General features: G+C 71.1%; 107 protein-coding genes and 2 riboswitches (1 of these 109 cut by a window edge). Of the genes, 51 read left to right on the forward strand and 56 right to left on the reverse strand.

Annotation, left to right across the window (positions count from 1 at the left end):
• On the reverse strand, positions 1-266 hold a 266-nt coding region (locus ABD286_RS11990; RefSeq protein WP_344193692.1), incomplete at its 3' end, for a hypothetical protein.
• A gap of 229 nt (positions 267-495) precedes the next feature.
• On the opposite strand from ABD286_RS11990, the gene ABD286_RS11995 reads away from it, so the two are divergent.
• Together ABD286_RS11995 and ABD286_RS12000 are read left to right on the forward strand one after the other, a co-directional pair.
• Entirely contained in the window at positions 496-933 is a 438-nt protein-coding gene (locus tag ABD286_RS11995) for a hypothetical protein (RefSeq protein WP_344193695.1), read from the forward strand.
• A gap of 55 nt (positions 934-988) precedes the next feature.
• Positions 989-1,049: riboswitch (guanidine-III (ykkC-III) riboswitch) on the forward strand.
• Between the two features lie 11 nt (positions 1,050-1,060).
• Positions 1,061-1,375, forward strand: coding sequence for a DMT family transporter (locus tag ABD286_RS12000; protein WP_344193697.1), 315 nt, complete (start codon positions 1,061-1,063; stop codon positions 1,373-1,375).
• 143 nt (positions 1,376-1,518) lie between these two features.
• On the opposite strand, the gene ABD286_RS12005 is transcribed toward ABD286_RS12000, so the two are convergent.
• The 6 genes from ABD286_RS12005 to ABD286_RS12030 all read right to left on the reverse strand — a co-directional run bounded on the left by ABD286_RS12005 (position 1,519) and on the right by ABD286_RS12030 (position 8,270).
• Positions 1,519-2,820 carry an AGE family epimerase/isomerase gene (locus ABD286_RS12005; protein WP_344193699.1) on the reverse strand — a complete coding sequence of 434 codons (1,302 nt, stop codon included), beginning with the start codon at positions 2,818-2,820 and terminating at the stop codon, positions 1,519-1,521.
• Positions 2,817-4,109, reverse strand: coding sequence for an ADP-dependent glucokinase/phosphofructokinase (locus tag ABD286_RS12010; protein ID WP_344193701.1), 1,293 nt, complete (start codon positions 4,107-4,109; stop codon positions 2,817-2,819). Before ABD286_RS12010 ends, ABD286_RS12005 begins: the two co-directional genes overlap by 4 nt.
• Positions 4,110-4,191: 82 nt before the next feature.
• Complete coding sequence (locus ABD286_RS12015) at positions 4,192-5,055, reverse strand: ketose-bisphosphate aldolase (protein ID WP_344193703.1); 864 nt, start codon at positions 5,053-5,055, stop codon at positions 4,192-4,194.
• Between the two features lie 51 nt (positions 5,056-5,106).
• The gene (locus ABD286_RS12020; protein WP_344193705.1) at positions 5,107-5,961 is read right to left on the reverse strand and encodes a carbohydrate ABC transporter permease; all 855 of its coding nucleotides are present in this window, start codon (positions 5,959-5,961) and stop codon (positions 5,107-5,109) included.
• Between the two features lie 2 nt (positions 5,962-5,963).
• A complete protein-coding gene (locus ABD286_RS12025; protein ID WP_344193707.1) occupies positions 5,964-6,923 on the reverse strand; it encodes a carbohydrate ABC transporter permease in 960 nt (319 codons plus the stop codon).
• Positions 6,924-6,992: 69 nt separating this feature from the next.
• Positions 6,993-8,270, reverse strand: coding sequence for an ABC transporter substrate-binding protein (locus ABD286_RS12030; RefSeq protein WP_344193709.1), 1,278 nt, complete (start codon positions 8,268-8,270; stop codon positions 6,993-6,995).
• Positions 8,271-8,612: 342 nt separating this feature from the next.
• Between ABD286_RS12030 and ABD286_RS12035 the strand changes: the two genes are divergently transcribed.
• The 4 genes from ABD286_RS12035 to ABD286_RS12050 all read left to right on the forward strand — a co-directional run bounded on the left by ABD286_RS12035 (position 8,613) and on the right by ABD286_RS12050 (position 10,433).
• Positions 8,613-9,431, forward strand: a complete 819-nt coding sequence (locus tag ABD286_RS12035) for a DeoR/GlpR family DNA-binding transcription regulator (RefSeq protein WP_344193711.1) — start codon at positions 8,613-8,615, stop codon at positions 9,429-9,431.
• A gap of 138 nt (positions 9,432-9,569) precedes the next feature.
• Complete coding sequence (locus ABD286_RS12040; RefSeq protein WP_344193713.1) at positions 9,570-9,980, forward strand: ankyrin repeat domain-containing protein; 411 nt, start codon at positions 9,570-9,572, stop codon at positions 9,978-9,980.
• Between the two features lie 82 nt (positions 9,981-10,062).
• Positions 10,063-10,314: a hypothetical protein gene (locus tag ABD286_RS12045; RefSeq protein ID WP_344193715.1), complete on the forward strand. Its 252-nt coding sequence runs from the start codon at positions 10,063-10,065 to the stop codon at positions 10,312-10,314.
• A complete protein-coding gene (locus ABD286_RS12050; RefSeq protein ID WP_344193717.1) occupies positions 10,311-10,433 on the forward strand; it encodes a hypothetical protein in 123 nt (40 codons plus the stop codon). The genes ABD286_RS12045 and ABD286_RS12050 overlap by 4 nt, the downstream gene beginning before the upstream one ends.
• Before the next feature lie 23 nt (positions 10,434-10,456).
• On the opposite strand, the gene ABD286_RS12055 is transcribed toward ABD286_RS12050, so the two are convergent.
• A complete protein-coding gene (locus ABD286_RS12055; protein ID WP_344193719.1) occupies positions 10,457-10,639 on the reverse strand; it encodes a hypothetical protein in 183 nt (60 codons plus the stop codon).
• Positions 10,640-10,713: 74 nt separating this feature from the next.
• Here ABD286_RS12055 and ABD286_RS12060 point away from each other — a divergent pair, with 74 nt between their 5' ends.
• Both ABD286_RS12060 and ABD286_RS12065 read left to right on the forward strand, forming a co-directional pair.
• The gene (locus tag ABD286_RS12060) at positions 10,714-11,199 is read left to right on the forward strand and encodes a MarR family winged helix-turn-helix transcriptional regulator (RefSeq protein WP_344193721.1); all 486 of its coding nucleotides are present in this window, start codon (positions 10,714-10,716) and stop codon (positions 11,197-11,199) included.
• 71 nt (positions 11,200-11,270) lie between these two features.
• Positions 11,271-12,137 carry an alpha/beta fold hydrolase gene (locus ABD286_RS12065; RefSeq protein WP_344193723.1) on the forward strand — a complete coding sequence of 289 codons (867 nt, stop codon included), beginning with the start codon at positions 11,271-11,273 and terminating at the stop codon, positions 12,135-12,137.
• 6 nt (positions 12,138-12,143) lie between these two features.
• On the opposite strand, the gene ABD286_RS12070 is transcribed toward ABD286_RS12065, so the two are convergent.
• Positions 12,144-12,365, reverse strand: a complete 222-nt coding sequence (locus ABD286_RS12070) for a hypothetical protein (RefSeq protein ID WP_344193725.1) — start codon at positions 12,363-12,365, stop codon at positions 12,144-12,146.
• A 168-nt stretch (positions 12,366-12,533) separates the two neighbouring features.
• On the opposite strand from ABD286_RS12070, the gene ABD286_RS12075 reads away from it, so the two are divergent.
• Positions 12,534-13,850 carry a D-alanyl-D-alanine carboxypeptidase/D-alanyl-D-alanine-endopeptidase gene (locus tag ABD286_RS12075; protein WP_344193727.1) on the forward strand — a complete coding sequence of 439 codons (1,317 nt, stop codon included), beginning with the start codon at positions 12,534-12,536 and terminating at the stop codon, positions 13,848-13,850.
• Positions 13,851-13,860: 10 nt separating this feature from the next.
• Here the strand turns inward: ABD286_RS12075 and ABD286_RS12080 are convergent, their stop codons facing one another.
• The gene (locus ABD286_RS12080) at positions 13,861-14,070 is read right to left on the reverse strand and encodes a hypothetical protein (RefSeq protein WP_344193729.1); all 210 of its coding nucleotides are present in this window, start codon (positions 14,068-14,070) and stop codon (positions 13,861-13,863) included.
• Between the two features lie 133 nt (positions 14,071-14,203).
• Here ABD286_RS12080 and ABD286_RS12085 point away from each other — a divergent pair, with 133 nt between their 5' ends.
• Together ABD286_RS12085 and ABD286_RS12090 are read left to right on the forward strand one after the other, a co-directional pair.
• Entirely contained in the window at positions 14,204-15,910 is a 1,707-nt protein-coding gene (locus ABD286_RS12085; RefSeq protein ID WP_344193731.1) for a glycoside hydrolase family 13 protein, read from the forward strand.
• Positions 15,911-15,996: 86 nt separating this feature from the next.
• Positions 15,997-16,503: a PLD nuclease N-terminal domain-containing protein gene (locus tag ABD286_RS12090; RefSeq protein WP_344193733.1), complete on the forward strand. Its 507-nt coding sequence runs from the start codon at positions 15,997-15,999 to the stop codon at positions 16,501-16,503.
• On the opposite strand, the gene ABD286_RS12095 is transcribed toward ABD286_RS12090, so the two are convergent.
• Positions 16,500-17,366: a DUF1028 domain-containing protein gene (locus ABD286_RS12095; RefSeq protein WP_344193734.1), complete on the reverse strand. Its 867-nt coding sequence runs from the start codon at positions 17,364-17,366 to the stop codon at positions 16,500-16,502. The genes ABD286_RS12090 and ABD286_RS12095 overlap by 4 nt on opposite strands.
• Positions 17,367-17,458: 92 nt before the next feature.
• Between ABD286_RS12095 and ABD286_RS12100 the strand changes: the two genes are divergently transcribed.
• Positions 17,459-18,556: a calcium:cation antiporter gene (locus ABD286_RS12100; RefSeq protein ID WP_344193735.1), complete on the forward strand. Its 1,098-nt coding sequence runs from the start codon at positions 17,459-17,461 to the stop codon at positions 18,554-18,556.
• 21 nt (positions 18,557-18,577) lie between these two features.
• Here the strand turns inward: ABD286_RS12100 and ABD286_RS12105 are convergent, their stop codons facing one another.
• The gene (locus ABD286_RS12105) at positions 18,578-19,132 is read right to left on the reverse strand and encodes a hypothetical protein (RefSeq protein ID WP_344193737.1); all 555 of its coding nucleotides are present in this window, start codon (positions 19,130-19,132) and stop codon (positions 18,578-18,580) included.
• A gap of 50 nt (positions 19,133-19,182) precedes the next feature.
• Here ABD286_RS12105 and ABD286_RS12110 point away from each other — a divergent pair, with 50 nt between their 5' ends.
• Entirely contained in the window at positions 19,183-19,713 is a 531-nt protein-coding gene (locus ABD286_RS12110; RefSeq protein WP_344193739.1) for an O-acetyl-ADP-ribose deacetylase, read from the forward strand.
• A 3-nt stretch (positions 19,714-19,716) separates the two neighbouring features.
• Here the strand turns inward: ABD286_RS12110 and ABD286_RS12115 are convergent, their stop codons facing one another.
• Positions 19,717-20,391 carry a DsbA family oxidoreductase gene (locus ABD286_RS12115; protein WP_344193741.1) on the reverse strand — a complete coding sequence of 225 codons (675 nt, stop codon included), beginning with the start codon at positions 20,389-20,391 and terminating at the stop codon, positions 19,717-19,719.
• Positions 20,392-20,479: 88 nt separating this feature from the next.
• Here ABD286_RS12115 and ABD286_RS12120 point away from each other — a divergent pair, with 88 nt between their 5' ends.
• Both ABD286_RS12120 and ABD286_RS12125 read left to right on the forward strand, forming a co-directional pair.
• Complete coding sequence (locus ABD286_RS12120; protein WP_344193743.1) at positions 20,480-20,959, forward strand: hypothetical protein; 480 nt, start codon at positions 20,480-20,482, stop codon at positions 20,957-20,959.
• Between the two features lie 64 nt (positions 20,960-21,023).
• Positions 21,024-21,668: a DUF305 domain-containing protein gene (locus ABD286_RS12125; protein ID WP_344193745.1), complete on the forward strand. Its 645-nt coding sequence runs from the start codon at positions 21,024-21,026 to the stop codon at positions 21,666-21,668.
• A 92-nt stretch (positions 21,669-21,760) separates the two neighbouring features.
• On the opposite strand, the gene ABD286_RS12130 is transcribed toward ABD286_RS12125, so the two are convergent.
• The 3 genes from ABD286_RS12130 to ABD286_RS12140 form a co-directional block, all read right to left on the reverse strand.
• Positions 21,761-22,543 (reverse strand): C40 family peptidase, encoded by a 783-nt coding sequence (locus ABD286_RS12130; RefSeq protein ID WP_344193747.1) that lies wholly within the window; start codon positions 22,541-22,543, stop codon positions 21,761-21,763.
• A 2-nt stretch (positions 22,544-22,545) separates the two neighbouring features.
• Positions 22,546-22,743: riboswitch (cyclic di-AMP (ydaO/yuaA leader) on the reverse strand.
• Between the two features lie 198 nt (positions 22,744-22,941).
• Positions 22,942-23,640, reverse strand: coding sequence for an iron-dependent transcriptional repressor DtxR (locus tag ABD286_RS12135; RefSeq protein WP_344193749.1), 699 nt, complete (start codon positions 23,638-23,640; stop codon positions 22,942-22,944).
• Positions 23,641-23,719: 79 nt separating this feature from the next.
• The gene (locus ABD286_RS12140; protein ID WP_344193751.1) at positions 23,720-24,961 is read right to left on the reverse strand and encodes an MFS transporter; all 1,242 of its coding nucleotides are present in this window, start codon (positions 24,959-24,961) and stop codon (positions 23,720-23,722) included.
• A 69-nt stretch (positions 24,962-25,030) separates the two neighbouring features.
• Here ABD286_RS12140 and ABD286_RS12145 point away from each other — a divergent pair, with 69 nt between their 5' ends.
• Positions 25,031-25,780 carry a hypothetical protein gene (locus ABD286_RS12145; RefSeq protein WP_344193753.1) on the forward strand — a complete coding sequence of 250 codons (750 nt, stop codon included), beginning with the start codon at positions 25,031-25,033 and terminating at the stop codon, positions 25,778-25,780.
• On the forward strand, positions 25,777-26,520 hold the full coding sequence (locus ABD286_RS12150; RefSeq protein ID WP_344193755.1) for an SDR family NAD(P)-dependent oxidoreductase: 744 nt from the start codon (positions 25,777-25,779) through the stop codon (positions 26,518-26,520). The genes ABD286_RS12145 and ABD286_RS12150 overlap by 4 nt, the downstream gene beginning before the upstream one ends.
• Positions 26,521-26,661: 141 nt before the next feature.
• Here ABD286_RS12150 and ABD286_RS12155 read toward each other — a convergent pair whose 3' ends face one another.
• The 3 genes from ABD286_RS12155 to ABD286_RS12165 all read right to left on the reverse strand — a co-directional run bounded on the left by ABD286_RS12155 (position 26,662) and on the right by ABD286_RS12165 (position 34,730).
• Positions 26,662-29,037, reverse strand: coding sequence for a beta-galactosidase (locus tag ABD286_RS12155; RefSeq protein WP_344193758.1), 2,376 nt, complete (start codon positions 29,035-29,037; stop codon positions 26,662-26,664).
• Positions 29,038-29,140: 103 nt separating this feature from the next.
• Positions 29,141-31,315: a glycoside hydrolase family 3 N-terminal domain-containing protein gene (locus ABD286_RS12160; protein ID WP_344193760.1), complete on the reverse strand. Its 2,175-nt coding sequence runs from the start codon at positions 31,313-31,315 to the stop codon at positions 29,141-29,143.
• Between the two features lies 1 nt (position 31,316).
• Entirely contained in the window at positions 31,317-34,730 is a 3,414-nt protein-coding gene (locus ABD286_RS12165) for a GH36-type glycosyl hydrolase domain-containing protein (RefSeq protein ID WP_344193762.1), read from the reverse strand.
• Positions 34,731-35,031: 301 nt separating this feature from the next.
• On the opposite strand from ABD286_RS12165, the gene ABD286_RS12170 reads away from it, so the two are divergent.
• From ABD286_RS12170 to ABD286_RS12200, 7 genes are all read left to right on the forward strand, one after another.
• Positions 35,032-36,603: an ABC transporter substrate-binding protein gene (locus ABD286_RS12170; protein WP_344193764.1), complete on the forward strand. Its 1,572-nt coding sequence runs from the start codon at positions 35,032-35,034 to the stop codon at positions 36,601-36,603.
• Positions 36,604-36,745: 142 nt separating this feature from the next.
• Positions 36,746-37,735, forward strand: a complete 990-nt coding sequence (locus ABD286_RS12175; protein ID WP_344193766.1) for an ABC transporter permease — start codon at positions 36,746-36,748, stop codon at positions 37,733-37,735.
• On the forward strand, positions 37,732-38,664 hold the full coding sequence (locus ABD286_RS12180; protein ID WP_344193768.1) for an ABC transporter permease: 933 nt from the start codon (positions 37,732-37,734) through the stop codon (positions 38,662-38,664). Before ABD286_RS12175 ends, ABD286_RS12180 begins: the two co-directional genes overlap by 4 nt.
• Positions 38,661-40,616, forward strand: a complete 1,956-nt coding sequence (locus ABD286_RS12185) for an ABC transporter ATP-binding protein (protein WP_344193770.1) — start codon at positions 38,661-38,663, stop codon at positions 40,614-40,616. The genes ABD286_RS12180 and ABD286_RS12185 overlap by 4 nt, the downstream gene beginning before the upstream one ends.
• A 76-nt stretch (positions 40,617-40,692) precedes the next feature.
• Entirely contained in the window at positions 40,693-41,769 is a 1,077-nt protein-coding gene (locus tag ABD286_RS12190; protein WP_344193772.1) for a LacI family DNA-binding transcriptional regulator, read from the forward strand.
• 104 nt (positions 41,770-41,873) lie between these two features.
• Positions 41,874-43,151, forward strand: coding sequence for a hypothetical protein (locus tag ABD286_RS12195; RefSeq protein ID WP_344193775.1), 1,278 nt, complete (start codon positions 41,874-41,876; stop codon positions 43,149-43,151).
• Between the two features lie 39 nt (positions 43,152-43,190).
• A complete protein-coding gene (locus tag ABD286_RS12200; protein ID WP_344193777.1) occupies positions 43,191-43,856 on the forward strand; it encodes a malonic semialdehyde reductase in 666 nt (221 codons plus the stop codon).
• A 428-nt stretch (positions 43,857-44,284) separates the two neighbouring features.
• On the opposite strand, the gene eda is transcribed toward ABD286_RS12200, so the two are convergent.
• Positions 44,285-44,965, reverse strand: coding sequence for a bifunctional 4-hydroxy-2-oxoglutarate aldolase/2-dehydro-3-deoxy-phosphogluconate aldolase (eda, locus tag ABD286_RS12205; protein WP_344193779.1), 681 nt, complete (start codon positions 44,963-44,965; stop codon positions 44,285-44,287).
• Positions 44,962-46,842, reverse strand: a complete 1,881-nt coding sequence (edd, locus tag ABD286_RS12210; protein WP_425565370.1) for a phosphogluconate dehydratase — start codon at positions 46,840-46,842, stop codon at positions 44,962-44,964. Before edd ends, eda begins: the two co-directional genes overlap by 4 nt.
• 219 nt (positions 46,843-47,061) lie before the next feature.
• Here edd and ABD286_RS12215 point away from each other — a divergent pair, with 219 nt between their 5' ends.
• Positions 47,062-47,598: a phosphate-starvation-inducible PsiE family protein gene (locus ABD286_RS12215; RefSeq protein ID WP_344193781.1), complete on the forward strand. Its 537-nt coding sequence runs from the start codon at positions 47,062-47,064 to the stop codon at positions 47,596-47,598.
• A 45-nt stretch (positions 47,599-47,643) separates the two neighbouring features.
• Here the strand turns inward: ABD286_RS12215 and pdxH are convergent, their stop codons facing one another.
• A complete protein-coding gene (pdxH, locus tag ABD286_RS12220; RefSeq protein ID WP_344193784.1) occupies positions 47,644-48,324 on the reverse strand; it encodes a pyridoxamine 5'-phosphate oxidase in 681 nt (226 codons plus the stop codon).
• A gap of 47 nt (positions 48,325-48,371) precedes the next feature.
• On the opposite strand from pdxH, the gene ABD286_RS12225 reads away from it, so the two are divergent.
• Both ABD286_RS12225 and ABD286_RS12230 read left to right on the forward strand, forming a co-directional pair.
• On the forward strand, positions 48,372-48,767 hold the full coding sequence (locus ABD286_RS12225) for a hypothetical protein (RefSeq protein WP_344193786.1): 396 nt from the start codon (positions 48,372-48,374) through the stop codon (positions 48,765-48,767).
• A 1-nt stretch (position 48,768) separates the two neighbouring features.
• Positions 48,769-49,695, forward strand: coding sequence for an oxygenase MpaB family protein (locus tag ABD286_RS12230; protein ID WP_344193788.1), 927 nt, complete (start codon positions 48,769-48,771; stop codon positions 49,693-49,695).
• A 223-nt stretch (positions 49,696-49,918) separates the two neighbouring features.
• On the opposite strand, the gene ABD286_RS12235 is transcribed toward ABD286_RS12230, so the two are convergent.
• Positions 49,919-51,196 carry an MFS transporter gene (locus ABD286_RS12235; RefSeq protein WP_344193791.1) on the reverse strand — a complete coding sequence of 426 codons (1,278 nt, stop codon included), beginning with the start codon at positions 51,194-51,196 and terminating at the stop codon, positions 49,919-49,921.
• A 63-nt stretch (positions 51,197-51,259) separates the two neighbouring features.
• Here ABD286_RS12235 and ABD286_RS12240 point away from each other — a divergent pair, with 63 nt between their 5' ends.
• On the forward strand, positions 51,260-52,159 hold the full coding sequence (locus ABD286_RS12240) for an NYN domain-containing protein (RefSeq protein ID WP_344193794.1): 900 nt from the start codon (positions 51,260-51,262) through the stop codon (positions 52,157-52,159).
• A gap of 46 nt (positions 52,160-52,205) precedes the next feature.
• Here the strand turns inward: ABD286_RS12240 and ABD286_RS12245 are convergent, their stop codons facing one another.
• The gene (locus ABD286_RS12245) at positions 52,206-52,787 is read right to left on the reverse strand and encodes a pentapeptide repeat-containing protein (RefSeq protein ID WP_344193796.1); all 582 of its coding nucleotides are present in this window, start codon (positions 52,785-52,787) and stop codon (positions 52,206-52,208) included.
• A 123-nt stretch (positions 52,788-52,910) separates the two neighbouring features.
• Between ABD286_RS12245 and ABD286_RS12250 the strand changes: the two genes are divergently transcribed.
• From ABD286_RS12250 to ABD286_RS12265, 4 genes are all read left to right on the forward strand, one after another.
• Entirely contained in the window at positions 52,911-54,032 is a 1,122-nt protein-coding gene (locus tag ABD286_RS12250; protein ID WP_425565371.1) for a citrate synthase 2, read from the forward strand.
• 227 nt (positions 54,033-54,259) lie between these two features.
• Entirely contained in the window at positions 54,260-55,252 is a 993-nt protein-coding gene (locus ABD286_RS12255) for a type IV toxin-antitoxin system AbiEi family antitoxin domain-containing protein (protein WP_344193798.1), read from the forward strand.
• Between the two features lie 178 nt (positions 55,253-55,430).
• Positions 55,431-56,552 (forward strand): phosphoserine transaminase, encoded by a 1,122-nt coding sequence (gene serC, locus ABD286_RS12260; protein WP_344193800.1) that lies wholly within the window; start codon positions 55,431-55,433, stop codon positions 56,550-56,552.
• 113 nt (positions 56,553-56,665) lie between these two features.
• On the forward strand, positions 56,666-58,003 hold the full coding sequence (locus tag ABD286_RS12265; RefSeq protein ID WP_344193802.1) for a lytic transglycosylase domain-containing protein: 1,338 nt from the start codon (positions 56,666-56,668) through the stop codon (positions 58,001-58,003).
• Between the two features lie 10 nt (positions 58,004-58,013).
• Here the strand turns inward: ABD286_RS12265 and ABD286_RS12270 are convergent, their stop codons facing one another.
• From ABD286_RS12270 to ABD286_RS12285, 4 genes are all read right to left on the reverse strand, one after another.
• Positions 58,014-58,262, reverse strand: a complete 249-nt coding sequence (locus ABD286_RS12270) for a hypothetical protein (RefSeq protein WP_344193804.1) — start codon at positions 58,260-58,262, stop codon at positions 58,014-58,016.
• A 217-nt stretch (positions 58,263-58,479) separates the two neighbouring features.
• Complete coding sequence (locus ABD286_RS12275) at positions 58,480-59,787, reverse strand: MFS transporter (RefSeq protein WP_344193806.1); 1,308 nt, start codon at positions 59,785-59,787, stop codon at positions 58,480-58,482.
• The gene (locus ABD286_RS12280) at positions 59,784-60,254 is read right to left on the reverse strand and encodes a MarR family winged helix-turn-helix transcriptional regulator (protein WP_344193809.1); all 471 of its coding nucleotides are present in this window, start codon (positions 60,252-60,254) and stop codon (positions 59,784-59,786) included. Before ABD286_RS12280 ends, ABD286_RS12275 begins: the two co-directional genes overlap by 4 nt.
• A gap of 177 nt (positions 60,255-60,431) precedes the next feature.
• Positions 60,432-61,943 carry an NCS2 family permease gene (locus ABD286_RS12285; protein ID WP_344193811.1) on the reverse strand — a complete coding sequence of 504 codons (1,512 nt, stop codon included), beginning with the start codon at positions 61,941-61,943 and terminating at the stop codon, positions 60,432-60,434.
• Between the two features lie 54 nt (positions 61,944-61,997).
• Between ABD286_RS12285 and ABD286_RS12290 the strand changes: the two genes are divergently transcribed.
• Positions 61,998-62,300, forward strand: coding sequence for a DUF2530 domain-containing protein (locus tag ABD286_RS12290; RefSeq protein WP_344193813.1), 303 nt, complete (start codon positions 61,998-62,000; stop codon positions 62,298-62,300).
• A gap of 160 nt (positions 62,301-62,460) precedes the next feature.
• On the opposite strand, the gene ABD286_RS12295 is transcribed toward ABD286_RS12290, so the two are convergent.
• From ABD286_RS12295 to ABD286_RS12305, 3 genes are all read right to left on the reverse strand, one after another.
• Complete coding sequence (locus tag ABD286_RS12295) at positions 62,461-63,381, reverse strand: hypothetical protein (protein WP_344193816.1); 921 nt, start codon at positions 63,379-63,381, stop codon at positions 62,461-62,463.
• Between the two features lie 263 nt (positions 63,382-63,644).
• Positions 63,645-64,382 carry a DUF3027 domain-containing protein gene (locus ABD286_RS12300; protein ID WP_344193818.1) on the reverse strand — a complete coding sequence of 246 codons (738 nt, stop codon included), beginning with the start codon at positions 64,380-64,382 and terminating at the stop codon, positions 63,645-63,647.
• Positions 64,383-64,384: 2 nt separating this feature from the next.
• Positions 64,385-64,780, reverse strand: a complete 396-nt coding sequence (locus ABD286_RS12305) for a cold-shock protein (RefSeq protein WP_344193820.1) — start codon at positions 64,778-64,780, stop codon at positions 64,385-64,387.
• Between the two features lie 147 nt (positions 64,781-64,927).
• Here ABD286_RS12305 and ABD286_RS12310 point away from each other — a divergent pair, with 147 nt between their 5' ends.
• Positions 64,928-66,355: an MFS transporter gene (locus tag ABD286_RS12310; RefSeq protein ID WP_344193822.1), complete on the forward strand. Its 1,428-nt coding sequence runs from the start codon at positions 64,928-64,930 to the stop codon at positions 66,353-66,355.
• Here the strand turns inward: ABD286_RS12310 and ABD286_RS12315 are convergent, their stop codons facing one another.
• Together ABD286_RS12315 and ABD286_RS12320 are read right to left on the reverse strand one after the other, a co-directional pair.
• A complete protein-coding gene (locus tag ABD286_RS12315; RefSeq protein ID WP_344193824.1) occupies positions 66,356-67,285 on the reverse strand; it encodes an aldose 1-epimerase family protein in 930 nt (309 codons plus the stop codon).
• 99 nt (positions 67,286-67,384) lie between these two features.
• Positions 67,385-68,131: a hypothetical protein gene (locus ABD286_RS12320; RefSeq protein ID WP_344193826.1), complete on the reverse strand. Its 747-nt coding sequence runs from the start codon at positions 68,129-68,131 to the stop codon at positions 67,385-67,387.
• Between the two features lie 134 nt (positions 68,132-68,265).
• Here ABD286_RS12320 and ABD286_RS12325 point away from each other — a divergent pair, with 134 nt between their 5' ends.
• The gene (locus tag ABD286_RS12325; protein ID WP_344193828.1) at positions 68,266-70,554 is read left to right on the forward strand and encodes a helicase-associated domain-containing protein; all 2,289 of its coding nucleotides are present in this window, start codon (positions 68,266-68,268) and stop codon (positions 70,552-70,554) included.
• A gap of 26 nt (positions 70,555-70,580) precedes the next feature.
• On the opposite strand, the gene ABD286_RS12330 is transcribed toward ABD286_RS12325, so the two are convergent.
• The gene (locus ABD286_RS12330) at positions 70,581-71,522 is read right to left on the reverse strand and encodes a hydroxymethylglutaryl-CoA lyase (protein ID WP_344193830.1); all 942 of its coding nucleotides are present in this window, start codon (positions 71,520-71,522) and stop codon (positions 70,581-70,583) included.
• A 101-nt stretch (positions 71,523-71,623) separates the two neighbouring features.
• Between ABD286_RS12330 and ABD286_RS12335 the strand changes: the two genes are divergently transcribed.
• From ABD286_RS12335 to ABD286_RS12345, 3 genes are all read left to right on the forward strand, one after another.
• Positions 71,624-72,292 (forward strand): hypothetical protein, encoded by a 669-nt coding sequence (locus ABD286_RS12335; RefSeq protein WP_344193832.1) that lies wholly within the window; start codon positions 71,624-71,626, stop codon positions 72,290-72,292.
• Positions 72,289-73,938 (forward strand): DNA repair helicase XPB, encoded by a 1,650-nt coding sequence (locus ABD286_RS12340; RefSeq protein WP_344193834.1) that lies wholly within the window; start codon positions 72,289-72,291, stop codon positions 73,936-73,938. The genes ABD286_RS12335 and ABD286_RS12340 overlap by 4 nt, the downstream gene beginning before the upstream one ends.
• A 215-nt stretch (positions 73,939-74,153) precedes the next feature.
• Positions 74,154-75,026, forward strand: a complete 873-nt coding sequence (locus ABD286_RS12345; protein WP_344193836.1) for a M23 family metallopeptidase — start codon at positions 74,154-74,156, stop codon at positions 75,024-75,026.
• A 103-nt stretch (positions 75,027-75,129) separates the two neighbouring features.
• Here ABD286_RS12345 and ABD286_RS12350 read toward each other — a convergent pair whose 3' ends face one another.
• The 3 genes from ABD286_RS12350 to ABD286_RS12360 form a co-directional block, all read right to left on the reverse strand.
• Entirely contained in the window at positions 75,130-76,068 is a 939-nt protein-coding gene (locus ABD286_RS12350; RefSeq protein ID WP_344193838.1) for an acetamidase/formamidase family protein, read from the reverse strand.
• The gene (locus ABD286_RS12355) at positions 76,065-77,465 is read right to left on the reverse strand and encodes an APC family permease (RefSeq protein WP_344193840.1); all 1,401 of its coding nucleotides are present in this window, start codon (positions 77,463-77,465) and stop codon (positions 76,065-76,067) included. The genes ABD286_RS12350 and ABD286_RS12355 overlap by 4 nt, the downstream gene beginning before the upstream one ends.
• Before the next feature lie 85 nt (positions 77,466-77,550).
• Complete coding sequence (locus tag ABD286_RS12360; RefSeq protein ID WP_344193842.1) at positions 77,551-78,486, reverse strand: proline iminopeptidase-family hydrolase; 936 nt, start codon at positions 78,484-78,486, stop codon at positions 77,551-77,553.
• A 99-nt stretch (positions 78,487-78,585) separates the two neighbouring features.
• Here ABD286_RS12360 and ABD286_RS12365 point away from each other — a divergent pair, with 99 nt between their 5' ends.
• The 6 genes from ABD286_RS12365 to ABD286_RS12390 all read left to right on the forward strand — a co-directional run bounded on the left by ABD286_RS12365 (position 78,586) and on the right by ABD286_RS12390 (position 86,136).
• Positions 78,586-79,344, forward strand: coding sequence for a FadR/GntR family transcriptional regulator (locus ABD286_RS12365; protein ID WP_344193844.1), 759 nt, complete (start codon positions 78,586-78,588; stop codon positions 79,342-79,344).
• Positions 79,345-79,426: 82 nt separating this feature from the next.
• Positions 79,427-80,131: a response regulator transcription factor gene (locus ABD286_RS12370; protein ID WP_344193846.1), complete on the forward strand. Its 705-nt coding sequence runs from the start codon at positions 79,427-79,429 to the stop codon at positions 80,129-80,131.
• Positions 80,132-81,619 (forward strand): sensor histidine kinase, encoded by a 1,488-nt coding sequence (locus ABD286_RS12375; RefSeq protein WP_344193848.1) that lies wholly within the window; start codon positions 80,132-80,134, stop codon positions 81,617-81,619.
• Between the two features lie 52 nt (positions 81,620-81,671).
• The gene (locus tag ABD286_RS12380; protein ID WP_344193850.1) at positions 81,672-83,270 is read left to right on the forward strand and encodes a S1C family serine protease; all 1,599 of its coding nucleotides are present in this window, start codon (positions 81,672-81,674) and stop codon (positions 83,268-83,270) included.
• 126 nt (positions 83,271-83,396) lie between these two features.
• Positions 83,397-85,406 carry a HelD family protein gene (locus ABD286_RS12385; RefSeq protein ID WP_344193852.1) on the forward strand — a complete coding sequence of 670 codons (2,010 nt, stop codon included), beginning with the start codon at positions 83,397-83,399 and terminating at the stop codon, positions 85,404-85,406.
• Between the two features lie 76 nt (positions 85,407-85,482).
• Entirely contained in the window at positions 85,483-86,136 is a 654-nt protein-coding gene (locus ABD286_RS12390) for an HD domain-containing protein (RefSeq protein WP_344193854.1), read from the forward strand.
• 7 nt (positions 86,137-86,143) lie between these two features.
• Here the strand turns inward: ABD286_RS12390 and ABD286_RS12395 are convergent, their stop codons facing one another.
• Both ABD286_RS12395 and ABD286_RS12400 read right to left on the reverse strand, forming a co-directional pair.
• Positions 86,144-86,653: an NUDIX hydrolase gene (locus tag ABD286_RS12395; RefSeq protein ID WP_344193856.1), complete on the reverse strand. Its 510-nt coding sequence runs from the start codon at positions 86,651-86,653 to the stop codon at positions 86,144-86,146.
• Complete coding sequence (locus tag ABD286_RS12400) at positions 86,650-87,390, reverse strand: DUF4031 domain-containing protein (RefSeq protein ID WP_344193858.1); 741 nt, start codon at positions 87,388-87,390, stop codon at positions 86,650-86,652. Before ABD286_RS12400 ends, ABD286_RS12395 begins: the two co-directional genes overlap by 4 nt.
• A 122-nt stretch (positions 87,391-87,512) precedes the next feature.
• Between ABD286_RS12400 and ABD286_RS12405 the strand changes: the two genes are divergently transcribed.
• On the forward strand, positions 87,513-87,803 hold the full coding sequence (locus ABD286_RS12405; protein WP_344193860.1) for a WXG100 family type VII secretion target: 291 nt from the start codon (positions 87,513-87,515) through the stop codon (positions 87,801-87,803).
• Positions 87,804-87,815: 12 nt separating this feature from the next.
• Here ABD286_RS12405 and ABD286_RS12410 read toward each other — a convergent pair whose 3' ends face one another.
• The 4 genes from ABD286_RS12410 to groL form a co-directional block, all read right to left on the reverse strand.
• Positions 87,816-90,356, reverse strand: coding sequence for an ABC transporter permease (locus ABD286_RS12410; protein WP_344193862.1), 2,541 nt, complete (start codon positions 90,354-90,356; stop codon positions 87,816-87,818).
• Positions 90,357-90,358: 2 nt separating this feature from the next.
• Positions 90,359-91,159: an ABC transporter ATP-binding protein gene (locus ABD286_RS12415; protein ID WP_425565395.1), complete on the reverse strand. Its 801-nt coding sequence runs from the start codon at positions 91,157-91,159 to the stop codon at positions 90,359-90,361.
• A 171-nt stretch (positions 91,160-91,330) separates the two neighbouring features.
• Entirely contained in the window at positions 91,331-93,031 is a 1,701-nt protein-coding gene (locus ABD286_RS12420; protein ID WP_344193866.1) for an alkaline phosphatase D family protein, read from the reverse strand.
• A 214-nt stretch (positions 93,032-93,245) separates the two neighbouring features.
• A complete protein-coding gene (gene groL / locus ABD286_RS12425; RefSeq protein WP_344193868.1) occupies positions 93,246-94,871 on the reverse strand; it encodes a chaperonin GroEL in 1,626 nt (541 codons plus the stop codon).
• A 366-nt stretch (positions 94,872-95,237) separates the two neighbouring features.
• On the opposite strand from groL, the gene ABD286_RS12430 reads away from it, so the two are divergent.
• Positions 95,238-95,894, forward strand: coding sequence for a DUF6226 family protein (locus ABD286_RS12430; RefSeq protein ID WP_344193870.1), 657 nt, complete (start codon positions 95,238-95,240; stop codon positions 95,892-95,894).
• Positions 95,895-95,986: 92 nt separating this feature from the next.
• The gene (locus ABD286_RS12435) at positions 95,987-96,424 is read left to right on the forward strand and encodes a phage tail protein (protein ID WP_344193872.1); all 438 of its coding nucleotides are present in this window, start codon (positions 95,987-95,989) and stop codon (positions 96,422-96,424) included.
• A 130-nt stretch (positions 96,425-96,554) separates the two neighbouring features.
• On the opposite strand, the gene ABD286_RS12440 is transcribed toward ABD286_RS12435, so the two are convergent.
• From ABD286_RS12440 to ABD286_RS12500, 13 genes are all read right to left on the reverse strand, one after another.
• Entirely contained in the window at positions 96,555-99,566 is a 3,012-nt protein-coding gene (locus ABD286_RS12440; protein ID WP_344193874.1) for an alpha-mannosidase, read from the reverse strand.
• A 97-nt stretch (positions 99,567-99,663) separates the two neighbouring features.
• On the reverse strand, positions 99,664-100,884 hold the full coding sequence (locus tag ABD286_RS12445) for a CehA/McbA family metallohydrolase (RefSeq protein WP_344193876.1): 1,221 nt from the start codon (positions 100,882-100,884) through the stop codon (positions 99,664-99,666).
• Positions 100,881-101,993, reverse strand: a complete 1,113-nt coding sequence (locus tag ABD286_RS12450) for an ABC transporter ATP-binding protein (RefSeq protein WP_344193878.1) — start codon at positions 101,991-101,993, stop codon at positions 100,881-100,883. The genes ABD286_RS12445 and ABD286_RS12450 overlap by 4 nt, the downstream gene beginning before the upstream one ends.
• Entirely contained in the window at positions 101,993-102,895 is a 903-nt protein-coding gene (locus ABD286_RS12455; RefSeq protein WP_344193880.1) for a carbohydrate ABC transporter permease, read from the reverse strand. Before ABD286_RS12455 ends, ABD286_RS12450 begins: the two co-directional genes overlap by 1 nt.
• A complete protein-coding gene (locus ABD286_RS12460; protein ID WP_344193882.1) occupies positions 102,892-103,803 on the reverse strand; it encodes a carbohydrate ABC transporter permease in 912 nt (303 codons plus the stop codon). Before ABD286_RS12460 ends, ABD286_RS12455 begins: the two co-directional genes overlap by 4 nt.
• Entirely contained in the window at positions 103,778-105,205 is a 1,428-nt protein-coding gene (locus ABD286_RS12465; RefSeq protein WP_344193884.1) for an extracellular solute-binding protein, read from the reverse strand. The genes ABD286_RS12460 and ABD286_RS12465 overlap by 26 nt, the downstream gene beginning before the upstream one ends.
• 208 nt (positions 105,206-105,413) lie before the next feature.
• A complete protein-coding gene (locus tag ABD286_RS12470) occupies positions 105,414-106,907 on the reverse strand; it encodes a P1 family peptidase (RefSeq protein ID WP_344193886.1) in 1,494 nt (497 codons plus the stop codon).
• Between the two features lie 3 nt (positions 106,908-106,910).
• Complete coding sequence (locus ABD286_RS12475) at positions 106,911-107,291, reverse strand: VOC family protein (RefSeq protein ID WP_344193888.1); 381 nt, start codon at positions 107,289-107,291, stop codon at positions 106,911-106,913.
• Positions 107,288-107,743: a GNAT family N-acetyltransferase gene (locus tag ABD286_RS12480; protein WP_344193890.1), complete on the reverse strand. Its 456-nt coding sequence runs from the start codon at positions 107,741-107,743 to the stop codon at positions 107,288-107,290. The genes ABD286_RS12475 and ABD286_RS12480 overlap by 4 nt, the downstream gene beginning before the upstream one ends.
• A gap of 130 nt (positions 107,744-107,873) precedes the next feature.
• Positions 107,874-108,164, reverse strand: a complete 291-nt coding sequence (napA, locus tag ABD286_RS12485) for a nucleoid-associated protein NapA (RefSeq protein ID WP_344193892.1) — start codon at positions 108,162-108,164, stop codon at positions 107,874-107,876.
• Between the two features lie 157 nt (positions 108,165-108,321).
• Positions 108,322-109,692, reverse strand: a complete 1,371-nt coding sequence (locus ABD286_RS12490) for a pyridoxal phosphate-dependent decarboxylase family protein (protein WP_344193894.1) — start codon at positions 109,690-109,692, stop codon at positions 108,322-108,324.
• Between the two features lie 9 nt (positions 109,693-109,701).
• Entirely contained in the window at positions 109,702-110,361 is a 660-nt protein-coding gene (locus ABD286_RS12495) for an HAD family hydrolase (RefSeq protein ID WP_344193896.1), read from the reverse strand.
• Between the two features lie 87 nt (positions 110,362-110,448).
• The gene (locus ABD286_RS12500; RefSeq protein WP_344193898.1) at positions 110,449-111,084 is read right to left on the reverse strand and encodes an HNH endonuclease family protein; all 636 of its coding nucleotides are present in this window, start codon (positions 111,082-111,084) and stop codon (positions 110,449-110,451) included.
• 132 nt (positions 111,085-111,216) lie between these two features.
• Here ABD286_RS12500 and ABD286_RS12505 point away from each other — a divergent pair, with 132 nt between their 5' ends.
• The 4 genes from ABD286_RS12505 to ABD286_RS12520 all read left to right on the forward strand — a co-directional run.
• Positions 111,217-111,894, forward strand: a complete 678-nt coding sequence (locus tag ABD286_RS12505; RefSeq protein ID WP_344193900.1) for a uracil-DNA glycosylase — start codon at positions 111,217-111,219, stop codon at positions 111,892-111,894.
• Positions 111,895-111,947: 53 nt separating this feature from the next.
• Positions 111,948-112,772, forward strand: coding sequence for an SGNH/GDSL hydrolase family protein (locus ABD286_RS12510; protein ID WP_344194728.1), 825 nt, complete (start codon positions 111,948-111,950; stop codon positions 112,770-112,772).
• A 68-nt stretch (positions 112,773-112,840) separates the two neighbouring features.
• Positions 112,841-114,010, forward strand: a complete 1,170-nt coding sequence (locus tag ABD286_RS12515) for an acyl-CoA dehydrogenase family protein (RefSeq protein WP_344193902.1) — start codon at positions 112,841-112,843, stop codon at positions 114,008-114,010.
• A 43-nt stretch (positions 114,011-114,053) separates the two neighbouring features.
• Positions 114,054-114,466, forward strand: the 5' portion of a protein-coding gene (locus ABD286_RS12520; protein ID WP_344193904.1) for an SDR family NAD(P)-dependent oxidoreductase. 352 nt of this gene lie beyond the right edge of the window; 413 of the gene's 765 nt are visible here — the first part of the coding sequence; it begins with the start codon at positions 114,054-114,056; its stop codon lies off the right edge, out of view.

Genomic DNA, 114,466 nt, shown 5'->3' on the forward strand with positions numbered 1-114,466 from the left:
CCGATGGTTGACGCGACGTTGAAGACCTCCACGGTGTACAACCCCGCCCGAGGCGCCTCGAACCGATACCAGTCGACATCACCAGCCGGGGTCAGAGCAGCATTGCGGTCGCCCTCGACTCCGACCGCCAGCACTGACGCAGTCTGCATCGTGTCGTTGTTCTCGACCTCCGCCGCTGCGGGTGCCGCGAAGATGACTGAGGCCGTGAGGACCGTCGCCAAGAGCGCGGGCAAGATCGGGACCCTGATGTGGATGAGTCGGCGCATGAGCTACCTCCGTTGCAGGCGTGTGGCGGAGGCACGGGTACCCACTGATCGGGCCCATCCTGACGCGACCACGCGCGACTGATTTGCGGGAATGTAGCAGGGCCATCAGAGCGCGAACAGTGTCGAATTACGCAGACGGTTCGAGAGGCGACACGCTCGATGTCGCGGCCGCCGAGACCCCGACCGTTGACCGCCTACGCGCGATGTTCGACCGCGCAAGACTGCCACCATGACCTTCTTCCTCGACGAGTCACCTGACGTCTCCCAGCGTCAGTGCTCCGACTGTGGCGCCGAGTACACGCTCGCGAAGAACTTCGTCCTCGACGAGTCGGGCCCGAAGGCGATCGTCTTCTCGGCGCTGCACCAGCACCACGGCGTCCTGGAGGCGTGGATCGACGCGATCCTCGGCACGTTCGACGGTGAAGCGACAGATCAGCGGACCACCTTCGGCGCGCGTGTCGGCCCGGTCGATGGCAGCCCCGAACCGGCCGCCACCGCCGTGCCGGCAGCCGCCCCCTACGAGGACAGCGACCTGTGGGGCCACAAGCTCACGCGGGAGGAGGCCCTGGCACACCCGCTCATCGACGACTTCTGGGCCGTCGTCGACTTCATCCTCGAGAACGACCCCCACGTCAACCACCACGTCTACGGCCACCTCGGCCACTGACCCGTACTGACAGGCCGCGGTCACCGCCCGCTCAACCGATTTTCGTAGACTCGGGACCAAGCCTCAGCAGGGCTCCGGACGAGCGCGCCGTACCCGGTCGGACAAGACGGTGCATCGGAGGTACGTCATGGCCTGGATCGCACTCGTCGTCTCAGGGTTGCTGGAGACCGTGTGGGCATCAGCCCTCGCCGAGTCCCGCACCCTCACCCGCCCCACGCCGACCGCGGTCTTCCTCGTCGCGATGATCGCGTCGATGGCCGGTCTCGGCTTCGCGTTGCGCACGCTTCCCGTCGGCACCGCGTATGCCGTGTGGGTGGGGATCGGCGCGGTCGGCACCGCGGTCTACGGCATCGTCGCGCTGGACGAGCCCGCGTCCGTGGTCCGCCTGCTGTGCCTCGGCCTCATCGTGGCCGGCGTGGTCGGCCTCAAGCTCGCCCACTGACGCCGGAGGCTGCACCGGGCGAACCGGCCAGGTTCACCAGGGCCTCGGGTTGCGCTTCGCTTCGGCCTCGCCCTCGCGCAGCGCGAGGCGGAAGGACGCCAGCCCCTCCGCGAGCGTGCGCCCGAGGCCCCACTCACCACCAGCTACGTGAGCTTGGCTGCCGCAACAGTCAGGAAGGGCCAGGCGGGCAGCAGCGGAGCCATGTAGGCGCCCGTCGCGTGGTAGACGTCGGGACGGCCCGGCCACACGACGAACCCCTCGTTCATGTCGGCGTCCAGCTCGTTGATCCACATGCCCGACGTGTCGACGAAGTGCGCTGCCGCGTGGTCCCAGAGCCGGCGGTACCACTGCTCCCACTCGGCCTCCCCGGTCAGTCCGCCGAGCAGCGCCGTCGCCTGGATGCCCTCGCAGATCGGCCAGTGCAGCCGAACGTCGGAGACGGGCTTGCTCTCCCAGTCGACCGTGTAGACCAGACCCTCACGACCGTCGACTCCCCACGCGGACAATGCCTTTCGCGCAAGAGCCTCCGCGGAGGACAGCACCCACTCGGGCGTCTCCACCCGCGGCGAGGCGTGCAGACCGCACAGCAGCCGAGCCCACTCGAGCAGGTGCCCGTACGTCGCGCCATACGGTCGGAACGGGTCGTTGGGGTTGTCGACGTTGTAGTCCGGCAGCTCCTGCCACTGGGCGTCGTAGTGCTCGGGCAGCAGCCAGTCGCGACCGCGGGCGTGCTTCTCGACGATGCGTTCGCAGATACGCAGGGCTCGCTGGTGCCAGACGTCGTCGTCGAGCGCGTCACCGATCGCGAGGAACGCCTCGACCGCGTGCATGTTGGCGTTGGCCCCGCGGTACTCCTCGGGGTCGTCCCACGTCGCCGACCACGACTCGCAGAGCGCCCCTTCGTCCTCGCGCCAGAACTTCTCCTCCACGATGCGGGTCGCCTCGCGCGCCAGCGCCTGCGGGTCGCCGACCGCGCGCGCCCCCTGGGCCTGCGCGGTGACGGCCGAGGCCGCGGCGAGGACCACGTGCACGTGCTCGTATGCCGTCTTGCGCCCCGCCCGCTCCAACGTCCCGAACCAGCCGCCCTCCGCCTCGTCACGGAAGGCGCCGTCCAGGGACGCCAGTCCGTGGGCCAGCAGTCGTTCGGAGCCGGGGATCCCGAGCACCGACGCCAGGCCGGCCACGTGGGTCATGCGGGCGGTGAGCAGCAGCGAGGGTTCGCGGCCGGGCATCGGCGAGCCGTCGCCACCGAGGTAGGCGAAGCCGCCGCCGGGCAGCACGCTCGGGCCGACGAACTCGATCATCCGGGCGAACCGCTCCTGCACCCACAGCCGGTGTGCAGGGCGCTCGGCCCAGCGAGTGGGGCCGGTGCCGCTTCCGACCTCAGCTTCGGAAGCGGCACCGGAGATGGTGGGGGTGGGTGCGGAGGAGGTGGTGTCGGTCATGACGCCTTTCCGGCAGTGGCGGGGTGGGACGGCTCGGTCCCCAGTCTGGCGCAGGCGGCGAGGAAGCCTCCGACGAAGGTGTCTCCGAGCCCGACGGTCGTCGGGTCCGGCACCTCGAGGGTGGGCACGGCCACGACCGCGACCTGCTCCCCCGCGATGTCGCCGATCCGCTCGGCGAAGGTCACCGCCTCCGGCTCCGGGGTCGCCCCTGCGACGCTGGTGATGTGGTCGTGGGTGACGAGCTCGCCGTGGGCGTAGCGCGCTGTGGCCAACGCGGTCCCGGTCGCGAGGGCCGCGCGGTAGCGGGCCGCCGACGCACCGAAGGCCAGCGCCCAGTGCCGGGAGTGGACGACGATCACCGGGACGCCGAGGCGCACCGCTAGCGTCGAGACCGCGGCCAGCACCGCATCGGCGTCGAGCAGGTCGAGCGCGCCTGATGCGGAGACCGCGTCGGCCAGCTCTTCGTCGCTCAGGCTGTAGACGTCGACGAGGGCGGCCATCCGGCTGCGGACGACCTCGGCGAACTCCGGCTGGTGGAACCCCGCGTCCTCGTACATGACGACGCCCGAGGTCCCCAGGGCGCGTCGGGCGAGGACGGCGGACTCGACGTCGTCCAGCCGCTCGCGCAGTCCGGCCAGGGTGCGCATCGCGTTGAACCCGGACACGAGGAAGACCGTCGCCCCGGCCACCGCAGACACCAGGTCGGCGCTCAGGACGAGCTCCTCGTTCGCGGGGTCGTTGACGTAGATCAGCCGGTTGGCCCGGGTCGCGACCAGGTCCAGCCGGTCGGTGACCACCCGCGCCCCAGCGGGGTACTGCACGACCAGGTGCGGGTAGGAGGGCAGGTCCACGTCAGGGACCAGCGCCTGCGTGCCCGGCGGGAGCAGGCTGCGCACCATCTCGCTCTCGAACGCCAGGTGGACCGTCGCCTGCTGGCCCAGGCGCAGCATCGCCGTGGCGGCCCGCACGCACGTCCCACCGATGGAGGCCACCCGGTCGAACCGCGCGCAGAACTCCTCGATGACCGCCGGTTCGTCGACCCGGCGCTCACCCCCCGCGCTCCGGGCGAAGTACCCCAGGATCGACACCACGAGATCGCGCTCCGAGCAGATCGGCCGCTGGCCGTCCAGCTCCTCGGGCACGACGCCATACGTCGATGCCAGTGAGCTGAGCACCGCTGCGTCCCAACGGATCTCGCAGTCCAGCGCGGCCCCGAACCCCAGCACGACACCGGCCGCCGGGATGAGCGGCTGGCTCGTGCTGGGGTCCACCGTGGTGGGGTGGGTCATCGTCGGGGTCCTCCGGGACGATTCGGTCGGGTGTCGGCCGGTCAGGGCCGGGTGCAGGTCGGTCTCCGCTCGGGTCGGCGACCTAGTAGAGCGAGGCTTTGCCGTCGGCGTTGAACAGCTCGATCTTGTGCGCTGCCGCAGCCTTCATGGCCTTGATGCAGTCGGGCTGGATGGAGTTCGGCTCACGCAGCTTCGGGTCGTTAGCCAGCATCTCGCGCATCTTCCCGTGGTAGGCCACCTTGATGTCGCTGGAGATGTTGATCTTGGCGATGCCGCGGGACACCGACTTGGCGATCTCCTCGTCGGGGTTGCCCGAACCGCCGTGCAGGACCAGCGGGATCGAGACCTTGGCCTCGATCTGCTCGAGCAGGTCGATCTTGATCTCCGGCTTCATCCAGTCGGGGTAGAGGCCGTGGCAGGTGCCGATGGCGACGGCGAGGCTGTCGACGCCGGTCTCCTGGACGAATCGCACCGCGTCCTCGGGGTCGGTGTAGACGATGAACTCGGTGCCGGCCTCGGCCTCGTCGTCGGCCTTGCCGATGGTGCCGAGCTCGGCCTCGACGCTGAGCCCCACCGCGTGGGCCGCCTCGACGACGCGCTTGGTGATGGCGACGTTCTCGTCGAAGGACACCAGGGACTTGTCGATCATCATCGAGGTGAAGCCGAGCTGGATCGCCTTGAGCGACTCCTCGTAGCTGGCGCCGTGGTCCCAGTGGATCGCGACCGGCACCGACGAGCGCAGCGCCAGGTCCGTCGCGGACCGGAGGAAGCTGTCACCGACGTGCTTCTGCTCGTCGGGGTGGATCGCGATGATGAGCGGGGAGTTGGTCTCCTCGCTGACCTCGAAGATCCCCTTCATCATCGCGTAGTCGCTGATGTTGAAGGCCGGCACGGCGAACTGGTTCTCGCGGGCGACCTGCAGGAGGTTGACTCCGTTGACGAGCATGGGTGTGTCTCTCTCTGTGTGGGGAGGGGTCTGGGCGTCGACGGTCGACGGTCAGCTCTTGACTGCACCGGCGGTCATGCCGCCGATGAAGAACTTCTGGAAGAACACGAACAGCACCAGCACCGGGATGCTCCCGAGCACACTCATGGCCATCATTTCGCTCCACTCGTAGGAGTGCTGGCCCATGAGGAGCTGGATGCCGATCGGCACCGTGCGCATGTTGTCGGTGCGGGTGAGGGTGAGCGCGAAGAGGTACTCGTTCCACGCGATCATGAACGTGTAGACGGCCACCGAGACGATGCCCGGCAACGAGATCGGGACGAGGATGCGCCACAGGGCACCGAACGACGTGGTGCCATCGACCCGCGCGGCCTCGTCCAGCTCACGGGGCAAGGTGTTGAAGTAGCCGGTCATCATGACGATGGCGTAGGGCAGCGTGAACACCATGTAGGTGAGCACCAGGCCCTGGTAGCTGTTGTAGAGACGCAGGGCCACGATCAGGCCGAAGTACGGGATGAGCAGCGTGATCGGCGGCACCGCCTGGATGCCGACGATGATCACGTTGACCAGTCCCTTGCCGCGGAACTGGTAGCGGCTGAAGGCGTAGGCGGCGAGGATCGCGCAGATCAGCGTCAGCACCGTCACCGCGATGGCGACGACGTAGCTGTTCACGAAGAACCGCACCTTGGTCGGGTCGGTGAGGACGGTCGTGTAGGCGTCGAAGGAGAAGTTGTCGGTGATCAGCCGCGGCGGGAACTCGAAGATCTCGGAGTTCGACTTGAACGAGCTCGAGAGCATCCACAGCACCGGGAGCCCGGCGAACAGGGCACCGAACACCAAGCCCGCCCACGTCCCGATCTTCAGGGCCGCCTTCTTGCGGGGGTTGGTCGTGGTCATCACGGTCATGGTCAGTCCCTCACTCGCTGGTGCCGCACGTAGAAGACGGCGAGGACCAGGGCGACGGCGAGCAGCATGACGGCGCTGGCCGAGGCCTGGGCGAACTGGTACTCGCTGAACGCGAGCTTGTACGTGTAGGTGCTGAGCATCTCCGTGCGGTCGAGCGGACCGCCGCCGGTCGTCATCCAGATGAGGGGGAACTGCTGCGACGTCCAGATCATGTCGAGCAGCGCCATGCTGAGGATGATCGGTCGCAGCGAGGGCAGCGTGACGTGGAAGAACCGACGCCACCACGAGGCCCCGTCCACCGCCGCCGCCTCGTAGAGGTCCGCGGAGATGCCCTGCAGACCGGCGAGCAGGCTCACCATGAAGAACGGGTAACCGGCCCAGATGTTGATGAAGGTGACGGCCGGCAGCGCGAGGTTCAGGTCGGCGAGCCAGGCGATCGGGGTGTCGATGACCCCGGCCTCGCCCAGGACGTAGTTGACGACGCCGTTGGGGTCGAGCAGCAGGCGCCACAGGATCGCGATGATCGCCACCGTGAGGAGCCACGGGAGGACGAAGATGGTCCGGAAGATCGTCTTGGTCCAACGACCGAGCAGCGGCGAGTTGAGCAGCATCGCGAAACCCAGTCCGAGGACCAGGTGGGCCAGGACGCTGCTGCCGGTGAAGACCGCGGTGTTCTTGATGGCCGTGTGGTAGACCGGGTCGCTGAGGATCGTCACATAGTTCTGGAGCCCGACGACGACCGAGGTCGGCGTCATGATCACGTTGTCCAGCAACGAGTACCGGATGACGACGGCGATGGGCAGGATCATCAGGACGAGCATCAGCACGATGACCGGGGACAGGTAGCCGTACGGCTCAAGCGTGCGGACCAGGCGCTGCCGGCGACGTGAGGACGTGCCGCCCTTGCGCTTCGCCGGCCCGGGGGCCTGCGGTGGTGCGGTGGAGATCGAGGTGTCGATCACGGGGTGCCTCCTGAGGGGCGGGTGGGCCGTCCTGCGACGGTGGCCGCTGGCCGGCCCACCCTCCTCACGTCAGAACTTCGCGGACCACGCCTTCTGGGCGTTGTTCAGGGTCGTGTCGACGGGCTGGTTCTCCGCCAGGGTCTTCTGGAGCTCCACGTCGAAGGACCGCATCAGGTCCTCCGCCGTCGGCAGGCCGGTGAACTCGTTCGCCGGCACTCCCTTGTTCCAGATGTCGAAGGCCGTCTTGAACATCTCGTCCGACTGGACGAAGTCCGGGACCGACTCCTTGTTACCGGGGAAGGCGTTGGCCACCGAGGACAGCTTGGAGTTGGTGTCCTTGCTCATCAGGAACTCGACGAGCTTGAGGGCTTCCTTCTTGTGCTTGCTGTTCTCCGAGACACCGATGCCCCAGGACGCGTACGGCATGCCGCGCTTGCCGGTGTAGCCGTCCTCGGCCGGGATCGCCGAGATGCTGAACTTGAGGTCCGGCGCGTTCTCCCGGATCAGGTTGATGTGGGCCAGGGAGTCGATCATCATGCCGACCCGGCCGTTGGTGAACTGCTCGACCTTGTCCTGCTCCTTCATCGTCAGCGCACCGGCAGCGATCGCCTTGGCGTCGTTCAGCTCCTTGATGAACTCGACGACGCTCTTGACCGACGAGTTGGTCAGGTCGGGCTGGCCGTCCTTGAGCATCGAGCCGCCGGAGGCCCAGACCCACGACATGACGTCGTTCTGGATGCCGTTCGGCGCGTCCTGCGCCAGCGGGAGGACCCAGCCGGAGTTGCCCTTGCCACTGGCCGTGACCTTCTTGGCCGCGTCCACGAACTCGGTGCGGGTCGACGGCGGGGCGTTGACGCCGGCCTTGGCCAGCAGGCTGTCGTTGGTGAACATCGGGTAGACGAAGTTCACGACGGGGATCATGTACGTGTTGCCGTCGACCTTGATCTGGCTGGCCAGCTCGCTGTCGTCGTAGCCGGACTCCTGCATCAGGGCGGTGAGGTTGGTGATCGCCTTCTGCTTGGAGAAGTCGTTGACCCAGGCGCCGTCGAGGCCGACGACGTCGGCGAGGGTCTTGGACGCCGCACCGGCGACCGTCTGCTGCTGGGTCGAGGCGTAGGGCGCGCTGATGAGCTTGACCTTGACGCCGGGGTTGGCCTTCTCGAACTCGTCCATCATCCCGCGCAGCGACCCCTTGGGGAGCTCGGGCTCCCACCACTGGGAGAACTCCAGGACGATCGAGCCGTCCGCTGCGGTGCTGTTGTCATCGGCGTTGGCGCCGATCGGCGCTCCCTCTCCACCCGCGCATGCTGCGAGGAGGCTGAGCGCCGAGACGACTCCGACCGCCATCACCACCCGTGAAGCACGACTCTGTGCTCGCATTGCTGCTCCGTTCCTTCGGCGCCATCGCCTGCGTGTAGTTGCTGTTTCCTGCCTGTTCCTGCGACATTAATCCGCAGGTTGCAGCATGGTCAAGAGGTTCGACGCATCAAGATCGGTCGGTGAGACACCCGGTCAAACCCACCGGACGACATCCGGAAAGCCTTGTGCACCAGTCCTCTGAGCACGAAAACCCCCACACGCGGCATACCGGTCGCGCGTGGACCCACCTCCCACGAACGGGGCACTTTGATGCGTCAAGCAGCACCAACACGTAGGACAAGGCGCACAAACGCCCGTATGCTCCCCGCCATGGAGGACGACTCGACCCACCTGCCGGCCAGCCGCAAGGCGGCGATCGTCGCGCTGGTCGCCGACGCGGGGCAGGTCACGGTGCAGGCGCTGGCCGAGCGGCTCCAGGTCTCTGCCGACACGATCCGGCGCGACCTGGACCACCTGGACGGTGAGGGTCTGGTCATGCGGACGCGCGGCGGTGCCGTCGACCCGACCCGGATGCCGCGGATGGACCCGGGGCTCAACACCCGCATCCAGGTCCACCCCGACGCCAAGGAGCAGATCGGGGCCACCGCGGCGAGCCTGGTCACCGACGGCGACGTCCTCATCATCAACGCCGGGACCACCGCCCTGGCGGTCGCCCGCCACCTGCGTGAGCACCGGGGCCTGACCATCGCCACGAACAACCTGCGGCTGGCGACCGAGATCTCCCCCAAGTGCTTCCGCGACCTCTACCTCTTCGGCGGGGACGTGCGGCACGCCGCCCAGGCGACCATCGGCCCCGTCGCCTTCCCGGTGTCGCTCGGCGGGCGCGACATGGACATCCGCTGCGACCTCGCGCTGGTCACCGTCGGCGGGGTCTCGACCGACGGCGGCTACTCGACGAGCAACCTCGCCGAGGCGGCGATGATGCGCGAGATGCTCGGTGTCGCAGGCAAGGTCGCGATCCTGGCCGACTCCTCGAAGCTCGGGCGACGGCTGTTCGCCCAGATCACCCCGCTCGACGCCGTGGACTACTTCATCACCGACAAGGAGCCTCCTGCCGACCTCGCGGCGGCCCTGCGCAAGGGGCACGTCGAGGTGCTCTGGGCGCCGGTCGCCTCCGCCGCCTCCTGACCCGCTCCCGGCCCGGCCGAGCACCCCCGGCCACTCGCCGTCGTTCACTTCGTCCGAGCGGTTCTGTTACCTCGTCCGACCGGGTGAGGACGTCGGGAACCCGCCACGCACCGCACGGAGACTCGGCACGATACGAGCATGGAACTGGACCGTGAGGGGCGCACCGACCTCCACTACGCAGCGGCCGACGGCGACCTCGCCGTGGTCCGTCGGCTCGTGGAGCTGGGGTTCGACGTGTCGCTCGCCGACCTCGAGGGCTACACGCCGCTGCACTTCGCGGCGCAGTACCAGCGAGCCGACCTGGTGTCGTTCCTCGTCACCGCCGGCGCCCCGCTCGAGGCGCGCGACCAGTGGGGCAACACCCCCCTCTGGCGGGCGATGTCCTCCTCCCGCGGACGCGGCGAGACGATCCTGGCCCTCCTCGCCGCCGGAGCCGACCCCGACGCGGAGAACAACCACGGCACCTCCCCGCGCACCGGCGCGCTGCGCATCTCCAAGTACGACGTGGCGCAGTTCTTCATCGACTTCAGCGCCAGCCGCGCCAGCTGACCCACGCGAAACCCGCCCGGCGCCGGCCCCACGGCGGTACCGTCACGGCACTCGACGAGTCGGCCCGGACGCAGGGGGTTCCATGAGCACCGACATCCAGCTGGCCCGACGGCCCTGCGCCGAGCTCATCGCCGGCGGCTTCATCGCCCTGCCGCTGGGGCTGGCCGTCTACCTCCTGACCCATGACGGCCCCACCCGGGCCTACCCGGTGATGGGAGTCCTCATCGCCGTCGTCGGGTGGGTGCTGCTCGGCACCGGCGTGACCCGTGCGGGCGCGAAGGTCGACGACCTCTACCGCACCCACGTCACGCGGTCGAGGGCGTCGAACCGGTGACGATCGACCGCTCTGGTCCGTGGTGGAAGGGCACCGAGGCCCCGGACCTGGACGCTTTCCTCGTCGACTTCACCGCCGACGGGTATGCAGCCGAGCGCGTCGTCCACGCGGCCCTCTGAGGCGCCGGCGTCAGGCGTCGGTGTCAGGCGCCGAGTCGCGCCGCCCGGGCCGCCTCGACCTTGGCGGCCCGCTGGCGCTTGAGACGCATGTGCGGGTCGTCGGCCTCGGTGAGTTGGGCGGGGCCGAACAGGTGCCACCCGACGTACTTCACGCCATACCCGATGCGGTAACCCACCGAGAGTCCCTCGTTCCTGCTCTTGCCCATGATGGCTCCCTAATAGTTAGTGCACGAATGATTTGATGCCTAACTGTAAGCCCGCACCTGCGTAGGATGAAATCGTGTCCCGCTCACCTCGCCCCGCTGCCGCCAGGACCACCCGCGAACCCGACCTGCTCGCCCTCGACCGACAGGTCTGCTTCGCCCTCGCCGTGGCCTCGCGCAACGTCATCGGTCTCTACAAGCCGTTGCTCGAGCCCTTGGGCCTGACCCACCCGCAGTACCTCGTGATGCTCGCCCTCTGGGAGGAGTCGCCGCTCAAGGTCTCCGAGCTGGCGGATCGGCTCAGCCTCGAGCCGGCGACGCTGTCGCCGCTGCTCAAGCGGCTCGAGGTCGCCGGCATGCTTACCCGCGGCCGTGACCCGCACGACGAGCGCGCGCTCGCCATCACCCTCACCACGAAGGGCCGCCGCGCCCGCCGACAGGCCGAACGCATCCCACCCGCGATCATGGCTCGCCTCGGCATGGGACTCCCCGAGCTCGAGGCGCTCCGCGACGGCCTCACCCGTCTCATCGACGCCGCCGCCAGCGAGGCCCCGCTGGGCTGACCGATGAGTTCTCGCACCCCGGGCGGTCTCCACTGCAGCACGTCCCGCACCCGCCGAACCAGGAGGCGACCATGGCCACCACGCACCACCTTGCGACCCCCGACGTCACCCTCGTCTACGACGTCCACGGCGCGCTTCCGACGGCCGACGGGCGGCCGCCCCTCTTCATGGTCGGCGCCCCCATGGGAGCAGAGGGATTCACCACCCTCGTCGGCCTCTTCGCCGACCGCACCGTGATCACCTACGACGTCCGGGGCATCGGCCGCAGCGAACGCTCGGACGGTTCGCTCGTGCAGACCCCCGAGCAGAACGCCGCCGACCACCACGCCGTCATCAGCGCCCTGGGTGCGGGGCCGGTGGAGATGTTCGCCAGCAGTGGCGGTGCGGTCAGCGCCCTCGCTCTCATCGCTGCGCACCCCGAGGACGTCACGACCGTGGTCGCCCACGAACCGCCCCTGCTCGCCGTCCTTCCCGACGCCGACGCCGCCTTCGCTGCCGAGCGCGCCGTGCACGCGGCCTACCAGGAGCGCGGCCAGGGGGCGGGGATGGCGGCCTTCATCGGCCTCACCTCGTGGTCGGGCGAGTTCACCCCGGAGTATGCGGCGCAACCGGCCCCGGACCCCGCCCAGTTCGGGATGTCGGCGGAGGACGACGGCTCCCGCGACGACCCGCTGCTCTCCGGGGTGTCCGACGCGATCACGGCCTACCGACCCGACCTCGACGCCCTGCGGTCGGCCACGACGCGGGTGGTGCTGGCCGCCGGCATCGAGTCGGCGGGGACGATCACGGACCGCTCGACCCAGGCTCTGGCCGAGCTCCTCGGCCAGGAGGTCGTGGTCTTCCCGAGCCACCACGGCGGGTTCATGGGAGGCGAGCACGGCTACGGCGGACAGCCGGAGGCCTTCGCCGCCAAGCTCCGTGAGGTCCTCGGCTCGTGACCGACCTCAGACGTTGAGGAAGAGCGTCGCGTTGAAGAGGCTGATGAGGAACCCCGCGACGAGGATGGCGTCCAGCACCCCGTAGGACATGAGATGGAAGTTGGCGAGCTTCCACCGGAGGGGCGCGTCGGCATACCCCCGCGGTTTCCAGCTCCGCATCCGTGAGGCGTACCAGCAGACGAGCACCACGCCGTAACAGATCGCACTGAACTGCCACGCACTCCTCATGGGGACAGTGTGCGTCGGCCGGGTCGATGCCGCGCACCGGGGTCGGCCGTCCGGTCAGACCTCCGCGGCATCGCCCCCTCCGTGCCCTGGGCGCCGCTACCGTCCTGCCACGTCACAGGCGCCCCTCTGCCCCCACGGAACCGCGCCGCGCCCTTCGAAGGACGTCCCATGAGCGCCACCTCGCCGACCCGCCCACGACACGCCCCCGCATCGGTGCGCAAGGCGCGTCGCTGGCTGGCTGTCGGCGCCGCGGCAGCAGTCGCCGTGACCGGCCTGGCGGCCTCGCCGGCGCAGGCCGTCCCCATCTCGCCCGACCCGTCCACGCCGACGGTCGTGTTCCGCCCGGCGGAGCACCGAATCCGGACCATGCTCGACGACCGGGTCACGACCGCGCGGTTCGGCACGTCGTTCACCGGGGCCGTGGTCGACGCCGCGACCGGGCGGGTGGTGTGGACCAGGAACGGGACGACGGGGCTCATGCCCGCCTCGACGACCAAGCTCGTCACCGCCACCGCCGCCCTGCGCGTGTTCGACGCCTCGCACCGGTTCGTCACCACCGTCAAGCGGGGTCCGTGGTCCGACCAGGTCATCCTCGTCGGATCGGGCGACCCCTCCTTCAGCTCGGCCCAGGTCGCGGCCCTCGCCGCGACCACCGCGTCAGCCATGAAGGCCTCCGGCCGGACCACGGTCCGGGTGTATGCCGACGACTACCTCTTCCCCGCACCCTCCCTCGCGACGGGGTGGAAGTCCTCGTACGTGCCTGCCGACACCACCTGGCTGCGGGCCCTGGTCGTCGACGGCCGGCAGAACGCCGACACGAGCATCGACGCGGCGAGGCTGTTCGCCGCCGAGCTCACCGCGAACGGGCTCACCGTCGCCAAGGTCGGACGCGGTCGTGCCGCGGTGGACGCCCCGGTCCTGGCGACCTCGGCCGGTGCCACCGTCGGCCAGATCGTCACCCCGATGCTGCTCGACTCCGACAACGAGCACGCCGAGGCACTGCACCGCCTCGTCTCCATCAGGACCGGTCACGGCAACACGTGGGAGCAGGCACAAGCCGCGCAGACCGCGGTCCTGACCACGGAGCGGCTGTCGGCGACGGCGCTCCACGACGGCTCAGGGCTGTCCCGGAGCGGGCGGCTCTCGGGCCTGCAGCTCGCCCGGATCATGGCCAACGCGTTCGAGCCCGGCAACACCACCCGGCTGTCGCTGCTGCGGTCCGAGAAGGGCCTGCCGGTCTCCGGCAGGACGGGAACGCTCAAGGCCTCGATCGGAAGGTTCACCACCACCGAGTCCACCTGCGCCGTCGGCCGGGTGCACGCCAAGACCGGGACGCTCTCCGACGCGGTCGCCCTCGCCGGCTGGACGGTCGGGGGCGACGGCCAGGTGAAGACCTTCGCCTTCGTCGTCAACGGCAAGGACGCCAGCCTGTCCCTGAAGCAGGGCCTGGACATGCTCGCCGCCACCGTGACGGGGTGCTACTGACCCGCGCAGGTCAGTTCCACATGCCACCGATCTCGTTGGCGCCGTAACCCGGGGTGAACTTCACCGTGCCGGGGAGCAGGTCGCCGTGCTCGTCGGCAGCGCGCTCCTCCTTGGTGCGGTGGTCCCTCGAACGGATCACGACGGCTGCGACGATGCCGGCGACGGCGGCCAGGGCGCCGATGGAGAAGACCCCGATGAGCACCACTGCGAAGAGGTTCACGACGACACCGTCCCGTTCCTTGGGCCATCTCCCCGCCATTGGGGAGCAGCTCTGCCGCTCGCGATGATCCGGCATCCGACACCATCACACAACCACTTTGCCGCATGACGCGGCGGGCAGCAGACTGCACCCCATGACCGAAGCCCAGTGGTTCCGTGAAGCCGTCGTCTACCAGATCTACCCGCGCAGCTTCCAGGACAGCAACGGTGACGGCATCGGCGACCTCCGCGGAATCATCGACCGGCTCGACTACCTCAAGACGCTCGGTGTCGACGTGCTCTGGTTGTCGCCGATCTACACCAGCCCCCAGGACGACAACGGCTACGACATCGCCGACTACCAGGACATCGACCCCACTTTCGGGACCCTCGCGGACGTCGACGAGCTGATCGCGCAGGCGCACGCCCGCGGCATACGCCTCGTCATGGACCTCGTCGTGAACCACACCTCCGACGAGCACCCGTGGTTCGTGGAGTCGCGCTCGAGCACCGACAACCCCAAGCGTGACTGGTACTGGTGGCGCGCGCCGCGCGAGACCGCCGACGGCGGCACGGGGGCGCCCACCAACTGGGAATCCTTCTTCAGCGGACCCGCCTGGGAGCTCGACGAGGCGACGGGCGAGTACTACCTGCACCTGTTCAGCCGCAAGCAGCCCGACCTCAACTGGGAGAACCCGGAGGTCCGCGAAGCCGTCTACGCGATGATGCGCTGGTGGCTCGACCGTGGTGTCGACGGGTTCCGGATGGACGTCATCAACATGATCTCCAAGGTCACGTCGCTGCCCGACGGCGAGCCGATCCCCGGCGACTCCGGCCTCGGCGACGGCACCCAACACTTCCTCAACGGGCCCCGGATCCACGAGTTCCTCCAGGAGATGCACGCGGCGGTGTTCGAGGGCCGCGCCGAGAAGCTGCTCACCGTCGGCGAGACGCCCGGGGTCACCGTCGACGACGCGGTCCTCTACACCGACCCGGCCCGGCGCGAGGTCGACATGGTGTTCCAGTTCGAGCACGTCGGGCTCGACCACGGCGACCACAAGTGGGACCCGCGCACCCTCGACCTGCGTGACCTCAAGAAGTCCCTCGGGCGGTGGCAGGACGGGCTCGCCGAGACCGGCTGGAACTCCCTGTACTGGAACAACCACGACCAGCCGCGCGCGGTGTCGCGCTTCGGCTCCGACGCCCCCGAGCACCGGATCGCGTCCGCGAAGCTGCTCGGCACGGTCCTGCACCTGCACCGAGGCACGCCGTACGTCTACCAGGGCGAGGAGCTCGGCATGACGAACGTGCCGTTCCCGACCGCCGACGACTTCCTCGACATCGAGTCGGTGAACTACTACCGGGCCGCCGTCGCGTCGGGCTCGGACGCCGCATCGGTGCTCGACGCCCTGCGCACCGGCAGCCGCGACAACGCCCGCTCCCCCATGCAGTGGGACAGCACCGAGCACAGCGGATTCACCTCTGGCACACCGTGGTTCGGCGTCAACCCCAACTACACCGAGATCAACGCCGAGGCCGAGCTGGCTGACGACGACTCGGTGTTCCACCACTACCGACGCGTCATCGAGCTGCGGCACACCGAGCCGGCCGTCGGCCACGGCGACTTCCGCATGCTTGCCGCCGACCACCCCGAGCTGTACGCCTTCACCCGCGCCCACGACGGCGTCGAGCTGCTCGTCGTCGCGAACTTCTCCGACTCCGAGCTGGCGCTGGACGGGCCCGACGCGCTCGACGACCTCGACGGGTGGGCCGATGCGACCCTGCTGCTCGGCAACGTCGGCGACCCCACCTCGGTCACCGGGCCCCTGCGCGCGTGGGAGGCCCGCGTCCTGCGCCGCTGACCCCTTGGCCCCGGTTGCGCGTTCACGCAACCGGGGCGTCCGGCATTTCGAGGACACGCAGGCGCCGCACCTGTCACCATCGCAGCGTGATTCGAGCAGAACTGGGGTTGGGGGTCCTCGGGACGGCCCTGTGGATCTACTGTCTGCTGGACGTGATCATGGCGGACGAGTCCCGCATCCGGAACCTGGGGAAGTCGACGTGGATCTGGGTCGTGCTGGTGACCTCGGTCGTCGGTGCGGTGGCCTGGCTGGTGGCAGGCAAACCCGAGTCGACGTCGCGCGGGCTGCCCTACAAGGGGAACACCGGCGCAGACCGACGCACCGGCTTCACGGAATACGAACGGCCCGGCCGGTTCGTGGCGACCGACCCCGACGCCGACGCGGCGTTCCTCAAGCAGGTGCGCGAGCGTGCCGAGGCACAGCGCCAGGAGGCGAAGCTCCAACGGCTGGCTCGCGAGCAGCGTGAGGAGCGCGAGCGCCAGGAGATCCGTGAGGCGCACGAACGTCGCCGGCTCGGGCCCAAGGAGGCGAACCCGTACACCCAACCGGGCGACGCGTCACAACCCTCGGCGCCGAACGACCCGACGGCCTAGCCCGTCTCGTCCCGCAGGGCCGCCAGCACCTTGGTGTCGATGCCGTCGGGGCTGAGCCGCATCTCGTAGTTGGCCTCCGACGCCCACGCCTCGAGAGCAGCGGCGACACCGCGACCGCCCGGGTCGCTGCCGCCCTCGCTGCCGTGGTCGCTGCCGGTGTCGTGGCCCAGCGAGGCCAACCGTCGACCGACCTCGTCGGCCAGCTCACCCGTGAGTGGCAGGACCTCCTCCGCCGTCCCGAACAACAGGTCGTTGATCGAGAGCAGCCGGGCCAGCTCCTGCGGCGCCTGCGGGTGGTCGTCGACGCGGACGTCGGCCAGGACCCCGCAGCCGTCGTACCCCGCCCCCGGCGACACGGCATACAGGGCTGCGCCCTGGCGACCCCGCGAGTCGCCGCCGGCCTCGTCCCCCGCGAGCAGGGCAGCGAGGAGCCGGTCGCTCAACGAACCCCCGGCCGACGCCAGCCACGCCCGCTCCATCGCCTCGACGACGTCGCGGCCGGTGAGGATGTTGCCCTGGATGGCGTACCCGCCCGTCGCCTCGCGGCCGCTGACCCCACCGGCCCAGTCCATGCACTCCGTGCCCGTCCAGGTCGCCTGCGAGTCGACCCCCACGACGCCGAGCTGGCGGTGCTCGCGTCCGTCGTCGGGACCGGTGCAGGCAGCGACGGCGGCGCCCGCGTCGCCGCCCCCGGCGAGCGCGTCCAGCGCCGTCGACCGGTAGGACACGCGGGCCATCGCCTGCGTGGCGACGGCACCCACCCCGAGACGGGCCTGCGGCACCACCGCCCCGACGAAGGGGAACTTGCTCGCGACGGCGACACCGAAGGCGTCACCGACCTGTCCGGCGATGGAGAACGTCATGGCGCCGACGCTAAACGCTCCGCCCCACGACGGCACGACGGGGAGCCCGTGGACGCTGCGGTGGGAGTTCGAAATGTCTGGGACAATGGAGCATGGCCGCGCGAACGACCAACCCCATGCTCACCTGGACCACCCTCTCTCCTGCCGTGGCGCTCGTCGCCCTCGTCCTCTCCTGGGGACGTGACCTCGGCACCCTGCCCGTCGTCGTCATCGCCGTGGCGCTCGCCGCCGCGGTGCTCGCCGCCGTGCACCACGCGGAGGTGGTGGCGCATCGCGTGGGTGAGCCCTTCGGCTCGCTGGTCCTCGCCGTCGCGGTCACCATCATCGAGGTGGCGCTCATCGTCACGCTGATGATCTCGGGTGGCCCGGAGACCTCGTCGCTGGCGCGTGACACCGTGTTCGCCGCCGTGATGATCACGTGCAACGGCATCGTCGGGTTGTCGCTGTTCATGGGTGCCCGCAAGTTCAAGCTCATCTCGTTCAACGCCGAGGGCACCGGCGCCGCGCTGGCCACCGTCACGACGCTCGCCGTCCTGACCATGGTGGTGCCGACGTTCACCACCGGTGAGCCGGGGCCGGAGTTCACCCCCGGCCAGCTGGCTTTCGCGGCCGTCATCTCGCTGGTCCTCTACGGCATGTTCGTGTCGACGCAGACCATTCGTCACCGCGACTTCTTCCTGCCCGTCGGCAAGGAGGGCCAGCCACTCAACGACGAGCACGCCGACCCGCCGAGCAACAAGGCGACCTACGCCTCCCTCGGCCTGCTCCTCGCCTCCCTCGTCGCCGTCGTCGGCCTGGCCAAGGTCGAGTCCCCGGCCATCGAGTCGGCCGTGGCCGCGGCCGGGTTCCCGCAGTCGTTCGTCGGTGTCGTCATCGCCCTGCTCGTGCTGCTGCCCGAGTCGATCGCAGCCGTGCGCGCCGCCCAGCGCAACCGCATCCAGATCAGCCTCAACCTCGCCCTCGGGTCCGCGATGGCCAGCATCGGCCTGACCATCCCTGCCATCGCGATCGCCTCGATCTGGCTCGACGGACCACTGCTCCTCGGCCTGGGTTCGACGCAGATGGTGCTGCTCGGTCTCACCGTCCTCGTCAGCGTCCTCACCGTGGTCCCGGGTCGCGCGACCCGACTCCAGGGCGGCGTGCATCTCGTCCTGCTCGCGGCGTTCGTCTTCCTCGCCGTCAACCCCTGACCGGTATGCCGCCGCCGCACCTCACCGGCGCCGGCGGCGGTCGGCAGCACGGTCCCGGCGCCGTCGGCTGAGCCGGGTCCAGACCCAGATCGGGCCGAGCAGGACCAGGCGCAGGGCGGTGTCCTTGAGCCACAGCAGCGCCAGGGCGAAGGCGGCGATGACGACCGCCCAGCCAGAGGCCCGAGCGACGTCCCACGGCCCGCTCGGGTCGAGGAGCACCTCGCCGGGGTCGTCCGCAAGGCGGCGGACGGTCACCGTCGACCCGACGGCATACCGGCCCTCACAGGTGGGTTCGGAGAAGGTGCCGGGCAGGCCGGAGCGTGGCTCCGCCACGGCGAACTCGGTGAGGATCGTCGACCGGCAGCCGTAGCGCGAACCCGTGGGCAGCGCGCCCAGCCGGTCGTCGAGTCCCACGACGACAGCCTGCTCGTCGGGCTGGGACCACCACCGGGCCTCGGACAGGACCCCGACCGCAGCCGTGCCGAGCGACACGACCGCCACCCCGGCCAGCGCCCGGCGGACCCACCGCGGCCACGGTCGCCGCACCCGGTGCTCGGGCCACTCCTGGATCGCCACGCCCGCGAAGCTACCGGGCGGTCGCCGGCTCGGCGTCCTAGCGTGGCTGCATGACCCGCATCGAGGCCGTGCGCGGCGACATCACCCGTGAGCACGTGGACGCGATCGTCAACGCGGCGAACTCGGCCCTGCTCGGTGGGGGCGGTGTCGACGGGGCCATCCATGCCGCAGCCGGACCGACCCTGCTCGCAGAGTGCCGACTGCTGCGCGCGACCACCCACCGCGACGGCCTCGAGGTCGGTGATGCCGTGGCGACCGGCGCCGGCGACCTGCCTGCCCGCTGGGTCATCCACACCGTCGGGCCGGACAGGCACCGGGGCCAGACCGACCCGGCCCAGCTCGCCTCGTGCTTCACCCGGAGCCTCGCCGTCGCGCGCGAGGTCGGCGCGCGCTCGGTGGCGTTCCCGGCCGTGAGTGCCGGCGTCTACGGTTGGGACGCCGACGAGGTCGCGCGGGTCGCCGTTGCGGCCGTGCGCCACGAGCGCGCCGCCCACCCGGACAACGAAGACGTGATCGACGTCGTCCGTTTCGTGCTGTTCAGCGATCGGCTGCTGGCGGCGTTCGAGGCGGTCCTGGCCTGAGGATCAGGTGTCGGCCGTCGCCGGCTCGTCGTCGGCGGCAGCCGCCTCGATGAGCTTGCCGATGATTTCCACGGTGTGCACGCCCGACAGCCCGACCTTCTGGTTGCCCATGTAGAACGGCACGCCGGTGATCCCGAGCTCGCGGGCGGCCTCCTCGTCCCCGCGGACCTCCTCGGTGTACTCGTCCCCGGCCAGCACGGCCGACACGCGGCGGCCGTCCAGCCCCGCCTCGGCACCGAGGCGCTGGAGGGTCTCGATGTCGTCGATGGCCTTGCCCTCGGTGAAGTGGGCGTTGAACATCCGCTCCAGCACGGCGCCCTGCAGTGCCGGCCCTCCCTGGGCCAGGCCGAGGGCGACGAGCCGGTGGGCGTCGAAGGAGTTGGACCGCAGCTGCGTGTCCACGTCGATCTCGATGCCGTCCGGTCGGCCCAGGGTCGCGGGGCGCTCCGCCATCTCCCGGGCCCCGGCGAGGTCGGTGCCGTACCGACCGGCTAGCCAGGCGAGCACGGTGTCCCCGGTGCCCTTCGGCGTGCTGGGGTCGAGCTCGAAGGCGTGGTAGGTCACCGTGACCTCTGCCGGGTGGGCGCTCTCGGCGATGGCCAGCTCGAGGCGCCTCTTGCCGAGGTAGCACCACGGGCAGACCACGTCGGCCCAGACGTCGATCTCCACTGCGTTCATCGGTCCATCCTCACACGGGTGCGGCGCAGGCGGCAGGGGCGGGACCTGTGGCCCGGTCTGCCCGGCGACGCCGACGTAGGCTGGTGCGGTGAGGAAAGCAACCGGACGGTATGCAGCGCGCGGGCTCGCGCGCTCCCTCACCGGTGCCCTCGTGCTGCTCGGGGTGATGGTCATGCACGGGTTCGGGATCGGCCACGGCGGGCTCCTGCCCGGACACCAGCCCGGCCACGGCCCTGCGCCCGTGCAGCACGCGCCGACTCAGGTCCAGGCCCCTCACGCCGACCAGTCAGGGCACCCCATGATGTCGATGGCCCCTCAGGTCGTCATCCTCGTCGCCACCGTCGCTGCGGTCACGCCGACGGACGACCTGACCGGGCACGGTGGAGAGATCTGCACCGCGGTGCTCCGCCTGCTGCTCGGCCTGCTGACGTTGCTGGCGGCCCTGGCCCTCCTGGGTCGCCCCGGCCACGCCGCTCCCGTGCAGACCGTGCGCAGGCGCCGCGTGCGCGGCAGCCCTCCGACGCGCCATACGACCTCGCTCCTGCTGCTCTGCGTCTCGCGGACGTAGGCGGGCTGCGCCCTGCCCGGGCGCGACCGCCACCCCACCCGCACCAGAACAGAGAAGGACCACCATGACCACGTTCCGCCGCGCCCTCGTGGGCGCCTCCACCACCCTCGTCCTCGGGCTGGCGCTCAGCGCCTGTGGCGACGACGACCACTCCATGATGTCGGGTTCCGGCAACGGCTCGATGATGGGCTCGAGCTCGTCGTCAGGCAGCCCCGGTGCCAAGGCCACCCCGGCCACCGGGGCGCACAACGATGCCGATGTCTCGTTCGCCTCCGAGATGGTGCCCCACCACCAGCAGGCCATCGTCATGGCCGACATGGCCCTGCGCATGGGCACCAGCGAGGACTTCGTGGCGTTGGCCAAGGCCATCAAGGCCGCGCAGGCACCCGAGATCGCCCAGATGCAGGGGTGGCTCACCGGCTGGGGCGAGGACCCCGCCGGGACCGACCACGGCGCCATGGGGCACGACATGGGCTCGATGGGCGGCATGATGAGCGACGACGACCTGACCGCGCTCGAGGGCACCCCGCGAGCGAAGTTCGAGGGGATGTGGCTGACGATGATGATCGAGCACCACGAGGGCGCGGTCGAGATGTCCCGCACCGAGCTCACGGAAGGCAGCAACGCCGAGGCGAAGAAGCTGGCCCGGTCGATCATCGACTCCCAGACCGCCGAGATCGCGACCATGGAGGCCATGCTCGCCGGCTGAGCAGGACGACCCCGGCACGCAGCGAAGGGCCCCCACCGCGTTGCGGTGGGGGCCCTTCGTGGAGCTGGAGGTCAGCCTCGGAGCGGATGCGCTCAGGGGCGACCGAAGGTGGCGCTGGAGGACCAGATGTCGCGCAGGGCGACGGCCTTGCCGGTGCGCGGGCTGTCCCACATCTTGCCGTTACCGGCGTAGATGCCGACGTGGTAGGCCGGGGAGCCCATGAACACGAGGTCACCGGGCTGCGGGTTCGACACCGGGGTGACGGCCTGACGCTGCTGCTCGGCCGTGCGCGGCAGGTTGATGCCGACCTGGCGGAACACGTAGGACGTGAAGCCAGAGCAGTCGAAGCCCGCGGGGGTGGTGCCCCCGTAGACGTACATGATGCCGGCGTACTGCGCCGCGATGCCGAGGACGCCACCGGCGGCCGGCTTCGAGGACGTCTTGGCTGCAGGCTCCGCTGCGGCCTTCGCGGGCGCCTGGCGCTGCGTCGAGCGGCTCGCGGTGCCGGGGGCCTCGCGGGTCTCGCGGGTCTCGGCGACCGGGACCACGACAGGGCGCGGCTTCGGCTTGGGCTTCGGCTTGGCGGTGGCAGTGAAGCCGATGACACCGAACGCGTCGGCGGCCTGCGGGGCAGCGGCCTTGGGCGCCTGGACGGCCACGGGGGCAGCGGCGGTGGCTGCACCCTTGGTGGACGGCTCGGCGGACGGGGCGGCAGAGGCGGGAAGAGCGAACGACGCCACGAGACCACCAGAGGCCGCGATCACGGCGGAGGTCTTGACGGCGGGCTGAGCGGCCTTGGCGGCGATGTCAGCGAGCTCGGAGACAGGGTTGAAACGACCCGGCGCGCGATGGCGACCAGTTGAGTGTGAAGCCACGATGGTTGAACCTCCAGCGCCTACGAGGTGAGCTGTCGGGTTCGGGTGGAGGTGTGTCACCCGGCCCTCGTGGTCTGCCGCCCGACCTTGCGGGCGCTCACACGAGGACTTAACCCCAAGGACTGTCCGGAGACGGCCCGAAATTGGGTCCCCCGCTCCTGCCAAGCGGTGTTGCTGGTGGACCCGGGCGTGGTGACAGGACTAGGCGTTTCCACAACGGGCCAGTCTCTTCGGGGGGCGAAGAGGCCTCGGACACCGTACCCAAAGGCCTCGGCAATGTCACATTCGTGTCACGGCGAGTCAAGAAAACGCCAACAAACGGCCCTCAACGTGCATCGAAGGCGGGCCTGGACCCCGGTGTTCGTGCTCAGCGACCCATAGGCGCTACCACGGACCGATCAGATGAGCGCGGCGAAGACGTGCTGGGCGACGTCGTCGGGCAGGGACACCGCGGTGGAGTCCGGAGCGTCCTCGCGGACGGCCACGACCCGGCCCTCGGCACGGTGCACACGGACCCGCTCGCCGGGCAGCAGCCGGGCCACGGTCAGCAGCGCGAGCGCCTCGTGGTCGACCTGGACCGGCTCACCGATCCGGCGCACGAGGACGGTCTCGGGCTGCTCGCCGGCGAGCTCGGTGAGGGTCTGCAGACCGGTGCGGAAGCCCTCCATCGGCTCCTCCTCACCCAGCTCGTCGAGCCCGGGGATGGGGTTGCCGTACGGCGAGTCGTGGTGGTCCTTGAGCAGGGCGAGGATCTTGCGCTCCACCCGCTCGGACATCACGTGCTCCCAGCGACAGGCCTCGTCGTGGACGTACTCCCACTCGAGCCCGATCACGTCGACGAGCAGCCGCTCGGCCAGGCGGTGCTTGCGCATGACCCGCGTCGCGAGCAGGCGGCCCTGGTCGGAGAGCTCGAGGTGGCGGTCGCCGCCGAGGCTGAGCAGACCGTCCCGCTCCATGCGGGCGACGGTCTGGGAGACCGTGGGGCCGGAGTGCCCGAGACGCTCGGCGATGCGGGCGCGCAGGGGGACGATGCCCTCCTCCTCGAGCTCGAAGATCGTCTTGAGGTACATCTCGGTGGTGTCGATCAGGTCCGTCACAGGCCAAGCCTCTCACCTGCGGGTGTCACCTCGCGCCGAGCGTCGTCGGATCCGCGATCGATCTCGACGGCGGACGGAGTCAGGCGCGGCGGCGGACGGGGTCGAACCGTGGCACCCAGTAGGCCAGCCACCCGCCTCCCAGGATGCTCAGCGCACCCACCGTGACGATCGCGGCCGCCAGCGGCGCCACGAGCGCGATCGCGCCGACCAGCAGGGGCCCGGCCGTCCCGCCGAGGTCTGCCATCAGCCGCCAGCCACCGAGGAACTGCGGCCGGGCCTCCGGTGGCGCTGCGTCCGCGCCCAGCGTCATGACGATGCCCGAGCCGATGCCGTTGCCGAACGCCATGACCATCGCCACCGCGGTCAACGGCACGATCGAGGCCGTCAGCGGCAGCAGCATCATCCCCACGCCGAGGACGAGCACGGTCGGCACGGCGATCCACGCCCTGCCCCACCGGTCCATGACGAGCCCGGCCGGGTAGAAGAGCAGCATGTCCACGGCGCCCGCGATCCCGAACACCAGCGCGGTGTCGGACGCGGAGATCCCGATCGACTCCGCATACAGGGGGAGCACAGAGGTCCGGCAGGCCCGCGCGCCGGCGATGACGAGCACGCCGCTCCCCAGGGCGAGGAGGGTGCGGCGGTGGCTGCCGAGCACCGACCACACCGACGCCCCGGACCGCTCCACCATGGAGGCCTCGTGGGTGGCGGTGAGGTCGGGACCGAACGCGACGAGCAGGAACGCCGCGAAGGCACCCACCGCCGCGACGAGGTATGCCGCGCGGATGCCGCCCTGGTGCACGGCCAGGGCCCCGAGGAAGGGCCCGACGAACAACCCGATGCGGTTCACCCCGCCGAGCGTGGACAGGGCGCGGGCGCGCATGCCGAGGGGGACGGCGTCGGTGAGGTACGCCTGTCGGGCGAGGTTGAAGACGGCTGCCTCGAGACCGACGGCAGCGGTGGCGAGCGCGAAGACCCACAGGTTCGGTGCGAAGGCGCCGGCGAGCATCGCCGCCACCTCGACGAGCGCGGCACCCATCAGCGCCCGGGTCTCCCCGATCCGGCTGACGATGGCGCCGGCGGGGAGGGCGGCCAGCAGCTGGGCGAACCCCACGAGCGCGACCATCCCGGCCGCGACGGTCACCGAGGCACCGAGCTCACGGGCGCGCAGCACCATGACCGGCAGGACCGCGCCCTGACCGACCGCCGCGAGGACCGTCGGGCCGAACGCCGGGACCGCGATGGCCCGGAGGCTAAAGGAGTCCGTGGCGGGGGCCGCCCGGTCGGGTCGTGGTCCTGGTCGTCGGGTGGAGTCGGTCATCGCCCACCATTCTCGTCCGCGGTCCGGGTCAGCGCTCGACGGGCTCGCGGGACGGACTACGTTCGGAGCATGGCTTTCCTCGTGCCGGCGCGGTTCAGCGGTCCTCCCGAGTCGGGCAACGGCGGCTGGGTCAGCGGCCACCTCGCGCAGGACGTGACCACGTCCCCCGACCTGCCCGCGGTGACGGTGCGGCTGCGGACTCCCCCGCCGCTCGACCGCGCGATGGCGGCCCGGACCGTCCCGAGGGGGCCCGACGGCGCGAGCACCGTGGAGCTCTTCGACGGCGACCTGCTGGTGGCACAGGCACAGGCCGCGCAGGGGCCGTCACGGGACGGCATACCGGGGCCGGTGTCGTTCGTGGCCGCGCAGGCAGCCGGCGAACGCTACGAAGGACTCGAGGGCCACCCCTTCCCCACCTGCTACTCGTGCGGCACCGGCCGCTCGGCCGACGACGGCCTGCGCCTGCAGCCCGGACGGGTCAACGGTTCCGACACGTACGCGTGCGCCTGGGTCCCGGCCGACGACGTGGACGCGGAGACCGTCTGGGCCGCGCTGGACTGCCCGGGCGGCTGGGCCTCCGGCATCGCCGGCCGGCCCATGGTCCTCGGCACCATGACCGCCCGGGTCGACTCGCTGCCCTCCGTGGGCGAGCCCCACGTCGTCATGGCGTGGCAGCGCGGCGAGGAGGGGCGCAAGCACCACAGCGGCACCGCCCTGTATGCCGCCGACGGCACCCTGCTCGCGCAGGCCGAGGCCACCTGGATCGCCATCGACCCCACCACCATCCGTCCCGCCAGCCCCGCAGGAGGCACCGCATGACCACTCCCCTCGCCGTCGTCACCGGGGCCAGCAGCGGCATCGGTGCCGCCACCGCCCGCCAGCTCGCGGCCGCGGGGTACGAGGTGGTGTGCGCCGCCCGCCGGGCCGACCGCATCGAGGCGCTCGCAGCAGAGATCGGCGGCCGGGCGGTGACCTGCGACGTGTCGGACGCGAGCGACGTCGCAGCGCTCGCAGCGGCGGTGGGCGACCGGCTCGAGGTCCTCGTCAACAACGCCGGCGGCGCGCTCGGCCTCGCACCGGCGGCGTCGACCGACGTCGAGGACTGGCGCGGGATGTACGAGTCCAACGTGATCGGGACGCTCCAGGTCACCCAGGCCCTGCTGCCGGCCCTGGTCGCGTCCGGCGCCGGCACCATCGTGAACGTCGGGTCGATCGCTGGGCGCACGGTCTACGAGGGCGGCTCGGGGTACACCGCCGCCAAGCACGCCGTCGCCGTCCTGACCGAGACGCTGCGCCTCGAGCTCGTCGACCAGCCGGTGCGGATCACCGAGGTCGCCCCGGGCATGGTGAAGACCGAGGAGTTCTCGCTGACGAGGTTCGGCGGCGACCAGGAGCGGGCCGACGCCGTCTACGCCGGGGTCGCCGAGCCGCTCGTGGCCGACGACGTCGCCGAGGCCGTCGTCTGGATGGTCCAACGGCCGGCCCACGTGAACATCGACCTGCTGGTCATCAAGCCCCGCGCCCAGGCCGCCGCCCACAAGGTCCACCGCGAGTCCTGACCCCCGGCCCCGTCCCGCACCCGCGACCACCCGACCCCTGCCTGACCCCTGCCTGGCAAAACGGTGGTTGCTCGACAAGACGGGTCGCATGGAGCCCGTTCTGTCGAGCAACCACCGTTGTGCTGGGTCAGGTGGCGGGCGTCAGGTGACGGTCAGGCTCAGGACCAGGGGTGACCCGCCGGGGGCGGTGAAGGTCTGCACGTCGCCGGCACGGTCGACGGTGACGTCCTCGGCGCCGACCGTCGCCACGACCTCGGTGCCCGGCACGGTGTCGAGGACGACCCGGGTCACCCCGCCCAGCGGCGGTCCGAACACCAGCCGGTCCTCGCCCACCTCGGTGAGCTCGGCGTTGGCCCACTCGAGGCGCCCCAGCGGGGTGTCGAGCCCGAGCGCCAGGAACACCCCGGTGCGCGGCGGCACGACCAGCGGTCCGTCACCGACGGCGGCACCGTCGAGCGTCATCGTCACCGGGTTGTGGTGGCCGCTGATGTTCGTCAGGTGCAGCATGCGCTGATCGTCGGCCGTCGCGGACGTCGTGGCGAAGATGCCCGGCACCCCGGCGGTGAACTCCAGCCCCGGAGTCGCCCCGAGCCGGCGCAGGGCCCGCCCGAACAGCCCGGCGTCGGACGGCAGCTCGGTGGCGAGCAGGATCGCCCGGCCGGCACCGACCTCGACGTCGACACCGATGACCGCACCGTCGACGTCGTGCAGGACTGCGTCGCCGCGCTCGTGCTCGAGCGCCTGGAACCAGCCGACCCGGGTCTCGGGCCAGGGCGCCGCCCAGCCGCTGGCCACGGCCGACGGGAAGTAGTGGTCGCGGCCCCAGGTGATGTCGGCGCCGGTGACCCCCATCGCGTCGGCAAGGACGGTGCACGGCCGGCCCTCGAGGTCGCGGTCGGGCAGCCGGCCGAGCAGGAGTACGCCGCCACCCCGGGTCAGGTGGTCGACCAGACCCTGCTGCACCTCGGCCGACAGGTGCCGACCGGTGGACAGCGCGACCACACCCGTCGGCACGTCCCGCTGCAGGTGGACCGCCGGGAACCGGTACCCGCCCAGCAGCATCGAGCGCACCAGCGCACGACGTGGGCCGGCGCCACGGTGCCGCTTGAGGTCCTCGACGACCTCGGTCATCACGGCGCTGTCGGGGTGGTGGTACTCCGTGGCGTAGGAGTCGAGCACGAGCCCGAGCTGCACGTCGTCGTGCTCCTCGTGCATCCGCGAGAGCCAGCGCTCGTGCACGGTGACTGCCTGCACGGTCCGCGCGGTCGCGGCATACGTCATGCCCTTCTGGCCCTCGGGACCGACGGGAGCCGCGGTGCCGTGCCGCTCACCCGTGAAGCTGATCCGGTCGTTGCCGTCGCCCACGGGCTCCTCGAGCGCCGGGTTGATGCCGCCGGCGAAGAGGTAGTAGTTGATGGCGCGGTTGCCCTGCGCGAGGCAGCGTCGGGTCTTGAGGTCGACGGTCGAGGGGTCGTACTGGTTGTCGACGCCACCGCCGTAGTCACCCGAGCCCGCCTCGAACTCCAGCGACGTCGTGGGCTGGCCCGGTCCGTGCACCGCGTCCATGAAGGCGTTGATGACGTAGAGGTCCGTCGTCGTGTTGAGCGTCATGTCGCCCATGTAGTGGTCGGACCCGGAGAGCATGCCGGGCACGCCCGCGTACGTGTCGACGAGCTGGCTGATCCCGATCGGGAACGGTACACCGCTGCCGCCCTCGGTGCCATGGATGTTGATGAGGAACGGCACGTCGGTGACGCCCTGCGCCTCGGCCATCGTGCGCAGCTCCTCGACGTACCGCCGGAACCGGTCGCGCATGAAGACGACGAGGTCCTGCCGCAGGACCCCCGCCTCCGCCTCAGCCGGAGTGCGGATCGCGTTGGCGGACAACGGGTATGGAGCGTCGCCACCATGGCGCGCAGCCGTCCACTGCGCGAAGTCGGCGATGAGGTGGTCGGTGAGGTCCGGGCTGTTCGTCACCCAGGCGAGCATCCCGATCTCGTTGTCGAGCTGGACCGCGATGACGTTGCCACCGTTGGGCTGCAGCCGCTGGGCGATCAGGGGCAGCACGGTGCCGAACCACCTGCGGCACTCCTCGAGGTACGCGGGGGCGAGGTAGTCGACGGTGCGGCTGGGGGTGGGCTTCGCGTCCCAGCCGACCGGCACGATCTCGGGGTGCTCGGTGTAGAGGCGGAAGGGCAGCCCCTCGTTCTTGAGCTCGGCCATGATGAACGGCCCCGGCCGGGCGATGAACCACAGGCCGTGCTCGGCGCACAGGTCGATGAAGGCCGCGAGGTCGCGCTCGGGACGGGTGGCCCCCGTGACGTCGATCGTGCCGTCCGGGAGCTCGTGCCACAGCCACGGGATGTAGGACGCGACGGTGTTGCAGCCAGCGTCCTTGAGCAGCTGGATGCGCTGCGCCCACTCCTCGCGGGCGACACGGAAGTAGTGGATCTCGCCGGCCATCACCACGCGGGGTTCGCCGTCGATGAGGATCTGCTTGTCCTGGATCTGGATCATGGCGCTTTCCGTTGGGGGGCTTGGGATTCGGGGCATTTCGGGGACGACCGAGGTGGCCGCGGCACGACGGGCCGGGCCGACCTCGTCGGTCAGGGGTCGACGGTCAGGGAGCGACGGTCAGCGAGAGCCGTGAGCCGTGCAGGGCATCGGGGCCCGCCACGAGGGTGATCTCGCCGGCATCGACGCGCAGGGTGTTGTCCCGGCCGAAGTAGGCGAACTGGTCGGCGCGCACGGTGAACGTCGCCGTGCCTTTCTCACCTGGGGCCAGGTCGAGCACCGCCCAGTCGACGAGCTCGGTGAGCGGACGCGTCACCTGTGCCACCGGGTCGCGGAAGGACAGCTGGACGACCTCGCGACCAGCGCGCTCGCCGGTGTTGGTGACGTCGACCTCGACGACCAACTCGGCGTCACCGGAGAGGGTCGGTGACGAGCCACCGGAGATCCGCAGCTCGCCGTACTCGAACGACGTGTAGGAGAGCCCGTACCCGAAGGGCAGCCGCGGGAACACCTGGTCGTCGAGGTAGCGGCCCTGCTGGCCCTCCTCGTGCAGCTCGATGAGCCGACCCGTGGGCCGCTGGTGGGTGCTGGTCGGGATGTGGCCCGTGGTCCGTGGGAACGTCATCGGCAGCCGACCGTGCGGGGCGACGTCACCGAACACAATGTCCGCCAACGCATTTCCCGCCTCGACACCCGGGTGCCAGACGACGAGGACGGCATCGGCCAGGTCCATGACGTCTCCGAGCTCGAGCGGACGCCCGGTGTAGACGACCACGACCAGCGGCTTGCCGATCCGCGACAGCTGGCGCAGGTGCTCCAGCTGACCGGCGGGCAGGCCGATGTCGGTGACCGAGTTGGCCTCGCCGGAGCGCCAGGGGTGCTCGCCCACGACGGCGACGGTGACGTCGGCGTTGCGGACCTGCTGCACCGCCCGGTCGCTGAACCGGCCGTCGGACACCAGCAGTCGCTCGCCCAGGCGGACCCGGAACGCGGTGGCCGGGGCGACCACGTCCTCGCCGCGGCCGTCGAGCGTCCAGGTGCCGAAGAGCTCCTCCGCCGCTTCGGCGTAGGGACCGGTCAGGTGAACGGTCCCGGTGTCGGCAGCCAGCGGCAGCACGCCGTTGTTGGAGACGAGGACGTGGGACGCGTGGGCCGCCCGGAGCGCGGTCGATCGCGAGGCCTCCGTGGGGGCGTTGCTGCGCGGGGGTTCGCCGACGTAGGGGCGGTCGAAGAGTCCGAGGCGGAACTTGAGCGTCAACACGCGACGGACCGCGTCGTCGAGGAGCGACTCCGCGACCTCACCGGACTCCACGAGGTCGGCGAGGTGCGCGGCATACGCTCCCGAGCACATGTCGAGGTCGACCCCGGCCTCGATGGCCAGCTGCGACGCCTCCCGCAGGTCGGCGGCGACGCCCTGGTGGATGAGCTGACCGATGCCGTTCCAGTCCGCGACCACGACGCCGTCGAAGCCCCACTCCCCCTTGAGCACGTCGCGCAGGAGGTGGCGGTGGGCGTGCATCGGCGTGCCGTCCACGTCGTTGAACGCCGCCATGACCGTCGTGACACCGGCGTCGACCGCTGTCCGGAACGGACGCAGGTGCAGGTTGCGCAGGGTGTTCTCGCCGACGGAGACGGTGTCGTAGTCGCGGCCACCGGCCGAGAGACCGTAGCCCGCGAAGTGCTTGGCGCACGCGGCGATCCGGTCCGGGTCGGAGGGGTCGGCCCCCTGGAAGCCGCGCACCATCGCCGCTGCCAGCCGACCGCTGAGGACCGGCGTCTCACCCAGCGACTCGGCGACGCGCCCCCAGCGGGGCTCCTCCGACAGGTCGACCATCGGGGCGAACGTCCACGCGACGCCGTCGACCACGGCCTCGTAGGCAGCCAGCGCAGCGACCTCCTCGACGAGCACCTCGTCGAAGGACGCCGCCAGGCCGAGCGGGATGGGGCACACGGTCCGGTGCCCGTGGATGACGTCGCGCCCGAACAGGACCGGTATGCCGAGCCGGCTCCCCTCGATGGCGTGCCGCTGGGCGGCATCGATGTTGGACGCCAGCACACCCTCGTCACGTTCGTTGCCACCGGTGGCGCCGCTGGCGAACAGGCTGGAGCCGATCCGGCCCTCGGCGAGGAGGGCGGCGTCGTCGTCGGGGTGGATGTTGGCGACCTGGTGGGTCTGGCCGACCTTCTCGGCCAGCGTCATCTGGGCCAGGAGCAGGTCGACGCGTTCGGTGGTGCTGCGGTCGGGGTCCATCCAGGGGCGTTCACCCGGGGTGGCAGTCATGTCAGGAGGTCTCCACGGTGAGCTCGATGTCGTCGCCGGTCGCGTGCCGCAGCAGGTCCGCCCGGGCCACGCTGACGCCGGCTCCACGGTACGGGTTCTCCAGCCGGTCGAGGCTGAGCTCCCGCCCACCGGACGTCACCCGGACGACACCGGAGCCCACGGCCCCGACCCGGTAGGTGATGCGCAACCGCTTGTCCCCCAACGGGACCCGTGCGGTGAGGCCGTCCAATCCGGGATCGAGGACGGGGTCGAGCTCGACCCGCTCGCCGCGCGAGCGGACACCGAGCAGGGTCTCGGCGAGCAGGCGCAGGTAGAGCCCGGGGCCTGACGAGTAGACACGCCACCCACCCTCGAGGTCGACGTCGCCGGCCATCAGCGCGGCATACCGCTCGCTCGCGTCCAGCCGGTCGTCGAACACCCCGTCGGACGAGGAGTAGTAGGTGGTGCTCTGCCGCGGTCGGGCGTTCGCGATGCGCTCGGTGACCCCGATGGGGTTGGCCTTGGCCAGGGCGGCGAACAAGCCCTTCGGCTCACCGAACCGTGCCAGCGCCTCGGCGTAGCGCAGGTGCGCGTGCATGTACATGAGGCCGATCTCGCGGCCCCAGAAGGTGCTGGCCTCGGCGCGCTGGAACACGCTCATCGGTCCCCCGCGGTAGGCGACCGGGCGGTCGAAGAGCCGGGCGCCGTCGGGACCGAGCAGGTGCTCCTCGATGAGGTCGAGGTGCGCCCTGGCCTGCTCGGGCGTGAGCAGGTCGGCCGAGATCGCGTGGATCCACGGCAGCACGCCGTACGTGAGCCCGGTGCGGGTGTCGCGCGGGTGGACCAGGGGCTCGGAGGTGCCGTCCTCGTGGAGCAGGACGTAGCCGGGCAGCACGCCGTCGACGACGAGGTCGCTCTGGATCGCCTCGTGCGCGGCGTCGGCCGCCTCGCGGGCCCTGGCGACCAGGTCTGCCGCAGCCCCGCACGACTCGAGGCCGTCGCCGAGCGAACGCAGGGCCGTGACGAGCAGGACGGTGGTCCACGTCGAGACGAGGTGGGCGGCCAGGTGCGGGTCCGCGGGCTGGAGCGAGTCGTTCCAGTCGCCGTGACCATAGGCAGGCAGGGCGGTGCCGGGGACGCGCACCTCGGCGATGCGGTCCAGGGCACGACGCAGGTGGTCCTCGACCGACGCCGGCGGGGTGAGCCCGTGGTCGCCGACGAAGGGGATCCCCTCGCTGAGGAGTGACACGTCGCCGGTGGCGCGCAGGTAGTCGCCGGTCGCGAGCACGGGCCAGTAGAGGACGTCACCGTGGGCATCCTGCTGGCCGCTCTCGGCGAGCGGCGGGAGGAAGTCGAACGCCTGCGGCCAGTCGCCACGGGCGTTCTGCGCCCGGAACACGCGCAGGAGCACGTCGCGCTGCTCCTCGTCGCGGCCGAGCGCGGTGAGCAGGCCCACCGGGCCCTGGCAGACGTCGCGCGTGCCCCAGCCACCGCCGGAGAACTGCTCCAGCCCGCGGGGCGAGAGGTAGTGGACGAGGGCGTTCTGCGCGAACCACGGCAGCACCGTGTCGATCCGCGCGACCTCCTCGGCCAGCGCGGGATCAGTCGTGCCGGCGCCTGCGGCGTGGGCGTCCAACCTCAGGCCGCGGTCGACCGTTGAGCTCCAGGAGTCGGCCAGGTGCTGCTCGGGGGTCGGGCGCACCTCGAGGTCGGTGCGGGCGTCCGCCACGGTGAGCCCGAGCGAGAAGCGCGTGCGCGGGGCGAAGTCGAGGGTGACCCAGGGGGTGCCCCGGCTGGTGCCGTCGGCGAACAGGGCCGCGTCATCCCCCACCGTGACCGGGCCGCCCTGCCAGTCGAGGCGGAGGACGGTGTCGTCGTCGCCGACGTCGAGGCCGCCCTCGCGCTCGGTGACCTGGTGCCGCACGGGGGCGAGGCCGTCGTCCCCGGACACGGCGACGTGGAGGGCGACGAGCACGCGACGCGGCGCCCCCGACAGCCAACGCACGGACAGGCCCAGCTCGTGCGACGCCGCGGGAGCGGTCGAGGTGACCTCGAGCGCGTCGTCCCCGGCGCAGTACCACCACGTCGCGGAGTCGGTCTGCAGCGACCACGCGCTCGGCGTCTCGAGCAGGGCCCAGCCGGTGGGGCTGGTGGAGTCCTCGACGAAGAGCCGCAGCCCGTGGGCGCGCTGGACCCCCAGGTAGCCGCGTCGGGTCGAGAGGAGACGGTCACGGCCGACGTGGCCGCGCGTCACCTGGGAGTGGAAGGTGCCGGTCATCCAGACCGTCGAGGTGAGACCGCGCGTGTCCGGGACGAGCGCGTCACCGGTGCGCAGCAGGTGCCCGTGCGGACGCAGCACCGCCCGCTCCTTGGCCGCGGTCACGACGTGGGAGCCGTCGCTGCCGAACCCGGCAAGGACCTCGTCGTCGTCGCCGACCTCGGCGTGGAGCAGGTCGGAGTGCCCGGTGAGCTCGCAGAGGGTGTCGGCGTCCAGGTCCTCGGCGGCGAACACCGGAGCAGCGCTGAACAGGGCACCGGACGGCGCCTGCGCATCCGTCACCCGCACGTGCGCGCCGAGGGCCTCCTCGGCCCAGGCGCCGGCGTCGGCCTCGGGCTGGGCCAGCGCGTCCTCGGCCCAGCGCGCGTCGGCGTCACCGGTGGCCTCGGGGTGGTCGGCGGAGGTGATGCCGTGGAAGCCGGTGAGGTGCCGCTCACCGGGGGCGAGGGCGACCGGTGCGTCCTGGAGCACGACGAGGGCGTGCTCGTGCTGGAGCCGGTGGGCGGGCAGCTCGGCCCGGGACAGCGCGACGAGCTCCCCGGGACGCTGCGCACCACGCACCAGCTGGAAGGTGTCGGTGGCCCAGCCGCGCCCCTCGCGCAGCGACCCCACGAGCAGCCACGGCACGAGCTCACCCGGCATGTTCTGGCGGACCGCGAGGGCAGTGCCCCGGCTCGTCGACACGGGCGTGAGGTCGAGGTACTGGCTCACGTAGAACTCGTTGTTGCGGACGGCGCCGTAGGGCGCGAGGCCCGGGTCGTGGGTCAGGACGACATCGACGACGGCCTGCGTGGCAGCGGTGTTCTCGACGACCATGTGCCAGAACCACGCCGGCGCCTCGGACGCGAGTCGGAACGTCACGGCATACCGGAGTCCCTCCCACTCGCCGCTGGCGGTGGGGCCGTCCGCGGTCCACGTCACCGTGCTCGGGCTGGCCGGCCCCAGCAGGGGCACGTATGCAGCCGCGTCGCCGTCGAGGCGCCGCAACCAGAGGTTGAGCGGACCGGCCTCGTGCGGGCTGGCGGGGTACATGAGCAACGAAGTGTCGTCGGCATCGAGCCGGGCCAGGCACGCCTCATCCGTGAACACCGCCCTCAGGCCCGCGTCGCTGGAGAGTTCGTGGTGGCCACGCGTCATCGCGTTCGTCCGAAAAGACACCCCTGTTGTATAGCAGTGCGACAACTGCCGATGACAAGTCGAATTCCCTTGTAAATAAATGAAACTCGATCGCTGAGCACGAGCACGGTCCATGAAAGTACTTTCATGCCCAGAACCGTTGACAGGCCACCTTTCACCGACCCAAGGTGACAACACATTCATCACCCCGGAAGGTCAGTCAATGTCGACGAAAACCAAATCCGTTGTGGCTCTTGCCCTTTGCGGAGCCATGGGCCTGTCGGCCTGCGCGGGCAGCCGCTCAGCAGGAGGCGAGGGAGGTGGAGGCGCTGGTGGCGACGGCATGATCGCCCAGCTCAACTTCCCGTCGGACGCACCGGCGACCATCGGTGGACTGGTGGACTACAACCCTTACGCCGTCAACGCGGTCACCAAGACGTGGCTCTACGAGCCCCTGATGATCCGCAACGGCATCACGTGCAAGGTCACCCCATGGCTCGCCACGGACTTCACGTGGGACGGCGGCGCGACCACCCTCGACTTCACCATCCGCGACGGCGTGAAGTGGAGCGACGGCCAGGCCTTCACGGCCAAGGACGTCGCCTTCACGCTGAACCTCGCGAAGCAGTACGCCGCGCTCGACCGCGCCGGCATCTGGACCGACGTCTTCGGCGCCCCGGCCAAGAGCGTCACCGCCACGGGCAACAAGATCCGGATCGAGTTCACCGGCAACGCCGCTCCGAAGTTCGACGAGCTCATCAAGATGCAGGTCCTGCCGGAGCACGTCTACGGTAAGGTGGGCGACCCGACGAAGTACATCGACAAGGCGCCGGTCGGCACCGGTCCGTTCAAGGTCGGCAGCTACAACGGCCGCCGCCTCGAGCTGGTCCGCCGCGCCGACTACTGGCAGGCCGACAAGGTCAAGGTCCAGAAGCTCGTGCTCGAGGGCAACTTCGAGGCTGCCCAGGCGGCCCTGAAGCTCAAAGCCGGCCAGCTCGACGCCTACCAGGGCGAGATCCCGAACCCCAAGCGTGCGTTCATCGACGCCGACCCCAAGACCAACCACCTGTACTTCCCGCCGAACGGCATGACCGTCTTCTCGCCGAACGTCGAGAAGGCACCGTTCAACGACGTGAAGTTCCGCGAGGCCATCGCCCAGGGCTTCAACCGCCAGGAGATGTCCGACAAGGCGACGTACGGGATCATGAAGCCCGCCAGCCAGACCGGGCTCAAGCTCCCCGCCGCCGCGAACCTCCTCCCGGAGCAGTACGCCGCGAACGGTGGTGCCAACACGGTGATCCCGTTCGACACCGCGAAGGCCAACCAGATGCTCGACGCGGCCGGCTACGCGAAGGGTCCCGACGGCAAGCGCACGACTCCTGACGGCAAGCCGATCAACATCACCTTCACGGTCCAGGCCGGCTACATCGACTACCAGTCGATGGCCGAGGTGATCGTCCGCGACCTCAACGCGATGGGCGTGAACTCGAAGGTGCTGGCCACCGCCCCTGAGTCGGTCGACGCGCAGAAGAAGAGCGGCGACTACCAGGCGATGCTCGAGTACCTGCACGGTGGCTGCGAGAACGCCAAGAACATCGGCGGCAAGCTGGCCTCCAACCAGATCCCCACCAAGACCGCGATCCTGGGCAACGTCGAGCGCTTCCGCGAAGCGTCCACGGACGCCACGGTCAAGGAGCTCAGCGCCACCGTCGACGAGGCCAAGCAGAAGGAGCTCGTGGGCAAGCTCGTCGACACGATGATGACCAAGTACCCGGTCGTCCCGCTCATCTACGCCCCCGCGCGCATCTTCTACCGCACGGACAAGGCCGTCGGCTGGCCGGACGAGGCGAACCCCTACGCCCAGCCCGCCGACGACCGGCTGCTGATCATCACCAACCTCAAGCCCGCCAAGTAGCCCCGGCGAGGCACAGGTCCAGCAGCATCCCGCGCCAGTGGGGCACCGACACCCGGTGCCCCGCTGGCCCCCGGGGCCGTGAGGCCCACCACGAGCTCGACGGCCTGCGGCCCGAGGGCGCACACGGACAAGGAGGTCCGCCGTGAGGTACTTCGTCCGCAAGATCGCGTTCTTCCTCGCGACCCTCTGGGCCGCGATCACCCTGAACTTCATCATCCCGAGGCTCCAGCCGGGTGATCCGGCCGAGGTGATGGTCCAGAAGCTCGCCGGCAAGGACGCGCAGCTCAACCCCGCTGCCGTCGAGGCGATGCGCGCCATGCTCGGCGCCCCCGAGGGCAACCTGTTCACGCAGTACGTCAGCTACCTGGGGGCCCTGTCGCGCGGCGACTTCGGCATCTCCTACACGTACTACCCGTACCCGGTGACCGAGGTGATCGGCCAGGCCCTTCCCTGGACCCTGGTCCTGGTCGGGGTCACCCAGGTCCTGGCCTTCATCATCGGCATCACCCTGGGCGCGTACGCCGCGTGGCGGCGCAACACCCGGTTCGACAGCATCGTGACGCTGGGGTCCACGTTCATCGGGACGCTTCCGTCGTTCTGGATCGCGTTGCTGCTGCTGTTCTTCTTCGGCTACACGGTGGGCTGGTTCCCGACCAGTGGCGGGTACTCCGCCTCCACGCCGGGTCTCAACGGCCCCTTCATCACCGAGGCCGTGTCGCACTCGTTCCTGCCCGCCCTGTCGCTGCTCATCACGGCGCCCATCGGCTGGATCCTCGGCATGCGCAACACCATGGTGATGAACCTCGGCGAGGACTACATCCGGCTCGCGAAGGCCAAGGGCCTCCCCGACCGCGTGGTCGCCCTGCGGTATGCAGCGCGAAATGCCTTGCTGCCCAGCGTCACCGGCTTCGCCATCGCCTTGGGTGGCGTGCTCGGTGGCTCGATCCTCGTGGAGCAGATCTACGACTACCCCGGCATGGGGCGGCTCATGGGTGAGGCGATCGGCAACCGTGACTTCCCGCTGCTGCAGACCCTGCTCCTGTTCATCATCGTCGGCGTCCTGCTGGCGAACCTCGTCGCGGACCTCCTCTACGGGGTGCTCGACCCGCGTGCACGGAGGGCGCAGTCATGACCGCAGGAATCGTCCAGACCGGCTCTGAGGAGCGTCCCGGCGACGCCACGGACGAGCGGAGCGAAGGCGACGCCGGCTACAGCCAGCAGCGCTGGTGGCAGCTGCTGTGGAGCAACACCAAGGCGCGCGTGGGCATCATCCTGCTGCTGGCCTTCGTCCTGGTCGCGGTCTTCGCACCGCTCATCGCCCCCTACGAGGGCACCCGCTCCGACTTCGAGGCGCTGCTCCCCGTCAGTGGTGACCACCTCCTCGGCACCACGAGCCAGGGTGCGGACATCTTCTCCCAGCTCGTGTACGGCAGCCGGGTGTCCCTCGCCGTCGGGCTGTTCGGCGGTCTCGTCTCGACCGCGATCGCCCTCGTCATCGGCATGTGGTCGGGATACAAGGAGGGGACGGTGGTCGACGACGTCCTGTCCTTCATCACCAACGTCGCCATCGTCGTCCCCGTGCTCCCCCTGATGATCGTGCTGATCGCCTACAGCGAGGTCCGCGGCATCCCGCTCATCGTGTTCGTCATCGGGGTCACGTCGTGGGCCGGTCACGCCCGGGCGAAGCGCTCGCAGATCATCACCCTGCGCAACCGCGACTTCGTCACCGCGGCGAAGTTCGCCGGCGAGGGCTCGGGGCGGATCATCTTCCGGGAGATCATGCCGAGCATGACCTCTCTGGTCGCCGCCGGCTTCGTCGGGGCGTCCACCGGCGCCATCGGCGCGGAGGCGGGCCTGTCCTTCCTCGGCCTCGGCGACCCGAACTCGATCTCGTGGGGAACCATGCTCTACCAGGCCGACTCGCAGGGGGCCGTCGGCCAGGGGCTGTGGGCGTGGGTCCTCGCACCCGGCCTCGTCCTCGCGCTGCTCATCACCTCGCTGACGTTCATCAACTTCGGCGTCGACCTGCTGTCCAACCCCCACCTCCGGGAGGACTCGTGACGACCACCGACCGCACCGCGGCCGACCCGCTCACCGTGACCGGCGCGAGCACCGACAGCCGCCCCAACGGGGGCCCCCTGCTACGGGTCCGTGACCTCAGCGTCCGGTTCGAGCCGAAGATGTCGCCGGCCCTCACCGCCGTGGACAAGGTCAGCTTCGACCTCCACGACGGCGAGTTCGTCGGGCTCATCGGAGAGTCCGGCAGTGGCAAGTCCACGCTGGCCATGGCGCTGCTCAGCCTGCTCGAGCGACCGGGTCGGATCAGCAACGGCACGATCGAGTTCGACGGCCAGGACATCGCGTCGATGTCGCAGGAGGATCTGCGGAAGCGTCGCTGGCGCGACATCGCCACCGTGTTCCAGAGCAGCATGAACTCGCTCAACCCCGTCATGCGGGTCGAGGCGCAGTTCCGTGACGCCATCGAGGAGCACAGCGACCTGCGCGGTGACGCCGTCACCGCCCGCGTCCGTGAGCTCTTCGAGATGGTCATGATCGACGAGAAGTTCATGAGCGCGTACCCGCACGAGCTGTCCGGCGGCATGAAGCAGCGCATCAACCTCGCCCTCGCCCTGTGCAACCGGCCGCGCTTCGTCCTGCTCGACGAGCCCACGACCGGGCTGGACGTCGTCGTCCAGCGCTCCATCCTCGAGGCGGTCCGCCGGCTCCAGAAGGAGCAGGGCTTCGCCGTGCTGTTCATCAGCCACGACATCGGCACCGTCATGGAGCTCTCCGACCGCATCTTCGTGATGTACGCGGGGCAGCTCGTCGAGCAGCAGGCAGCTACCACCCTGGTGAGCGACCCGCTGCACCCCTACTCCAAGGGACTGCTCGGCTCCTACAGCAACCCCAGGGCCGACACGGTGCGGGTCACCTACATCCCCGGTCGACCGCCGGACCTCACGCGGCCCATCAGCGGCTGCCGGTTCGCGGCGCGCTGCCCGGAGGCCATCGAGCGCTGCACCACCGACGAGCCCCAGCTGCTGCCCCTCGCGGGTGGGCGGGTGGCCTGCCACGTTGCGCACCTCCAGCGCGGACCGTCGCAGGACAAGCCCGAGGGACTGCCGGAGCGCACCTCACGGTTCGCCGGGCCGGAGTTCGTCAAGACCGCCGAGGACACCGAGCGCGCCCTGCGCGGTGAGGTGTTCCTCGAGGTCGACTCGGTGACCAAGGTCTTCGAGCGCCGACGCGGCCTCAAGAAGCAGCAGACCCTGGCCGTCGACGACGTGTCGTTCTCCCTGCGCAAGGGCGAGGTCACCGCGCTGGTCGGCCAGAGCGGAAGCGGCAAGACGACGCTCGCCCGCATGATCACCGGCGTCGACAAGCCCACCCGCGGGACGATCCGCTTCACGGGCTCCGAGGGCACCATCGCGGTGGAGAAGCTGCGCACCCGCCAGCTGCGCGACTACCGCAAGCACGTGCAGATGGTGTTCCAGGACCCCTACAGCTCGCTGAACCCGGCACTCACGCTGCGCTACACGCTGACCCGGCCGCTGCGGAACCACCGCGGGCTGTCGGCGCAGGAGGCCGACAAGGTCGCCGGTGAGCTAATGGAGACCGTGGCGCTCACGCCGAGCAACCGGTTCCTCGACCGCTACCCGCACGAGCTGTCCGGTGGCCAGCGCCAGCGCGTGGTCATCGCCCGCGCCCTGGCGGCCAACCCGGAGCTCATCGTCGCGGACGAGCCCATCTCGAGCCTCGACGTCTCCATCCGCGCCGAGGTGCTCGAGCTGCTCCAGGAGCTCGTCACCGCGCACGACATCGGGGTCCTCTACATCACCCACGACCTGCTCAGCGCCCGCCTCCTCGCGGACGAGATCCTCGTGCTCTCCAACGGCGTCGTCGTCGAGCAGGGCCACGCCCTCGACGTGATCCGGAACCCGAGGGACGCGTACACGCAGACCCTGCTCGACGCCATACCCAACCCGTTCGAGCAGGCGACCACCGTGTCCTGAGCGTCCGGGGCGGCGCCGCCTGCTTGTCCATGACGGGCGCGCCAGCAAGGATGCTCCCCATGGACAGGGCCCCCCGGTGAGCGTCGAGGCCGACGACCGGCCGGTGACGATCTACACGGTGGCCGAGCGGGCCGGGGTCAGCATCGCCACCGTCTCCCGGGTGCTGCAGGGGTCGGCCCGCTCGTCCCCCCTCACCCGCCAGAAGGTCCTGCGTGCCGTCGAGGAGCTCGACTACGTGCCGCTGCGCGCCGCCCGCACCTTGGACGTCAAGCGCCACGAGGCCCATGGGCTGGTGCTCCCCGGGCTCACCGGTCCGTACTTCGCCGAGCTGCTCGCGGGCTACGAGTCCACGGCGGCGCAGTACGGCCAGTCCGTCGTGGTCGTCCTGGCTGCCGGCCTCGCCGACCTCGACACGACCCTGCGCACGCTGCTCGCCCGGGTCGACGGCCTGGTCCTCACCCACGGCACCGCGAGCGACTCGATCATCCGGACGCTGGCGACCAAGACGCCGACCGTCGTCCTCGCCCACGCGCCGATCGAGGGCTGCGACACCGTCGTCGTGGAGAACCGCGAGAGCGCCGAGGAGCTGACCACCCACCTGCTCGAGCACGGTCGCCGCAAGCTGGTCTTCGTCGGGGACCCCGAGACGTCGCACGACATCAGCGAGCGCTACGACGGGTTCGTCACCGCCCTGTCGTCCGCGGGTCTCGAGGAGGCGAGGCCACCGATGCGCGTGTGGTTCGAGGAGTCCTCGGCCCTCGAGATCGTCCAGACCCTGATGGACGATCCGGGCGGTGTCGACGCCCTGGTCTGCGCGAACGACGAGCTCGCGCTGGCGACGATGACGCTGCTGTCCCGTCGCGGTGTGGTCGTGCCGCGCGATCTCGCGATCGTCGGGTTCGACGACATCATGGCCTCGCGCTACGTCGACCCCGGCCTGACCACCGTCAAGCAGCCGACCCACGGCCTGGGCCGGTGGGCGGCCATCCGCCTGCACGAACGCATCCAGGGCCGTACCCGTGACGTCGCCCCGCAGATCCTGCCCACCCAGGTGGTGCGGCGCGGCTCGTGCGGGTGCCCGTGGGACGGCCCCGAGATCCGCCCGAGGCAGCGGCAGCCCGTCGCCGCCGACAGCATCGCCAGCCCCGCCTGACCCAGTCGCCGCGACCGGGCCGTGACCTCGTCGCGCCCCAACCGTGACGAGCAGTTCTCCGGGACGTGACCCGCGCCGGCGGACGAGCCGCCATGCTCTGCGGCATGCACGGGGGACCTGGCGGGGAGCGGGGCGCGCGAGCCCGGACGGCGTTGCGGTGGCTGGGTGCCCCGCCGACCGTCCTGGCCCTCGTCGTGCTCGTCCTCAACGACCACGTGTGGAAGCACCAGTGGCCGGGTCCGGTCACCGGCAAGGTCAGCGACGTGGCCGGGCTGCTCGTCGCCCCGCCCCTGATCGCCCTGGCCATGTCCCCCTTGCGTATGGTGCGCCGCCCCGACCGCTGGGCGGTCGCCGCCGTGGCACTCGGGTTCACCGCGACCAAGACGAGCGACGCCGGTGCGGCCACGGCGTCGGCGGCGTGGTCGATCATCACGCCGTCCTTCGTCCGCGCCGACGCGACCGATCTGCTCGCCCTGCCGGTCCTGCTCGTCGCCCTCGCCACGGCGCGGTGGGCGCGAGCACCCGGCCCGGACCTGCGTCGTCGCGCCACCCTGGCCGTCGGCGCCCTCGTCCTCCCCGGCGCCGTCCTGGGCACCGCCGCCACCTCGGCCTGCATGGAGCACCCCGAGGTCCGTGCGGTCACCGCGGTGTCCGGACGGCTGGCCACGAGCCCGCTCGGCTGGACGGAGGACTTCGTCGTCAAGGCCGACCACCGCGAGCAGACCGTCCAGGGCGGAGCCCTGGTGGACCTCACGCCAGAGGACCGCGAGCGCGTGGAGGGGGCCGAGGGCACCTACCGTGACCCCTTCGGCACGACCGTCACGCAGGCCTGCTCGCGCGCGCAGCGCGAACGGTGCTGGCGCCTGCCCACGAGGGGTCGCGTGCTGGTGGAGGCGAGCACCGACGGGGGTCGCACCTGGGCCCGTGACTACGCGCCGGGCAAGCGCTACCGCGAGGAGGTCGTGGCGGAACTCGGCGAGAAGTGCGACGAGGCAGCGGTGTTCGACGTGACCGACGTCGCGGTGGCCGACACCCCCGATGGTCCTGTCGTCGCGGTGGCCCTGCGTGCGGCCGGGCTGGCCGTCCGGTCTGCGTCCGGCTCATGGACCCGGGTCCCGTTTCCCGACGACGAGGAGGTCGGCACGCCGGTCGGCACGACCTCGCCCCCGCCGAGCCTGTCGGGCGGCACCAGCAGCACTGGGGCACCTGGCGGCACCGACCGGCCCACCCCGGCACCGGAGCCCCTCGTCCCGCTCGACCCCCTCACCCCGCACCCCCCGGAGCCCACCGGCGGACGGCCCACAGGTCCCCCGACCCGGTCCTGCACCGTGCAGTGCCAGCACCAGGACCGCACCCCGGAACCGGCCCCGACGCGGGTCTGACCTGCACCGACGAGGTTGGGGAATGCAACCATCAAGTTGATGGTTCAACTTCTCATGACCCAGACCCACGATGACCTGACCGAGCTGACCGAGCTCGAGGCCCAGTTCGCCGACCGGCTCGAGCTCACCCCCGAGGCCGCCGACCTGCTCTTCCGCGAGGCCCGCAGCGCCAACTCCTTCAGCGACGAGCCCGTCACCGACGAGCAGGTGCGCGCCATCTACGAGCTCATCAAGTGGGGTCCCACCGCGATGAACAACCAGCCCCTGCGCATCGTCCTGGTCCGCTCCCCCGAGGCCCGTGGCCGCCTGGTCGAGCACATGGGTGGCAACAACAAGCCGAAGACCTCGACCGCCCCGCTGGTCGCCGTCCTCGCCGCCGACGACGACTTCCACGACGAGCTGCCCACGGTCTTCCCCGTCTTCCCCGGCGCTCGCGACATGCTGGCCGCCGACGACGCCAACCGCCGCACCACGGCCGACCTCAATGCCGCGCTCCAAGCCGCCTACTTCATCATCGGCGTGCGCGCCGCGGGTCTGGCCGCAGGCCCGATGACGGGCTTCGACGCCGACGGCGTGACCCGCGAGTTCTTCCCCGACGGCAAGCACCGCGCGTTCATGGTCGTCAACATCGGCCGCCCGGGCCCCGACGCGTGGTTCGACCGTCTTCCGCGGCTCGGCTACGACGAGGTCGTCACCACCGCCTGACGGCCACGATCTGGACAGTGTCCTAAACCCGTTGCGGTCGACGCCGAACCGATTTAGCGTCGAGGTACACGGAAGGGAGGTGGTCCAGGAATTGATTTCTTATTGGACGCGTGAGGTGACTGCGCGCTAGGTGCGCAACGTCGACTGCTTCGACGGCGCAACGTGCGCAATCCCAAGCAGTTCACCGCAGCCCGTGGGCCGTGCAAGTCGTCCCCTGCACATGCTGAGCCGCTGGATTTCGGCGAGGCAGGGCCCGCGGGCTGTTCCATGCCCAGAGGTGCTCAGAGTGGCCAGAGGTGCTCAGAGGTGTCCGGAGGTGCTGCCCGGACACAGCGGTGGACGGCGGCCTCAAGTCCCCCGACGAGGCCACCGCCCACCTGTCCGTGGGGCGCCGCGAAGCGCCCGGTTGCCGCTGAGCGGCCCGTCCCCTAGGCCCGCAGTGTGGCAGCCTCGGCCGCCAGCTGCTCGATGCGCGCCCAGTCGCCGCCGACGACGGCGTCCTTGGGGGTCAGCCACGAACCGCCGACGCAGCCCACATTGGGCAGCGCCAGCCAGTCGGCGGCGGTCTCGCGCGTGATGCCCCCGGTGGGGCAGAACCGCAGCTGCGGGCACGGCCCGGAGACCGCGGACAGGTAGGGGCGTCCACCACTGGCCTCGGCGGGGAAGAACTTCATGGCCTCGAGCCCGGCCTCAGCCAGGGTGAGCATCTCGGTGAGCGTGCCGGCCCCCGCGAGCAGCGGCAGGCCGGAGGCCAGCGCTGCCTCGAGGAGACGCGGCGGCGAACCCGGCGTCACGATGAACTGGGCACCGGCGTCCTGCACCTGCCGGACCTGCTCGGGGGTCACCACGGTGCCGGCGCCGACGACCATGCCCTCGACCTCCGAGGCCACTGCCTCGATGGCACCGAGCCCGGCTGCGCTGCGCAGCGTCAGCTCGATGACCGGTATGCCGCCGCGCAGCAGCGCCCGCGCGAGCGGCACGGCCTGCTCGACGGAATCGACGACGACGACGGGGATGACCGGCGCCAGGTCGAGGATGTCGGCCTCGCTGGAGATCACGGGCTTGGCCACGGGAGCGGACCCGGTCCGTGCGGCGGTCGGGACGGTCATCGGGTCTCCTCGGAGGTCACGGTGGCAGTGGTGTGGTCGTGGGCGCGGCCCAGGCTCGCGAAGACGTGGGCACCCTCGTCGGCGCGGCCCACGGCGGCGCGCATCGGGGCGAACAGCTCACGCCCCGTACCCACACCTTCCTCGCCGACCCGCTGGGCGGGCAGGCGCGCCATGAAATCGTCCTCGTCGACGAGCACGTCGAGGCGACCGGTGCGGGCGTCGACACGGATCACGTCGCCGTCCTGGATCTTCGAGATCGGGCCTGCGTGCACGGATTCCGGCGTCACGTGGATGGCTGCCGGGATCGCCCCGGACGCTCCGCTCATCCTGCCGTCGGTGACCAGGGCGACGGCGTGGCCGCGCTTCTGGAGGACACCGAGGGAGGGGGTGAGGGCGTGCAGCTCGGGCATCCCGTTCGCGCTCGGGCCCTGCTCGCGGATGACGACGACGACGTCGCGGTCGAGCTCGCGGCGCGAGAACGCCTGGAGGAAGCCGACCTGGTCGGTGAAGACTCGGGCCGGGGCCTCGACGACCTTGTGGGCGTCGGCGACGGCCGACACCTTGATGATCGCGTGGCCGAGCGTGCCTCGCAGGACGCGCAGCCCACCGTCGGCGGCGAACGGGTCGGTCGCCGGACGCAGGACAGCGGGGTCGAGCGACTCGGCAGGGGCGTCGACGAACGTCAGCGCACCGTCGACGACCTCGGGCTTGCGCGTGTAGTGGCGCAGCCCCGGTCCGGCGAGGGTGAGGACGTCCTCGTGCAGCAGGCCCGCGTCGAGGAGCGTGCGGACGAGGTACGGCGTGCCACCGGCGGCGTGGAAGTGGTTCACGTCGGCGGGACCGTTGGGGTAGATGCGGGCGACCGAGGGGATGACCGCCGACAGGTCGTCGAAGTCCTCCCACGTCAGGTCCACGCCGGCCGCCGCGGCCATCGAGATCAGGTGCATCGTGTGGTTGGTCGAACCGCCCGTGGCGAGCAGGGCGACCACACCGTTGACGACCGACTTCTCGTCGACGACCTGGCCGATGCCGTAGGGCTGCTCGGACGCGGCGATCTCGGCGACGCGGCGCGTGGTGGCGTCGGTGAGGGCCTCGCGCACCGGGTCGTCGGGGTGGACGAAGGCCGCACCCGGGAGGTGCAGGCCCATGACGTCCATGAGCATCTGGTTGGAGTTGGCGGTGCCGTAGAACGTGCACGTGCCCGGCGAGTGGTACGACGCGACCTCGCTCGCGAGGAGCTCGTCGCGCCCGGCCTCGCCCGCGGCATAGGCCTTCCGGGTCTCGGCCTTGTCGGCGTTGGAACGGCCGCTCGCCATCGGGCCGGCGGGCACGAGCGCGGTCGGGAGGTGGCCGAACGACAGGGCGCCGGCGACGAGGCCGGGCACGATCTTGTCGCAGACACCGAGCATGAGGACGCCGTCGAACACGTCGTGCGACAGGGCGATCGCCGTCGACATCGCGATGACGTCGCGGCTGAACAGGCTGAGCTCCATGCCGGCGCGGCCCTGGGTGATGCCGTCGCACATGGCAGGCACGCCACCAGCGACGCGGGCCACGGCGCCGACCTCGCGAGCGGTCTGCTTCATCGCCTGCGGGTAGTGCTCGAACGGCGCGTGCGCGGAGAGCATGTCGTTGTAGGACGTGACGATGCCGAGGCTGACCCCGGTGTCGGCGGCCATGGTGGTGCGGTCGCTCCCGCCGCACGCCGCTACGGCGTGGGCGAGGTTGGAGCACCCGAGGTCGGTGCGGGCGGGACGCAGGCTCAGCTCGGACGCCGCGCGCGAGAGGCGCTGCAGGTATGCCGTGCGGCTGGCGTTGCTGCGGGCGGTCACCCGGGCGGTGACCTCGGCGACGACGGGGTGGATGGCGGTGGCCATGGAGCTCCTGGACTTCGGTGACTTCGGCGGTCGGGAACGTGGACCGCGCGAACGACGTCCTTGGCGTGCGCGTGTGATTCGTTTCACAAGTGTGCCGACGTCTCAGGATCCATCAACGGCCATCCCGCCATGCGGACACCTCGTGGAGCAGCACTCCCCGCGCGACCCGTTCGTGCCGACCGGGGTGCCGAGTCGACACCGGTCCGCCACGATGGGGCCATGAACGAGTGGATCGAGCGGCTGATCGAGAAGGTCGAGAACGTCATCTACCTGGCGGTCGCCCTCATCCTCTTCGCCATCGCCGGGGTGATCATCGTCAAGACGGCCCTGTCGTTCAGCGACCTCGGCGGCGGCAGCGTCGTCGACGTGTCGGCCGAGATCCTCGACCTGCTGCTGCTCGTGTTCATCGTCGTGGAGCTGTTGTTCGCAGTGCGCACGACGCTGTCACGCCGCGAGCTCGTGGCCGAGCCGTTCCTGCTCGTCGGCATCATCGCCTCGATCAAGGAGATCGTCGTCCTGTCGGTCAAGGCGCCGGACCTGCTCGGCAAGCCCGAGTTCGCCGACACCGTGCGGCTGATGGCCCTGCTGACCGGGACGATCATCGTCCTTGCGCTGAGCTCGTTCCTCCTGCGCCGCAAGGAGCGCGAACCGAGCGAGGGCGCCAACTCGGGCAACGGCGAGGACGAGGTCGAGGAGGACGTCGACGGGGAGGACGAGAACGACCGCGAGCACCGGGCCTCGGCCGGAAAAGCATGACCTGACTGTCGATCCGGTCGTCCGGGCGAGGGACCGTCTTCTCGCTCAGGGTTGGCGGCGGGACAGGCTCCAGCTCGCGGGGTCGTCGAGCGTCCCCTCGCCGGTGCGGGTGAAGACGAGCCGGTCGTGCAACCGGTTGCGGCGGCCACCCCAGAACTCGACCTCGTCGCAGTGCACGCGCCAGCCGCCCCAGAAGTCGGGGACGGGGACGTCGTGGGCGTTCCCGTGGTCGGGGAACTGCGCTGCATACCGGTCGTAGGCGGACTCGAGGCCGGCCCGGCTGCCGACGGGCTGGGACTGCTGGGAGGCCCATGCCGAGATGCGCGAGGCCCACGGGCGGGTGAAGAAGTAGCCCTCGATCTCCTCGCGGTCGAGCTCTTGGGCCCGGCCGCGGAAGCGGATCGCGCGGAACATCGACGGCCACGTCAGGGCCGCGGCGATGCCACCGGTGGCAGCGATCTCCTGCCCCTTGGCCGAGACGGTCGCGGTGACGAACCCCGGCCCCCGGTCGTCGAAGAAGCGCATGAGGACGGTGCGGACGTTGGGCTGCCCGTCGGCGTCGACGGTCGCGACGGACAGGGCCGTCGGCTCGGGCACGTCGCCCTGCGCCTCCGACCGGGCGATCGCCTCGTCGACCCACAGGCGGGCCTGCTGCCAGGGCGTGGCAGCGACCTGGTCCTCGGAGAGCCCATCGCCGCTGTAGTCCACGCGCCGCGCATCTGTCATGGTCCGAGATTAGGGTGAGGAGCAGACCGCAGCGACAGGGAGGCACGATGCCAGGCAAAGGCAAGGCCGTCGGCAGCATGATCCGGTGGGGTGTGAAGTACGGCCCCCACGCCGTCGTGCTCGCCCAACAGGCCAAGGAGCCCGCGATGGCGGCGGCCCAGAAGGTCCTGGACCGGCAGAAGGCCAAGCGACGCGCCATCGAGCACGCCGGGACGGTCCGCGACGGGTCGGTGCTCAAGACGTTCGACCCGCGCGCCGACCACGGTGAGGCCGTGTGGGTGGTGTTCTCGGGCGAGGACCCGATCGCCGCGCACCCCACCACGACGACGCCGATCCCCGAGCTCATCGCCAACAGCGACCTGTCGACGCGGGTGCGCCCCGCCGACCTGCCCACTCCTGCCGAGCGCCTCAAGCAGATCCCGCGTCGCCGCGGCGTGCGCTGAGGTGGCCCTCCTCGACCCGATCACCGGTGGCGCCGGAGCCCTGAGCGCCGGGGCACGCAAGCAGCTCGCGAACGCGTTGCGCTCCAAGGTCGCCGGCAACGACGCCCAGGTGAAGGCCGAGCGCATCTGGGGCGCCGAGGGCCCGCGCTGGTTCACCCCAGAAGACCCGATCTGGCGCGTCCACGCCGACGCGTCGATGTTCCCCGCCGGCATCCGCGCACTGCTCCTGCAGTCGCTGCACCCGTTGGCGATGGCCGGCGTGGCCGGGCACTCCGGCTACAAGGGAGACCCGTGGGGCCGGCTCCAGCGCACGAGCGAGTTCCTGGCGACGACGACGTTCGGCACCATCGAGGACGCCGAGGCCCTGATCACGAAGATCCGCGGCATCCACGAGCGGGTGCGCGGCAAGGCCCCCGACGGCCGCCCCTACTCCGCCAGCGACCCTCATCTCCTCAAGTGGGTGCACGTCACCGAGGCCGACAGCTTCCTCACCGCCTACCAGCGGTACGCCGTCACCCCGCTGACGGACGCCGAGGCAGACCGGTACGTCGAGCAGAGCTGCATCGTGGCCGAGGCGCTCGGCGTCATCGACCCGCCGCGGACCGTCGCGGCACTGCGCCAGACCATCGAGGACTACCGTCCCGAGCTCGAGTCCACCGAGGCGGCACGGGAAGCCGCACGGTTCCTGCTCGTCCACCCGCCCCTGCCGCTCGCGGCCCGCGCCGGCTACAGCGCGCTCGCCGCAGGCGCCGTGGCGATGCTCCCCCGTTGGGCCCGTATGCCGCTGCGGCTGCCCTGGCTGCCCGTCACCGAGCGCTTCGTCGGGCGTCCGATCGGCGGCTTGGCGACGGCCACGGTCCGCTGGGCCATGCAGGACCCCGAGGACGTCCGCCGCCGCGCGCTGGCCCGGCGCAACGTCGTCGCCTGACCGCTTGCCGAGACGACCTTCCCGGTTCAGGCGGCGGCCGCCGACCCAGGAGGTCGCGCGGTCGGTGGCGACCAGCCGACGACCAACCTCCGCCCTTGAGGCGTGGCCCCGTGCTCAGCTGCGGCCGGCCACCGCTGACCTGATCGTCGGCCGGTCGCCGACTGGTCGTTCGCCGGTTGCCGGCGGGTCCTCCGTCGGCCGTCGGGTGCCTGACCGCACTCGACTAGGGCGTGGGGTGGCGGGCGTCGTAGCGCAGGAAGCCGGGTTGCAGGCGGGCGAGGACGACGATGGCGAGCACGCACGCCATACCGCCGATCACGGCCGTCCACGCCTCACCGACTCCGGTGGACAGGAAGCCTCCGGCCATCTCACCCAGGCGTGGGCCACCGGCGACGACGACGATGAACACGCCCTGCAGCCTGCCGCGCAGGTGGTCCGGCGTCGCGGACTGCAGGATCGTCGTGCGGAACACCGCGCTCACGGAGTCGGACGCCCCGGCGACCGCCATCGCGACCAGTCCGAACCACAGTGCCGTCCCACGGCTGAGCACGTCACCGGCGGCCAGCATCGCGGCGCCGAACCCGGCGATGGCGAACCCCCACCCGACGATCGACACCATGATCGCCAGGCCTTGCCGTCGGACGTGGCCGAGGCGTCCGGAGAAGAACATCGCGACGATCCCGCCCACCGCTGCCGCGGCGCTGAGGGCGCCCACGGTCTTGGCGCCGCCGCCGAAGATCACCGCTCCTGCGGCAGGGAAGAGCACCCGCGGCTGGGCGAGGAGCATGGCCGCGATGTCGGCGACGAACGTCATGCGCACGTTGGGACGGGTCGCGAGGAACGCGAATCCGTCGAGGACAGAACGCAGTCCGGGCTTCGACGGAGCCACCCCCTCCTCCCCGGGCTCGGGCGGCAGCGCGGGCAGCTTGGCCAGTCCCCAGAGGGCTGCGGTCGTGATGACGGCGTCGACCGTGTACGCCGCCTTGAAGCCTCCGCTGTCCACGAGGACGCCGGCGAGCAAAGGACCGACGGTCATCGAGGCGTTCATCGCGAACACCGAGAGGGCGTTGGCTGCAGGTAGCTGGTCGCGGCGAAGGATGCGCGGGTAGATCGAGCTGCGCGCGGGTGAGGAGACGGCGAAGGCACCGTTCCAGAGCGCGACGAGGAGGTAGAGGACCCAGACCTGGGTGTTGCCGACCCACGCCTGCAGGGCGCACGCGATGCTCGCGACGAAGGCCACGCTCTGCGCGACCAACCCCACGACGCGACGGTCGTAGTGGTCGACGAGCGTGCCGCCGTAGAGGCCCATGACGACCAGCGGCACCAGTGCGCAGAGCCCGACGACGCCCACGGCCGCGGTGGAACCCGTCAGGTCGTACACCTGCAGCCCGATGGCGACCACGGCCAGCTGCGAGCCGACGTTGGAGAGGGTGAACCCCGCATAGAGGCGTCGGTACGGCGCGTTCTCCCGCAACGGGGCGAGGTCGAGGAGCAGCGGCACCCGATGGACTGTATGCCGCGTCGGCGCGGGGCTGCGCGGGGGTTCAGGGCGTAGCGTCACGGCATGGACCCACGCCCGCGGATCGCCCTGCTCATCGATGCGGACAACTCCTCCGCCAAGAAGCTCGACCTCGTCCTCAGCGAGCTGTCGAAGCTCGGGGAGACGAGCATCCGCCGGGCGTACGGCAACTGGACCAAGCCGGGGCTGCGGCCGTGGACCGAGATCCTGCACACCAACGCGATCCAGCCGATGCAGCAGTTCGACTACAGCCGCGGCAAGAACGCCAGCGACATGGCGATGGTCGTCGACGCAATGGCGTTGCTCTACAACGACCACCCGGACGCGTTCGGGATCGTGTCGAGCGACGCCGACTTCACGCCGCTGGTGATGCACCTGAGGGCCAAGGGCGCCCAGGTCTACGGGTTCGGCGAGGCGAAGACGCCCGAGCCGTTCCAGACGGCCTGCACAAGGTTCCTGCTGCTGGACCAGCTGACCCCGCCCGTGGACGACGTCGTCGAGCCGGCCGTCGAGGCGCCTGCCGAGTCCCCCGCCGACGGTTCCGCCGACGCCTCGGCCGAGGCCGCCGCTGGCAGCGGTGCGACGACGTCCACGACGGCGAAACGGACCACCGCACGGAAGAAGGCCGCGAGCGCCGCCGCGGCCAAGGCCGCCGAGGCAGCTGCGAAGACCAGCGCACCCGGGCGCAAGGGTCCGGCCGAGCTGAAGCAGGACGCCCGCCTCGTCGCCCTGCTGCGCAACGCCGTCGAGAGTGCCGCGGACGACCTCGGGTGGGCGCGGGTCAGCACGCTCGGCCAGTACATCTCCAACCAGTCGTCGTTCGACTCGCGCAACTACGGCTACGGCTCGCTCATCAAGCTGCTCAAGGCGATCGAGCTGTTCGAGATCCGCGACGAGGGCAAGCAGACGTTGTCGGTGCGGGACAAGCGCCGCTCGAAGAACTGACGCCGGCTCGTCGGTCGGCGATGGTCACGCGGCGACCAGGCGACGGTCAGTCGGCGATGGTCAGGTTCAGCTCGACGGCGAACGCCTCGGCGAGGTCGATGAGCTGAAGCCGTGAGATCGTCGCGCCCGCCATGCCGGCCACACCGCGGGGGGCGCTGACGACCGACGAGCTGAGGTCGACGTCCTTCAGCCGCGCCCGGGAGAACTCCGGCGCGATGACGCGTCCGCCGTCGACCTCGACGCGGGTCAGCTGCGCCTCCGCGAGATCGGGTTCGACGAGCTGGCAGTCGACGAACTGCACGTCCCACAGCTTGGCGCCGCGCAGGTTGAGGAACTCGATCTTGCAGCCCTCGAAGCGCACCCGGCGCAGCTCCGCGCCATACAGCTGCACGGCGCCGAGCCGCGCCCCACGGACGGTGCAGTCCTGCCAGGAGGTCTCCGAGAGGTCCACGCCGGCGCCGCGCACCCCCGTGAGCGCACACTCGCTGAACCGTGCCCGGGAGGCACGCAGGCCCGCGAGGTCCGCGTCCTCGAAGACGCACTCGAGGAAGCGCGCGTTCTCCGCGGACCCCCCGCTGAGGTCGCCCGTGAACGTCTCGCCGTCGAAGTCCTCGTCCGGAAGCAGCATGGGTCCATGGTGGCGGATGGCGCTGACGGTGCAGAATGTGCCGAGCCGACCCGCTGACCGTCCCCGCCTGACCGGCGCCCGGAGCCAGCACCCGGGTCGACGCACACCTGACCATCGCCAACGATGACGAACAGATCGGGGACCCCGATGTCCGACAACGACTTCAAGCCCGGCCTCGAGGGTGTCATCGCCTTCGAGTCCGAGATCGCCGAACCCGACAAGGAGGGCGGCTCGCTGCGGTACCGCGGCGTCGACATCGAGGACCTCGTCGGCCGCGTGAGCTTCGGGCAGGTGTGGGGGCTGCTCGTCGACAACTCGTTCGAGCGCGGGCTGCCGCCGGCCGAGCCGTTCCCGCTGCCGGTGCACTCGGGTGACGTCCGCGTCGACGTGCAGTCGGCCCTGGCCCAGCTCGCACCGCTGTGGGGGTTCAAGCCGCTGCTCGACATCGAGCCCGAGGAGGCCCGCGACCAGCTGGCCCGTTCCTCGGTCATGGCGCTGTCGTTCGTGGCGCAGTCCGCCCGCGGCCAGGGTCGCCCGATGGTGCCCCAGGCGCAGGTCGACGAGGGCAGGACGATCGTCGAGCGGTTCATGATCCGCTGGCGCGGCGAGCCCGACCCCCGCCACACCGAGGCCGTCGACGCCTACTGGGTCAGCGCCGCCGAGCACGGCATGAACGCCTCCACCTTCACTGCGCGCGTGATCGCCTCCACCGGCGCCGACGTCGCCGCGTGCCTGTCCGGCGCCGTCGGCGCGATGTCGGGTCCGCTGCACGGTGGTGCGCCCTCGCGCGTGCTGCACATGCTCGAGGGAGTCGAGGAGACCGGCGACGCGCAGGCGTACGTCAAGGGCGTCCTGGACCGTGGCGAGCGCCTGATGGGCTTCGGCCACCGCGTCTACCGTGCCGAGGACCCGCGCGCCCGCGTGCTCCGCGCCACCTGCAAGCGGCTCGACGCCCCGCGCTTCGAGGCCGCCGCGGCGCTGGAGCAGGCCGCCCTGACCGAGCTGCGCGAACGCCGTCCCGACCGTGTCCTGGAGACCAACGTCGAGTTCTGGGCGGCGGTGCTGCTCGACTTCGCCGAGGTCCCGGCGTCGATGTTCACCCCGATGTTCAGCTGTGCCCGCTCGGCCGGCTGGTCGGCGCACATCCTCGAGCAGAAGAAGACCGGTCGCCTGATCCGCCCCAGCGCCCGCTACACCGGCGAGGCCCCCCGCGGCCTCGAGGCGGTCACCGGCTACCGCCCCTGACCCCGCGCGCCGGCCAGGTATGGCGCGGCGCCGGCCGCGCGCCATACCCGGCCCGCACCCAGTTCGTCAGCCCAGTTCGACCGTCCCTTCGGCAGCAACCTCTGCTAGCAGATGTTGCTGCCGAAGGGCCAGGTTGCTGCCTACGGGCCGGGCAGCAAGGTGTGCTGGGTCAGCGGTTGTCCACAGGCCTTCCGCGGCGGACGTGGCGGGTGCGGCAGGCTGCGCCGATGGAACTCCACGAGCTGGCGCGTGACAGCGTCGTCTCCGCCGCAGAGGCCGCGCAGCTCGGCCTCGGCCCCTCCGACCTTCGGCGGATGAGGCGACTCGGGTCAGTCCGGCGCCTCATCCGCGGTTGGTATGCCGTGTGCCCGCCAGGCGCACCCACCCCACCCTGGGAGGGTGCGGACCACTTCGACACGGCGCGCCGTCAGCACCGCCTGCTCACGGTCGCGCTGATCCGGTCGTTCGAGGGAAGGGCCGTTGCCAGCCACCAGTCCGCGTTGGTCCTGCACGACATACCGCTCTGGAAGTCGGACCTCGCCACGGCACACCTGTGCCGCCGCCGGGACGACCATTCCCGGCACCGGCCGGCGGCCACGTTGCACCCTGCGTGCCAGGCCGAGCCCGTGCTGTCACCGCCCGGCTATCTGACGGTGCCTGTCCCCCAGGCGGTCGTGCAGGTTGGCCTCCATCCTGTCGGGCCCGGACGCGGAACCTTCCCCTTCGAGAGCCTGGTCGCTGCGGACGCGGCACTGCACCATGGACTGACCACGCTGGATGAGATCCAGCAGGTCGTCCACGCCCACGCCGGACATCCCGGCATCGCCGGGGTGCGACGGTTGCTCGAGCGCGCAGATGGTCGCCACGAGTCCGTGGGCGAGACCCGGCTCGCCCACACCCTCCGGCTCCTGGGGTACCGATTCACCCCGCAGGTGTGGGTGACAGCCGAGGGACGGCGGTGGCGCGCCGACTTCGAGCTGGACGACGAGCCGGTGATCGTCGAGTTCGACGGCCTCGCCAAGTACACCGGTGGGCTGCCGAACCCGACCCCGGAGCAGAGCCGCCAGGCTCTCGCCACCGAGAAGTGGCGTGAGGACCGGCTGCGCGACACCGGGCGCGAGGTGACACGGTTCGTGTGGGCCGAGGTGGACGACCTCCCCCTGGTCCGATCCCGGGTGGACGCGGCCATCGTGCGGTCGCGGCGTCGTCTCCGCATCTGAAGTCACCTGGGGCGGCACTGAGCGCAAGTTGCTGCCCCAGGGTCAGGTTGCACCCTGCCCCTCGAGCAGCAACTTCTGCTAGCAGAGGTTGCTGCTCGAGGGGCGGCTGAGCCGCCGCTTGGGTCCGGGTGGTGGACCTGACGTCCCACGCCTCGGGACGTGGTGCGACACTGATGGCGTGACTGACAACGCCGCCCAGACGATCCCCGCCGACTTGCTCCCCAAGGACGGGCGGTTCGGCTCCGGTCCTTCGAAGGTGCGCCCCGAGCAGGTCGAGTACCTCGCGAGCCTCGGGACCACCGTGCTCGGCACCTCGCACCGCCAGGCCCCGGTGAAGAACCTCGTCGGCGCCGTCCGCGAGGGCCTGTCCCAGCTGTTCAGCCTGCCCGAGGGCTACGAGATCATCCTCGGCAACGGCGGCTCCACCGCGTTCTGGGACATCGCCGCCTTCGGACTGGTGCGCGAGCGCGCCCAGCACCTGGCGTTCGGTGAGTTCTCCTCCAAATTCGCGAGCGTCACGAACAACGCCCCGTTCCTGGGCCACTCGACCATCATCAAGGCCGACCCGGGCACGCTGGCGAGCGCGCGGGCCGAGGCCGGCGTCGACGTCTACGCCTGGCCGCACAACGAGACCTCCACCGGCGTCATGGCCCCGATCATGCGCGTCGAGGGTGCCGACGACGACGCCCTCGTCCTCATCGACGCGACGAGCGGCGCCGGCGGCCTGCCGGTCGACATCAGCGAGACCGACGTCTACTACTTCGGCCCCCAGAAGTGCTTCGCCGCCGACGGTGGCCTGTGGCTCGCGGCGTTCTCCCCCGCCGCCCTGGCCCGGGTCGACGAGATCGCTGCGACGGGCCGCTGGGTCCCCGACTTCTTCAGCCTGCCGACCGCGATCGACAACTCGCGCAAGAACCAGACCTACAACACCCCCGCCGTGTCCACGCTGGCGCTGCTGCGTTCGCAGATCGACTGGATCAACGGCAACGGTGGCCTCGACTGGGCCGTCACCCGCACCGCCGACTCCAGCGGCCGCCTCTACGACTGGGCCGAGCGCACCAGCTACACTACGCCGTACGTCGCCGACCCCGCCGCCCGCTCGCAGGTCGTGTCCACCATCGACTTCGACGACGCCGTCGACGCCTCGGCCATCGCCAAGACCCTGCGCGCGCACGGTGTCGTCGACGTCGAGCCCTACCGCAAGCTCGGCCGCAACCAGCTCCGCGTGGCGACCTTCCCGGCCACCGAGCCCGAGGACGTCTCTGCCCTGATTGCGTGCATTGAGCACGTTGTGGGCTGATCGGCGCGCACTGACGCCAACCCGCGCGTAACCTCGGCTCCGAATCCTCGTTGTTCCCGGTAGAAGTCCCCGGGGGTGGGGAGAACTGGACCGAGGAGTCAACGATGACCCGCGTGACACGAGTGAACTGGCGCACCATCGCTGCCGCGCTGCCTGCGGTCGCGCTCATCGGCGGCGGCCTGGCCCTCGTGGCCACCGACGGCACCCCCACCACCGACGTCGTCGCCGACTCCAGTCCCCTCGTCACCGTGCCCAAGACCGCGGTCCAGCGCCCCGAGGCACCGTCGCTCCCGGCGCTGCCCGAGCTGCCGGCACCCGCCGAGGCGGCGCCCACACCGGTCGCGAGCGCGGCGGGCCTCCAGCTCACCGGGAGCGCCAACGGCATCCCCGCGGCCGCCCTCGCGGCATACCGGCGTGGCGCTCAGCTCGTGGACCTGGCCGACACCGAGTGCAACATCGACTGGGCCCTGCTCGCGGCCATCGGCAAGGTCGAGTCCAACCACGGCCGCTATGGCGGCAACGGCATCGACCAGAGCGGCACGGTCCGCCCCGGCATCTACGGCATCCCGCTCAACGGCACCAACAACACCGCCGTCATCCGCGACACCGACGGCGGCGCCTACGACCGTGACACGACGTTCGACCGCGCTGTCGGCCCGATGCAGTTCATCCCCGGCACGTGGCGCTCGGTGGGCGTGGACGCCAACGGCGACGGCCGCAAGGACCCGCAGAACCTCATGGACGCCGTGACCGGCGCCGCGGTCTACCTCTGCTCCGGCCCGGGCAACCTCGGCAACGAGGCCGGTGCCCGCACCGCCGTGCTCCGCTACAACCAGAGCGATGCGTATGCGGACCAGGTCCTCGCGCTCGCCCGCGCCTACCGCGGTGGGTATGCCGTCGTCCCCGACGGCGCGCTCTCCGAGGCCCAGCGCACGGGGCAGCCTTTCCTGCCCACCGGCAACGAGGCCACCCTGCCCGGTCCGGCCGCAGGTGCTGCGGGCGCGGGCACGAAGCCCTCGTCGAAGCCGAAGCCGTCACCCAGCAGCTCCACCCCCTCCCCGAGCAGCACGGCCGGGAGCGGCGGGAACGGGTCGGGCACCAGTGCCGGCGGTTCCGGGTCCGGCAGCGGGTCCGGCGGTTCCGGCGGTTCCGGCGGCTCGACGCCCTCGCCCTCGAGCACATCCGGCGGCGGCCTCACCGGCGCCGTGGGTGGAGTGGTCGGCGGCGTCGTCGGCGGCATCACCGGTCAGACGCCGAGCTCGACGTCGTCCAGCAGCACCCCCAAGCCCTCGTCGAGCTCCACGAGCAGCACGCCGAAGCCCTCGCCGAGCAGCACCAGCACGCCTCCGAAGCTGCCCATCACCGTGGCCCCGGTCAACGGCAAGTGCCCCTCCGGCTACGTGCCCGAGGTCAACGTCGTCGGCGTCGTCGTGCTCTGCCGCCTGAAGTAGGGACGTGCGGTCAGCCGCCGCGACGGCTCGGTACGGCCAGGCTGCCGGAGCCGACGGGCAGGTCATCGACAGCCTGCCCTGCGGCATCGAGCAGGGTGACGTGGCCACCGCCGCAGTCGCTCAGGTGCAGGGCCGCCCAGCGGCGGGCGCCCTCGAGGGTCGCGCACCGTCGCGTGACGCCGCAGCCCGAGACCTCCCAGACCTCGGGGGCCAGGGGTCGGATCGTCAGGGCGCCCGGCGGAGGCGCATCGCCTGCCATGACCCCAGCGTCCCGCTCGATCGGACACCACGCCTCGGGCAGATGGACGAACAGGGCTGGCGGGCCACCGACACGTCCCGGGCTCGAGGCCGGTGACGAAGCGCGTCAGCCCACGGGACCGGTGACGACGGTCGTCAGCCCACGAGGCTGGCGACGACCGCGACCGCCACGACGATGACGAGCACCGCGATGGTGACCCGACGACGGAACGCCGGGGTCACCGTGCAGCCTCGGGAACCGGGTCGGAGACCGGGTCCGGCGCCGGGGCAGGCACGGTGCGGATCTTCAGCCGCGGGCGTCGCTGCGTCTCATACGTCACCTGCACATTCTCGTGCCTCGCCAACCAGACCGACACCACCACGGTGACCAGGCCGACGGCGATGGTGCCGATCCCGATGGTCCAGCGCGGACCCCATACGTCTCCGATCCAGCCGATGAACGGTGCACCCAGCGGTGTCCCGCCCATGAAGATCGCCATGTAGAGCGCCATCACCCGGCCGCGCATCGCGGAGTCCACGGTGAGCTGGACCATCGCGTTGGCGGTGGTGAGGGCGGTGAGCGCCGAGAGGCCGACGGGGACGAGGGCCAGCGCGAACAACGTGTAGGTCGGCGCGATCGCGGCAAGACCGCTGGAGAGGGTGAACCCGACGAAGGCGATGAGCAGGATCCGCAGGCGTGGGCGGGCGCGCCGGGCCGACAGCAGCGCCGCCGACAGTGAACCGATGGCCATGATCGAGCCGAGCAGGCCGTACTCCTGGGGGCCCTTGCCGAACTCGCGCGTCGCCATGAGCGCCGTCGTGATCTGGAAGTTCATGCCGAAGGTGCCGAGCACGAACACCAGCGCCATGACGAGCATGATGTCGGGGCGGCCCCGGACGTAGCTGACTCCCTCGCGGATCGCCCCCTTGCCACGCGTCAGCATCGGCGCCGGCTTGAGCTCGGCGCGGGTCATGGACGCCAGGGCGATGAGGACCGCGACGAATGTCAGGGTGTTGAGCAGCAGCGTCCACCCGGTGCCGAACGCCGCGATGGTCAGGCCGGCGACACCGGGGCCGATGAGGCGACCGGCGTTGAAGGAGGCGCTGTTGAGCGAGACGGCGTTCGCGAGGCGCTCACGCGGCACCATCTCGGACACGAACGTCTGGCGGGCCGGGTTGTCGACCGCCGTCGCGATGCCGGTGAACAGGGCGATGCCGTAGACCATCCAGAGCTCCGCGGTGCCGGTGACCACGAGGAGCCCGAGGGCCAACGAGGACACGGCGAGCGCGGTCTGGGTGATCGCAAGGATGACGCGCTTGGGGTAGCGGTCGGCGATCATGCCGGCCCACGGGGCGAGCAGCAGGAACGGCAGGAACTGCAGTCCGGTGACGATGCCGAGAGCAGTCGAGGAGTGGTCGGTGAGCTCGGTGAGGACCAGCCAGTCCTGGGCGACGCGGCCCATCCAGGTGCCGATGTTGGAGATGAAGGCGCCGGTGGCGTAGATCCGGTAGTTGCGGACCGCCAGGGAGGAGAAGGTCGGGCTCACTCGTTGGCCACCCTCGTGAGGATGACGGCGGCCTGCTCGAGGACGTCCTGCTCGGCCGGTGTGAGGTGGCCGACGCGGACCGACATCCACGCGTCGCGCTTGCGGCGGATGTCGCGCAGCAGGGCGACGGCTCCGGGCGTCAAGGACAAGATCACCTGACGACGGTCGGAGGGGTCGGCGGTGCGCTCGACGAGCCCGAGCTCGACGAGGCGGGCGACGGTGCGGGTCATGCTGGGGGCGCTCACCCGTTCGATCTCGGCCAGCTCACCCGGCGTGCAGGGAGCCTTCTCCAGGCGGTTCAGGACCGAGAACTGGTGCGGCGCGATGTCGTCCGTGCTCTCGAACCTGACCCGACGCGAGATCCGCATGCAGGCCAGGCGGAGCTCTCCGGCGAGGCGCGACACGGCGGCGGGGGTGAGACCAGCCTCAGCGGTGCGGCGCGGTGAGCGCGCAGGCGGTGGGGTCATGACGGTCTCCTTGTTCAGATAGTTAGCATAACTCATTACCTGTGCTAACTATTTCCGTCGTCTCCGACCGGCCCTCCCTCCCCGGACGCACGTATGCCGCGCGGCCCCCTCTCGGGGCCACGCGGCATACGTGGTGGTGTGGGTGGTGAGCCGTGGAGAGCTCGGCGGCGATGGGCCTCAGACGCCGAGGATCTCCTTGATCGGGGTGATCGCGAAGTAGAGGACGAACAAGCCGGAGACCGTCCACAGGAGCGGGTGGATCTGGTTGGACTTGCCGCGCACCGCCTTGATGAGCGTGTAGACGACGAAGCCGGCGCCGATGCCCACCGTGATCGAGTAGGTGAACGGCATGAGGACGATCGTGAGGAACGCCGGGATCGCGATCTCGAGGTCGTCCCAGTCGATGCCCTTGACCTGCTGCATCATCAGGAAGCCGACGACCACGAGTGCGGGGGTCGCAGCCTCGTAGGGCACGACCTTCACCAGCGGGGCGAGGAACGTCGCGAACAGGAACATGACACCGGTGACGACCGAGGCCAGACCCGTGCGGGCACCTTCGCCGACGCCCGCCGCCGACTCGATGTAGGAGGTGTTGGACGAGACCGAGCCCGCGCCACCGGCGATCGCCGCGACCGAGTCGACGAGCAGGATCTTGTCGGAGTTCGGCGGGTTGCCGTTCTTGTCGAGCAAGCCACCCTCGGCACCCACGGCGACCATCGTGCCCATGGTGTCGAAGAAGTCGGCGAGCAGCAGGGTGAAGACCAGCAGCACCGCGGCGACGACGCCGATCTTGCTGAACGAGCCGAGGATGCTGAACTGGCCGAGCAGGGAGAAGTCCGGGACGTCGATGACGTTGTCCGGCAGGGCCGGGACGTTGAGGCCCCAGCCGGCGGGGTTGACGAACTTGCCCGTCGCGTCGAACTGCCCACCGATCTTGCCGATCGCCTCGACGATGATCGCCAGGACCGTGCCGCCGACGATGCCGTAGAGGATGGCGCCCTTCACCTTGCGGACCAGCATCACGATGATGCCGAGCACGCCGATGACGAAGACCAGCAGCGGCCAGCCGTTGAGGGTGCCGCCGATGCCGAGCTCGACCGGGACCGGGCCGGTGGCGGTGCGGCGGACGAAGCCCGCGTCGACGAGGCCGATGATCGTGATGAACAGGCCGATGCCGACCGAGATCGCGGTCTTCAGCTCCGCCGGGATCGCGCGGAACACCGCCTGCCGGAAGCCGGTCAGAACGAGGACGAGGATGATCACGCCCTCGAGGAAGACCAGTCCCATGGCGTCGGCCCACGTCATGTCCGGCAGCTTGGCGATGCCGAAGGTGACGAACGCGTTGAGCCCGAGGCCGGTGGCGAGCGCCAGCGGGTAGTTCGCGACGACGCCCATGAGCAGGGTCATGACGCCGGCGACGAGGGCTGTGCCCGCGGCGACGAGCGTCTGCGCCTGGACGATGTCGCCGCCGCCGAGGAACTGGCCGGTGCCGTCCTGCTGGGTGCCGATGATGAGAGGGTTCAGGACGACGATGTACGCCATCGTGAAGAAGGTGACGAGCCCTCCGCGGATCTCCCGGCCGACGGTCGAGCCGCGTTCGGTGATCCGGAAGAACCCGTCGAGTCCGCTGGTGGGAGCGCTGCTGGGCTTGGCCGCCGCAGGCTTGGAGGTGGGTGAGGGCTTCGCCATGGGCAGCAGAGTAGGGCCTGCGTGTTGCAGCGGTGTGAAAGATAGGCTGCGCGCATGAGCGAGTCGCAGCACCACCCCGCCGACGCGGACGCGCCCGACTCCTCGCGCGGCACTACCGGCCCGCTCGACGGCACCGGTCCGGACGAGCTGCGTCCGCTCGCGCTGAGCAGTGCGACCGTCACCCTGTGGGGCACCGTCGGCTGGCTCGTGGCGCTCGGCATCATCCTCGCCGTCCCCTCGCTGCACGAGGGCGAGCGCCACTGGTGGCCCTGGACCTGCGTGACCGCGATCGTGCTCGGACTGCTCGGGTTCAGCTACGTGCGCCGCGGCCGCGGCAACGCCGCCGGCGCCGAGTAGCCACCACCCCGCGCGCCCCGCGCCATACCCCCTCGCCTGCGCTGCTCTCCGCGCAAAACGGTGGTTGCTCGACGAAACGGCGGACATGGGGCCCGTTTCGTCGAGCAACCACCGTTTCGCTGAGGTCAGATCGCCGAGACGTATGCCGCGAGCGGGCTGCTCACGCGGCTCGACGCAGCAGCACGGCCCGGACTCGGGCCAGGACGCGCTCCGGGTGGCTCAGGTCGTCCCAGGTGAGGCGAACCACCTCGTAGCCCAGCTCGCGGAGCCGGTCCTCACGCCGCTTCTCTGCCACGACGACCTCGGCACCATCAGCGCCCTTGTACTTCACCGCTCCGTCGAACTCGATGACGACGCGACCCGCGACCAGGAAGTCCACGCGTGCGACGAAGCTGCCCCTCTGGTCGCACACGACCACCTGGGATGCGACCGGCAGCCCCAGGGCCGTGAGAACGAGTCGGGTCCTGCTCTCCCCCGGCGACTCCGACGCCCCGTCGATGTGGGCCAGGGCGGCCCTCAGCCGCGCCTTCCCGCGCAGACCACGACGCAGACGAGAGGCGGCCTCCGCGAGATCTGCTTCGGTGCACCGCCCATCGTGGACCGCCGCATCCCCGGCCACGACTCCAGCTTCGACGCTCACCGATGCCACGGCGACGACCGCATCCGCGACGGCCATCACGGCCAGACCCTCCACCTCGACGCGGTCGACGAGGGCACGCAGCGGCATCACCCTGACGCCCCCTCCGGTGGTGGTCTCCTGCACGTCCGCCGCCAGGACGACGAGGTCCCGATCCACGTGCCACAGCGGAAGTCGGTGAAGCGCCAGGGCGGAGTGGTGGCTGGCCATCTCGTCGACGCCGCGAGAGCGCATGGCCGCGGCCACCGTCAGTCGATAGCGCTCGTCCCGGTCGGCGGCACTCCACGCAGCCGCTCCGATGAAGGCTCCACGACGAACCCTGACCAGGTCTCCGCCGACGACCCAGCGGCTCACCTCGTCGGGCGGGATCCCCAAGCGGGTCAGCTGGCGAGAGCCCAGCACACCGCCCTGCGCAGTCATCAGGGCACTGGCTCGCGAGTCCATGACGGCGAGAGTGGTCAGGTCGTCACTGCCCAGCCAGCCTGCGACGCCAGACCTGTGGATCGTCGACGTCGCCGAGCCGGGTTGTGGACAGGCCGTCAGGCCCGGGCCCTCGGCCGCCGGGGCCGACGCGCCATACCGAGGTCCGCAAGACCCATGCCCCAGCAAAACGGTGGTTGCTCGACGAAACGGGCTCCATGTGCGCCGTCTTGTCGAGCAACCACCGTTTTGCGTGGGGAAAGCCGCGCAGGCGAGGTCAGGCGAGGTCAGACGAGGTCGTAGCTCAGCTCGTCGACGATGGGTTCGCCGGTGTGGACGTGCTCGGCGGGTTCGGCGTCGACCTCGGAGTGGGCGCCGCAGCCGTGGTCAAGACTCACGACGCGACCGTCGGAAGGCGACCAGGCGTTGGCGCACACGCCGAAAAAAGAGCGGAGGGCACCTGCCATCGGGAGGAAGTACCCGCAGGACGAGCAGGGCGACGACGCCTTCTCGGCGACCTCGGCGTGGGGGCCGTTCTCGCCCTCGTACCAGCGCTGGGCCGCGGCCTCGCGACCCTCGGCGGACAGCACGCGCTTGCGGCCGAGCCCGAGCTCGTACGTCGCGAGCTCGTCGACCTCCTCGTCGCCCGTGGCCTCGAACCCGGCCTCGAGCAGCGGGTCGTCCTCCTTGTAGGGCAGGACGTCGCCGGCACCGAGGTCGCCGGGGGCGATGCGGTCGGCGTACGGCAGCCATTCGGGCGACAGCAGCGCGCCGTCACCGGGGACGAGGTTGGTCTCGCAGACCGTGGCGACCTTGCCGCGCGGCACGCGGGCGACGGTGATCGCCCAGCGCCAGCCGGGGTAGGCCCGCGCCGTGCACGCGAAGTAGTGAGTGCCGAGGCGCTCGTCGTCGAGCTCCATGCCGAGGTGGTCACCGACGGTGCCGGCCTCCGCGATGGACTCGGCGGCCTCGCGGGCCAGGTCGACGGCGCCCTCGAGCACCGGGTCCTTCTTGGGGGCGGCCATGCTCACGGCTCCAGCTGGTCGGCGAGAAAGCGCAGGACCGCGGCGACCTTGGTGCCGTGCTCCTTGTCGAGGCGGCGGCCCCGACGCAGGGAGTTGCTGGTGCTGTCGAGCAGCTTGATGGCGTCCTCGACGAGCGGCGCGAGGTCCTCGGGGGACTTGCGGTTCTGCTCACGCTTGCCGGCGGTGACGCTCGGCGCCGGCTCGAGCAGGGACACCTGGAGCGCCTGCGTCCCGCGACGCCCCTCGGCCACGCTGAACTCGACGCGGACACCGCCCTTGAGCGTGCTCGCGCCGTCGGGCAGGGCGTTCGCGTGGAGGAACACGTCGCTGCCGTCGTCGCCGGAGATGAAGCCGAAGCCCTTCTCCGCGTCGTACCACTTGACCTTGCCAGTGGGCACTGGTCCACCTCTACATCGAAAGTTTGGGTGCGCTCTGTGCGCATCGCAAGGCTATCGGGTGGTGCCAAATCCTTTCCCGGTATGCCGCGCGGTCGCCTCCCGGAAAACCGGTTCAGGACTGTCGGTGGGCTGGGGGAGGATGTCCGGGTGAGTGAGTCCGAGCAGTCCCCGTCGACCCCGAAGCAGGGCGTGCGCCAGTTCTGGGGCGACCTGTCGACCGAGGGTCGCTGGCTGCTGTCGACGGTGGCGGTCCAGACGCTGGGCCGCGGTCTGACCCTGCCGTTCACCGTGATCTACCTCAACGAGGTCCGCGGCATCTCCCTCGACCTCGCCGGCGCGCTGATGGCGTTCATCGCCGTGGTCGCGCTCGCCGTGACGGGGCCCGGCGGTGCGCTGACGGACAAGGTCGGCGCGCGCCGGATGCTGCTGTTCGCCACGAGCGCCCAGCTCGTGGGCTGCGTCATCCTGGCCTTCGCCACGACGCCGTGGACGGTGGCGCTGGCCTTCATGTTCCTGGGGTTCAACTTCGGCGTGTCCTGGCCGGCGTTCAACGCCCTCGTGGCAGCCGTGACGACCGGTCCTGCGCGTCAGCAGTACTTCGGCATCAACTTCGCCCTGGTCAACCTCGGCATCGGCCTCGGTGGTGTCATCGGCGGGCTCTACGCCGACGTCGACAACCCGTCGTCCTTCACGGTGATCTTCCTGGCCGACGCCGCGAGCATGCTCGTGCCCATCGCCCTGCTGCTGGGGCCGCTGCGCCACGTCCACGGCCGGGCCGAGAAGCCCGAGGGCACCGAGGGTGCCGGCGGCTCGTACCTCGAGATCGTCCGGCAGCCCGCAGTCGTCTGGATGACCGTGCTCACCTTCCTCGGCACGTTCGTGGGGTACGGCCAGATGGAGGCCGGGTTCCCTGCGTTCGCCCGCCAGGTCAGCGAGGTGCCGACGGAGGTCATCGGCTTCGCCTTCGCGCTCAACACCGCGGTGATCGTGGGTCTGCAGTTCGCCGTCCTGCACCGCATCACCGGTCGGCGCCGCACCCGCGTGCTGCTCGTCATGGCGGGACTGTGGGCGGCGGCCTGGGTCATGCTCGGGCTCACCCGTTTCGCCCCGGGCACCCTCGTCGCCGCCGGCGGGGTGCTGGCGTTCCACGCGCTCTTCGCGCTCGGCGAGACCCTGCTCCAGCCGACCATCCCTGCCATCACCAACGACATGGCCCCGGACCACCTTCGCGGCCGGTACAACGCCGTCAGCGCGGGAGCGTTCCAGTCCGGCACCATCCTCGGCCCGGTCGTGGCCGGGTTCATGCTCAACCACCGCTGGTCGACGGCGTTCATCGCCATGCTCGTGGTCATCTGTGGGGCAATGGCCCTGCTGGCCCTCGTCGTCGAGCGCCGGATCCCCGCAGGGGTCAACGGCCTCGAGGCCGAGCCGGTCGTCCCGAGCGCCGAGCCGGCCGGCGCGGGCCCCGGCGACGGCGTGGCCAGCGCGGCTGAGACCAAGGCCACTGAGACCAAGGCCGCTGAGACCAGGGGGGCCGAGTCACCGGTGGTCGGGTCCCGCGCCGCCCGGTCGTAGTCAGGCGAGCTGGCTCGGGGTGATCCCCCACGTGCCCGACCACGACTGGCCGGGCTCGAGGACGACGAGGCCGTCCCCGGAGTTGAAGGCGTTGCTCGGGCAGGACATCGGTTCGACCGCGACACCGCGGGTCCCCTTGACCCCGGTGTCGGCACCCTTGGCGGTGAACACCTGCACCCACTCCAGCGCCGCGTCGCCCCAGACCCCCACCTCGCCCGTGGCGAGCCCCCCGACGACGACCTCCCACGCACCATCGCGCCCGGTCCGGTCCAGGGCCGTGTATGCCGTGTCGAGGCTCGTGGTGCCCAGAGCCCGGTTGCTGCGGAAGTCCATCTCGGGCCGCACGGCCTCGGTGGCGGTCGGGATCATCTGCTCGTCGACGACGACCTCACGAGCCGCGGGGATGGTGAGCTCGACGTCGGCGAGGCGGGTCTCGTTCAGCGCGACGTACGGATGCGCGCCATACCCGAACGGGGCGGGGGCGTCCCCCACGTTGGCAGCGTGCGCGCTGACGGTGAGGCCATCGTCGTCCAGGACGTAGTTGACGCTGAGGTCGAGCGTCCAGTCCCAGCCGGGTGAGGGGTGCAGCCGGGTCCGCACGGTCAGGGCCGACCAGTCGTCGTCGTGCCAGTGCAGCTGCCACGGGAGCCATCGGACGAGCCCGTGGTTGGAGTTGGACAGCGGGATCTCGGTGAGGGCGAGCTGGTGGTCGACCCCGTCGAAGGAGTACTGCCCGCCCCGGATGCGGTTCGGCCAGGGCATCAGCACCTGGCCACGGCCGGCGAGGCAGAACTCGTCCTCGGCGTACCCGGCGACGACGTCCACGCCGTCGACCGTGTAGGTCCTCAGGCCGCCGCCCACCTCGACGACGGTGGCCTCCTGACGGCCGTGCCGGAGGGTCCACTGCTCGCCGCTGGGTGGGGTGCTCACGCGCTCACGCTACTGGCCATGGCAGGGGTGCGCTGGGCAGCCCGCGGGAGCCCGCGAAGTCGACGGACAGAGGGCGGGGACTCGTCCGTCCCCCATGCGTCAGGAGCGGCGGACCGCGCGGATGGCCACGGCCTTGGCGCCGACCTTCTGCGCGACGACCAGGACCGTGTCGTCCTTGGCGACGTCGCCGGCACGGCCCCGCGTGCTGTCGTCGACGGCATACGTGGCGCTGAAGCCGTCGACGCTCCTGACGCTCACCGAGGTGTCGCTCGCCGCTGTCACGGTGCCGCGCTGCACGGTCATGACCACCGACTTCCCGGTGGAGTCCTGGGTCGTGAACTCACCGTGCTGGACGTCCCCGAGAGCCCCGACACCACCCATCATCGGCCCCATGCCGAAGCCGCCCATGCCGCCGTTGCCGTTGCCGTTGGCCTTGTCGTTGCCCTTGGCCTTGTCGTTGCCGTTCCCGTTGCCGTTGCCGTTGCCGTTGCCGGGCAGCTGACCCATCGGGCCGTTCTCGAGGCGCCGCTGCTGTCCGGGCGGCAGGTCGTCCTCGTCGCGGTCGCCGCGCATCTGCCCCATCCGTTCGCCACGGTCGTCGTGACCGGCGACGGTGCGCACGACGGCGGCGGCCCCGAGCCCGAGGACGCCGACGACGAGCAGCAGGGTGAGCACCGAGGCGACGATGGCCGCGATCGTCCCGCCGGTCGTCGAGGTCGCCTGACGCCAGAGGTTGGGCTGCTTGGGCGCCGCAGCCGTGGGCGTCGAAGCAGCCGGCACCGGCTCGGTCGGCTGGCCGGCAGGCAACGGACGGGTGGGATCGGTGGGTCCGGTGGGCTCCGACATGGCGGCTCCTCTCGCTGCTCCCAGTATCGACCTCCAACCTGTGGACCGCGGTCGCTTCCGGACAACCCGTTCGCCAGCGACCGCCCGGTGGCCGTGCGGTACGCCCGACCACGGCAGCCGACTACCGTGGTGCGGTGCCCCCCAAGTCCCGACCCGAGCCCGTGACCGTCCGGTCGATGGCCGACGACGTCCGGGGGCGCACCGACAGCGAGCTGAGCGACCTGCTGCACCGCCGTCAGGACCTCGCCCGTCCCGCCCCCGCCGACCTGTCGGCGCTGGCCGCCCGGGCCAGCACCCGGGCCAGCGTCCAGCGGGCCGTCGACTCGCTCGACCTCGCCCACCTCCAGGTCCTCGAGGCCGCGCTCGCTGCTCCCGAGACGACGACGTCGCCCGTCGAGCCCACGGACGTCGCCACGCTCCTCGGCGCCCGGACGTCCGAGGTCACGCCGCTGCTGGACGACCTGTGGTCGTCGGCCCTGCTGTGGCGCAGCCCCGAGGGCGCGCGCGTCGTGCGCACGGTCGGCGAGGTGCTGGTCCACCCCGCGGGCCTCGGCCCCCGCGCCGTCGACCTCCCCGGTGCCGCTGCGGCAGCGACCCCGGCGGAGATCGCCACCGTCGTGGAGCAGGCCCCGCCCGCGGCCCGGGCCATCCTCGACCGCCTCACCTGGGGTCCGCCCGTCGCGGTCCTGCCCGCCGGCACCCCCGACCGGGTCGCGGAAGGTGCCCGGTGGCTGCTCGAGCACCACCTCGTCCGCTCTGTCGGCGTCGACCAGATCGCCCTCCCGCGTGAGGTCGCCCTCGCACTGCGCGGTGGTCGAAGCCATCGTGCGACCGTCCTCACCGCACCGGACCTCGAGGGCCAGGAACGTCCCCTCGAGGCCATCGACGCCGCCGCGGGCCAGCAGGTCACCGACCTCCTCGCGCTCGTCGACGAGCTCGCGGCCGAGTGGGGCCTGCGCCCTCCCCGCGTGCTGCGCTCCGGCGGGCTCGCGGTGCGCGACCTCAAGCGGATCGGCTCGGTCCTCGACGTCGACGAGGCGCGTGCCGCGTTCGTCGTGGAGCTCGCGTATGCCGCGGGCCTCCTCGCGGACGACGGGTCCCTCGACCCGTCGTGGGCACCGACCCCGGCGTACGACGAGTGGCAGCAGCAGCCGGGCGACCAGCGCTGGGCCGTGGTGGCGCGGGCGTGGCTGCTCACGACCCGCGCACCCCACCTCGTCGGGACCACTCCGGCCGGGGCGTCCGGCACGGTCAACGCCCTCGGCCCGGAGGCGCACTGGCCGCCGGCACGGAGCCTGCGCCGTGACGTCCTCGACCAGCTCTCCACCGCGCCGACCGGACTGGCCCCCACCCAGGGCTCTGTCGCCGACGCCCTGCGCTGGCGCCGTCCGCGCCGGGTGCCCGGCACCCTCGACGTCGTCATCACGGCGGTGCTGCGCGAGGCCGAGTGGCTGGGCGTCACCGGCCGAGGAGCGCTGTCCAGCGCCGGCCGGGCACTGCTCGAGGGGCGTGACGAGTCTGCCCTCGCGGCAGCCATGCAGCCGCACCTGCCCGACCCCGTCGAGCACGTCCTGCTCCAGGCCGACCTCACCGCCATCGCGCCGGGGCCGCTGGCCGGGGGCCTCGCCACCTTCATGCGGCTCGTCGCAGACGTCGAATCCCGAGGCGGGGCAACGGTCTACCGCTTCACGCCCGACTCGGTCCGCCGCGCGCTCGACGCCGGCTGGTCGGTCGATCAGGTCGTGGTGGCCCTCAGCGACGCCAGCCACACGCCGGTCCCCCAGCCCCTGGACTACCTCGTCCGCGACGTCGCCCGCCGCCACGGACAGGCCCGGGTGGGCGCGATGCGTGCCTACATCCGCTGCGACGACGAGACGACCCTCGGCGCCATGCTCGCCGAGCGCGAGCTCTCCCCCCTCCAGCTGCGCAGCATCGCCCCGACCGTCCTGGTGTCCCCCGTCGCGGCCGAGACGGTCGTGGACTTCCTGCGGGAGAACGGTTTCGCGCCGGCTGCCGAGACCCCCGACGGGGGCATCGTCGTCCCGCAGGCGGGCCGGCACCGCACCCCCCTCCAGCGGCGCACCTCCCCCGTCACCGCCTCCGGTGTGGACGACGAGCTCGTCACCACCCTCGTCGGTGCGCTCCGCGCCGGGGAGCAGGCGGCTGACTACCAGAGGGAACAGGTGGCCACCCGCCCCGGACCCAGCCTGCCGAGCACCGACCCGACCACGACGCTGGCCGTGCTGCGCGACGCCGCCGCGGACCGGCAGGCGGTCTGGCTCGGGTACTCCGAGGCCGACGGCCGGGTCCAGCGACTGCTCTTCTACCCCGAGCGGGTCGAGGGCGGGCGGGTCCACGGCACCGCCGAGGGTGTGAGCCGGACCCTGTCGATCCATCGCGTGACCGGCGCCGCCGTCGGCTGACGCCAGCGACCGGCCGCGGTCCGGCGTCAGTCGTTCCCGGCAAGGGCCTTGACCACACGCGACGGCGACGGACGACCGAGCTGGTCGGCCATCCACGTGCTGGTCTCGACGAGCGCGGCCAGGTCGACCCCCGTGCGCACCCCCGCACCGTCGAGGGCCCAGACGAGGTCCTCGGTCGCGAGGTTGCCGGTGGCGCTCTTGGCATAGGGGCAGCCGCCGAGCCCACCGGTCGAGGCGTCGACGACGGTCACGCCGTGGCGCAGCGCCGTCATCGTGTTGGCGAGCGCCTGCCCGTACGTGTCGTGGAAGTGCACCCCGATCCGGTCGGCGGGTATGCCGCGGGCCTCCAGCGCATCGAGCAGCCGGCTCACGTGGCCGGTCGTGCCCACCCCGATGGTGTCGCCGAGGGAGAGCTGGTCGGCGCCGAGGTCCATGAGCCGCACCGCCACGTCGGCCACCTGGTCGACCGGCACCGGGCCCTCCCATGGGTCGCCGAAGCACATGGACAGGTACGCGCGGACCCACAGCCCGGAGGTGCGGGCCCGGTCCACGACGGGCGCGAACATGTCGATCGACTCGGCGACCGTGCGGTTGAGGTTCTTGCGGGCGAAGGTCTCGGTGGCGCTGCCGAAGATCGCGACCGCCCCGACGCCGGCCTCGAGGGCACGGTCGAGGCCGCGCTCGTTGGGGACGAGGGCCGGCCGCCGCGAGCCGAGCCCCTCGTCGCCGAGGAGGTCGAGGACCTCGGTGGCGTCCGCGAGCTGCGGGACCCAGGCCGCCGGGACGAACGACGTCGTCTCGATCGTCCCCAGTCCGGCGGCCGCGAGCCGGCGGACGAACTCTGCCTTCACCTCCGCGGGCACGACGGTCTTCTCGTTCTGCAGCCCGTCGCGGGGACCCACCTCGTAGATGGTCACGGCGTCCGGCAGGTCGCTGGCGGGCTCGAGCTGGGGCAGTCCGGTGGTCACCCCCTGATCCTGCCACTGCCCGGATTGCCGCCTGCCGGCCACGGCGCGGCACCGCGCACGTTAGATTTGGCGCAGGTACCGGACCGGCTGAAGGACTTCGCATGAGCGACACCCCCAGGAACGACAGCACCGAGGACCGCGGAGACGACGTCTACCGCGACCCCACGGCTCCCAGCGAGGCGCCGTCCTACGGCCCGCCGTCGTCCTCCGGCACGCCCGAGCGCACCGAGCAGCTGCCGACCGGCGGTGACACCCAGCAGGTCCCGTCCTCGTCGTCGTTCCCCCCGCCGCCGCCCCCGCCCGGTGCGGGCTCGGCCCCGCAGAACCCGTATGCAACCCCGCCTGCCGGCAACGCGCCGCAGAACCCGTACGCCGCTCCCCCCGCAGGCGCGGCCTACCCGAGCCAGTCCGAGGTCGCCCAGGGCGGCGCCCCCGGCACCCCGCCGCCGCCCGGCTACGGCCAGGCCCCCGCGTACGGCCAGCCCGCGTACGGCCAGGCGCCGGCGTACGGCAACCCCGGTGGGTCCCTGAGCGGCAACACCATCGCGCTGCTCATCGTGTCCGGCCTGCTCACCATCGGTGGCTGCGGCGTCGGCATCCCCGCCCTCGTCTTCGCCATCATCGCGGTGACCAAGAAGGACCAGGCGTCCGAGATGGGCAAGTGGACCCGGTGGGGCTGGATCGCCCTCGGTGTCACGGTGCTGCTCGTCGTCCTGGGCTTCGTCGCCCTGTTCTCCCTCGCTGCCGTGGGTGGGTCGACCAGCCCGTGACCGACGGGCCCCTGATCGTCCAGAGCGACAAGACGCTCCTGCTCGAGGTCGACCACCCGCGTGCCGAGGAGGCACGACGGGCGATCGCGCCGTTCGCCGAGCTGGAGCGCGCGCCGGAGCACATCCACACCTACCGCGTCACGCCGCTGGGGCTGTGGAACGCCCGCGCAGCCGGCCACGACGCCGAGCAGGTGGTCAACGCCCTCATCACGTTCAGCCGGTACGCCGTGCCGCACGCCCTGCTGGTGGACGTCGCCGACACCATGGACCGCTACGGCCGGCTCACGCTGGAGAAGGACCCGGAGCACGGCCTGCTGCTGCGCACGACGGACCGTCCGGTGCTCGAAGAGGTGTTGCGGCACAAGAAGATCAAGCCGCTCATGGGTGAGCGGATCGACGCGGACCGCGTGCTCGTACACCCCTCCGAGCGCGGTCACCTCAAGCAGGAGCTGCTCAAGGTCGGCTGGCCCGCCGAGGACGAGGCGGGCTACGTCGACGGCGAGGCCCACCGCATCGACCTCGACAACGCCGGCTGGTCGATGCGGCCCTACCAGCAGCAGGCTGTCGACGGCTTCTGGCACGGCGGCTCCGGCGTGGTCGTCCTTCCCTGCGGCGCGGGCAAGACGCTCGTCGGCGCCGGGGCGATGGCCCAGGCCAAGGCGACCACCCTCATCCTCGTGACGAACACCGTCTCGGCCCGGCAGTGGCGCGACGAGCTCATCAAGCGCACCAGCCTCACCGAGGAGGAGATCGGCGAGTACTCCGGTGCCCGGAAGGAGATCCGCCCGGTCACCATCGCGACCTACCAGGTGCTCACGACGCGGCGGAAGGGCGTCTACACGCACCTCGACCTCCTCGACGCGCGCGACTGGGGCCTCATCGTCTACGACGAGGTCCACCTGCTGCCTGCGCCGATCTTCCGCATGACCGCCGACCTCCAGGCCCGCCGTCGCCTCGGCCTCACCGCCACGCTCGTGCGCGAGGACGGCCGCGAGGCCGATGTCTTCTCCCTCATCGGCCCCAAGCGCTACGACGCCCCGTGGAAGGACATCGAGGCTCAGGGCTACATCGCCCCGGCCGACTGCGTGGAGGTGCGGGTCACCCTGCCCGACAGCGAGCGCCTCGCGTATGCCGTCGCGGAGCCCGAGGACCGCTACCGCCTCGCCTCGTGCAGCCCGGTGAAGATCCCCGTGGTCGAGAAGATCGTCGCGCAGCACCGCGGCGAGCCCACCCTCGTCATCGGCCAGTACCTCGACCAGCTCGACGAGCTGTCCCAGCGGCTCGGTGCCGACGTCATCACCGGTGAGACCTCGGTCGCCGAACGGCAGAAGCTCTTCCAGGCGTTCCGCGTCGGGGACATCGACCTGCTCGTGGTGTCCAAGGTCGCCAACTTCTCGATCGACCTGCCCGAGGCCAGCGTCGCCATCCAGGTCAGTGGCACCTTCGGCTCCCGGCAGGAGGAGGCGCAGCGCCTCGGTCGGGTGCTGCGACCCAAGGGCGACGGTCGCACGGCGCACTTCTACTCCGTGGTGTCGCGCGACACCGTCGACGCCGAGTTCGCCGCGCACCGCCAGCGCTTCCTGGCCGAGCAGGGCTACGCCTACCGGATCGTCGACGCCGACGACCTCGGCGACGACCCCGCCTGAGCCGTCCTGCGCGGAGGGGAGGACTCCCCCGGTCGCACCGCGCCTGACCCGAGCAGGCTGAATACCTGTGTCGCGCAACAGAACTCGCGTCTCGCACTGGCGGCACGGCACGCTCGGTGGGGAGCTCTCCCCATCGACCCACTGGACCCCCGCTGCCTAGGTTTCCCCTCGTCGGCGCACCGGGCGCCGCAGATCACCTGTCCAGGGGGAACCACGTGAAGACCACCAAGACCAAGCTCATCTCCACGCTCGCCGTCGGAGGCCTGCTCGCCGCCGGCGCGATCACCACGACGGTGGCCGCGACGTCCGCAAGCGCCGCGCCGAACTTCCAGATGCCGTTCCCGTGCGGCCAGACCTGGGACGGCTCGACGCGCTCCAACCACTCGCCGAACCGTTCGGTGGACTTCAACCGCCCCAACGACATCGGCGACACCGTCGTCGCGTCGGCCGGTGGCACGGTCAGCCGGGTCGCCAACGAGGGCAGCACGTCCTACGGCCGCTGGGTCGAGGTCAACCACGGCGGTGGCTACACGACGCGCTACGCCCACCTGTCCACCCAGTCGGTCAGCACCGGCCAGGCGGTCAAGGCCGGCCAGAAGCTCGGCACCGTCGGCTCGACGGGCGGCTCCACCGGCCCGCACCTGCACTTCGAGCAGCGCCTCAACGGCAACGACATCAGCGTGAAGTTCAACGGGGCGACCGTCGCGTACTACACGACGAAGGCGTACACCTCGAAGAACTGCGGAGGCGGCAGCGGCACACCCACCAACCCGCAGACCATCAAGGACGCCTGCGGCACCGGCTACACGGTCATCGACCGCAAGGCCATCAAGGGCGCCACGATCTACCTGACCTACAACTCCGCCGCCGGCAAGAACTGCGTGGCCACGATGAAGACGACCAACATCGGGAAGAAGACCCGGGTCAGCGCCTTCCTCGAGGTCAAGGGCGGCAGCCGCAGCACCGACGCCGGGTCCTACGGCTACTACGCGGGTCCGGTCAAGAAGTCCGCTGCCGGCAAGTGCGTGAAGTGGGGCGGCTCGACGAGCGCCGCCAGCTACACCAGCCCGTTCGAGCACTGCGGCTGACGGACGACCCTGCGGCACCACGACGAAAGCGGCGCCCTCCCTGCGACGGGAGGGCGCCGCTGCGTCACCTATGGCGCGCTGCGGCGACCGGAGTGCCAGGACCTCAGAGGGCGTCGAGGACCTCGTGGCTGATCCGTGCGAGGGTGACCGCACCGACGGGACGGAACGGGTGCAGCGGGTCCGGGCCGACCGACCCCGTGGGGCCGCCGAGCTCGGTGTGGGCCAGGGCGCTCATGACGACGTAGGCGTCCTCGCGCGAGACACCCCGCTCGTCGACGAGGACGGAGAACAGCGACTCGTAGGCCATGTCGATGGAGTCCTGGACCGGGTCGCCCAGGCCGACGCACACCAGCTCGGCACCGGTGTCGACGCGCGGCGCCCGCATCCCGGCGCCCAGCCCCTTGACCACGTCGACGGTCACGGTGACGCGACCAGCCGCCTCGATGGCGACGAACGAGGACTCACCTCGGCTCATCACCGCGTGCAGGTCGCCGAGGGACAGCAGCGCGCCAGGCACCTGCACGGGGAGGTAGACCGTCGAGCCGGAAGCAGCGTCGGTGAGGTCCATGTTGCCGCCGGTCGGGTAGCTCGGCATGACCGTCGACAGGTCGCCGTCGGCGGGGGCTACCATGACGCACCCGACCATGGGTGCGGCCGCGCAGTCCAGGTCCTCGGTCAGCTGGACCCGCCCGTCTCGCAACGGGATCCGCCGGACGAACCACTCCTCGCCCATCGGCCCCGCCAGGGCCCCGGCGCCGGGGATGTAGACCGACCAGCCGAAGTCGCCGAAGGTGATGTCCTCGATGGTGACGGCGAGCGCGTCGCCGGGCTCGGCCCCCTCGACGAACACCGGGCCGGTGACGGGGTTCAGCGGTGCGGTGACCTTCGCCAGGTCCCGCAGCTCCTCCATCTGGGCGTAGGCCGCGTCGTCGGTCTCGAAGGTGATGCGGTCGCCGGCCCCGGCGGTCACCCGCAGCACCGGCTCGTCCGAGGCCGACAGCCCCGGCCGCCCCTGGTCCTTCGTCAGCAGGTGCTCGCTCATGCGCGCTCCCCTGCCGCCGCACGCTCTCCCGTCGCCGCGTGCTCCGGACGGATGCCACGGTCGTGGGTCGTGTACCAGGCCAGCACGACGCAGCCGATGGCCAGCCACACGAGGCCGCCGATCTTCGCGGCCGCCTCGGCGTTCCACAGGACGTAGCCGATCACGAGGAACCCGATCACCGGTGACACCCAGTGCAGGAACACGTTCCGCGAGCGCTTCCGCACGGCATACCAGGAGACCACGGACACGTGCAGCAGCATGAAGCTCGTCAGCGCACCGAAGTTCACCAGCGACGCGATCAGGCCCACCTGACCGACGAAGAACAGTCCGGTGACCAGCGTCAGCCCGCCGACGAGCAGGATGGCGCGCTCGGGCACCCGGGTGCGGGTGTTGATGTGGGCGAGGAAGCCGGGCAGCCGCCCGTCGCGGCTCATCGAGAACAACAGCCGGGACGTCGCGCTCTGGGCGGCGACGGCGTTGGCGATGCCGACCGCGAGGGCGTTCATGGCGAGGAAGGCCACCTGCCACCCGTGGTTGCTGACCTGCTCGACGATCCCGAAGAAGGCGTTGTTGACCTCGTCGTCACCGAACTGCTGGGTGTCGGGGACGAGCATCGCGGCGAGCCACGTCTGGGAGACGAAGAAGAACGCCACGAGCAGCAGGCCGACGACCATGGCCGTGCCGGCAGCCTTGCGACCACCCTTGGCCTCCTCGCTCAGGGTGGCGATGCCGTCGAACCCGAGGAAGCTCAGCACGGCGATCGACAGGGCCGTCCCCACGAGGCCGGGCGTGAAGTCGCCGGAGTCGAACAGCGGCGCGGTGGTGAACTGGGCGCCGTTGGTCCCACGGGAGATGGCGGTGACCGCCATGACGATGAAGATGACGATGAACAGCAGCTCGGCCGCGAGGAACAGGCGGTTGACGATGGCGGTGAACGAGATGCCGATGTAGTTGACGCCGGTGTTGACCACCAGGAAGAGCACGATCCACAGCTGCTTCGGGATGTCCGGGAAGATGCCGGCCATCGACTCGGCGGCAAAGACGTAGAGCAGCGTCGGCACGAGCAGGTAGTCGAGCAGGATGGTCCAGCCGGCGAGGAAGCCGAGCTTGGGGTTGAGGCCACGGCCGACGTACGAGTACACCGAACCGGCGATCGGGAAGGCCTGCGACATCTGGGCGTACGACATCGCCGTGAAGATCATCGCGACGAGCCCGATCAGGTAGACGAGGGGCACCATGCCCTTCGACTCGTTGTAGACCACCCCGAAGATCGCCCACGGTGCGATGGGCACCATGAAGACGAGGCCGTAGATGATCAGGTCGGTGGTGGACAGGGTGCGGTTGAGCTCCTGCCGGTAGCCCAACTCGGCGAGCTCGGTGTTGTGCGTGCTGCTCACGACAGCTCCTCGTGGGGGGAAGGGATGGGGAGGGGAACGGACAGGGTGGTGCTGGGCGAGATGAAGCGACGAATCCGGCTGGGGCTCAGTCGTTCTCACGCAGGAAGGCACCGACGATGGCGGTGAACCACTCGGGCTCCTCGACGTGCGGCATGTGGCTGGACTCGGCGAAGACGTGCGAGCGGGCGTCCGGGATGCGCTGGACGAAGGGCTCCCACACCAGCGGCATCGCCTCGTCGTGCGCCCCGCTCACCACGAGCGTCGGCACCGCGATGCCGGGCAGGCGGTCCACGACGCTCCAGTCCTTGAGGGACCCGATGACGTGGAACTCCGAGGGGCCGTTCATCGTGTGGTAGACCGTCGGGTCTGCCTCGAGCTGGGCGAAGGACGCGGTCACCTCCGGCGGGTTCGGGACCACGCGGCACACGTGCCGGTCGTAGAAGACCTGCATCGCCGCGGCATACTCCGCGCTGTCGGTGGTGCCCGCCTCCTCGTGCCGCAGCAAGGTGGCCTGCACCTCCTCGGGGAGCCGCGAACGCAGGGTCCCCGCGGCCTCGAGCCACAACGGCATCGACGCCGGGCTGTCGCAGATGCTCAGGCTCGCGATCCCGTGCGGGTCCGCGAGCAGCACCTCGCTGCCGAGCATCCCGCCCCAGGACTGGCCGAGGAGGTGGAACCGGTCACCGATGCCGAGGTGGTCCACGACCGTCCTCAGCTCCTCGACGAACAGGTCGACCGTCCAGAAGTCGGGGTCCGCGTCCGGAAGGTGGGTGCTCCTGCCGCAGCCGAGCTGGTCGTAGTGGACGACGGCCCGCCCGTCGCCGGCGAGCGCCGTCATGGCGAGCGTGTAGTCGTGGGCCACTCCCGGCCCGCCGTGCAGGACCACGAGCGGCGCCTGCGAGGCATCGGGGCGCAGGGCGTCCGGGTCACCGGTGACGCGGAACCACGTCTCGTGCCCCCGGAACGGGACGGTGCCGGTCCGGCTCGGAGCGGGTATGGCGGGTGGTGCTGACGGGGTCACGGGCTCTCCTTCTCGATGACCGCGCCACTCAACCGCAGAAATGGTCTGGTGACAATACCTTTGAGTGGACGATGAGACGGCGGCCGTAGACTCCCCGGCGTGAGCGACGGCGCAGAGCACCTGGAAAGCGGTACCGGTGGGGGCCTTGACCCGCTGCGCGTGAGCATGACCGCCTCGCTCGCCGACCGGCTCGTCACCGCGATCGCCGTCGGCGCCTACTCCCCCGGCGAGCGGCTCCCGCCGGAGCGGGAGCTGGCCGCGTCGCTCGGCGTCTCACGCGTGACCCTGCGGGAAGCCCTGCGACAGGTGTCCGAGCTGGGGCTCGTGGAGACCCGGCGGGGACGCGGCGGCGGCACCTTCGTCTCGACGGTGGACTGGGGAGAGGTCGCGCCGGACGTGGCCCGACGCACCCTCGAGGTGGAGCTGCCCCGGCTGCGCGACCTGTTCGACTACCGCTGCCTGGTCGAGGGCATGATCGCGCGCACCGCCGCAGAGCGCCGCACCGCCGAGGACGTCGCCGAGCTGCACTCCGCCCTCGCCGAGTTCGAGCAGGTCGAGGGGATGATCGAGGCCCGCGCGATCGACCACCGGATCCACGGGCTGATCACCGCAGCGGCCCGCAACCCGCACCTCAGCCTGCTCAGCGCCCGCCTCACCGCCGCTGCGACGCTCGGGTTCGGCGCCGAGCCCTACTCCCCGGAGTTCCTCGCCCAGGCGCGCGCCGAGCACGCCGAGCTGATCCGGCACGTCGTCCTCGGTGACGCGGACGGGGCCGGCCGTTGCGCGCATGCGCACTTCTCGCTCACCCTCGAGTCCATGCAGGCCGGTCTGCGCAAGGCCGTCGCGCGCTCCACCTGAGCACCACGTCCGTGGAGCACCACGCGGACGCGCCCAGTCGGCATACAGGCAACTCCCAGACTCTGCCCGGACACTGGGTGACGTGAACGCCGAACCGGAAGCCCGCCTGCTCGTCGTCGAGGACGAACCCAACATTCGCGAGCTGCTCGCCACGTCGTTGCGCTTCGCGGGGTTCGAGGTGCACACCGCCGCCGACGGAGCCACCGCCCTCAACCTGGCCACCGCGCACGAGCCCGACCTGGTCGTCCTCGACGTGATGCTCCCCGACATGGACGGGTTCACCGTGACCCGCAAGCTGCGCGACACCGGACGCCAGCTGCCCATCGTGTTCGTCACCGCGCGCGACTCCCTCGACGACAAGATCAAGGGCCTCACCGTCGGTGGGGACGACTACGTCACGAAGCCGTTCAGCCTCGAAGAGGTCGTGGCCCGCATCCGCGCCGTGCTGCGCCGGACCCGCGGCGAGGTCGACGAGTCGTCGGCGTTGCGGTTCGAGGACCTCGAGCTCGACGAGGACTCGCACGAGGTGCGCCGCGGGACGCGCTCGATCGACGTGTCCCCCACCGAGTTCAAGCTCCTTCGCTACCTCATGCTCAACCCCAACCGCGTGCTGTCCAAGGCCCAGATCCTCGACCACGTCTGGGACTACGACTTCCGCGGCGAGAGCGGCATCGTCGAGTCCTACATCTCCTACCTGCGCCGCAAGATCGACACCGACGGGCTGCCCGCACTGATCCACACCAAGCGCGGCGTGGGCTACGTGCTGCGCAAGCCGCCGGAGGCGTAGGTGACCGAGACGAGATCGCCCGCGCACCAGCGGGTCCTGGCTCGAGCCTCGCGCCGCCTCGAGGCGCTGCCCCTGCGGCTGCGGCTCATCGCGGTCATGCTCGTCCTGCTCCTGCTGGCGCTCACCCTCACCGCGTCGGCGACCGCCGTGCTCATGCGCCGCGACCTCGTGGGCCGGGTCGACCAGCAGCTGCGGCTCGCCGCCGAACCCGTCGCCAAGCAGGCCTTCAACGACCTGGGCAGCGCCATCAGCGAGGGCATCCCCAACGGCTACGCCTTCGTCATCCTGCCCAACGACGGCCGCGAACCCATCGCCGCGAACCCCATCGGCGAGTCGATGCACCCGGCCATCCCGGAGCTCACCGTCGACAGCCCGCAGGTCCGCACCGGAGACCCCTTCACCATCCGGTCGCAGGAGGGCGAGCTCAAGTGGCGGGCGATCGCCGGCACCCTGCGCGGCAGCCAGGCCGTCGTCGTCGTGGCGGTGCCGCTGCGCACCGTCGACCGGACCGTCAGCAAGCTCGTCCTCGTCGAGCTCCTCATCGGGCTCGGCGTGCTCCTCGCGTGCGCCGGCGGTGGTTGGTATGCCGTGCACCGCGCCTTCCGCCCGCTGCGCCAGATCGAGGACACCGCGTCCGCGATCGCGGCAGGAGACCTCACCCGCCGCATCCCGACGCGGACGGCCAAGGACGAGGTGACGTCGTTGTCGCGCTCGCTCAACGTCATGCTCGCCCAGATCGAGCAGTCCTTCGCCCAACGCGAGCAGTCCGAGGAGCGGATGCGCCAGTTCGTCGCCGACGCCTCCCACGAGCTGCGCACGCCTCTCGCCGCGGTGCGTGGGTACGCCGAGCTGTACCGCCAGGGCGCGGTCCGTGAGCCGGCCGACGTGGCCAGCGCGATGTCCCGCATCGAGGGAGAGGCGGGGCGCATGGGTGGCCTCGTCGAGGACCTGCTCATGCTGGCGCGGCTCGACGACCAGCGTCCGTTGCGCATCGCCGACGTCGACCTCATCGTGCTCGCCGCCGACGCGGCGCAGGATGCGCGCGCCATCGACACCGGTCGGGCCATCACGGTGACCGGCCTCGACGGGCCCCTGGCGCCCACGACCGTCCCGGGTGACGACGCCAAGCTGCGCCAGCTGCTGGCCAACCTCCTTTCGAACGCCCTCAACCACACCCCGCCGGGCTCCCCGGTCGAGATAGCGGTCGGCATCCGCCGGTCCGACGGCCTGGCCGTCGTCGAGGTCCGCGACCACGGCCCCGGTGTCGACCCCGAGCAGGCGAAGAAGGTCTTCGAGCGCTTCTTCCGCGCCGACCCGTCGCGCGGTCGCGGCAGCGGTGGCGGCAACGGCCTCGGCCTCGCCATCGCCGCAGCCATCGTGGCCGGTCACGACGGTCGGATCGGGGTCGCCCCCACCCCCGGTGGAGGGGCCACGTTCGTCGTCCAGCTGCCCACAGGAAACTCCCAGCCGGCGCCCAGTACTCCTTGACCTCGGGTGTGTTGACTGAGGTCACCAAGCCACACCAAGGAGTGCGAGAGCCATGACCCAGATCCACCAGGACACCCAGCCGGGCCCCACCGGTGAGGGCGGCCAGCCTCCCCAGCAGCCCCAGCCGCCGCTGGCCCCGATGCAGCAGCCGCCGATCACCGAGGCGCAGCAGCCGCCGATCACCGAGGCGCAGCAGCCGTCGAGCGCCCCCTCCGAGCCCTTCGCCCGGCCCGACGACACGGCACCGGTCTGGTACGGCCAGACCCAGTCGTTCGCCCGCGACACCCGTGACCATGGCACCCCTACCGGGACCACTGTGGGCACCACTGCCGGGACCACTGCCGGGACCAACGCCTTCGGGATGTACCCCAGCGGCGACCACGCCGCATACCCCCCGATCGCACAGCCACCGGCTGGGCCGCCCCCTCCCGCGTTCACGCGGGACGGTGCAGAGCCCGCCCAGCCGGGCAATCGGCGCCGCTGGACGGAACTCACCGCCGTCGCGGTGCTCGCCGCCCTCCTCGCGAGTGGTGGCACCTACGCCGCGGCCCAGCTCACCGACGAGGCGCAGACCTCCTCCACTGCGTCCTCGTCGACCCTGGGCCGCGGCGCAGACGCCGCGCCGGTCGTGCAGGCGGATGCGACGAACCCCAACTGGACGGCCACGGCCGCGGCGGTCTCCCCGAGCGTCGTGTCGATCACGGTGGCCTCCGGCTCGGGTGAGGGACAGGGCTCCGGTGTCGTGATCGACGACAAGGGCCACATCCTCACCAACAACCACGTCGTCGCCGGCGCCGGCCAGAACGCCAAGCTCACCGTCACCCTCAACGACGGCCGCACCTACGCCGCCACCGTCGCGGGCACCGACCCGAGCACCGACCTGGCCGTCATCACCCTGACCGACCCGCCGAGCAACCTCACCCCCATCGCCATCGGCAACTCCGACGACATCAAGGTGGGTGACCCGGTCATGGCGATCGGCAACCCGCTCGGCCTCGCCGGCACGGTGACCACCGGCATCGTCAGCGCCCTCAACCGCCCCGTCACCACGGCGGCCGAGGACGACAACAGCCAGCAGCAGAACCCCTTCGGGCAGGGACAGGCCCCGTCGACGCAGTCCGGGGGTGATGACGTCGTGACCAACGCCATCCAGACCTCCGCGGCGATCAACCCGGGCAACTCCGGCGGCGCGCTCGTCAACGCCTCGGGCCAGCTCATCGGCATCAACTCCGCCATCGCGAGCCTCGGCTCGTCCAGCGGCAGCAGCCAGAGCGGCAGCATCGGCATCGGGTTCGCGATCCCGGCCAACGAGGCCAAGTCGATCGCCACCCAGCTCATCGACAAGGGCAGCGCCGAGCACGCCTTCCTCGGGGTCAGCCTGTCCGACGGCACGGCCTCCGACGGCTCGAGCCAGCGGGCCGGGGCCCAGGTCTCCGAGCTGTCGGCCAACACCCCTGCTGCGCAGGCGGGCCTGCAGAAGGGCGACGTGGTGGTCGCCGTCGACGGCGAGCGGGTCGACTCGGCCCTGGCGCTGGTCGCCAACATCCGGGAGCGCGGCGTCGGCGACAAGGTCGCCCTCACCGTCCTGCGCGACGGCAAGCAGCTCGAGCTGACCGCGACCCTGGTGGCCAAGGCCGCAGCCACCCAGTAACCGGTCGTCCCCGGGTCGGGGGCAGGAGGTGAGCCACCACTCACCCTCCTGCCCCCGACTGCCGTGCCGGCCCCCCCCCTGGAAGTCGTTCGACCGACGGGCGCTCGGGTGGCACAGTGGACCCTTGTGTCTGCTGCCCCTGAACTGAAGCGAGAGCAGGACCACCTCAGCACCGCGCGAGCGGCCCTGGCCCGGATGCGGGAGCAGACGCTGGCCCTCAAGGTGCAGGCCCACGACCCGATCTCGGCCGAGCACCTGGCCCGCACGCTGCACCTGCGGGCGGCGTCGCTGCAGGACGACCCGTCGACGACGTTGTTCTTCGGCAGGATCGACACCGACAGCGACGAACGGTGGTACGTCGGACGGCGTCACGTCGCCGACGAGCGGGGCGACCCCCTCGTCATCGACTGGCGCGCGGGGATGTCGACGGCGTTCTACCGCGCCTCGCGGAACGAGCCGATGGGCGTGGTGCTGCGGCGCCGGTTCGGCCTGGACCGAGGTGCGATCACGGCCTACGAGGACGAGCACCTCCAGGACCGGGCCGAGCACGAGGTCCGCAGCCAGATCCTCGCCGAGGAGATCGAACGTCCGCGTGTCGGCCCGATGCGCGACATCGTCGCCACCATCCAGCCCGAGCAGGACGAGATCGTCCGTGCCGGTGCCGAGCAGACGATCTGCGTCCAGGGCGCCCCGGGCACCGGCAAGACCGCGGTCGGCCTGCACCGAGCGGCGTGGCTGCTCTACGCGTTCCGCGACAAGCTCGCCCGCTCGGGGGTCCTCGTCATCGGCCCGAACCGCGCCTTCCTCGAGCACATCGGCGCCGTCCTGCCGGCCCTCGGCGAGGTCGCCGTCGGCCACACGACGATCGAGGAGCTGGTCGCCTCCGTCCCCGTCCGAGGGACCGACTCCACCGCGACCGCCGTCCTCAAGGGGGACGCGCGGCTCGCCGAGGTGCTGCGCGCCGCCGTCTGGTCGCAGGTCCGGCCCGCCACCGAGGCCCTCGTCGTCCCCCGCGGCGTCCGCAAGTGGCGCGTCCCCGCCTACGAGGTCAACGACATCCTCGACGAGCTGCGTACCCGTGGGGTCCGGTACGACGCCGCCCGACAGATGCTGCCGCAGCGGCTCGCCCACGCGGTGCTGCTGCAGATGGAGCAGGCCGGCGACTCCCCGGACGACCGCGTCCAGGACACCGTGGCGCGCAGCACCATCGTCAAGAAGTACGTCGCCTCCCTCTGGCCGGCACTCGACGCCAAGGCCGTCCTCTACTCCCTCCTCTCCGACGCCGACGAGCTCGCCCGGCACGCGCAGGACCACCTCACCCCCGACGAGCAGGCACTTCTCGTGTGGCCGAGTCCCCCACGCAGCAAAGGATCTGCCCGGTGGTCGCGCCCGGATACCGTCCTTCTCGACGAGCTCGCCGACCACATCGCGCGGACTCCTTCGCTGGGTCACGTGGTGCTCGACGAGGCGCAGGACCTCTCCCCCATGCAGCTGCGCGCCGTCGGTCGGCGCTGCTCGACGGGCGCCGCGACCGTCCTCGGCGACATCGCGCAGGGCACGACCCCGTGGGCGACCAACTCCTGGGAGGAGTCCCTGGCCCACCTCGGCAAGCCCGGCAGCCACATCGAGGTCCTCGACCGCGGCTTCCGTGTGCCCGCCAGCGTGATCGAGTATGCCGCGCAGCTCCTTCCGCACATGGCCGCCGGGCTCGGGGCTCCCGTGTCCGTCCGTGACAACCCCGGTCGGCTCGACGTGCTCCCCGTCCAGCCCGACGAGCTGCTCGCCGCGACAGCACGGGTGGTGGCCCGTGAGGTCGAGGAGCCCGGTTCCATCGGTGTCATCGTGCCGGACGCCTGGGTCGACGACGTGTCGAAGTCGTTGCAGGCCAACGGGATCGAGCACGGCGTCCTCGGCCAGGACCACGGTGACATCGACCACCAGGTCGATGTCGTGCCGGCCACGGTCGCCAAGGGCCTCGAGTTCGACCGGGTCCTCGTCCTCGAGCCGTCGGCCATCGCCGCCGCCGAGCCCGACGATCGGACCGGGCTGCGCCGCCTCTACGTCGTGCTCACCCGCGCCGTGTCGGCCCTGACCGTCGTGCACGCCGAGCCTTTGCCGGACGCCCTCACCCCCTGACGACGCAGCCCATCATCCCCCGACGACCTCGGCTGACCTCCCGGGCTCCTGCGCGACCGTCTGGGAGACTCAGCCCGTGCCTGCGCTCATCTCCTGGTGGAAGCTTGACCTCGCCGAGCTCGCTCCCGGCGCGCACCACGACGCCGTGCTCGCCATCGGCACCGACCTCGTGCGGCGCTGGACGGAGCCGCACCGCGGGTACCACGACACCCGCCACCTCGTGGAGGTCTTCTGGGCCCTGGAGGACCTCGAGGCAGGCGGTGAGATCGACTCGCGCCTGGGCGTCCTCGGTCGCCTCGTCGGGTGGTTCCACGACGCCGTGTACGACCCGTCGGCCGCCGCCGGGGCCAACGAGGCCGACAGCGCCGACCTCGCGGTGCGGGACCTGCGCGCGCTGGGGCTGGCCGACAAGGACGTCGAGCTCGTGCGCGACCTCGTCCTCGCGACCACCACCCACGACCTGCGCGAGGGCGGACTTGCCGCGGCCTTCCACGACGCCGACCTCTGGATCCTCAGCGCCCCCGCGGAGCGCTACGCCGAGTACACAGCTGCTGTCCGCGCCGAGTATGCCGCGGTGCCCGACGACGCGTTCCGCTCCGGCCGCGCCGCCATCCTGCGGCCCTTCCTCGACCGCGAGTCGATCTACGCGACCAGCACCGCCCGGGAGGGCTGGGAGGACCGCGCGAGGGCCAACCTGGTGCAGGAGATCGCCGACCTCACGACCGCCTGACGGGGTCTCACCCGTGCAGGCCGGCCTCGACCAGCGGCCACCAGAACTGCCGGCCCGACCGGGCCAGGAACTCCTGCGGGTCGACCCACTCCGGGTCCACGGCGTCGTCCTCGTGCGCCACGAGGTCCTCGCCCACGAGCGGCCAGTCCGCGGCATACAGCTGCAGGTAGCCGCCGCCGCGGGGCCAGCGACCGGTGCTGCTGACCGGCTCGAACTGCTCGTGTCCGATCGCAACCAGGGAGGCCGGGTCGAGGTCCAGGCCGACCTCCTCGGCGACCTCTCGAACCACGCACTCGGCGACGGTCTCGCCCTCCTCGCGCCAGCCACCGGGCGGCCCCCATTCCCCGCGTCGGGGGCTCCACGTCACGGCGCACCAGCCGCGGACGTCGCGCAGCACGACCATCGCCGCGAACACCTCGGCCTCGGGTGCCGGCTCCGCGGTCGAGGTGAGGACCACGTGCGAGACCGAACCGTCGGCGAACTCGATGTCGCTGAGCCGCAACGGAAGTGCCGTCACCGGGACGAGTCCTGGAGCTGGGCCACCAACGGCCACCAGTGGCGCTCGCGCAGCGCTGCCACCGCCTCGTCGCGACCGACCCACCGGCCGACACCGGTGTCGAGGTCATGCCGGAGCTCGGCATGCCACACGGCGAAGCACGCCTTGGGCACCGGCCACGGGTACTCCTCGTCGGGCGTCGGCACGCTGTTGCGGACGTAGCCCAGCAGGGACGGGGCCAGGTCGTGCCGGGGACCGGCGACGACCTCGAGGAGTCGCCGGAGCGCCTCCTGCGGGTCGAGGTCGCCCACCGGTGCGGACGGCAGGTCGAGGCCGCCGGTGAGGCGCTCCAGGACCAGCAGGTCGGCTCCCCTCGTGAGGACGACCCGGACGACGACGGTGCCGGCCGGCGGGTCCTGCTGCCGCGAGGTGATGACGTCGGCCCGGGAGCCGTTGGGCAGCCACGGGGCATCTGGGACAGAGTGGATCACCTTCTCGTGCCTGCGTTTCTGGATGCGCAACCCGCTGCGCTGGAGGATGCGGACGATCTCCTTGCCGGGCACCTCCTGCGCGCCGGCGGCGACCAGCGCCGCATACCTCTCCTCCGGCACGTCGTAGTGGTCCCCCTCGAAACCCCGTCGTGGGATCCCCTGCGCTGCAGCGAAGTCGTGCAGCTCGGCGTAGGACGTGTCGCTGACCAGGTGGGACCAGAGCCGTCCGTGGGCGGGCCAGGCGGGCGGGTCGATCCAGATGGTCACGCCCCGACGCTACCTCGCGCCGGGCACGCCTGTGGAAAACCTCGCGACCGGTGCGGCCCTCGCGCCTAGCCTCGCGGGAAACGGTGTCACGCAGGCACCGACGACCCGTGAGGAGGACGGTCATGACCGCACAGTTCCAGGTGGACACCGGACAGATCCAGGCAGCATCGGGCGACATCGCCCGCATCTCCAGCGAGATCGACGGCCAGGTCACCGCGATGATGGCCCGGCTCAACGGCCTGCAGGGGGCGTGGACCGGTTCGGCGTCAGCACGGTTCCAGGCGCTGGTCTCCGAGTGGCAGGGCACCCAGCGCCAGGTCCGCGCCTCGCTCGACTCCATCGGCGGCGTCCTCGCCGCCGCGGGGGTCCAGTACGCCGAGACGGAGGCGCAGACCTTGCGGATGTTCAGCTGACGGGAAGCCGGGCTACTCGGTGGTGATCGCGCGCAGGACGTCCAGGCGGGCCGCGCGGCGTCCGGGCCACAGGGCGGCGAGGACCCCGACGAACCCGGCCAGCACCACGAAGACCGCCAGCTGGAGGCCGGGGATGGCGAGGACGTCGATCCCGTCGTCGGCGAGGCTGCGCTGGAGGGCCCAGCCGGCCACGAGGCCGAGGACCACCCCGAGCACGGCACCGAGCAGCGCGATCGCCACCGACTCCAGCCGCAGCATGGTGCGCAGCTGGCGCCGGCTGAGGCCGACCGCCCGCAGCAGGCCGATCTCCCGGGTCCGCTCGATCACGGACAGGGCGAGGGTGTTGACGATCCCGAGGATGGCGATGATGACGGCCAGGCCGAGCAGCGCGTAGATGATGTAGAGCAGCTGGTCGATGGGCGCCCGCTGCTCCGCCGCGAACTCGTCCTGGTCCTTGAGGGTCACGGTGGGCACGTCGGCGATGACCTTCTCGATGGCGGCCTCCACGGTCGCCGGGTCGGCGCCCTTGTCCCTGACGACGAAGGCCACGCTGTCCCGGTCGGGCACACCCGCGGCCTTCGCGGTGTCGAGCGTGATGAGGATCGAGTTCGGCACCGACGCGGAGGTCACGAAGATGCCGGCGACCGTGTAGTCGTCCTGCTGGCCCGCGACGTCGCCGCGCACCGCACTTCCCACCGTCAGCTTCTGCTCCTTGGCGCGGTCCTCGGAGACGAGGACCGTCCTGCTCGTCAGGGCGGCCAGCGAACCAGAGGTGAACTCCAGCGGCACGGCCTCCCCGAAGGCGGTGGGGTCGATCGCGGCGGCGAAGCCCCGGTCGCCGTCGAGGGACACCGGCAGGTAGCGCAGCGGGCTGACGGTGGCCACGCCCGGCACCGCCTCGACGTCCTTGGTGACCTCGGTGGAGAACGGCTGGCCGACGGCGTTCGAGACGACGTAGTCGGCGGCGAACGTCGAGTTGATGGACTTGTCGACGCTGGCCTTGGCCGAGGCGCCGAAGACGGACATCATCGCGACGAGCGTCAGGCCGATCATCAGGGCCGACGCGGTGGCTGCGGTCCGGCGCGGGTTGCGGGTGGCGTTCTGCTCCGCCATCAGGCCGACCGCCCCGAACAGGCGCCGGTAGACCCAGCCGAGGAGCGCGATGACGGGCCGTCCGATCACCGGGGAGGTGAGGATGGCGGCGAGCACGAGTCCGAGCACGCCGCCGCCGACCCAGTAGGCGCTGTTGTCGATGGAGGTGAAGGCCCCGAGCCAGGTGCTGACCAGGCCGGCGAGGAACAGCACCGCGCCCACCCAGACGCGCCGGTGCAGGGCCGACTCCGGCAGCGCGATGTCGTCCCGCATGGCCGCCACCGGCGGCATCGCGCCGGCCCGGCGAGCAGGCAGGTACGCGGCCACCATCGTCACGAGCATCCCCACGCCATACGCGATGAGGGCCGTCGAGGGCGCGAAGACGAGCGGCGACCCGCTGAGGTCGAGGCCGAACTGCGCGAACAGGGTCTGGATGCCGATGGCCAGCAGGAAACCGCAGCCGAGGCCGACGGTGGACCCGAACAGCCCGACGACGAACGCCTCGAACAGGACCGAGCGCGTGACCTGGTGCCGACCGGCGCCGAGGGCCCGCAGCATCGCGAGCTCGCGGCTGCGCTGGGCGACGAGGATCGAGAAGGTGTTGATGATGAGGAACGACCCGACGAACAACGCGATCCCGGCGAAGACGAGCAGGAAGATGTTGATGAAGTTGAGCGCCTGGTTGATGCCGGTCGCGGACTCCTTGGCGACGGCCTTGCCGGTCACCGCCTCGAACCCGGCAGGCAGCTTCGCCTGCACCGCGGCAGCGAGGTCGTCGGCGCTGGTCCCGTCCTTCGCGGTCACCCACGCGTCGGTGAACTCGTCCTTGCCGCCGTAGTAGAGGCCTTGGGCCGTTCTGGTGTCGAAGAACGCGAGCGTCGCCCCGACCGTCCCGCCCTTGAACTCCGCGATGCCCACGAGCTTCGCGGTGACGATGGGCTGGGCGCCGCTGGTCACGAGCTTGAGGGTGTCGCCCAGGACGTAGCCGGCGCGCTTGGCGGTGCCGGAGTCGAGGACAACCTCGCCGGCGCCCTGCGGCCAGCGCCCGGCGGACAGGGTCGCAGGCGGGTCACCGGCCGAGGTCGGCGCGTCGTTGTAGCTCAGCCCCAGCCCGGGCGGCCCCCCGCCGCCGATGATCTTGCCCTTGGTGGAGATGACGAACGTCGTCGGGTCGCTGACGTTGCCGTCAGCGCGGGCCACCCCGGGCACGCTCTTCAACGAGTCCACCAGGGATGCCGGGACGGTCTTGGACGTGGGGCCGGCCTCGAAGTTTGAGCTGGCGCTCGCGGGGCGGACCACGACGTCCCCCACGGTGTTGACGATCCCGTCGAAGGCCTTGCCCAGGGTGTCGGTGAAGATGAACGACCCGGAGACGAACGAGACGCCGAGGATGATCGCGAAGGCGCTCATGAACAACCGCAGCTTGCGGCCGAGCAGGCTCTTCCAGCTGGCGCGCAGCACGGTCAGGCTCCCTGGAGGCGAGGGTCGAGCTTCTTCATCCGCTCGAGGATCTTCTCGGCGGTGGGCTCGCGCATCTCGTCCACGACGACCCCGTCAGCGAGGAAGACGACGCGGTCGGTGTGCGCGGCGGCCACGGGGTCGTGGGTGACCATGACGATGGTCTGGCCGAAGTCGTCGACGCTGCGGCGCAGGAAGTTCAGCACCTCGGCGCCCGACGTCGAGTCGAGGTTGCCGGTCGGCTCGTCGGCGAACACGATCTCGGGCTTGCTCACCAGCGCCCGGGCGCAGGCGACGCGCTGCTGCTGGCCACCGGACAGCTCGTTGGGCCGGTGGTTGAGGCGGTCGCGCAGCCCCACCGTCTCGACGACGAGGTCGAACCACGACGGATCGGCCTTGCGCCCGGCGATGGCGAGCGGCAGGAGGATGTTCTCCTCGGCGTTCAGCGTGGGGATGAGGTTGAACGACTGGAAGACGAACCCCACCCGGTCGCGGCGCAGCGTCGTCAGCGCCTTGTCCTTGAGCCGGGTGATGTCGACGTCGCCGATGTAGACCTCACCGGCGGTGGCGGCGTCGAGGCCCGCGGCGCAGTGCATCAGCGTCGACTTGCCCGAGCCCGACGGCCCCATGATGGCGGTGAACTCGCCCGCGGCGAGGTCGAGGCTGACGCCGTCGAGCGCACGCACCTGGGCCTCACCCTTGCCGTAGACCTTGCTGAGGTCCCTGACCCGCGCCGCCGGAGGGCGCGCACCGGCCACTCCGTCTCCGACGGCTGACCTGCTCGTGGACGAAGGCGTGGTGGTCATCGGGGCTCCCGGGCTCAGGGTGGTGGTTCTCACGGGTGACAACGCTAGGGAGACCCACAATGCTCCACCCTCGGGTGAGACCCCGAGCCACCCCTGACCCGACCCTGACCCAACCCGGCGCGCAGCGGCGGACAGACCACCCGCAACCCGTCCGGACCCGGACGAACTGCCTCAGCTGATGACGACCCGCGCCACCTGCTCGAGGTCCGGGGCGTCGTACCGGTCGCCCTGCACGACCCCCATGTCCCAGCGCATCACGAGGCCCCGCCCGCGGACCTCGAGGGTGGCGAGGTTGTTGTCGAACCACGGTCCCTCGGTCATGGGCCACTGGTACGGCGCGCTCGGCACCTTCGCGGTGCGGCTCACCAGCTGCTCGAGCGGGCGGGCGAGTCCCTTGCCGATGAACGCCTGGGCGATGCGGACCTGGCGGGGCAGGGGGTTGCGGATCGGCGAGCAGACCGCCTGGATGATGCGGCTGGAGCCGGGGCTGAGCTGGCGGTGGTCGATCTCGGTGACGTAGGAGTTGTGCACGTCCCCGGAGAGGAACGTGATGGTGCCGGGGGCCCTCCCGCGCTTGCCGTCCGCGACCTCGACGACCATGCCGAGCACGGTCGTGAAGCCTTCCTGGAAGGCGGCCCAGTGCTCGAGGTCGAGGGCGCGGCGCATCTTCTCGCCCCACCTCGCGACGCGGGGCCCCCAGGCACCGGTGGCCATCGCCTCGTTGATCGCCTCGAGGTCGTGGATGCCCTGGGCCATGAGGAACGGCAGCGACGTCCCGATGAAGAGGTGGTCGACGTCGCCCTGGAGCTGCTCGTCGAGCCAGGCCATCTCGTCGTCGTCGAGGATCGAGCGGCGGTCCGGCTCGAGCAGTCGGGCTGCGCGGCTGTCGACGACGACGAGCCGGGACTCCCCGAGGTCGCGCGCGTAGCTCCAGCGGTAGGTCTCCGGGTGCTTGTCGACCCGCTCGGCCAAGGTGTCCAGCACCTGCGTCAGGTCGAGCTCGCCGTCGGCACCGGACGCCGCATGCTCGGCGATGAGCTGCCACACCTCGTCCTGCGCGAGGTCCTCGGGCGAGAGGTTGCCGACGTGCTGGTAGACCCAGTAGGACGACAGCCCGCCGACGATGCGCTCGTGCCACCACGGCAGCCGGTTCATCTCGCGGTGCCAGTCCTGGGAGGTGTTCCAGTCGTCGCGGATGTCGTGGTCGTCGAAGATCATGGCGCTCGGCAGCGTCGACAGCAGCCACCGGTTGAGCGGGTCGGCCCAGGCGAGCCGATAGAGGTGGGCGTACTCGTCGTAGTCCTTGAGCTCCTCACCCGGCGGCTCGTCGAGGCTTCGGCGCGAGGCGATGTACTCGCGCATCTCCTCCGAGGTCTCGTCGGCGTAGACCTGGTCGCCGAGGAAGACCACGAGGTGCGGCCACTGCGCCGGGTCGGTGCGGGTCAGGTGGTGCGCATAGGCGCGCAGCGCATCGACGCCGTTGGTCTTGTTGCCCTCGGCGTCGTGGGGCACGCTCGTGCGGCAGGACCCGAACGCCATCCGGGTGGGCTCGCTGTGGCGGAGCGTCGTGATCCGGCTGGCCGGCAGGGACGCCGCGAGCGAACCCGTCGCCTCGGCCCGGGACGGCCAGACCTGCACCCCATCGATGTCGACCTCGTACTCGCTGCCCTGCCCCGGCTCGAGGCCGTCGAGGACGACGAGGGCGTAGTGGTGGCCGTGGACGACGAACGTCGGCGCCTCCCAGGAGCGGTCGAACGCCCGCACCGTGACCGTCGCCGTGTCCTGGGTCTGCACCCACACGGTCGCGCTCGTCTCCCCCACGTAGCGCAGCAGGGGGCCGAGGGTCAGGGGGGACGTGTCGAGTTCGGGCACGCACTGTTTCTACACGCACCGCCTGTGCCGTGGGTGGGAAACCCCTTGCCGCGAGATGGGGACCAGCACGGTATGGCGCGGTATGGCGCCATACCCGGTGGTTGGCGCGAGGTCACCGCCCCGGGGCGCAGCGGGCACGCCAGAGGGCGGCCCCCACTCGGGGAACCGCCCTCTGGTTGGTGCGTCGTGCTGGTGACTCGGTGAGGAGCTGGGCTCAGAAGCCCATGCCACCCATCTCGTCGCCACCGGGAGCCGCAGCGGCAGCCTTCTCGGGCTTGTCCGCGATGACGGCCTCGGTGGTGAGGAACAGCGCAGCGATCGACGCGGCGTTCTGCAGCGCGGAACGCGTCACCTTCGCCGGGTCGATGATGCCCGCGGCGATGAGGTCGACGTACTCGCCGGTCGCGGCGTTGAGGCCGTGTCCGGAGGGAAGGTTCGAGACCTTCTCCGAGACGACGCCACCCTCGAGGCCGGCGTTGATCGCGATCTGCTTGAGCGGAGCGGACGCGGCGACGCGGACGATGTTCGCGCCGGTGGCCTCGTCACCCTCGAGCTCGAGCTTCTCGAACGCGGCCTTGGTCGCCTGGAGCAGGGCCACGCCACCACCGGCGACGATCCCCTCCTCGACAGCAGCCTTGGCGTTGCGCACGGCGTCCTCGATGCGGTGCTTGCGCTCCTTGAGCTCGACCTCGGTCGCGGCACCGGCCTTGATGACTGCGACGCCGCCGGCCAGCTTGGCCAGGCGCTCCTGCAGCTTCTCGCGGTCGTAGTCGCTGTCCGACTTCTCGATCTCGGCGCGGATCTGGTTGACGCGACCCTGGATCTGGTCGTTGTCGCCCGAACCCTCGACGATCGTGGTCTCGTCCTTGGTGATGACGACCTTGCGCGCACGGCCGAGCAGGTCGAGCTCTGCGGTGTCGAGCTTGAGGCCGACCTCCTCGGAGATGACCTGGCCACCGGTGAGGATGGCGATGTCGGCCAGCATGGCCTTGCGACGGTCACCGAAGCCCGGGGCCTTGACGGCGACGGACTTGAAGGTGCCACGGATCTTGTTGACCACCAGGGTGGACAGGGCCTCGCCGTCGACGTCCTCGGCGATGATGAGCAGCGGCTTGCCGGACTGCATGACCTTCTCGAGGAGGGGCAGCAGGTCCTTGATGCCGGAGATCTTGGAGTTCACGACGAGGACGTAGGGGTCCTCGAGCACGGCCTCCATGCGCTCGGTGTCAGTCACGAAGTAGTGGCTGATGTAGCCCTTGTCGAAGCGCATGCCCTCGGTGAGCTCGAGCTCGAGGCCGAAGGTGTTGCTCTCTTCGACGGTGATGACGCCTTCCTTGCCGACCTTGTCCATCGCCTCGGCGATCATCTCGCCGATCAGGGGGTCAGCAGCGGAGATCGAGGCCGTCGAAGCGATCTGCTCCTTGGTCTCGACGTCCTTGGCCATCTCGAGCAGCTGGGCGGAGACGGCCTCGACGGCCTTCTCGATCCCGCGCTTGAGGGCCATCGGGTTGGCGCCGGCCGCGACGTTGCGCAGGCCTTCCTTGACGAGGGCCTGGGCGAGGACGGTGGCGGTGGTGGTGCCGTCGCCAGCGACGTCGTCGGTCTTCTTGGCGACCTCCTTGACGAGCTCGGCACCGATCTTCTCGTACGGGTCGTCGAGCTCGATCTCCTTGGCGATGGACACGCCATCGTTGGTGATCGTGGGGGCGCCCCACTTCTTCTCGAGGACGACGTTGCGGCCCTTCGGGCCGAGGGTGACGCGGACGGCGTCGGCGAGGATGTTCATGCCCCGCTCGAGACCGCGACGTGCCTCTTCATCGAATGCGATGATCTTGGCCATTCGGGTGGTTCCTCCCACGCGAATCGTGTGTGGCGGCCTCGCCGTGCCCGCGACGGACGGCCCGGTTCCGGCGGCTCACGTCGCACACGTTCCCCGGACCTCACTTTGAGGCCATGATTGTCACTCTCATGATGAGAGTGCTAACGCCATTATTGGCACTCTCCCCCCGAGAGTGCAAACGCCTCCCGGGGCGTCTCGGGACGGCTCGACCACACCGCCCCCGCGAACCGCTCCCAGTGACGTCCTGCGGTGGTCGCGACGTCAGGTCGGGAGCGACGGCGTCACCGTGATCGGTTCCCGTCGTCCCGCGGCCGGCGCGCGGAAACTCGGGCGACGGGACCCAGCCATGCGGCATACGGTCGGGTCGTGGACCGGGACGCGCTGGACGCGGCGCTCGACGAGGCCTTCGCCACCACGGCGCAGGGCCTGTCGGCGTGGCCCGATCCGCGCGCCGGCTGGGAACCCGGTCGTGCGCCGCCGCAGGAGTGGTACTCCCGGGTGCTGGACCCCGGCAGGTACCGGCTGCTCGGCGCCCGGTGGGCCGCCTGGGTCACGGTACTGGTCGACGCCGGTCTGGCCCAGCCGGCTGACGGGTCCGCTGCCCGGTGGCAGGACCTGCTCCCGGTCGTCGTCACCGGCACCGATCGCCTGGTCCCGACCGCCCCGGGGGCTCTGCCACTGGTGGTCGTCCACACGCAGATCGAGGACGTGAGCGATGCCGGGCTGGTGGTCGGGGTGGGCGACCCGGCGTGGACGGTCGCCTGCATCCCGTGCTGCGGTTGCGACGCCTGCGACGACGGCTCGGAGCCCCTGCTCGAGCAGCTCGACGACACGGTGTGGGGCGTGGTGAGCGGTGCCTTCAGGCTGGTCCGCGACGGCGACCGTCGGGTGATGACCGTCGGCGCCTCGGGCGACGGGCGATGGTCCGCCGAGGGGCCCTTCGCCCAGGGTGAGCCGGACCGGTGGCTGGCCGACCCCCGAGGCCGCACCCTCGTCGAGGGTGCGGCCTGGGACGCCCTCTGACCGGCGTGCCTTGGTCGGCGGGGTCGGCCGGGGCTTGCACGGGGCGCGCGAGGGGTATGGCGCGGGGCCGGGTCGCGGTGGGAGCCTGAGCCATGGCGCCGCCCCAGGACCCGTTCGAGGGGTCGAACTTCGAGGTCGAGATCGACGGACTCGTCTCCACCGCGTTCTCCCGGGTCGAGCTGCCCCACGCCGTGGTGGACGAGGTCGCCCACCGCTCCGGCAGTGACAAGACGTCGTCCTCCCGCAAGGCTCCGGGGCTGTCGCACTACTCCCACCTCGTGCTCACCCGCGGGCTGACGACCGACCTCGAGCTCTGGCGCTGGTGGACCGCGGCCCGCGACGGCGACCCGTCGGTGGACCGCAACGTCGCCGTCCGGCTGCTCGACGCGACCCGGTCGCCGGTGCTGACCTGGCGGTTCCGCAACGCCTTCCCCGTCGTCCACCGGGTCACCCCGCTCGACGCCTTGTCCAGCGACGCGGTGGTGGAGACGGTCGAGCTGGCCTTCGACGCTATGGACGCCGAGGCCTGACCCGACCGTCCCGCTCGACGCAGCAGAGCCTGCTGCCGTGGCCACAGGTTGCTGCCTGCCCTGACGGCAGCAACCCCTGCTAGCAGAGGTTGCTGCAGTCCGGGCGTGCGGAGAGTGGGCGGGGCCGGGGTCAGCGGGTGAAGCGGAGGGTCACCACCTGGAAGGGGCGCAGGGCGAGCGTGACCCCACCCTCGACGACCTGGACCCCGGCCGTCTCGAGCGGTCGTTCGAGCAGGTCGACCGTGTCGATCGTCCCGAACTCGAACCCCGCCAGCACCGTCGCCGAACCCCTGGCCCCCAGCGACTCGTAGAGCCGGACCACCACGTCGCCCGACCCGTCGTCGGCCAGCTTGACGGCCTCGACGACGGCCGAGCCGGAAGACACGGAGACCAGCGGCTCGACCGCGGCCCCCGACCCGGAGACCGTCCGAAGCGGCAGGTTGACCCGGTACCCTTCGCGGATAGCGTCGGCGATCCCGGCGCCGGGGACGACGGCATACCGGAGGCGGTGCACCCCGAGGTCGGCGACGGGGTCGGGGCTCTGCGGGGCGCGGAGCAGCGAGAGCCGGACCTGGGTCGTGGAGCCACCGCCCTCGCGGTCGCGGCGGGTGACGTCGTGGCCGTACGTGGAGTCGTTGACCACAGCGGCGCCGTACCCGGGCTCGCCGACGTGGACCCAGCGGTGGGCGCAGATCTCGAACTTGGCCGCGTCCCACGACGTGTTGGTGTGCGTCGGGCGGTGGACGTGCCCGAACTGCACCTCCGCGGTGGAGCGCTCGGTCGTCACGTCGAGGTCGAACCCGGCCTTGAGGATCTTCTCCCGCTCGCGCCAGTCGACCTCGGTGTCGACGTCGACCCGGGCCTCACCGGGGGTGAGCGTGAGGAGCTGCGTGACGGTGGACTCGCCGAACGACCGCACGACGCGCACGCCGCCATCCACGCCGGAGACCGAGGAGACGTCGGTAAGGTCGGTCCAGGTGCGGCGGTAGTAGGCGTCGACGTCCCACGCGTCGAAGTCGACGGGGGTGTCGGGGTGCAGCTGGAGCAGGTTGCCGGCGCTTCCCGGCGCGAGGGCCTCGCGCCCCGTGGCCGTGTCGACCACCGAGGTGAGCAGGCCGCGGGCGTCGACGACCGCACGGACGAGACCGTTGGACAGCACCCACCCGTCGCCGTCGGTGGTGACCTCCACCGGTGCACCACCCGACGCAGCAGAGGGACCGGCCGCGCCGCCCGCCACTCCCGCACGCTCGTGGGGCGCGGCGTTGAAGACCACTTCGACGTCGCCCTCACCGGCCAGCGCGGCCTGGGCGCGGTCGATGATCGCCTCGAGCTCGGCGGCGACCGCCTCGTAGTTGGCGACGGCCTCGCGGTGCACCCACCCGATCGACGAGCCGGGGAGGATGTCGTGGAACTGCTGCAGCAGCACCACCTTCCAGATCCGGTCCAGCTCCTCGGACGGATACGGCGCCCCGGTGCGGACCGTCGCGGTGCTCGCCCAGAGCTCGGCCTCGCGCAGGAGGTGCTCGCTGCGACGGTTGCCCTGCTTGGTCTTGGCCTGCGAGGTGTAGGTGCCGCGGTGCATCTCGAGGTAGAGCTCGCCGACCCAGATCGGGGCGTCTGGGTACTCCGCCTCGGCCTGCTCGAAGAACGCGTCCGGCCGCTCGACCTCGACGCGCGCCGATCCGTCGAGGTCACGCAGCCGCGACGCCCGGGCGAGCATCTCGCGGGTGGGGCCGCCACCGCCGTCGCCCCAGCCGAACGGCAGCAGCGACCGGGTCGCGTCGCCCTTGTCGGAGAAGTTGCGGGCGGCGTGGGCGACCTCGGCCCCGGAGACCTCCGAGCCGTAGGTGTCGGCCGGCGGGAAGTGCGTGAAGATCCGCGTGCCGTCCAGGCCCTCCCAGCGGAACGAGTGGTGCGGGAAACGGTTCGTCGTGTTCCACGAGATCTTCTGCGTGAGGAACCACTGCGACGCCGACAGCGCGATGAGCTGCGGCAGGGCGGCGGTGTACCCGAACGAGTCCGGCAGCCACACCTCGCGCGTCTCGATGCCGAACTCGTCGAGGAAGAACCGCTTCCCGTGGTTGAGCTGGCGGGCCAGCGCCTCGCCGCCGGGCATGTTCGTGTCGGACTCGACCCACATCCCGCCGACGGGGACGAAGCGACCCTCGCGGACGCGCTCGACCACCCCGGCCCACACCTCCGGCCGGTGGTCGCGCAGCCACGCGAACTGCTGCGCCGAGGACATGGCGTAGACCAGCTCGGGGTGCTCGTCCATCAGGGCGAGGACGTTCGAGCTGGTGCGGGCGACCTTGCGGACGGTCTCGCGGACCGGCCACAGCCAGGCCGAGTCGATGTGGGCGTGGCCGACCGCGGAGATCCGGTGGGCGCTGGCGCGAGCCGGGTCGGCGAGGACACCGGCGAGCTGTTCCCTTGCGGCAGGGGCGGATCCGGCGATGTCGGAGGTGTCGAGGGCGTCGAACGCGCGGTCGATCGCCCGCAGCAGCTGCCACTGCCTCGGGTCGCTCTCGGGGAGCTCGGCGGCCAGCTGGCCGAGCACCTCGAGGTCCTGCTGGAGCTCCCAGACCTCCTGCTCGAACACCGCGAGTTCGGCCCGCACGACCGAGTACATCGGCTCGCTGCCCGCAGTCTCCTTCTCCCCCAACGGAGACGGCGTGAAGTCGAAGCCGCCACCACCGAGCAGCAGCGGGTTCGACGCCGACTCGACGAACAGCTCGACCTCCTCACCCCCCTGCGCGTCGTCGGCGACACGGACCCACTGGTTGCGCGGGTTGAGCCCCTTCACCGGGGTGCCGTCGGCGCGGTAGACGAGCCCCTCGACGTGGAACCCGGTGCGCAGCGGGTCGAACCCCAGGTCGAGCCGCAGGTCGACCGGCCGTCCCGCGTGAGCCGCGGGCACCGTCGCGCGGACCCGCCACCACGTCGTGCCCCACGGCGGGCCCCAACGGTCGCCGACCTCCGCATCGGCGTAGTCCGCGGCCAGGCCCTCCTCGAGGGGCACGGGCTCGCCGGGGGCGTCCCAGCGGCCGAGCTCGACGGGCACGGGCGCCGACCAGACGGCGGCCTCGATCCGCTGCAGGGTCCGGCGCAGTCGCCCCTCGATGAGGCGGCGGTCGTCGTGCATGGGTGCTCCTTCTCGTGGGGGCGAGTGGTGGTGCGATCGGTATGGCGCGTGGTCGGGCGGGACGTCGTGGTGCGTGGGTGGGTGGTGGCCGTCGCCCTCAGGCGGCGATGGCGACGATGGTGCGGTCGGTGCGTTCGAGGAGGTGGTGGCCCTCGTGCCCTCCGACGATGACACGGTCGCCACGGACCGGCGACCGGCGACCGTCGGGGCAGACGAGCATGGTGCCGTCGGCGTCGAGGGCCACGAGCTCGTCACCGAGCCGCAGCAGGAGAGGCGCGTCGGGTCCGGCCGACACCGCCGTTCGTCCGGCGAGCATCCCGCCGAGGACGTCGCCGTCGGCACAGGCCACCCAGGTCGTCGGCGACCCCGGAGCCGCGTCGTGACCGTGGCGGTGGAAGTCGCTGCCGCCCAATGGGGTTGGGCTGCCGACAGCCGTCCACCACGCCAGCGGTCCACCATCGGCCAGGTCACGCCAGGACGAGTGCCAGACCTCGGCGGCGCTCGCCGCACGGGAGCCGGGAGGGCTCGGGTGGCGCCAGGCGCAGTCGCCGGACACGGGGTGGTTGACCGACAGCAGGCCTCCGCGACCCGCGACCTCCCCGGCCCAGGTGCCGCCCGGCAGTCGGAAGTCCACCCAGCCGATGTCACCGAACGCGTTGGCGTGGCCGTCGGCCGTGGTCACCTCCTGGCCCGGCAGCAGGTCGATACCGTGACGCGCGCCGACCTCGGCGAGGAACGGGTGGTGGCTGGTCGTGTTGTGGTCGGTGACCCACAGGAAGTCCAGGCCGCGACCGGACGCCAGCGCCGCCAGCTCGTCGATGGTGAGCGAGCCGTCGGAGTGCACCGTGTGGGCGTGACAGTCACCGGCGTGCCAGGTGAGCCCGTCGACCGAGGGCAGTTCGCGACGCGGCGGACGGGGCGCGATCGGCGGACGGGAGCCCTCGACCGCAACCGTCCTCCCAGACACCCGGACCTCGACGTCGGTCTCGACCACCACCTCCCACGCCAGACCCTCGAGCGGGAGGCGGTGCAGGCCGAGGACCACCTGCCACTCCCCGACAGGCAGGCCACGGTCGAGGTAGCCGGGTGTCGTGCCGTGGTGGCCGAGCTCGACCAGGCTGCGCGCACCACCCGACCACCCACGCCAGCCGAGCGGGTCCACCAGCCCCAGGTCCAGGACCCCGCCGGAGCCGTGGGACCGGTCGAACTCCAGCGTGAGGCGGACCCCGCGCGACGACGCCGGGACCTCGAACGGCAGGTACTGCCAGACCGACTCGGCCCGGTCGTCCGGGGTCCAGGTCCCGGCGTGCCGGATCACGACCCGACCAGCTCGCCGTCCCCGCCGGCCCGGTAGAGCAGGGCCCGCCCCGGAGCCGGGGTGAGGTGCACCGTGTCGCCGAGCTGGGGTTCCTCGGCCTCGGGCAGCACGGCGCGCACCGACTGCTCGCCGCCGTCGGCCGTGACGAGGACGTTGACGCCGAGGTTCTCGACCGCGCTGACCGTGCCCCTCATCCCCGAGGACCCGGGGTCGCCCGACTCACCTCCCGCGGGGACCCCCTCACGATCCCCGGGTGAGGCGACGACGTACTCCGGGCGCACGCCGTACACGACCTTGTCGCCCTCGCCGACGGCGAAGCCCTCGGGCACGGGCAGGGTGAACCCGCCGAGGTCGAGGCGTCCGTCGACGACCTGGGCGTCGAGGAGGTTCATGGGCGTCGCGCCGATGAAGTTGGCGACGAAGGTGTTGGCGGGGCGCTGGAAGACCTCGCGCGGCGTGCCGATCTGGCGGATGCGACCGGACTCCATGACGGCCATCCGGTCTGCCATCGCCAGGGCCTCGGCCTGGTCGTGCGTGACGAAGACCGTGGTGACGCCGAGCGACTTCTGGAGCTGCTTGAGGAAAGTGCGGGCCTCGAGCCGCAACCGGGCGTCGAGGTTGGACAGCGGCTCGTCGAAGAGGAACACCTGTGGGTGGCAGGCGATCGCGCGGGCCAGGGCGACGCGCTGCTGCTGCCCACCGGAGAGCTGGGCGGGGCGCCGTTGCATCAGCGCGCCCAGGCTCAGCCCGTCGGCCGTCTCGCGCGCCCTCGACTCGCGCTCGGCCTTGGGGACCTTCTGGATCCGCAACGGGTAGGCGACGTTGTCGGTCACCGTCATGTGCGGGAAGAGCGCATAGTCCTGGAACACCATCGCGACGTCACGGTCGCCCGGGTCGAGGCGCGTGACGTCGCGGTCACCGATGTGCACCGTGCCCTCGGTGGCGGCCTCGAGGCCTGCGAGCGTCCGCAGCAGCGTGGTCTTGCCACAGCCCGAGGGACCGAGCAGCGCGAAGAACTCGCCGTCGGCGATCTCGACGTCGACACCGTCGACACCGCGCACCCCGCCGGGGTACTCCTTGACCAGTCCGGTCAGTGTCACTGAGGCCATCAGCCCTTGATTCCTCCTTGGAAGGCGAACCCGTAGCGGCGGTTCACGACGAGGTAGAGCACGACGACGGGGACGGAGTAGACCAGCGCGAAGGTGGAGATGAGCGCGAAGTTCGGCTGGCCGCCGGCGTCGTAGAACGTGTACATCACTACTGCCGCAGGCTGTTTCGCGGGATCGGACAGCAGGACGTAGGGAACGAGGAAGTTGCCCCAGACCTGGACCAGCGCCCAGACGCCCACCGTCGCCATACCCGGTCGGATGACCGGCAGGACGATGTGGCGCAGGATCTGGCTCGGTGAGGCGCCGAACACGCGGGCCGACTCCTCGTAGGACTTCGGGATCGAGTCGACGAAGTCCTTGAGCATGAACACCGCCGCGGGCAGCAGGCCCCCCGACAGCACGAGCACCACCCCGAACTGCCGGTCGATGATCCCGAGCTGGAAGAGCATGAGGAAGATCGGCACCATGGCCGCCGTCCCCGTGACGATCGAGCTGAGCAGCAGTAGGGCGTAGAGGATCTGGTCACGTCCCGGGATGCGCACCCGCGAGAGGGCGTATGCCGCGAGGGCGGCGAGGACGATCACCAGCAGCGAGGAGCCGATCGCCAGGACGAGGGAGTTCCGGATCGACGGCCAGGTCTGGGGGTTGGCCAGCAGCTTGTCGAAGTTGTCGAAGGTGAAGCCGGACAGCGTCGCCCGGTAGGACGGCGCCGGGGAGAACGGTGTCAGGACCAGCCACAGCAGCGGCAGCGCGAAGAAGACGACGAGGACGCAGAGGCCGGCATAGCCGAGCGAGCGCACCGCGATGGTCCGCGCCGGGCCACCTGCCCCCGGGCGCGGTGCCGAGCCGGCAGGTGGGCGTCGTGGGGCTGCCGTCGAGGGAGTCACTGCAGGCGCCGTCATGCCGTCGCCTCCTTGTCGCTGCCCGTCCGCAGCAGCCGGATGTAGATCACGGCGATGACGAGGTTGGCGAGCAGGAGCAGCAGCGAGATCGCCGAGCCGTACCCGAGGTGGCCGCCGATGATGGCCTCCTTGTAGATGTAGACGGGCAAGATCTCCGACTCGTTGTCCGGGCCACCCCCGGTGAGCAGGTAGGGCGAGAAGTCGTTGAACGTCCACAGCGTGATGAGCAGAGTGTTCGTCAGCACGTGCCGCTTCACGGTCGGCAGCACCACGTCCCGCAGCTGCTGCCACGGCCGCGCCCCGGCCATCCTCGCCACTTCGAGGTGCGAACGCGGGACCGTGTTGAGCGCTGCCGAGTAGAGCAGCATCGAGAACGCCGTACCGCGCCAGATGTTGAAGATGATGATGACGGCCATCGGGTGGTCGAGCGCCCAGGCCATGTCGGTGGTGCCGAGCAGGGCGTTGAGGGTGCCGTCACGGCGGTCGAGCAGGGCCTGCCAGAGGAAGGCGACGACCGAGCCGGGCAGGATCCACGCGAGGAGGACCAGGACGTTGAGCGTGTTGCGGATCGCCGGGCGCGTCGTGCGGAAGAACCACGCGAGCAGGAAGCCGAGGACGTTCTGCCCGACGACGGCGGAGAAGCCGACGTAGAGGAGCGTCAGGTAGAGGGACTTGGTGAAGGCGGGGTCGCCGAGGGCCGTGACGTAGTTGCCGAGACCGACGAAGGTGGGCGCCTTCGCGCCGGATCCGCTGAGGCTGTAGTCGAGCAGGCCGAGGTAGATCGTCCAGGCGGCCGGGAAGACGAGGAACACCCCGACGAGGACGAGAGCCGGTGCGACGAACGCCGTCGCCCGCCCCCTGCCGAGGCCGACGACGTCCGCATCAGCCCCCGGAGACGTGGTCGGCACCGACGGCCTTCTCGAGGGTGGACTGGTAGGCGGCAGCGGCCTCGTCGGCGCTCTTGCCGCTGACGATGGCGGCGGTCGCCTCCTGGATGGCGAGCGAGACCTCGTTGTACTTCTCGTCGGAGGGCCGGTAGGTCGTGATCGGCAGGACCTCCTTGGAGATGAAGGTCAGCAGCGGGTCGTTCGTCAGCGTCTGCGCGTTGACGTCGGCGCGGGCCGAGATGCGGATCTGGGCCTTGGACAAGGCGGTCTGCATCTCCGCGGACGACATCCAGGCCATCAGCTCCCACGCCTGCTGGGGGTACTTCGTCTTGGGGTTGAGCATCCACCCCGCTCCGCCGGAGACGCTGACGAAGTCCTGGCCGTTCACGCCCTTGCCGGGCTCCATCGCGGGGATCTTGGCCCAGCCGACGACCTCGTCGCGCTTGGGCATGGCGGTTGTCGCGCAGTCCTTGGTGCTGGGGCAGATCACCGAGCGCCAGAAGTAGTCACCCTCGGCCAGGATGCCGATCTTGTCCTTGCTGAAGTCGGCGAAGGACTGGTCGCGACCGGCCTTGTCCTGCTGCACCTTCGGGTCGCCGAGCCCGCCTCCGTAGATGGTTGTGTAGAACCCGAGGACGTCCTTGACGCCGGTGGTGGCCCCCTGCCACTTGGCGCCCGAGTCGTCGTAGAGCGGCTGCCCGGTCCCGGCCAGCAGCGGCAGGAACCCCTGCGCGGTCGTCGCCTCACCCATCGGCACCCCGGCGTTGATCTGGATCGGGGTGACTCCCGGCAGCTTCTTCAGCGCCTCGCCGGCGCTGACGATGTCGGCCCACGACTTCGGCTGCCAGTCGGCCGGCAGCCCGGCCTTGGCGAACAGGGTCTTGTTGAAGTAGAGGACACGACCGTCGGTGCCGTTGGGGATGCCGTAGAGCTCGTCCTTGAAGGTGAGGTTCTGCTGGACCGCCTCGGAGATCTGCGACCAGCCGTCCCAGCTCTTGGCGGTGTCACCGACGACCTTGTCGAGCGGTTGGACGTACCCCGCACTGGCCAGCTCGCCCAGCCAGATGCCGTCGGCGGCGAAGACGTCCGCGCCACTGCCGGTCTTGAGGTTGAGCTCGAGCTTGGTCTTGTACTGCTCGTCCTCGACGCCGGACCCGTTGAACGTCACCTTGGCGGTGACCCCTTTCGCCTTCTGCGCGGCGACGAAGCCCGGGATGACGCTGTCGGTGATCCAGGCGGCCTCGGCGGCGTTCTTGCCGCCCACGACGTCGTTGGCGCTGATGACCAGCGTGACGTCCTTGGCCTCGGCGTTGGCGCTGGGATCGGCGGTGGTGGTGTTGTCCTTGGCGCCCACGCATCCGGTGAGGACGAGGGACAGGGCCATACCACTGGTCAGGAGCACGGCACGACGGGACAGGCGCATCGACGAGACCTCCGGGATCGGCGTCAGTGCCCGGCCCGAGGGGCCCTGGACACCGACTGCGGGTCGACGTTGACCCGCGTCCTCAACCCTTCCACAGTGGGACGAAACGGTCCATAGTGACAATCTCGTGCTTTGTCTGGTCAAAAATTGACGAAAGGGCGCGGTCCCGCCCGGTGCCGCCCTGTCCCGGGGGACCGCGTCGGGACGCCTAGGTCTGCACGAGGGTGCGCAGGGTGGCGTCCGCCTCCGACGACACGGGGTCGTCCAGGTCGCCGATGAACACGACATGGGCCTCGCGGGCCGGGTTGGAGTCGAGCTCGGCGAGGACGGTCCGGAAGGCCGCGAGGTTCGGGTGGTCCATCGAGGTGCACGCCTCGGCCGGGCGCAAGGTCTCGACCGCCGCCTCGAGCTGCGAGCGCGACAGCGGGTACGTCGCCGTGCCGTGTGCGTGCCCGACGATCTTGGCCAGGACGACCGCCGGGAGGCCGTGCGTCCCGCCGGGCGAGTTCACGTGCGGGAACTCCAGCTCGGGCGAGCTGGACGCGGGGCTGATGCCCACGCCATACGCGACGGGCGCCTGCCAGCCCTCGATGGTGGAGGCGAGGGCGTCCTTGATCGCGGCAAGGCCTTCGGGGGTGCTCCAGTTGGCGGTCATCGCCCCATCCTGACAGCCGAGGGGAACGCATCGCGGTAGGAGCGGAGTTCGAGGGAGCCGTTTTCGACGGAGGTCGCCGCGAGGGACCGCCTGCGCGACCGCGCGGGTGACGCAGTCGCCGGCGGCCACCATGAGCGCGTGCAGTGCCGGCAGGTCGGGTGCGGCCCGATCACCGGTGGCGAGCGCGAACAGCGTGTCGCCGTCGAGGAGGGTGTGCACCGGGTGGATCGCCCGGGCCAGGCCGTCGTGGCCGAGACCGGCGACCTTCTGGCAGTGCGCCTTGGTGAGCGTGGCGTCGGTGGCGATGACGCCGATCGTCGTGGCGGTGCCGGGCCGGACCGGCTGCCCCTCGTATGCCGCCGCGGCGCGTTCGCGAGCCGCCTCCAGCTCCGCACCGCCCGGGACCCCGACGTGGTCGAACTCCCCTGCCAGGCCGAAGGCGACCGCATGGAGCGAGCCGTCCACGTCGTCGACGGCGGACCCGATCGCGTTCACCGCGACGAGGGCGGCGACCGTGGTCCCGTCGTCGAGCACCGCACTGGCAGAACCGATCCCGCCCTTGAGGCCACCGACCTTCGCCCCGGTCCCCGCGCCCACGCACCCCTGCTCCACCGCATCGTCCGAGGCCGTGTCGAAGGCGGCCTCCCCGTCAGCGGCACCCGGCGCGTTGCCGAACTCGCCTCCGCGACCGAGGTCGAACAGCACCGCTCCCGGCACGATCGGCACGACCTGCCCGGGCTCGCCCATCGGCCAACCCAGCCCGGCGGCATACAGGCGTCGCACCACGCCGTCGGCGGCGGCGAGGCCGAAGGCACTGCCGCCGGTCAGCACCACGGCGTTGACCCGGTCGACGAGGTTGCGGGGGTCGAGCAGGTCGGTCTCGCGGGTGCCGGGGGCACCGCCGCGGACGTCCACGCCGGCGACCGCACCGGCGGGTGGGGCGAGGACGACGGTGGTGCCGGTGAGCCAGCCGGGCTCGGTGCGGGTCGCGTGGCCGACGCGGATCCCCGGGACGTCGGTCAGGGAGTTGGTCGGGCCGGGGCGCACGGCTCAGTCCTGCGAGGCGTCGATGACGCAGAAGCGGTGGCCGTCGGGGTCCTCGAGGACGACGAAGTCATGCTCCTCGTCGGGGTAGGGCCAGTCCTCGACACGGCGGGCACCGAGGGCGACCAGCCGCTCCACCTCGGCGCCCTGGTCGCGGGCGTAGAGGTCGAGGTGGATCTCGGGGAACCGCGCAGGGTCGGCGCCGACACCGTCGAGGGAGAGGTTGGGGCCGTCGCCCTCGCGCGGCTGGAGGATGACCCAGTCGGGCTCGGGCTCGTACCGCGGCACGTAGTCGAGCGCGGGCGCCCAGAACGCCATCGACCTCGGGACGTCGGCCACCTGGATGACGATCGAGCCGATCCGCAGACCGGGTGCGGCGTCGGTCACGACAGCTCCAGGTGGTGGGCGGCGTCGTGCGGGACGAACCCGACGCGCTCGACCATCGGACGGGTGAACCTCCCAGCCGTCATCCGCACCTCGGCCAGGCCCTCGCCCCGCGACCACTCGACAGCGGCGCGCAGGAGGAACTCCCCCACGCTGATCCCGCGATGGGTGGGGCGGACGAAGAACGTGTCGACGAGGAGGATCCCGGCGGTGTCGCGGCGACCCGGCCACGGCAGGGCAGGGACGACCGCGGCCTGGAGGTACCCGGCGTGCTGGTCACCGACCTCGGCGATCCACGCGGGACGGGTGCGCACCTGCGTCGACCAGGCGCGGGCGAACCGGTCGAGGAAGCCGGGCTCGGGGGCGCCGCCGCGGTGCAGGGCGCACTGCAGCGTCAGGCCGGCGACGACCAGCGCGTCGTCGGGTCCGGCGGGTCGCGTGCGCACGTCGGTCACGGCGGCAGTCAAGCACGCGTGAGCGGCATGGCGCGCGAGAAGCCCGCGAGGCGCCATCCGTGGCCTCCCGACACAGCGACGCCCGTCCAGTCGATTCTGGACGGGCGTGGCTGTGTCTGGGGGGGTCCGGCTACAGCTGGATGCCGAGCCGTCGGGCGCTGCGGGCCCGCTGGCGCGAGGCGCGCAGCCGGCGCAGTCGCTTGATGAGCATCGGGTCGGCCTCGAGCGCGGCGTCGGAGTCGATGAGGGCGTTGAGCACCTGGTAGTAGCGGGTGGCGCTCATGTCGAAGAGCTCCTTGATGGCCTGCTCCTTGGCCCCGGCGTACTTCCACCACTGCCGCTCGAAGGCGATGATCTCGCGGTCGCGCTCGCTCAGTCCGGCGGCGGCGCTGACGTGATCCTGCTCGTGTGCGGCGTTCACTCTCGACCCTTCGTAACGGTGCCTTGCAGGGGCAACTATACGGAGGGAATCACACGCTTGTCATTCTGTTCGGCGAGCCGTGCCCGGCGACTTTCCGTGCTCAGTCACACCCGTCACACGCACCTCATCCGTGCTGGCGGGCAGGGCGATGAGCCCCTCAGGCCATGGTGTCGAGGATGGCGGTGATGTCGTCCTCGGAGGTCTTCGGGTTGACGATCGCGAACCGGGTGAGCGTCTCGCCGTCGTGCGAGGTCGGCACGACGAAGGCGAACTCGTCCTCGAGCAGCTTGTCCGACCACTGCTGGTAGTCGGCCGGCGACCACCCGATCCGACGGAAGACCACGACCGACAGGTCCGGCTCGCGGACGACCTCGACGTAGTCGCGGCGACCGATCTCCTCCGCGGCGAACCGTGTCACGGCGAGGGTCCGCTCGACCGCCTCGGTGTAGGCCTTGGTGCCGTGGGTGGCGAGGCTGAACCAGAACGGCAGGCCACGGGCCCGACGGGTCAGCCCGACCGAGTAGTCGGTGGGGTTCCAGTCGGGCGCCTCGGTGAGGACGTCGAGGTAGGAGGCGTGCTGGGTGTGCGCGGCCCGGGCCAGCGCAGGCTCGCGGTAGAGCAGGGCGCAGCAGTCGAATGGCGCGAACAGCCACTTGTGCGGGTCCACGATGAACGAGTCGGCGTGCTCGATCCCGGCGTACAGGTGGCGCACCGAGGGCGCAGCCAGCCCCGCGCCGCCGTAGGCGCCGTCGACGTGGAACCAGATCCCGAACTCCTGGCACACCGCCGCGACGGACTCCAGGTCGTCGACGATCCCGAAGTTCGTCGTCCCCGAGGTGGCGACGACGGCGAAGAAGGTCTCCGGGCCGTGCTCGAGCAGCACGTCGCGCAGGGCCGGACCGGTGAGGCGACCCATGTCGTCGACCTCGACGCCCACGAACTCGGCGTCCATGACGTCGCACGCCGACTGGATCGAGGAGTGGGCGCCGTGGGTCGCGGCCACGCGCCAAGGGCGGGCGCCGGGACCGCGGCGTCCCTGCTGGGTCGCCTCCATGCGAGCGGTATGGCGTGCCGCCACGAGCGCGGACAGGTTGCCGATCGTGCCGCCGGGCACGAAGACGCCGCCGGCCTGCTCGGGCAGGCCGACGAGGTCGGCGATCCAGCGCAGGGCCTGGTTCTCGGCGTAGACGGCGCCGGCGCCCTCGAGCCACGAGCCGCCGTAGATCGACGAGGCACCGACCACGAGGTCGAACATGGCCGACGCCTCGGTGGGCGCGCACGGGATGAACGACAGGTAGCGCGGGTGGTCGGTCGAGATGCACGCCGGCGCGAGGTCCTCCTCGAACAGCTTGAGCGCCGCGAGGCCGCCGATGCCGTCCGGGGTGATGGTCATCCCCGCCGCGGCGTCGAGCTCGGCCAGGGTCCGCGGCCCGTCGAGCGGGACCGGGTCGAGCTTCAACCGGTCTGCGGAGTAGGCGAGGATCGCGTCGCCGAGGATCTCTAGCTGCTGGTCGCTGTAGCCGTGCACGCGGCGAGTCTAGGGCCGCGCGGACCCGAGCAGCTCAGCCCTCAGGCCGACCGCGTCGTCGACCACGGCCAGCGGCCCGGCGGCCTCGAGCGCCGACCGGTGACCAGCCCCCCAGGTGACGCCCAGCGCCCCCATGCCCGCAGCCCGCGCCGCCTGCACGTCCACCGTCGCGTCGCCGACGTACACACAGTCGGAGGGCGCGGCACCGAGCCGCTGCGCGGCATGCAGGAGGGGCGCGGGGTCCGGCTTGTGCAAGGGGGTCGCCTCCATGCCGGCGAGCACGTCGATCCGGTCGGCGAGACCGACGGCACGCAGGCCGAGCTCGACGGTCGACGCCTTCTTCGAGGAGACCACCCCCGTGCGGGCCCCGGCGGCGTGGAGGTCGTCGAGGAGCTCGGGGATGCCGTCGACGGTGCGGATCAGGTCGTCGTGGTTGGCGAGGTTCCAGGTGCGGTAGACGCTGGTGAGCTCCTCGCCCCGACCGGGGTACCGCTCCTCGAGCACCGGCTGCAGCGGGCGACCGATCCACGACCGCACCTCGTCGTCATGGGCCGACTCACCGAGCACGGCGGTGAGGGCGTGACGGTAGGACGCCATGATCAGCGGGATGGTGTCGGCGAGGGTGCCGTCGAAGTCGAACAGCACGACCGGCCAGCGCAGTGAGGTCACCCGACCACCCTAGGCAGGCCGAGCCGGCGCGACCCGACCCGCCCCGAGCCGCGCCACCCGTGCCGACCGGCCGACCACACTCCTGCCTCAGCAGTCGGTGTCGAGCATGCCCTCCACGGCGGCCTTCTCGGCGCTGTCGACGTCGAGGTCCCAGTAGTACTTCACGTTGATCCACTCGCGGACGTACTCGCAGCGCCACGCGGTGCTCGGCGGCTGCCACTCGGCGGGGTCCTGGTCGCTCTTGCTGCGGTTGCTCGACGCCGAGACGGCGATGAGCTGCGGGCGGACGAGGTCGTTGGCGAAGTCCTTGCGCTGGGTCGAGGTCCAGCTGCTCGCGCCCGACCCCCAGGCCTCGGCGAGCGGGATGACGTGGTCGATGTCGAACGTCGACGGGTCGGTCGTCTTCACCCCGTCGTAGACGCTGGTCCAAGTCCCCGTCGACTTGCACGCCGAGTCGGTCGACGTGATGACGCCGTCGCGCTTGAGGACGGTCTCGCGGGTGTCGCAGTTCGGGGTGATGGTGATCCAGTGCGTGAACAGCGTGCGGTCGTAGCCGGTGTTGTTCTCGGCCCTGACGGTCAGGGTCGCCAGCTGGTCACGCGAGTCGGCGACCGAGGGGGCAGGCGGGGGCAGGGCCGAGGCGGCAGAGGCGGCGACGGGGAGGGCTGCGAGGGCGAGGACCGAGGCGGCAGCAGCACGGACCAGCGAGGAGGGGGAGGTCATGCCAGCGAGACTGCCCAAACCCGTTGCGGCGTGGGCAACTCCGAGCCCAGCACGAGGTCGGGATTCGGTGCGGGTTCGGCAAGGCCCGGGTCAACTGTGCCGGTCCGGGACGGCAGGGCTACGTTTCTGGGTATGCCGCCTGCTGCCCTCCCCGAGCTCGTCCACCCCTCGTGGGCGCAGGCCCTCGAGCCGGTCGCGGACACCGTGACGGCGATGGGTGAGTTCCTGCGTGCGGAGGTCGCCGCCGGCCGGGGCTACCTTCCGAGCGGGGACAAGGTGCTGCGGGCGTTCGAGCGACCGCTCGACGAGGTCCGCGTCCTGATCGTCGGCCAGGACCCCTACCCGACCCCGGGCCACGCCGTGGGGCTGTCGTTCTCCGTCGCCCCCGACGTGCGACCCGTGCCGCGCAGCCTGGCGAACATCTACACCGAGCTCGAGTCCGACCTGGGCCTCCCGCGTCCGACGGACGGCGACCTGTCGCCGTGGGCCGACCGGGGCGTCCTGCTGCTCAACCGCGTCCTCACGGTGCACCCCGGCAAGCCGGCCAGCCACCGCGGCAAGGGCTGGGAGACCGTGACGGCCCAGGCCATCTCCGCCCTGGTCTCCCGCGGCGGCCCGCTCGTCGCGATCCTCTGGGGCCGCGACGCCCGCAACCTCGTGCCCCACCTCGGCGACGTCCCGTCGATCGAGAGCGCCCACCCCTCCCCCCTGTCGGCCCACTCGGGCTTCTTCGGCTCGCGGCCGTTCAGCCGCGCCAACGAGCTCCTGGCCCAGCAGGGCGCCGACCCGATCGACTGGAGCCTGACGTGACCGACCCTTCCTCCTCCGCCGAGACGTCCGGGCACCCCGAGCTGCCGGACAACGTGACCCAGCTGCCCGAGAGCGGGGGCAAGGTCTGGCACCGCTACGTCGCGATCGGTGACTCGTTCACCGAGGGCATGTCCGACGCCGACCCCTCGCGGGACGACCTCTACGTCGGTTGGGCCGACCGGCTCGCGAGCCACCTCGCCGACATCGCCCACGAGGCCGGGGGCGAGTTCGCCTACGCGAACCTCGCCGTTCGCGGTCGGCTTCTCGCCGACGTCATCGGGCCCCAGCTCGACGCCGCCCTGGCGCTGCGACCCGACCTCGTCTCCATGGTCGGCGGCGGCAACGACATCCTGCGCCCGAAGGCCGACCTCGACGCCATCGCCGACCGTCTCGAGGCTGCCGTCGTCCGGCTGCGCGAGGCAGGGAGCGACGTCCTCCTGGCCACCCCCACCGACCCGTCGGGCGCCCCCCTGCTGCGCCACCTGCGCGGACGGCACGCGATCCACTCGGCCAACATCTTCAGCATCGCCCAGCAGCATGGCTGCTACGTCATCAACCAGTGGGGAATGGACGCGCTCAAGGACTTCAGGCTCTGGGCCGACGACCGGATCCACATGACCAGCGAGGGACACCGGCGGGTCGCCCTCAACGCCTTGTCGGCCCTGGGCCACGACACCGACCGGGCCGACTGGAGCACGCCCCTGCCGCCGTTGCCGACGCCGGGGCGCCGCGAGGCGACCGCCGCGAACGCCGCCTGGGCGAAGACCCACCTCGCCCCCTGGGTGCAGCGCCGCCTGCGTGGGGAGTCCTCCGGCGACGCGGTGACCGCCAAGCGACCCGAGCTCACGCCCGTCGAGCCGGCCCGGCGCCGTACCTGACCCGCTCCGTGCCCGTGGACGACCTCGGCGATGCAGGTAGTAGGACGTCCTACTACTACCCTTGACCCATGCCAGCCACCCGCTTGATGCCCTCCGAGGAGGGTCAGGACCTCATCGACCTGACCCGCGAGATCTGCGCCAAGGAGCTCGCGCCCGTCGTCGACGAGGCGGAGCGGGACGCTGCCACCACCCCGAAGCTCCCCCTCGAGGCGTTCCGGGTGCTGGGCCGCGCGGGCCTGCTGTCCCTCCCGTACCCCGAGGAGTTCGGCGGCGCCGAGCAGCCGTACGAGGTGTACCTCCAGGTCGTCGAGGAGATCGCGTCGGTCTGGATGAGCGTCGCCGTGGGCGTGTCGGTGCACGGCCTCACCTGCTACCCGGTCGCCACCTTCGGCACCGACGAGCAGAAGAAGCGCCTGCTGCCCGACATGCTCTCCGGCGACCAGCTCGGCGCCTACTGCCTCTCCGAGCGCAGCGCCGGCTCCGACGTAGCCGCGATGACCACCCGAGCGGTCGCGGACGACGAGACCGACCCCACGAGCTACCGACTCAAGGGCACCAAGGCCTGGATCTCGCACGCCGGCCACGCGGACTTCTACACGTCGTTCGTGCGCACCTCCGATGACGGCGGCCGCGGGCTGTCCTGCTTGGTCGTCCCCGGTGACGCCCAGGGCCTGGAGTTCGGCACCCCCGAGAAGAAGATGGGCCTGCACTGCGACACCGTGAGCGAGGTGCACTTCGAGGGCGTCGACGTCGCGGCCGACCGCCTCGTCGGCGAGCGCGGCCAGGGCATGGCGATCGCCCTCTCGGCGCTCGACTCCGGTCGGCTCGGGATCGCCGCTGCCGCCACGGGTCTCGCGCAGGCAGCCCTCGACCGTGCGGTCGACTACGCCAAGGACCGTCAGCAGTTCGGCCGCCCGATCGGTGACAACCAAGGATTGGCGTTCCTGCTCGCCGACATGGAGGCCGCGGTCACGTCGGCCCGCGCGTCCTACCTGCACGCAGCCCGGCTCAAGGATGCCGGACGGCCGTTCGGCAAGGAGGCCGCCGTGGCCAAGCTGGTCGCCACCGACAACGCCATGCGCGTCACCACCGATGCAGTGCAGGTCCTCGGCGGCGCCGGGTACACCCAGGACTTCCCGCTCGAGCGCTACATGCGCGAGGCCAAGGTGACCCAGATCTTCGAAGGCACCAACCAGATCCAGCGGCTCGTCATCAGCCGCCAGCTGCTCCGCGGCTGACCTGCTCGCCCTGACACCTCCCCCACCGAAAGGCCGAATCCCCTTGCAGATCAACGACTCCACCGTCGCGCTCATCACCGGCGGCGCCTCTGGCCTCGGTGGCGCCACCGTCCGGCGCCTGCACGCCGAGGGCGCTGCCGTGGTCATCGTCGACCTCCCGTCCTCCCCCGGTCAGGCCCTGGCCGAGGAGCTCGGCGACATGGCGCAGTTCGTGCCCGCCGACGTCCGCGACGAGGCCCAGGTGCAGGCGGCGATCGACGCCGCCGGCGAGCTCGGGACGCTGCGCATCGTGGTCAACTGCGCGGGTGTGGCCACCCCCGGCCGCGTCGTGGGCAAGCGAGGCCCGCTCGGTCTCGAGGACTTCGCGAACGTCGTCAACATCAACCTCATCGGCACCTTCAACGTGCTGCGTCTCGCCGCCGCCGCGATGCTGACCAACGAGCCGGTCGACGGCGA

It is taken from the genome of Pedococcus aerophilus (assembly GCF_039532215.1).
GTDB classification, from domain to species: Bacteria; Actinomycetota; Actinomycetes; order Actinomycetales; family Dermatophilaceae; genus Pedococcus; species Pedococcus aerophilus.

Bases quoted from the DNA above. Each gene is read 5' to 3' on its own strand.
- ABD286_RS12285 (WP_344193811.1), bottom strand. From the start codon at position 61,943: ATGGCGAAGCCCTCACCCACCTCCAAGCCTGCGGCGGCCAAGCCCAGC.
- ABD286_RS12055 (WP_344193719.1), bottom strand. From the start codon at position 10,639: ATGGGCAAGAGCAGGAACGAGGGACTCTCGGTGGGTTACCGCATCGGG.
- ABD286_RS12100 (WP_344193735.1), top strand. From the start codon at position 17,459: ATGGCCGCGCGAACGACCAACCCCATGCTCACCTGGACCACCCTCTCT.
- eda (WP_344193779.1), bottom strand. From the start codon at position 44,965: ATGACCGTCCCGACCGCCGCACGGACCGGGTCCGCTCCCGTGGCCAAG.
- ABD286_RS12070 (WP_344193725.1), bottom strand. From the start codon at position 12,365: ATGAGGAGTGCGTGGCAGTTCAGTGCGATCTGTTACGGCGTGGTGCTC.
- ABD286_RS12335 (WP_344193832.1), top strand. From the start codon at position 71,624: ATGAGCGACACCCCCAGGAACGACAGCACCGAGGACCGCGGAGACGAC.
- ABD286_RS12250 (WP_425565371.1), top strand. From the start codon at position 52,911: ATGACGAACAGATCGGGGACCCCGATGTCCGACAACGACTTCAAGCCC.
- ABD286_RS12350 (WP_344193838.1), bottom strand. From the start codon at position 76,068: ATGAGCGAGCACCTGCTGACGAAGGACCAGGGGCGGCCGGGGCTGTCG.
- ABD286_RS12515 (WP_344193902.1), top strand. From the start codon at position 112,841: ATGCCAGCCACCCGCTTGATGCCCTCCGAGGAGGGTCAGGACCTCATC.
- ABD286_RS12150 (WP_344193755.1), top strand. From the start codon at position 25,777: ATGACCACTCCCCTCGCCGTCGTCACCGGGGCCAGCAGCGGCATCGGT.
- ABD286_RS12505 (WP_344193900.1), top strand. From the start codon at position 111,217: ATGCCGCCTGCTGCCCTCCCCGAGCTCGTCCACCCCTCGTGGGCGCAG.
- ABD286_RS12010 (WP_344193701.1), bottom strand. From the start codon at position 4,109: ATGACCCACCCCACCACGGTGGACCCCAGCACGAGCCAGCCGCTCATC.
- ABD286_RS12435 (WP_344193872.1), top strand. From the start codon at position 95,987: ATGGCGCCGCCCCAGGACCCGTTCGAGGGGTCGAACTTCGAGGTCGAG.
- ABD286_RS12195 (WP_344193775.1), top strand. From the start codon at position 41,874: ATGCACGGGGGACCTGGCGGGGAGCGGGGCGCGCGAGCCCGGACGGCG.
- ABD286_RS12405 (WP_344193860.1), top strand. From the start codon at position 87,513: ATGACCGCACAGTTCCAGGTGGACACCGGACAGATCCAGGCAGCATCG.
- ABD286_RS12115 (WP_344193741.1), bottom strand. From the start codon at position 20,391: ATGAACGCAGTGGAGATCGACGTCTGGGCCGACGTGGTCTGCCCGTGG.
- ABD286_RS12005 (WP_344193699.1), bottom strand. From the start codon at position 2,820: ATGACCGACACCACCTCCTCCGCACCCACCCCCACCATCTCCGGTGCC.
- ABD286_RS12110 (WP_344193739.1), top strand. From the start codon at position 19,183: ATGACCCGCATCGAGGCCGTGCGCGGCGACATCACCCGTGAGCACGTG.
- ABD286_RS12440 (WP_344193874.1), bottom strand. From the start codon at position 99,566: ATGCACGACGACCGCCGCCTCATCGAGGGGCGACTGCGCCGGACCCTG.
- ABD286_RS12140 (WP_344193751.1), bottom strand. From the start codon at position 24,961: ATGACCGACTCCACCCGACGACCAGGACCACGACCCGACCGGGCGGCC.
- ABD286_RS12320 (WP_344193826.1), bottom strand. From the start codon at position 68,131: ATGTCGGAGCCCACCGGACCCACCGATCCCACCCGTCCGTTGCCTGCC.
- ABD286_RS12075 (WP_344193727.1), top strand. From the start codon at position 12,534: ATGAGCGCCACCTCGCCGACCCGCCCACGACACGCCCCCGCATCGGTG.
- ABD286_RS12270 (WP_344193804.1), bottom strand. From the start codon at position 58,262: ATGGCAGGCGATGCGCCTCCGCCGGGCGCCCTGACGATCCGACCCCTG.
- ABD286_RS12200 (WP_344193777.1), top strand. From the start codon at position 43,191: ATGGTTCAACTTCTCATGACCCAGACCCACGATGACCTGACCGAGCTG.
- ABD286_RS12415 (WP_425565395.1), bottom strand. From the start codon at position 91,159: ATGACCACCACGCCTTCGTCCACGAGCAGGTCAGCCGTCGGAGACGGA.
- ABD286_RS12030 (WP_344193709.1), bottom strand. From the start codon at position 8,270: ATGGCGGTCGGAGTCGTCTCGGCGCTCAGCCTCCTCGCAGCATGCGCG.
- ABD286_RS12125 (WP_344193745.1), top strand. From the start codon at position 21,024: ATGACCACGTTCCGCCGCGCCCTCGTGGGCGCCTCCACCACCCTCGTC.
- ABD286_RS12095 (WP_344193734.1), bottom strand. From the start codon at position 17,366: ATGACGTTCTCCATCGCCGGACAGGTCGGTGACGCCTTCGGTGTCGCC.
- ABD286_RS12240 (WP_344193794.1), top strand. From the start codon at position 51,260: ATGGACCCACGCCCGCGGATCGCCCTGCTCATCGATGCGGACAACTCC.
- ABD286_RS12255 (WP_344193798.1), top strand. From the start codon at position 54,260: ATGGAACTCCACGAGCTGGCGCGTGACAGCGTCGTCTCCGCCGCAGAG.
- edd (WP_425565370.1), bottom strand. From the start codon at position 46,842: ATGGCCACCGCCATCCACCCCGTCGTCGCCGAGGTCACCGCCCGGGTG.
- ABD286_RS12380 (WP_344193850.1), top strand. From the start codon at position 81,672: ATGACCCAGATCCACCAGGACACCCAGCCGGGCCCCACCGGTGAGGGC.
- ABD286_RS12300 (WP_344193818.1), bottom strand. From the start codon at position 64,382: ATGGCCGCCCCCAAGAAGGACCCGGTGCTCGAGGGCGCCGTCGACCTG.
- groL (WP_344193868.1), bottom strand. From the start codon at position 94,871: ATGGCCAAGATCATCGCATTCGATGAAGAGGCACGTCGCGGTCTCGAG.
- ABD286_RS12455 (WP_344193880.1), bottom strand. From the start codon at position 102,895: ATGACGGCGCCTGCAGTGACTCCCTCGACGGCAGCCCCACGACGCCCA.
- ABD286_RS12280 (WP_344193809.1), bottom strand. From the start codon at position 60,254: ATGACCCCACCGCCTGCGCGCTCACCGCGCCGCACCGCTGAGGCTGGT.
- ABD286_RS12000 (WP_344193697.1), top strand. From the start codon at position 1,061: ATGGCCTGGATCGCACTCGTCGTCTCAGGGTTGCTGGAGACCGTGTGG.
- ABD286_RS12225 (WP_344193786.1), top strand. From the start codon at position 48,372: ATGCCAGGCAAAGGCAAGGCCGTCGGCAGCATGATCCGGTGGGGTGTG.
- ABD286_RS12155 (WP_344193758.1), bottom strand. From the start codon at position 29,037: ATGATCCAGATCCAGGACAAGCAGATCCTCATCGACGGCGAACCCCGC.
- ABD286_RS12170 (WP_344193764.1), top strand. From the start codon at position 35,032: ATGATCGCCCAGCTCAACTTCCCGTCGGACGCACCGGCGACCATCGGT.
- ABD286_RS12290 (WP_344193813.1), top strand. From the start codon at position 61,998: ATGAGCGAGTCGCAGCACCACCCCGCCGACGCGGACGCGCCCGACTCC.
- ABD286_RS12215 (WP_344193781.1), top strand. From the start codon at position 47,062: ATGAACGAGTGGATCGAGCGGCTGATCGAGAAGGTCGAGAACGTCATC.
- ABD286_RS12500 (WP_344193898.1), bottom strand. From the start codon at position 111,084: ATGACCTCCCCCTCCTCGCTGGTCCGTGCTGCTGCCGCCTCGGTCCTC.
- ABD286_RS12035 (WP_344193711.1), top strand. From the start codon at position 8,613: ATGGAGGACGACTCGACCCACCTGCCGGCCAGCCGCAAGGCGGCGATC.
- ABD286_RS12040 (WP_344193713.1), top strand. From the start codon at position 9,570: ATGGAACTGGACCGTGAGGGGCGCACCGACCTCCACTACGCAGCGGCC.
- ABD286_RS12160 (WP_344193760.1), bottom strand. From the start codon at position 31,315: ATGACTGCCACCCCGGGTGAACGCCCCTGGATGGACCCCGACCGCAGC.
- ABD286_RS11995 (WP_344193695.1), top strand. From the start codon at position 496: ATGACCTTCTTCCTCGACGAGTCACCTGACGTCTCCCAGCGTCAGTGC.
- ABD286_RS12065 (WP_344193723.1), top strand. From the start codon at position 11,271: ATGGCCACCACGCACCACCTTGCGACCCCCGACGTCACCCTCGTCTAC.
- ABD286_RS12180 (WP_344193768.1), top strand. From the start codon at position 37,732: ATGACCGCAGGAATCGTCCAGACCGGCTCTGAGGAGCGTCCCGGCGAC.
- pdxH (WP_344193784.1), bottom strand. From the start codon at position 48,324: ATGACAGATGCGCGGCGCGTGGACTACAGCGGCGATGGGCTCTCCGAG.
- ABD286_RS12015 (WP_344193703.1), bottom strand. From the start codon at position 5,055: ATGCTCGTCAACGGAGTCAACCTCCTGCAGGTCGCCCGCGAGAACCAG.
- ABD286_RS12295 (WP_344193816.1), bottom strand. From the start codon at position 63,381: ATGGACTCGCGAGCCAGTGCCCTGATGACTGCGCAGGGCGGTGTGCTG.
- ABD286_RS12020 (WP_344193705.1), bottom strand. From the start codon at position 5,961: ATGACCGTGATGACCACGACCAACCCCCGCAAGAAGGCGGCCCTGAAG.
- ABD286_RS12245 (WP_344193796.1), bottom strand. From the start codon at position 52,787: ATGCTGCTTCCGGACGAGGACTTCGACGGCGAGACGTTCACGGGCGAC.
- ABD286_RS12450 (WP_344193878.1), bottom strand. From the start codon at position 101,993: ATGGCCTCAGTGACACTGACCGGACTGGTCAAGGAGTACCCCGGCGGG.
- ABD286_RS12045 (WP_344193715.1), top strand. From the start codon at position 10,063: ATGAGCACCGACATCCAGCTGGCCCGACGGCCCTGCGCCGAGCTCATC.
- ABD286_RS12145 (WP_344193753.1), top strand. From the start codon at position 25,031: ATGGCTTTCCTCGTGCCGGCGCGGTTCAGCGGTCCTCCCGAGTCGGGC.
- ABD286_RS12465 (WP_344193884.1), bottom strand. From the start codon at position 105,205: ATGCGCCTGTCCCGTCGTGCCGTGCTCCTGACCAGTGGTATGGCCCTG.
- ABD286_RS12085 (WP_344193731.1), top strand. From the start codon at position 14,204: ATGACCGAAGCCCAGTGGTTCCGTGAAGCCGTCGTCTACCAGATCTAC.